Below are 110877 nucleotides of genomic sequence, written 5' to 3'. Positions count from 1 at the left end.
GCTGCTCGGCTCGTACTCGGACGAGGTCGGCCGGGCCCTGTTCGGCGCGACCGCCGAGCTCACCCGGCTCGCCGGCTGGATGGCCTTCGACACCGGGCAGCAGGAGGCCGCCCAGCGCTACTACATCCAGGCCCTGCGGCTCGCCCGCGCCGCCGCCGACGTGCCCCTCGGCGGCTACGTCCTCGCCTCCATGTCCCTCCAGGCCACCTACCGGGGCTTCGCCGACGAAGGCGTCGACCTCGCCCAGGCCGCCCTCGAACGGAACCGGGGGCTCGCCACCGCCCGCACCATGTCCTTCTTCCGGCTCGTCGAGGCCCGCGCGCACGCCAAGGCCGGCGACGGGGCCGCCGCCGCGGCCGCGCTCAAGTCCGCCGAGGGCTGGCTGGAGCGCTCGCGCGAGGGCGACGCGGACCCGACCTGGCTCGGCTTCTACTCGTACGACCGGTTCTGCGCGGACGCCGCCGAGTGCTACCGGGACCTGCGGATGCCGCGCGAGGTGCGGCGCTTCACCGAGCAGGCGCTGTCCCGGCCCACCGAGGAGTTCGTCCGCTCGCACGGGCTGCGGCTCGTCGTCTCCGCCGTCGCCGAGCTGGAGTCGGGCAACCTGGACGCGGCCTGCGCGGCGGGCACGCGCGCGGTGGAGGTGGCGGGCCGGATCTCCTCGGCGCGGACGACCGAGTACGTACGGGACCTGCTGCACCGGCTCGAACCGTACGGGGACGAGCCGCGCGTGATGGAACTGCGGGAGCGGGCGCGGCCGCTGCTGGTCGCTCCGGCGTGACGCGGGGCCCCGGCCCGGGCCCCGACGTGACACGCGTCCCACGGCGTGGGCGTTTAACGGCATTGTCAGTGGGCCAGTGCACTATCGGGGGTGGGAGGTGGCGCTGGTGTTTGACTGTGACGTGCTGGTGATCGGCGGCGGGATCGTCGGTCTGTCGACGGCGCACGCCCTGACGCGCGCCGCCCCCGGCACCCGGGTCACGGTCCTGGAGAAGGAGCACGCCCTCGCGCGCCACCAGACCGGGCGCAACAGCGGAGTGATCCACAGCGGGATCTACTACCGTCCGGGCTCGCTCAAGGCGCGGTTCGCGGTCGAGGGCGCGGCCGAAATGGTCAAATTCTGCGCGGAGTGGGGCATTCCGCACGAGGTGACGGGGAAGCTCGTCGTCGCCACCGCGCGCGAGGAGCTGCCCCGGCTGCACGCGCTCGTGCAGCGCGGCAGGGAGAACGGCATCCCCGTCCGCGAGCTCGGCCCGGCGCAGATCAGCGAGTACGAGCCGCGGGTGCGGGGGCTCGCCGCGATCCACGTCGGCACGACCGGGATCTGCGACTACGGGGCGGTGTCCGAGCGGCTCGCCGAGGCCTCCGGGGCCCGCATCCTGTACGGCGCGGAGGTCACCGTCATCGACCGGCGCCCCTGGGGCGTCGCCGTGCGCACGGCGGACGGCCGGGTGGTGCGGGCGCGGGTCCTGGTGAACTGCGCGGGGCTCCACTGCGACCGGATCGCGCGGCTCGCGGGCGACGACCCCGGCATGCGGATCGTCCCCTTCCGTGGGGAGTACTACGAGCTCGCCGACCCCTCGCTCGTGCGGGGCCTCGTCTATCCCGTACCGGACCCCGCCTTCCCCTTCCTCGGGGTGCACCTCACCCGGGGCATCGACGGCGGCGTCCACATCGGGCCGAACGCGGTCCCGGCGCTCGCGAAGGAGGGGTACGGCTGGTCCGTCGTCCGCCCCCGCGAACTGGGCGCCACCCTGGCGTGGCCCGGCTCGTGGGCCATCGCCCGCGCGCACTGGCGCTACGGCGCGGGCGAACTGCACCGGTCGCTCTCGAAGCGGGCCTTCACGGAGGCGGTGCGGCGGCTGCTCCCGATCGTCGAGGAGTCCGACCTGCGACGGGCCGCGCCGGGGGTGCGGGCGCAGGCCGTCCTGCGGGACGGGACGCTCGTCGACGACTTCCTGATCCGGGAGGCGCCGCGGACGGTCCACGTCCTGAACGCGCCGTCGCCGGCGGCGACGGCCTCACTCCCGATCGGCCGCGAGGTCGCCCGCCGGGCCCTGACGCAGCTGTAGCCCGCCCCCGCTGCTGTGGGCATACGTTCCGCAAGGGGGATGGGGGTCCCCCCTGCTCGAGCGGAGCCGAGAGCTTGGGGGAGGGTGGGCACAACAGAACGGCGCCCTTGCCGGCGCCAGAGGCTTCCGCGCCCTGACCCGCACCGGGTGCGCGCCGCACTCGTGGTGCGGGTCCAGGCTCGGGACGCGGAGGCGCCGCTGAAGGCGCCGTCCCGTGTGCCCACCCGTCCCGCCCCAGCGGGACGATCGCCCACACGGCGGGTGGGCGGGGCGCCGGCCAGCGGGCCTAGCCCCGCTCCGGGCGCAGCCCGCACGTGGTCGGGCGGGCGCCGTAGAATCGGTGGCATTGTGTCTGAGCAGATCGAGAACAGCCCGCAGCCCCTCGCCGACCCCGCCCAGCCCGTCGCGCGGCGGGGCAGTCGGATGTTCGCGCCCGGTGAAGGGCCCCTGCCCGATCCCGCCGGGGCCCACCACGAGCGGCGGATCCGGAGCTTCCAGCCGCGCCGCAGCCGCGTCACGTACGGCCAGGCCGAGGCCATGCTGAAGCGGTGGCCCGACTGGGGCCTCGACATCGACGGCAAGCGGGTCCTCGACCTGGGCGAGATGTTCGACGGGCTCCCGGTCGTCCTGGAGATCGGTTTCGGCATGGGCGAGGCGACCGCGCAGATGGCCGCCGCCGACCCCGGCACCGGCATCCTCGCCGTGGACGTGCACACGCCCGGTCAGGGCAATCTCCTCGGTCTCGCCGACCGGAACGGCCTGACCAACGTCCGCGTCGCCAACGGCGACGCGATCATCCTGCTCCGCGAGATGCTCGGCGACGCCTCCCTCGACGGCTGCCGGGTCTACTTCCCGGACCCGTGGCCCAAGGCCCGCCACCACAAGCGCCGGCTGATCCAGCCCGAGTTCCTCAGCCTCCTCGCGCCGCGCCTGAAGCCCGGGGCCGTACTGCACTGCGCCACGGACTGGGAGGAGTACGCCGAGCAGATGCTCGAGGTGCTCTCGGCGCATCCGGACTACGAGAACACGCAGGCCGACGGCGGGTACGCGCCCCGCCCCGACTTCCGGCCCCTCACCCGCTTCGAGGGGCAGGGCCTCGACAAGGGGCACGTCGTCCACGACCTCCTCTTCCGGAGGAAGTGACCGAGAGCCCGTTACTTCGTCGACCGTTGTCGGTCGGGGTCGTTAGGGTCGCTCACGTGTCGAATCCCGCCCCCGCCGGCATCGAGGCCGCTCCCGTCCCGCACCGGGACACCGAGGAGCCGGCCTTCCCCGCCGCCGCCGACCGATCCCAGTGGCGCTACCGGCCGCGCCGGGCCTTCTGGCGCAGTCGGCTGGTCCGCGCGATCGCCGTCGTGACCCTGCTCGCGCTCTGCGCCCTGGTCATCCTGGCGCTGGTCCGCGAGCAGACCGGCACGCAGGGCTTCCTCGTCGGCCTGGGCCTCGCCGTGCTTCCCGTACCGCTGCTCATGTCGGCGTTCCGCTGGCTCGACCGGGTCGAGCCGGGCCCCTGGAAGAACATGCTGTTCGCGTTCGCCTGGGGCGCCTTCGCCGCCGCGCTCGTCGCGATCCTGGCGAACTCCTTCGCGGTCCGCTGGATCGCGACGGCCACGGCCGACCCGGACTCGGCGGACACCCTCGGCGCCACGGTGATCGCGCCGGTGGTGGAGGAGAGCGCGAAGGCCGCGGCGGTCCTGCTGCTGTTCCTCTTCCGCAGGAGGAACTTCGGCGGTCTCGTCGACGGGGTCGTGGTCGCCGGTTTCACCGCGACCGGCTTCGCCTTCACCGAGAACATCCTCTACCTCGGCAACGCCTTCGGCGAGGACCAGGAGTTCGGCTCCTCCGGTCTCGGCTCGGTGACCGCCGCGACCTTCTTCGTACGGGTCGTGATGTCGCCGTTCGCGCATCCGCTGTTCACCGTGCTCACCGGCATCGGCTTCGGCTTCGCCGCCCTCGCGCCGCGCGGGAAGCGGCTGCGCCGGGTGCTGCTGCCGCTGGCCGGGCTGCTGCTCGCGATGAGCCTGCACGCCGCGTGGAACGGCTCCGCGACCTTCGGCGGCCCGCTGGCCTTCTACGCGGTGTACGGGGCGCTCATGGTCCCGGCCTTCGGCCTGCTGACCTGGCTGGCGGTGTGGAGCCGGCAGCGGGAGCTGCGCACGATATCCGGGGAGCTCCCGGCGTACGCGGCCGCCGGCTGGCTCGCGCCCACCGAGCCGCTCGCGCTGTCCTCGATGCGCGCCCGGCAGGTGGCCCGCTCGTTCGCCGCCCGGGCGTACGGCCCGCCGGCCGCGCGGGCGGTCGGCGAGTACGAGTCCTTCGCGACGACCCTCGCGTTCCTGCGGGACCGGGCCCGGCGCGGCACGGCGGGGCCCGATTTCCCGGCCCGGGAACAGGAGCTGCTGCACCACCTCTGGCAGCGCCGCGAGGTCGCGTCCCCGGCCCTCACGTACGCGGCGAGGGCGACGGGCCGGGCCTGGGCGCCGCCGCAGTACCTGGACTACGACGGCTACAACCCGTACCGGAGCTAACGCCGGCTAGACGGCGGAGGCCTCCGTGAGGAGGGTCAGCTCGGACTCCGTGAGGGTGAGGTCGGCGGCCGCGACCAGGGCGGGGAGCTGCTCGACCGTGCGGGCCGAGGCGATCGGCGCGGCGACGGTCGGCCGGGCGGCGAGCCAGGCGAGGGCGACGGTGGCGAGTTCGGCCCCGTGGGCCTCGGCGACCGTGTCGAGCGCGGAGAGCACGGCCCGGCCCCGCTCGGTGTCCAGGTGCCCGCCCGCTCCGGCGGCGCGGACGCTGTCGACGGTGGCGCCGGGGCGGTACTTGCCGGTGAGGAAGCCGGCCGCGAGCCCGTAGTACGGAACGGCCGAGAGTCCGGCCCCCTCGACGGTCTCCAGGAGCGGGCCCTCGTAGGTGTCGCGCGAGACCAGGTTGTAGTGCGGCTGGAGGGCGACGTACCGGGCGAGGCCCTCGGCCTCGGCGAAGTCGAGGGAGGCGCGCAGCCGCTCGGGGGAGATGTTGGAGGCGGCGACGGCCCGCACCTTGCCGTCCTTCACCAGCTGGTCGAGGGCGGTGACGATCTCCTCGACGGGGACGGACTCGTCGTCGAAGTGCGTGTAGTAGAGGTCGATGTGGTCGGTGCCGAGGCGGCGCAGGGACTCCTCGGCGCCCGCCTTGATGGTGGTGGCGGAGAGCCCCTTGAAGTGGGGGTGGGCGCCGACCTTGGTGGCGACGACGATGTCGGAGCGGTTGCCCCGGGAGGCGAGCCAGCGGCCTATGACGGTCTCGGACTCGCCGCCCTCGTTGCCCTCGGCCCACGCGGAGTAGACGTCCGCGGTGTCGACGAAGTTGCCGCCCGCGGCGGCGTAGGCGTCGAGGACGGCGAAGGACTGCGCCTCGTCCGCGGTCCAGCCGAAGACGTTGCCGCCCAGGGCGATCGGGAAGACGTGCAGGTCGGAAGAGCCCAGCGTGCGGAGAGAAGTCATGGGGTGATCAACGGTCTCCGCCGCCGGGCCTATTCCGCGCGTCGCCGGAAGGTCAGAGGCTCAGGCCCTTGGAGCGCAGCCAGGCCGCCGGGTCGATGCCGTCGCCGCCGGAGGTGTGGACCTCCATGTGGAGGTGGGCGCCGGTGACGTTGCCGGTGGCGCCGACGCGGCCGATGGTCTCGCCGGTGCCCACGGTCTGGCCGGCGCTGACCAGCATGGACGAGAGGTGGCAGTACCAGACCTCGGTGCCGTCCTCCAGCTCCAGGACGATCCGGTAGCCGTAGGAGCCGGACCAGCCCGCCGACTTGACGGTCGCGCCGTGGACCGCCTTGAGCGGGGTGCCCGTGGGGGCGGCGAAGTCGAGGCCGGTGTGGTAGCCGGAGGACCACATCGAGCCGGCCTGCATGTAGGTGGCGGTGAGGGTGTACGAGGAGACCGGCAGCGAGTAGCTGGCGGCGAGCTGGGCGAGCCGCTCGGCCTCGGCCTTCGCCGCGGCCTCCGCTTCGGCCTTCGCCTTGGCTTCCGCCTCGGCCTTCGCCTTCGCGTCGGCGGCCGCCTTCTCCGCCGCGGCCTCCTTGGCCTCGGCCTCGGCGGCGGCCTTCTCGGCCGCGGCCTTCTCCATGGCGGCCTTCTCGGCGGCGTCGGCGGAGGCCTGCTGCTGCTCGGCCTGCTGGAGGATGCGGGCGCGCAGGGCCTCGCCCGCGGCGGGGACGGCGGCGGTGGCCTGCTCGGCCTGTCCGGTCTGCTCGTCGGCCGCGGTGGTGTACGTGGCGGCGGTGAGCGGGTTCGGGTTGGCGCGGCCCGCGGTGACGGGCGCGTTGTCCTCCTCGCGAAGGAGGTCGCCGACGCCCGGGAGGTCGTGGGCGTCCGGCAGGTGCAGGTCCGGGAGATCCGGGAGGTCCGGCAGCGATATGGCCACCGGCGGCTTCTCCTGCGCGGTGGCGAGGCCGCCCGCGCCGACGGCCGCGATCACACCGACGCCGAGGACGGTGGAGGAGCGGGCGAAGTTGGAGCGCTGCTTGACGACCCGGTGCCGGCCGCCGGAGCGGCTCTCGGCGCGGAGGGAGCCCTCGGTGGGGTTCCACTCGGTGTCCGGGGCGGAGATACCCGCACCGCCACCGAATGCGTCGAAGGGGGCTTCGGGTGCGGGGGTGTTGGACGCCACGGGGGGCGCTCCTTTCCTTCCTTCTCGCCTACCGGGTTAGCTGACGGGTTCGGAGCAGGAAGGTCTCCTACGGGCTCGACCGCACGGGTGCGTGGTTCGCACGGGTACGAAGGGGCCCGATTCACCCCAAGTGGTGGTTCCCCGGTTCCTTTTCAGGATTCGGCGCGTGCGCACGGTGCCGCCTCTTGCGACGGCTGGGACGACCGCGCTGCGTTATCGAACGTTAATAGACAGGGGGTCCCGATTCCAAGCCGTTCCCCTTGATCATTCATTGAATTAGGGGAGTATCGCCCGAGTTGAGCCCCCTTCAGAAAGACATAAGGCGGGCGCGGCGAAACCCTCGCGATCTGACGTTATGTCAATTGTTATCGCAGTGACACCCCGCGACTACACCCGGTGACCGGACCCGTCCGGCGGCACCACCGGCATCGTCCGGCGCCGCTCGGGCTGCCCCGTCGCCGGGCGGCTCACGGCGAGCAGCGCCATGTCGTCCGTGGACCCGCCGCCCGTGTGGAGCCGTACGTCGTCCACCAGCGCGTCGAGCAGCTCCTCGGGCCCCGGGAAGATCCGTCCGGCGAGGCGCGCCGCCGGGTCGTAGAAGACGCCCTGCGCGTTCCGTGCCTCCGAGAGGCCGTCCGTGTAGAAGAGCAGCGTCGCGCCCGGCGGGAACGGCCGCGCCTCGGCCCGGTCCGGCCACGCCGCCAGCTCCCCCATGCCGAGCGGCAGCGCCGCCTCGCCCGGTTCCAGCGAGTCCAGGCGGCCGTCCGCGTACAGCATCAGCGGCGGCGGATGCCCCCGGTTGACGACCCGTACGAAACCGTCGAAGGTCCCGGCCCCGTCGGCGCGCGGGATCTCGGCCAGGACCGCGGTGGTGAACCCCTCGAAGGCGTCGAGCCCGTCCCGGCGGGTGCCCTCCCGGGCCAGCGCCCGTTCGAGGCGCTGCGCCACGCCCTCCAGGGTCCGCTCCTGCTCGGCCGCCTCCCGGAAGGCGCCGATGACGACGGCGACGGCCTCGACCGCCTCCATCCCCTTGCCCCGGACGTCCCCGACGACGAGCCGCACCCCGTGCGGGGTGTCCTGGACGGCGAACAGGTCGCCGCCGATGAACGCGTCGGCCTGCGCCGCCTCGTACCGCGCCGCGCACTGCAGCCCGCCGATCCGCTCGGCGGGCGTCGGCAGCACCGCCTTCTGCGCGGTCTCGGCGATGACCCGCGCCGAGGCGAGCCGCTCGCCGCTGCGGCGCACGACCCGGTTGATGAGGAGGGCGAGCGCCGAGACGGTGAGGACGGTCAGGGTCTCGGTGAGGGACGCGATCTCGTCGGCGGTGCCGTTGTAGACGTGCAGCCCGACGGAGGCGAGGACGGCGGCGATCCCGGTGAGCAGGGTCGTCAGGGTGGAGAAGAAGGGTGCGGCGATCAGCGGGGCGGCGGAGAAGAGCGGCGCCGCCGTGTAGGCGGGCGGTGTCGACAGGTCGAAGACGACACCGCCCACGATGACCAGCGGGGGCAGCGTGTGGATGAACCGCCGGGCGCCGCCGTACTCGGGGCGCCCGTCGCCTGCCCGCCGCCCTCCGCCCGCCGCTCCTAGGGGGTGCCCCACCTGTGCTCTCCTGCCCGGTCCGACCGGCCGCGGTCCGCACCGCGCCCTCCCAGGGTGGCCGCCGCCGCGAAGGGCGGCGACTCCCACGGGGCCGAGTGGCGTACGGCCGGCCGGGCGGGCCTCAGTCCCCGGACGCCCCCTCCGCCAGCCGGCCGCCCCGGGCGAGCAGGGCCATCGCCGCCGCGCACCCCAGGCCCACCGCGCACAGCACGAGCCACGGCGCGGCCGACCAGCCGGTGACGTCGAGGAGCGCGCCCGTCCCCAGGTTCCCGAGGGTGATCCCGATCCCGCACACCGTGTTGTAGAGCCCGTAGTGGGTGGCCACCCAGCGCCCCCGGGAGAGGGCGACGACGGTGTCCATCTCGTACGGGTAGAGCACCGCGTTCGCGACGGCCAGGACCGCCGCGCACAGCAGCAGCGCCACCAGGCCCCGGCCCAGGACGGCCGGCACCAGGAAGGCCGCGCCCATCAGGCCGAGCCCGAGGACGAGGCACCGCTCCCGGCTGAGGCGGCGCCGGCACCAGGCCGTGATGCGCAGCTGCCCGGCGAGCGCGACGAGCGCCGAGACGACGAACAGCGCGGTCGTCGGCCCTGTGCCGCCCGCCGCGAGCGGCAGCGCCAGATAGACCTGGAAGGACAGCACGTACGAACCGGTCATGGCGAGCGAGAAGAGCCAGAAGGTGCGGTGGGCGAGCACCGTACGGAACTGCCCCAGCTCCCCCTTCTCCCCCTCGTCCCCGGAACCGGACACGGCCCGTACGGGCATGTACCGGAGCTGTACGAGGGTCAGGCCGGCGAAGAGCACAGCCGCGACCACGCACGTCAGCCGGAACGACACCCCTGTCAGGGCCACCCCGAGGAGCGGCCCGAGCAGGATGCCCGCCTGGTAGTATGTGTTGAACAGCGCGAAGGCCTCCACGCGCCGCTCCTCCCCCGCCTCCGCCGCGAGACAGGCCCGTACGGCGGGGTTGAACAGCGCCCCCGCGAGTCCCGTCGCGAGCGAGGCGGCGATCAGCATCGGCAGCGACTGCGCGAAGGCGAGCGCCCCGAAGCCGACCGTCCGCAGCGCGCAGCCGGCCACGATGAGCGGCTTGAAGCCGAGCCGGTCGGCGAGCGCCCCGCCGACGAGGAACATGCCCTGCTGGGAGAGGTTCCGGGCGCCGAGGACGAGGCCGACGGCCCAGGCGGCCATCCCGAGCCCGTCCGCGAGGTGCGCGGCCAGGTACGGCATGAGCATGTAGAAGCCGAGGTTGATGGTGAGCTGGTTGAGGAAGAGGAGCCGTACGGCCGGATCGAAGGTACGGCTCTGCTTCCAGATGCCGCCCCTGGCCTTGGCGGGCGCGGTCGCCGTCGTCACCGGACACGCTCCAGGACCCGGCGGGTCCAGCCGCTGACGGTCGCGTCGGAGACGTACACGGCGGGGTCCTCCCGTACGGGCCCGTCGAGGAGCCCGTGCGCCGCGCAGAACTCGTCGTTGAAGACGGTGTCGAAGTACCGCTGCGGCCCGTCCGGGAAGACGGCCGCGATCCGGGTCCCGCGCGGCCTCGTGCGGGCCAGCCAGCCGGCGACGAGCGCGACCGCGCCCACGCTCCAGCCGCCGGTGGCGAACTGCCGCGAGGCCAGCCGGCGGGCCGCCCGCACCGCCTCGGCCGGGCCCACCCAGTGCACCTCGTCGAAGGCCCCGTGGTCCACGTTGCCCGGGTGGATGGAGGAGCCGAGGCCGCGCATCAGCCGCTCCCCGGCCGGCAGGCCGAAGACGGTGGAGTTCACCGAGTCCACGCCGACCAGCTCCAGGGCCGGGCTGCTGGTGGCGCGCAGGGCCCGGGAGATCCCGGCCGAGTGGCCTCCGGTGCCGACCGCGCAGACGAGGACGTCGATCCGGTCGAGCTGTGCGGACAGTTCGGCGGCGAGCCCCGTGTACGCGTCGGGGTTGTCGGGGTTCCCGTACTGGTTCGGCCACCAGGCCCCGTCGAGGCTCGCGAGCAGCTCGGCGACCCGGTCCATCCGGGCCTGCTGCCAGCCGCCCCGCGCGCTGGGCTCGGGCACGACGTGGACCCGGGCGCCGTGGGCGACGAGCATCCGCTCGACGATCGGTTCGAGACCGGGGTCGGTGACGACGTGCACGGGGTGGCCGTGGAGCACGCCCGCGAGGGCGAGGCCGAGGCCGAGGGTCCCGGAGGTCGACTCGACGATCGGGGCGCCCGGCCGCAGCTCCCCGCGACGGCGGGCCTGCTCGACCATGTAGAGGGCGGCACGGTCCTTGATGCCGCCGAAGTTGAAGCCTTCGAGCTTGGCCCAGTAGCCGTCGTCCGTCCACAGGACGGGGGTGTTGCCGACGGTCTGCCCGTCGGCGGGCAGCACGCTGCCGGTCAGTGGTGCGCTCATGGGGGCACGTCCTTGGGGTGGGTACGCGAAGGGGAACCTGGTCACGCGAGGGCGGGACCCGGTTCAGTTCCGGTCCACTCCGAGGGCGATCAGCAGACGGCCCGGCTCGGGGCCGGGGCCCGCCCGGCCCCGGACGCAGCGCGCGCGGGGATCGGTGCGGTGGTCCGCTTCGTACGGCAGGACCGCGGCTCCGCCGGCGTCGGGCGCGGCGGGCTGGGAGGAGGCGGCCTGGGCGGGGAGGTGGACGTCGAAGGTCCACGCGTCCCCGGACCGCTCGCAGCCGTGCGGGAGCGCGGGGGCGGAGACGGTCGCGGTGCCGGAGGTCGGCAGCAGGTGCCCGTGGGAGCCGTGGCAGACGCTCACCAGAAGGGCGAGGAGCGCGAGCAGGACGAGCACGGCGGGCGCCCGCCGGCTCACATCGCTCACACGCTGGTCACTCATGGTGCGCGCGAGACTACGGTGGGACATGGCGCGCCCGCAAAGAGGCGGGCACGGTTTTGGCCACCGTTTACTTCAGACAGGTCCGTCTCACTCCAGGCGGGTCCGTCTCACTCCAGGCGGGTCCGTCTCATCTTCAGGCGGGTCCGTCTCATCTTCAGACAGGTCCGTCAGAGGTTCCGCTCCGCGTAGACCTTCATCGCGTCCCGGACGAGGAGCGCGGTGCCCTCGCCGTGCCTGTCGTAGTTGGCGGCGAAGCGCGGGTCGTCGACGTACATCTGCCCGAGGCCGATCAGGTACTCCTTGCTCGGCGTCGTGGTCGTCGACAGCCACGCGACCTGGCGCCACGCGATCGCCTGCACCTCGTCACTGTCGGCGGCAAGGCCCTCGCGCGCCGCCCGCCCGAACTCGCGGGCGATGCCGGCCTGCTCCTCCATGAACACCTTCTTCTGCGCGGGGCTCAGCGAGCGCCACCAGCGGTCGGCCTTCTCGTACGCCTCGCGGCCCCAGCGCTCGGACACCTCCTCCTCGTGCACCGTGTGGTCGAAACCGTCGAAAACTTCCTCGGCCATGAGCTCTTCTCCCTTCTCCGTCTTGTCGAGAGTGGTCCGCACCGACGCGATCTGGCGTCCGATGCGCTCCCGCTCCTGCTCCAGGAGGGCGAGATGGGTGCGCAGGGCGGCGGACGTGTCCCGCTGCCCCGCGAGGACCTCGGCGATGGCGGGCAGCGAGAGCCCCAGCTCGCGCAGCAGCAGGATCCGCTGCAGGCGCACGAGCGCCGCCTGGTCGTAGTACCGGTAACCGTTCGCGCCGATCCGGCTCGGCTCCAGCAGCCCGCGCTCCCCGTAGTGCCGGAGAGTGCGGCTGGTGGTACCGGCCTTCTTGGCGATCTCCTGGATCGACCACTCCATGCCGAGAACGCTAAATCTTGACGTCGCGTAAAGGTCAAGCGGAGAGAATCGTCCGCGACACGACGAAGGCCCGGATCCAGTGACTGGATCCGGGCCTTCGTTGCTACTGAGTAGCGGGGACAGGATTTGAACCTGCGACCTCTGGGTTATGAGCCCAGCGAGCTACCGAGCTGCTCCACCCCGCGTCGGTAAACATGACTGTACGGCATGACCGGGGCGATCACGAAATCGGTTCCGTCAGCACCCGCAGTCGTCGGAGTCGACCGGCGCCGTGAGCGGGTCGGCGGCCTTCTCCGCGGGGCCCTCCCACGTCTCGTACGCGAAGCCCTCGCGCACCCAGTACTCGAAGCCGCCGAGCATCTCCTTCACCTGGAAGCCCAGCTCGGCGAGGGCCAGCGCGGCCCGCGTGGCGCCGTTGCAGCCGGGGCCCCAGCAGTACGTGACGACCGGCACGGACCGGTCGAGCAGCCGCTCGGCCTGCTCGGGGATGAGCGCGGTCGGCAGGTGGATCGCGCCGGGGACGTGCCCCTGGTCCCAGGAGGCGGTGGAGCGGGAGTCGATCACCACGAAGCCCGGGTCGGTGCCCTCGGCGGCGGCCGTGGCGAGCGCGGACGCCACGTCGGAGACGTCGGCGTGGAAGGCGAGGCTGGCGGAGAAGTAGGCGGCCGCGGCGGCGGGGGAGGCCGGCGGGGTGCGGAGCACGGGGTTGACCTGGGGCGTTGTCGTCGTCATGGTGATCAATCTACGGACGAAGATCACCGTGCTGAAGTGGGGATTCACGGTGGTCGGGGGCTTCGGCCGGGGAATCCCGGGCGTTCGCCACGAGACGGCGGGGATCTCACGTAGCGGGACCTCCGCGGCCTTGTTCCGCCGCCGGTGTCCGTGTCACATCGGCGGGGTTTCATCCGTCATGACGGCATGACGGGACGCGAACGGGGAGATCGACGAGTGGAGCAGGACCGCGACACCATGGAGTTCCTGGCCCGGCGCTTCGACGCCGACCGCGGCCATCTGCGGGCGGTGGCCTATCGGATGCTGGGCTCGCTCAGCGAGGCCGAGGACGCCGTCCAGGAGGCCTGGTTCAAGCTCAACCGCAGCGACGTCAGCGGCGTGGAGAACCTCAGCGGCTGGCTGACCACGGTCGTCGGCCGTGTCTGCCTCGACATGCTGCGCTCGCGCGGCTCGCGCCGCGAGGACCCGCTGGAGTACTACGTCCCCGACTCGGTGGTCCGGGTCGCCGACACCACCGACCCGGAGCACGCCGCCGAGCTCACCGAGTCCGTCGGGCTCGCCCTGCTCGTCGTCCTGGACACCCTGGGGCCGGCGGAACGGCTCGCGTTCGTGCTGCACGACATGTTCGCCGTCTCCTTCGACGAGATCGCGAAGATCGTGGACCGCACCCCGGCCGCGACCCGCCAGCTCGCCAGCCGCGCCCGCCGCCGGGTGCAGGACACCGCCCCCGCCCCCGGTCCGGACGCGCGGCGGCAGCGGGAGATCGCCGACGCGTTCCTCGCCGCGGCGCACGGCGGCGACTTCGAGGGCCTGCTCGCCGTCCTCGACCCGGACGTGGTGCTGCGCGCCGACGGCGGCAGGACCCTCGCGGCCGTCTCCCAGCTCGTCCGCGGCGCCGAGGCCGTCATCGCGCAGGCCCTCACGTACGCGAAGTACCGCACGGACACGCTGCGGGTCGTGGCCAACGGCCAGCCCGCGGTCCTGTCGGTCGTCAAGGGACGCCCGGGCTCGCTCATGACGTTCACGATCGTCGAGGACCGGATCGTCGCGCTGCACATCCTGGCGGACCCGGAGCGGCTGGCGAAGCTCGGCCTCACGGAGGAGGAGCTGGCGCTCGCGACGCCCTGAGGTACGTACCGAGGTACTGAGGAAGTGATCGGCCACTGACGGCCGGTCACTTCCCCCTGGCCGCCCACCAGCTCCCGGCCGCCAGGGAGACGCCCGCGCTCGCGACGCCGAGGAGGGCGCCCGCGGCGACGTCGCCCGGGTAGTGCACCCCGGTGTGGACCCTGGAGTAGCCCACGGTCCACGCCAGGACCGCGAGGGGCACCGCGGCGGGCGGCAGCACCGAGCCCACGGCGGTGGCGAAGGCGACCGCCGACGCGGTGTGCCCGGAGGGGAACGAGGCCGAGGCCGGCATGGGGACATGACGGCTCACCACCACCCGGGCCGCCTCCCGGTCCGGCCTCCGCCTGCGGACGAGACGCTTGCCCAGCAGGTTCGCCGAGGCCGAGGCCACCGCGATCGCCCCGACCCCGGCGAGCGCGGCCCGTCGCGGCCTGCCCGGGGCGAGCGCGAGCGCCGCCGCGACCGTGAACGAGATCTTGGAGTTGTCGGCAGCCGCGGAGAGCACGCGGAACGCCGTGTCGAGCGTGGGCGTGGGCGTCGCGGCCACCGCGGCGTACACGGCGCCGTCGACGGCCCGGATGTCGTGCAGGACCGCCCGGCAGGTCCCGGTCGTCGGGCCGGTCGTCGTGTCGTCCGTCATGCGCCGCTCCTAGCAGGTTCAGTGGTACGGGATTCAAGGGGTGCAGGAGTCCCACGGGTTGCTCCGGTCCGGCTCCTCGGGGAAGGCCAGCCGGGTCAGGCGCCGCCAGTCGAGGGGCGGCGGGGGCACCGGCGACCCCGGCCGGTCGCGGGGCACGAGGACCCGCAGGGCGCGCGGCCGGAGGATGCAGACGACGGGCGTGGGCAGGGTCAGCGCCTCGCCGTCCACGGCGACGGAGATGGTGGCGCCCGCGCCGCCGGGGCCGCCCCCGACCTCCACCCTACGAGCCGTCAGAACGTTCAGGCCGGTCGCCCGGTTCCCCAGCACGGCCAGCTCGGCGGCCTGGGCGGCGCCGTCCACGCGGATGCCGATCACCCCGAGCTCGCCGCCGTCGAGCCGCGTCCTGCGGGCGGCGACCGTGCCGAGCGGATCGGGCGCCGCGTACGGGTTGTTGCTGACCAGGAGCGCCTGCAGGCCGCTGAGCGGGGTGGCGTCGGCGGTCGCGTCGAGACGGCTGCCCTCGCCGCCCTGGAGCAGGTCGGGCAGGACGTCGAACGCGGTGCCGGCCTTCGCGTCGCGGTACTCGGGGCGCTGGACCACGTCCGCGTACACCCCGAAGGAGACGGTGTTGACGAAGGGCCGCCCGGCGACCGAACCGAGGTCGACCCGGAGCTCCTCGCCGTCGCGCAGCGCGTCGAGGCAGCGGGACGGGTCGGTGCGGTCGAGGCCCAGGTCCAGGGCGAAGTGGTTGCGGGTGCCGGCCGAGACGACCAGGAACGGCAGGTCGTGCGCGGCGGCGACCTCGGCCACGAGGGCCTGCGTGCCGTCGCCGCCGGCCACCCCGAGCAGATCGGCGCCCTCGGCCACGGCCTTCCGGGCGAGGGCGGCGACATCGACCTGCTCGGACGGGTCGAGCAGGATCACCCGCGCGCCGAGCGCCTCCGCCCGCGCCACGAGCCCGAACCGCGCGACCTTCCCGCCGCCGGACCTCGGGTTCATGATCAGGACGGGCCGGCGGGGCGGGGAGGCGGGTGCGCCCCGCATCAGCGCGTCCCGCTCGTCCTCCGGGCGCCGCAGGGCGGCCCGCGCGCAGGACAGCGCCACGCCCCACAGCCCCAGGGCCACGAGGGCGTTCACCCAGACGCCCCCGACGACGTACAGCCCGAGGGTCACGAGGGGCGCGCCCACCGCGAGCGAGGCCCCCAGCACCCGCAGGGGCCCGCGGTGCGCGAGGAGCCACCAGACGCCCACGGCCGAAGCGGCGAGCCCCAGGAGGCCGCTCAGCAGGATCAGCACCCCGCCGCCGAGCGCGGTCAGCAGGGCCGCGCCCGCACCCGCCATGGCGAACAGCGCGTAGCGGGCCAACCGCTGGGCCTCCCCCGCCGGATCACCGGAACCGCTCGCCGCCACCGACCCCACCTCCACACTCCGCGTCCACGCTTCCCCACACTCCCCGCCGCCGCCCCCGGACGGGCCCGTTCGGACGAACGAAGTTCCGAGAGCCAAGACTCCGAGAACAGCAGGACGGTTCTCCGCCCCGCCCCCACAACGACAGAGCGCCCCGCCCGGAGAAACCGGTCGGGGCGCTCTGCGACAGGCGGAAGGGTTTCCCCTCGCCCTGCCATGCGTAGGCCGTGTGGGACTCGAACCCACAACCAATGGATTAAAAGTCCACTGCTCTGCCAATTGAGCTAACGGCCCGTGGACAAGCACACCCGAGCAGCATAGCCCGAGAGGGCCCCGGAACCGATCGGGTATCCGACACCGGCCGCGCCGCGGGGCCGGTCGTCGTGGACGGGGCGCTGGTCGGCGGTACGGGAAAGGGCCCGTACCGGCACCGGAGTGCGGGTACGGGCCCTTTCTCAGGGTCCTACGCGATGTCAGCCGTTGTGCTTCCAGCGCGGCTTGTCGTCGCGGCGGCCGAAGGAGCCGCCGGTCGAGCCGGTGCTGCCGCGGTGGTCGTCACGACGGCCGTACGGGCGGTCGCCGCCACCCGAGCGGAAGCCGCCGGCGGGGCGGTCGTCGCGACGGTCGCGGTTGAACGGACGGTCGCTGCCACGGTGGCCGCCGGTGGGGCGGTCGTCACGACGCTCGAAGGGACGGCCGCCGCGGTCGTCACGGTTGAAGCCACCCGAGGGGCGGTCGTCACGACGGAAGCCACCGGACGGACGGTCGTTGTCACGACGCTCGAAGGGACGGCCGCCGCGGTCGTCACGGTTGAAGCCACCCGACGGACGGTCGTCACGACGGAAGCCACCGGACGGACGGTCGTTGTCACGACGCTCGAAGGAACGGCCGCCGCGGTCGTCACGGTTGAAGCCACCCGACGGGCGGTCGTCACGACGGAAACCACCGGACGGACGGTCGTTGTCACGACGCTCGAAGGAACGGCCGCCGCGGTCGTCACGGTTGAAGCCACCCGACGGGCGGTCGTCACGACGGAAACCACCGGACGGACGGTCGTTGTCACGACGGAAGCCACCACGGTCACCGCCACGGTCGCCACCGCGGAAGCCGCCGCGGTCGTCGCGGTTGAAGCCACCGCGGTCGCCACCACGGTCGCGGCGCTCGTAGTTGCCGCGCTCGTCGCGGGCCGGACGCGCCTCGCGACGCTGCTCCTCGACGCGAGCGGCACGCTCGGCCTCGACGGCGGCGGCAGCGACCTCGGCCTCGGCGGCCTCGGTCACCTCGGCGACAGCGGCCTCGGGGTCCTCGCCACGCTCACGGGCGGCGCGGGCCACCAGACGGTCGGCCTCCTCGCGGAGCTCGACGGCACGGCGCTGGAGGCGCTCCAGCTGCTTGGTCAGCTCGACGACCTCGCGCTCGGCCTGCTTGGCGGCGTTGTTCGCGGAGTCGGACTGGACCTCCGTCAGCGAACGCGCACCGGTGATCTCGGCGACCTCGGGGTCGAAGGCGCCGGCGCTCTGGATGATGTGGCGCGAGGCGTCGACGCCCGCGTCCTCCATCAGCCGGAAGATCTGGCGGCGCTGGTGCGGCAGCGACAGCGAGACGACGACACCGGACTTGCCGGCTCGGGCCGTACGACCCGAGCGGTGCAGGTAGTCCTTGTGGTCACCGGCCGGGTCCACGTTCAGGACCAGGTCGATGCCGTCGACGTGGATACCGCGGGCGGCGACGTCGGTGGCGACCAGCGCGTTGACGTAGCCGTCCTTGAAGTCGGCGAGGACGCGGGTACGGGCGCCCTGCGTCATGCCGCCGTGCAGCGCGTCCGCCTTCACGCCGGACTCGACGAGCTGCTCGGCGATGCGGTCGGCGCCCAGCTGGGTGCGGACGAAGATGATCGTGCGGCCCTTGCGGGCGGCGATGGCGGCCGTGACCGGCGCCTTGTCCTTCGGCTTCACGACGAGGACGTGGTGCGACATGGTCGAGACGTTGCCCTGGGCGCTGTCGACCTCGTGGCTGATCGGGTTGTTCAGGTAGCGCTTGACCAGCGTGCCGATCTCGTTCTCCATCGTGGCGGAGAAGAGCATGCGCTGACCGCCGGCCGGCACCTGGTCGAGCAGCTCGGTGACCTCGGGCAGGAAGCCCAGGTCGGACATCTGGTCGGCCTCGTCGAGGACGGCGACCTGGACGTTCTCCAGGGAGCAGGCGCCACGGTTGATGATGTCGCGCAGTCGGCCCGGGGTGGCGACGAGGATGTCGACCCCGCGCTCGAGGGCGTAGATCTGGTTGCCCATGGACGTACCGCCGCAGACGACCTTGATCTTCAGGCCGAGTACGTCGCCGTACGGCTGGAGGGCGTCGGCGACCTGCATCGCGAGCTCGCGGGTCGGGGTGAGGATGACCGCGCGGGGCTTCTTCTTCTCGGTGTGACCGCCGGCCAGCTGGGCCAGGGTCGGCAGACCGAAGGAGAGGGTCTTGCCGGAGCCGGTGCGGCCACGGCCCAGGATGTCCTTGCCGGCCAGGGCGTCCGGGATGGTCGCCGCCTGGATCGGGAAGGGGGTGGTGACACCGTTCTGCGCGAGCTTGCGCACGACGCCCTCCGGCAGACCGAGGTCCGCGAAGGTGACGGTCGGCTCGGCGGGCTCCTCGACGGAGTCGTCGGAGTCGATGTCGGTGTCGATGTCGAGCGCCTCTACGGCCTCGACGGTGTCGTCGGCCTCGATGGCGACGGGCTCGGTGGCCTGGACGGCCTCGACGATCTCGTCGTTCTCGGGCATGACGGCGTGGTCAGAACTGAAAATGGACATGCGAAATGCGAAACCTTCCGGAGTCTCGGCACGCGCCCGTCAACTCCGTGATTTCGCAAACGACCGCCTCAATGCGGTCAGCCACGGCTAGGGAGAGTACGCGCCACACGGCGCTCTTCTGTGTCGGCGCCGGGCAATAGGATCAAGCGATCTACCACCATACGCACTCCCCCTCACCTATGGCAAACCGGACTACGTCACACCGGTCCGACCTGCGGCGACGCCGTCGGCTCCGGGGGCGCTCCCGGCCCGTCCGCCGCCCGCATCGCGCCCATCTGGGTGTCGGTGCCGGAGCTCGGCGGATCGGTGGGGTTCGAGGTCGGTTCCGGGGTCGGTTCGGGGGTCGGGTTCGAGGTCGGCTCCGGCGTCGGCTCGGGGCTCGGCGGGGTCGGCTCGGGCGTGGGGGTGGACCCGCCGCCGTCCGGGCCTCCGGCGCCTCCGCCGATGCCACCGTTCCCGCCTCCGCCGTCTCCGCTGCCGCCGGCCCCGCCGCCACCGCCCGGGCCGCCGCCCGGATCCTCGTGGCCGCCGCCGGCGGGCTGCGGCTTCGAGGGCCCTCCGGAGCCGCCGGCGCCCTCCACCGGCAGCACCGCGCCCGGCGAGGGCTTCGCCGTGCCCGACGGGGAGCCGCTCGGGACCGGGGACTCCTTGCCCCCGCCGGCCGGGGCCGGTCCGCCCTTGCCCGGCCGGCCGTTCCACGACCCGCCGCCCCCGCCCTGGCCCCCGCCGGCGTCGGTCTCGGACGCCACGCCCTGCTTCCCCCCGGATGCGCCGGGCGCCGGCTTCGCCCCCTCGTCGCTCACACTCATACAGCCGCTCAGACCGGCACAGGCGGCGACGGCCAGCGCGGTGGCGGCCCATCTCACCGGGGTGGGCAAATGGCGCACGGGGGCACCTCCAGGGACACAACAGGCAGGAACGGAACGCATCGCACTGCCCAACTCCCCAGGCACCACAAGGACACGGCCCCCGCACAGCGACCCGATCCGGCCACCGCCCGCCCGGCTCGCCCCCGTCTCAGGCCCGGCTCGCCCCCGACCGGACCGCCCGGCTCAGCCGTAGCCGAGCGCGTGCAGCCGTTCGTCGTCGATGCCGAAGTGGTGGGCGATCTCGTGCACGACGGTGATCTCGGTCTCCGCGACCACGTCCTCGCGCGACTCGCACATCCGCAGCGTCGGCCCCCGGTAGATCGTGATCCGGTCGGGCAGCACCCCGGCGTACCACTCGCCGCGCTCGGTCAGCGGCGTCCCCTCGTAGAGCCCGAGCAGTTCGGGATCGTCCGGGGAGGGTTCGTCCTCCACGAACACGGCGACGTTGTCCATCAGCCGCGTCAGCTCCGGCGGGATCCGGTCCAAGGCCTCGGCGACAAGCTCCTCGAACTCCTCGCGCGTCATCTCCAGCACGGGCCCATTCTCCCCCCGCCGGAAACCGTTTTGGCGATAGCGGCCGGCATCCCATATGCTTCTCACGTCCCCGACGCGCTGAGAAGCGCGCAGGTGAGCCTCTAGCCCTCATCGTCTAGTGGCCCAGGACGCCGCCCTTTCAAGGCGGTAGCACGGGTTCGAATCCCGTTGGGGGCACGCAGTACCGTGTGCGAGACTAGTGATCGCGCACAAGCTTGGCTCTGTGGAGCAGTTGGTTAGCTCGCCACCCTGTCAAGGTGGAGGTCGCGGGTTCAAGTCCCGTCAGAGTCGCTGAAGCTGGAAACAGCTTCGTGGCTGGGTAGCTCAGTTGGTACGAGCGATCGCCTGAAAAGCGATAGGTCGCCGGTTCGACCCCGGCCCCAGCCACAAAGAGAAGGCCCCGTTCGAGAGAACGGGGCCTTTTTCGTGCGCCTGAGAAGAAGCGGCGGTACGGGGGAGGGGCCCGCGCCCCTCCCCCGTACGGCTCAGACCTCCTCGCGCCGCCGCCCCTTACGGCCCCGCACCGCGAGTCCCACCGCCACCACGGCCACCACCGCGACGAGCAGCGCCCAGTCCGGGACCGAGCGGCCCAGCGCGGCGACGCGCTCCTCCACGGCGAAGGAATCGTCCACGGACAGCAGGCCAGGCAGCGCGGTCGTCCCGTCGAAGACCAGGAACAGGGTGCCGAGGGCGATGAAGAAGAGGCCCGAGAGCAGCGAGGTGGAGTGGAACTCGAAACGCCCCGCCCGGAGCGGCCGGCCGCGCAGCCAGCGCCGCCGGCCCAGGTCGTACCGGTCCCAGAGCAGCGCCAGGACGAACAGCGGGACGGCCATGCCGAGCGCGTACACGGCGAGGAGCAGTCCGCCGTAGGCCGGGCTGCCGCTCAGCGCCGCCACCGTCAGGACGCTGCCCAGGATCGGGCCCGCGCAGAAGCCGGCGAGGCCGTAGACCAGGCCGAGGGCGTAGACGGAGAGCGCCGACGTGGGCCGGATCCGGCCGCTCGCCTCGGCGATCCGGCGGGAGGTGAAGCCGAGGCCGAGGATCTGGAGGACGCCGAGCCCGATGATCAGCCAGCCCCCGGCGGTGACCAGCAGGTCCCGGTGGCCGTAGAAGAACCGGCCCGCGAGGGAGCCGGCCGCGCCGAGCGGGACGAGCGTCGTCGCCAGGCCCGCATAGAGGATGCCGGTCCTGGCCACCAGCTTCGCGCGCGTGTCGATCGAGTACGCGAAGAAGGCGGGAAGGAGCAGGGCGCTGCACGGGCTGAGCAGGGCGAGGAGGCCGCCGAGGAAGGCGGCGAAATAGCCGATGCCGGAGGTCACCGCCGACCGGCCTTCGCCGTCTTCGCCGCCGCCTCGATGGCCTCCGTGAAGGTCTCCAGCGGCTGGGCGCCGGCGATCGGGCGGCCGTTGATCAGGAAGGACGGGGTGGAGGTGGCGCCGAGCGCGTACCCCTGCTCCTGGTCCTTGCTGACGGCCTCGCGTGCGGCCGTCCCTTCCGTGTCCTTCGCGAAGCGGGCCGCGTCGGGGACGCCGGCCTCCTTCGCGAGGGCGGCGAGCCGGTCCTTGCCGAAGCCCTTCTCCTTGGCGCCCTCGGCGTAGGCGGCCTTGTGGAACTCCCAGAAGCGGCCCTGCTGTCCGGCCGCCCAGGAGGCGCGGGCGGCGGCCTCCGACTCCTCGCCGAAGATCGGGAAGTTCCGCCACTCGATGCGCAGGGTGCCGTCGTCGACGTACTTCTTCACCAGGGCGGGCTCGGTGTCCCGGGCGAACTTCCCGCAGTAGCCGCACTTGAAGTCGGCGTACTCGATGAGCACGACGGGCGCGTCGGCGCGGCCGAGGGCGAGCTTGTCGGAGGCGTCGCGGCGGGCGTACGCCTCCAGTTCGGCGTAGACGCCGGCGGACGGGTCGGCCGAGACGTCGGCGACGGACGAGGAGCCGGAGGCACCGGGGGACGAGGGCTTGGTGGCGGTGTACGAGACGACGCCGAGCAGCACGGCGGCGGCCGCCACCCCGGAGACGATCATGATCGGCTTGGACTTGGACATGCGGAAGCGCTCCTGGACGGATGAGACGGAACGGAGGGGAAGGACGGCGGAGGACGGCCGTCCGCCTACACCCTCAGGACCGACAGCTCCATGGGAGACGGTGCCGCGCGTGCGGGTGGCTCCCGGCCCGGTGACGCGGCCGGGCCGCCCGGGTCCGGCTGCCGGACCCCGCACGGCGCCCGGTCGGCGGCCAGCGCCGGCAGCAGCTCGGCGAAGCCGTGCGCACGCGGCGGTACGACGGGACCCGCGGCCCCCTCGTCGGCGGCATGGCCCGGATCACAGCCGGGCACGGCGGCGCCCACGACGACCGGGGCCGAGCCCGGAGCCGTACCGACAGGAGCGGAGGCGCCACAGACCAGGAGACCGAGCACCAGACCCAGCAGCGCGGTGAACGCCACCGCCGCGCGGGGGGTGCAGAACATGCGAAACCTCTCCGGTCCGGTCGGCGTGCCCGAAATAGTACGCACCTCTCCCGCCCGGCCCCGGGGAGGCCGCTCGTAAATCGGTTCGCCGCTTCTCGTCCGCAGGTGCGATCCTGGATCCCGTATGTCTACTTCCTTCGCCGCCCTCCAGTCCGTCCTGGCCGAGGTCTCGCTGCGGGACTCCCACCGGCTCGGCCGCCGTCTCGAAGGCGCCCGCCGCATCCGCAAGCCCGAGGCCCGCGAGGCCGTCCTGGACGAGATCGCCGCCGAGGCGGCCAAGGCCAAGGAGCGCGTCGACGGGCGCGCCTCCCGCGTGCCCGCGGTCACGTACCCCGAGCAGCTGCCCGTCTCGCAGAAGAAGGACGAGATCCTGGAGGCGATACGCGACCACCAGGTCGTGATCGTCGCCGGTGAGACGGGCTCCGGAAAGACCACCCAGATCCCGAAGATCTGCCTGGAGCTGGGCCGGGGCGTCCGGGGCATGATCGGGCACACCCAGCCCCGCCGGATCGCCGCCCGCACGGTCGCCGACCGCGTGGCGGAGGAGCTGAGGACCCCGCTGGGCGAGGCCGTCGGCTGGAAGGTCCGCTTCACCGACCAGGTGAACCCCGACGCGACCTTCGTGAAGCTGATGACGGACGGCATCCTGCTCGCCGAGATCCAGACGGACCGCGAGCTGCGCGCCTACGACACGATCATCATCGACGAGGCCCACGAGCGGTCCCTCAACATCGACTTCCTGCTCGGCTATCTGGCCCAGCTGCTGCCGAAGCGCCCCGACCTCAAGGTCGTGATCACCTCCGCGACGATCGACCCCGAGCGCTTCTCGCGCCACTTCGGAGACGCGCCGATCGTCGAGGTCTCCGGCCGTACGTATCCGGTCGAGGTCCGCTACCGCCCGCTCCTCGAAGAGGACGGCGAGGAGGCCGACCGGGACCAGATCACCGCGATCTGCGAAGCCGTCGACGAACTCCAGAAGGAAGGACCGGGCGACGTCCTGGTCTTCCTCTCCGGCGAGCGGGAGATCCGCGACACCGCCGACGCGCTCCTCAAGCGGAACCTCCGCAACACCGAGGTCCTCCCCCTCTACGCCCGGCTCTCCCACGCCGAGCAGCACCGGGTCTTCCAGGCGCACTCCGGCCGCCGGATCGTCCTCGCGACGAACGTCGCCGAGACCTCCCTGACCGTCCCCGGCATCAAGTACGTGATCGACCCGGGCACCGCCCGCATCTCCCGCTACTCGCACCGGACCAAGGTGCAGCGCCTGCCGATCGAGCCGGTCAGCCAGGCCAGCGCCAACCAGCGCAAGGGCCGCTGCGGCCGTACGTCCGACGGCATCTGCATCCGGCTGTACTCGGAGGACGACTTCCTCACCCGGCCGGAGTTCACGGACGCCGAGATCCTCCGTACGAACCTGGCCTCCGTCATCCTCCAGATGACCGCGGCCGGCCTCGGCGACATCGAGAAGTTCCCCTTCATCGACCCGCCGGACCACCGCAACATCCGGGACGGCGTGCAGCTCCTCCAGGAGCTCGGCGCGATCGACCCGGCGGAGAAGGACCCGAAGAAGCGGCTCACGCAGCAGGGCCGGAAGCTCGCCCAGCTGCCCGTCGACCCCCGCCTGGCCCGGATGGTCCTGGAGGCCGACCGGAACGGCTGTGTCCGCGAGGTCATGGTGATCGCGGCGGCGCTCTCCATCCAGGACCCGCGCGAGCGGCCCTCCGAGAAGCAGGCGCAGGCCGATCAGCAGCACGCCCGCTTCAAGGACGAGACCAGCGACTTCCTCGCGTACCTGAACCTGTGGCGGTACGTCCGCGAGCAGCAGAAGGAGCGCGGATCGTCCTCCTTCCGCCGGATGTGCAAGCAGGAGTACCTGAACTTCCTGCGCATCCGCGAGTGGCAGGACATCTACGCCCAGCTGCGGACGGTCGCCAAGCAGATGGGCATCCACCTCAACGAGGAGGACGCGCCCGAGCAGTCCGTCCACGTGTCGCTCCTCGCCGGTCTCCTCAGCCACATCGGCATGAAGGACATCAAGGACGGCGCGAAGAACGACTACCTGGGCGCCCGCAGCGCCAAGTTCGCGATCTTCCCCGGCTCCGCGCTCTTCAAGAAGCCCCCGCGGTTCGTCATGTCCGCCGAGCTGGTGGAGACCTCGCGGCTCTGGGCCCGGGTCAACGCGCGCGTGGAGCCCGAGTGGATCGAGCCGCTCGCGCAGCACCTGGTGAAGAAGACGTACAGCGAGCCGCACTGGGAGAAGGACCAGGCGGCCGTGATGGCCTTCGAGAAGGTGACGCTGTACGGCGTCCCGATCATCGCCGACCGCAAGGTGAACTACGGGCGGATCGACCCGGAGGTCTCCCGCGACCTGTTCATCAGGAACGCGCTCGTCGAGGGCGACTGGCGCACCCACCACAAGTTCTTCGCGGACAACCGCAAGCTCCTCACCGAGGTCGAGGAGCTGGAGCACCGCGCCCGGCGCCGGGACATCCTCGTCGACGACGAGACGCTCTTCGACTTCTACGACAAGCGCGTCCCCGAACACGTCGTGTCCGGCGCCCACTTCGACTCCTGGTGGAAGCACAAGCGCCACGAGGAGCCGGAGTTCCTCGACTTCGAGCGCGAGATGCTCATCAACGAGAAGGCGGGGGCGGTCACCAAGGACGACTACCCGGACTCCTGGCGCCAGGGCGCGCTGAAGTTCCGGGTGACGTACCAGTTCGAGCCGGGCGCGGACGCGGACGGCGTGACCGTCCACGTGCCGCTCCAGGTGCTGAACCAGGTGACGGACGACGGCTTCGAGTGGCAGATCCCGGGTCTGCGCGGGGAGGTCGTCACCGAGCTGATCCGCTCCCTGCCGAAGCCGATCCGCCGCCACTACGTCCCGGCGCCGAACTTCGCGACCCGCTTCCTGGACGCGGTCGTGCCCGTCCAGGAGCCACTGGCGGGCGCGCTCGCCCGTGAGCTCCAGCGCATGGTCGGCGTCCCGGTCACGGCCGAGGACTTCGACTGGGCGAAGGTCCCCGAGCACCTCAAGGTGACCTTCCGGATCGTCGACGAGCGGCGCCGGAAGCTCGCCGAGGACAAGGACCTGGAGACGCTGCGCCTCAAGCTGCGCCCCAAGGCCCGTCAGGCGCTCTCCAAGGCCGCCGCGGCGGCGACGGGCGGCCCGGACGGCTCCGGGCCCTCCCTGGAGCGCACGGGCCTCAAGGACTGGACGATCGGCACCCTGACGAAGGTCTTCGAGACCAAGCGGGGCGGGCAGCCGGTCAAGGCCTTCCCGGCGCTCGTGGACGAGGGCGACAGCGTGGCCGTGCGGCTCTTCGACACGGAGGCCGAGCAGGCGCAGGCGATGTGGCGGGGCACCCGGAAGCTGATCATGCTGAACATCCCGGTGAACCCGGCGAAGTTCGCCTCGGACAAGCTGACCAACCAGCAGAAGCTGGCCCTGTCGTCGAACCCGCACGGCTCGATCCAGGCCCTCTTCGACGACTGCGCCACCGCCGCCGCCGACAGGCTGATCGCGGACCACGGCGGCCCGGCCTGGGACGAGGAGTCCTTCCGGAAGCTGTACGACAAGGTCCGCGCGGACCTCGTCGACACGACCGTACGGACGGTGGGCCAGGTCCAGCAGATCCTCGCGGCCTGGCAGGCGTGCGAGCGCCGGCTGAAGTCGACGAACAGCCTGGCCCTGATCAACAACCTGACCGACGTGCGCGCGCAGCTCGCCTGGCTGATGCCGGCGGGCTTCGTCACCCGTACGGGCCTGAAGCGGCTCCCGGACCTGATGCGCTACCTGGTGGCGGTCGACCGGCGGCTCCAGCAGATGCCCAGCGGGGTCCAGCGGGACACCACCCGGATGGAGAAGGTCCAGGAGATGCAGGACGAGTACGCCTGGCTCCTCGAACAGCTCCCGAAGGGCCGCCCGGTGCCGGCCGAGGTCACCGACATCCGCTGGATGATCGAGGAGCTGCGGGTGAGCTACTTCGCGCACGCGCTCGGGACGGCGTACCCGGTCTCGGACAAGCGGATCGTGAAGGCGATCGACGCGGCGGCCCCGTAGGGACCGGTGCGCGGGACCTCGCCGCCGGTGAGTTCGACCAGACCCCCTGACCTGCTGTACAGTCTTGCTCGCAGCCGCTTACGAGGGGCTGCGAGCAAGGCTCTGTGGAGCAGTTGGTTAGCTCGCCACCCTGTCAAGGTGGAGGTCGCGGGTTCAAGTCCCGTCAGAGTCGCTTTCACGAAGGCCCGCATCGCGAGATGCGGGCCTTCGTTGCGTTCCCGTGTCTTGACGGGGCCGCGCGCCCGCCGGTACCCCGGACTTCAGGGAATCGGGGGCCCACACCGGAGGTGGTCGCGCATGGCCGCGGCGTCCGCAGCACGGCACGACACCGGAGCACTGCTGCGCGCCCATCTGGCGGCCGCGTCGCGGTACGGACACCTCACCCGCCACTGCGCGGTCTGCCATCGCCTCCTGCGGCTCGCCATGGAGCTCCCGGAGCCGGAGGAGCTGACGGAGCCGACGGAGCCCACGGAGGCGACGGAGACGGTGGAGCGCACTGAGGACGAAAGTCCCACCGACCCATGACCAACGGCGGGTTGGGAGCGATGCCGGAGGTGGCAGGCTGTTCCTTGGCAAGGCTTCTCCAGTGTGACGGGTGTCACTGAAACCGTTTCAGAAACCCCTGCACTTACACCCTCCCTACACTGCCGGGATTTAATATGTGCAATTGCACCACCCTGGAGAGAGTGTGGCGCCGGGCACAAAAAAGATCGCGCTGGACCCGGCGGAGTCCAGCGCGATCGTTGACGAAGACCTGTTGGGGCAGGAGTCCGTCGGCAGTACTAGGGGTGGGCGACCGGATTGGGGGATCCGGACGGGCCCGGTGTTACGGGGTGTTGCAGGGTGTTGCGCGACCTCAGGCCTCGCTGCGCTGCTGCGGAATACCCGCCAGCAGCGCGCGAACCTCGGCCTCGCGGTACCGGCGGTGTCCACCCAGGGTGCGGATGGACGTGAGCTTCCCGGCCTTCGCCCAACGGGTCACCGTCTTCGGGTCCACGCGGAACATCGTGGCAACCTCGGCAGGGGTCAGCAGCGGCTCGGCATCAGGGGTGCGAGCGGTCATGAGCGGCCTCCTCGGGAGAACCGAACCAATCTCGGTTCTTTCCTCTAAATTCTGCACCTTGACCCGCCATGCCCGAAATGGCAGAAGCGGGTCGAGTCGGTTATAGGACGAACGGCTTGTCCTCGGCACTACAACTACACCATCCGTCCAGCCGCGTCGGCCAAACCGATGGAATTGCCCTCGCAGGTGTTCATCAGCGGCGGAAGTCGACTGACCATGCCATAACGGACAGTCACGCCACTGTGACGATCAGTCACAGAGCGATCAGGAGTCCTCAGACCCCCCATAGAGTGCAATGCTGAGCGTTCCGCCCGAACTTGGGCGGAAGGAACCCTCCCCGGACTCCTTGTCCTATTTTGGCACGAGGGTGGGTGATGGGCGCAAGGGTGCGTTACGTGCTGTCCGTCACGCTTGAGCCAAAGGCCCGGATCGGGACCAACGTCCCCACCCGGCCGGTGCGAAAGACCCGGCCACCGGAAACCGGCCACCACCTTGAAGATCATTTACACCCGTCGGACATGTCTTGTCGATACCGACCTGACGAACTTGTCCGACTGGTGTCAATTCGCGAACCGCAGGTCCCTCACCGTCCGCCAGCGCTCCGCGAGCCGGCCGTACACCTCGCTCGCCGTCTCGCCGTCCCCGTCCCGCAGCGCGGCGATCCCCTCCGCCAGCTGGGCCGCCGACCGGTCCTCCGCCAGCCACCGGGCCGGCACCGCGTGCACCAGACCCCCGAAGTCCAGCTCCACCAGCGCCCGCGGATGGAACTCCTCCAGCCAGCGCCCCACCTCGATCAGACCCTCCGTCATCGGACCGTCGTCGATCGACTCCCGCAGCGCCTTCAGCGCCCGCGCGAGGCGCCGCCGCGCCTGCGCCATCGTCGTCCGGTAGCGCAGCACCGGCGCCCGGCCCGCCTCCGTGGTTCCGGGCTCCCCCGGCTCGTACTCCCGGTCCTCGTCCCCGAAGAGCGCGAACCAGCGCAGCGGCACGTGCCAGACCCCCGTACGGATCCACGGCCGGGCGTCGGGGTTCCGGCTCAGCCACCGCTCATAGTCGCCGGCCACCTGAACGCGCACCACCGGCGGCAGCATCGCGTCGAGCACCGCCGCCGGGTACCCGTCGGCCGCCAGCTCCTCCAGGGCCAGCCAGCCGCGCAGCCGGGTCCGCCACGGACAGATCACCACCACCCCGTCCAGGTGCGCGACGAAGGCCTCCCCGCTCTCGTGGACCGGCACCGGCACCGGGGGCGTCGGCAGCAGGTCCGCGAGCGAGCGGCGCAGCTCCTCCTGCGCCCCCGGGGTGCGCGGCCGGCGCGCGTACCGGGCCCAGTGGGACCGCTCCGGCTCGGGGAACGCGGCCAGCGGCTCGTACACCCGCAGATAGGACGCGTAGGGAACGGGGACCGTGGAGGCGACCGACATGTCGCAAATCCTTCCACGGAGGTACTCCTGGAGGGGGTGATCCTGAGCACTGCGGCCGATCTACGCCCAGGTAGGACTTACTCTCTTGCCGAACTGGTCCTCCCCCACCCGCAGGGAGGGCCGCAAACCGCCGCTTCGTACTTGGGAGTCACCACCGTGACCGATGTGACCGGCGTTCCTGCTGACGTACTCCACACCCTGTTCCACTCGGAGCAGGGTGGCCACGAGCAAGTCGTGCTCTGCCAGGACCGCGCCTCCGGCCTCAAGGCCGTCATCGCCCTCCACTCCACCGCCCTGGGCCCCGCCCTCGGCGGCACCCGTTTCTACCCGTACGCCACGGAGGCCGAGGCGATCGCCGACGCGCTCAACCTGGCCCGCGGCATGTCGTACAAGAACGCCATGGCCGGCCTGGACCACGGCGGCGGCAAGGCCGTCATCATCGGCGACCCGGAGACGATCAAGACGGAGGAGCTGCTCCTCGCCTACGGTCGCTTCGTCGCCTCCCTCGGCGGCCGGTACGTCACGGCCTGCGACGTCGGCACCTACGTCGCCGACATGGACGTCGTCGCCCGCGAGAACAAGTGGACCACCGGCCGCTCCCCCGAGAACGGCGGCGCCGGCGACTCCTCCGTCCTCACCGCCTTCGGCGTCTTCCAGGGCATGCGCGCCTCCGCGCAGACCGTGTGGGGCGACCCGACCCTGCGCGGCCGCAAGGTCGGCGTCGCGGGCGTCGGCAAGGTCGGCCACTACCTCGTCGAGCACCTCCTGGAGGACGGCGCCGAGGTCGTGATCACCGATGTGCGCGAGGAGTCGGTGCGCCGGATCACCGACAAGCACCCGCAGGTCACCGTGGTCGCCGACACCGACGCCCTGATCCGCGTCGAGGGCCTGGACATCTACGCCCCCTGCGCGCTCGGCGGCGCCCTGAACGACGAGACCGTGCCGGTCCTCACCGCGAAGATCGTCTGCGGCGCGGCCAACAACCAGCTCGCCCACCCCGGCGTCGAGAAGGACCTCGCGGACCGCGGCATCCTCTACGCGCCCGACTACGTGGTCAACGCCGGTGGCGTGATCCAGGTCGCCGACGAGCTGCACGGCTTCGACTTCGACCGCTGCAAGGCGAAGGCGACGAAGATCTTCGACACCACCCTGGAGATCTTCGCACGTGCGAAGGCCGACGGCATTCCGCCGGCCGCGGCGGCCGACCGGATCGCCGAGCAGCGCATGGCGGACGCCCGCCGCGGCTGAGCCGCGCGCCCGTTCGCACGGAGGGCCGACCCGCCGCCGGGGAGACTTCGCTCACGCCCCTCGGCGGGTCGGCACTCCAGAAGAGGTTAAAATCGCGATTGACCAGCGAGGAAAGGGCACCTCGAAGGTTCTGTACCGGGGTATGTGATGCGCGCGGCGTACCGTAGACCCACGGAAACAGGTACCGTTGAAGCCCTACGGACCGGTCTCTCTGTCGAGAGTCCGTTCCGAATCATGAACGCGTGTCAAGACTCTGGGGCCGACGAGCCCCGTCACCGAGGGGGTCGAGCCATGGGGCGCGGCCGGGCAAAGGCCAAGCAGACCAAGGTCGCCCGCCAGCTGAAGTACAGCAGCGGCGGGACAGACCTGACGCGTCTGGCCAATGAGCTGGGCGCTTCGACTTCGAACCAGCCGCCGAATGGCGAGCCGTTCGAGGACGACGACGAGGAAGACGACCCGTACGCCCAGTACGCGGATCTCTATAACGAGGACGACGAGGACGAGGACGACCAGTCCGGTCCTGGCGCGTCCCCGCGTCGCGCTTGACCTTCTGAATCACCGAAACCCGGACCGGGGTCACCCGGCCGGGTTTCTGTGCTGTCCGCACACGGACGGCACGGAGAGCGGATACGCCGACGGGGCGCCCCTCAGGAGCGCCCCGCCGTCCTGCCTCGTACGGACTACTTCGCGTAGTCCCCGACCAGCTCCGCGCCCGTCGTGTGCGCGCCGCGCTCGGTGATCTCGCCCGCGACCCAGGCCTCGACCCCGCGGTCCTCCAGGGTCGCCAGGGCCACGTCCACGGACTCGGCCGGCACGACGGCCATCATGCCGACGCCCATGTTCAGGGTCTTCTCCAGCTCCAGGCGCTCCACCTGACCGGCCTTGCCGACCAGGTCGAAGATCGCGCCCGGCGCCCAGGTCGAACGGTCGACCGTGGCGTGCAGGCCGTCCGGGATCACCCGCGCCAGGTTGGCGGCCAGGCCGCCGCCCGTGATGTGGCTGAAGGCGTGGACGTCCGTGGTCCGGGTGAGGGCCAGGCAGTCCAGCGAGTAGATCTTCGTGGGCTCCAGGAGCTCCTCGCCGAGCGTCCGGCCGAGCTCCTCGACCTGCTGGTCGAGGGTCATGCCGGCGCGGTCGAAGACCACGTGCCGCACGAGCGAGTACCCGTTGGAGTGAAGGCCCGAGGACGCCATGGCGATGACCGCGTCCCCCGTACGGATACGGTCGGCGCCGAGCAGCCGGTCGTACTCCACGACACCCGTGCCCGCGCCGGCGACGTCGAAGTCGTCCGGGCCGAGGAGGCCCGGGTGCTCCGCCGTCTCGCCGCCGACCAGGGCGCAGCCGGCCAGGACACAGCCCTCGGCGATGCCCTTGACGATGGCGGCGACCCGCTCCGGGTGGACCTTGCCGACGCAGATGTAGTCGGTCATGAAGAGCGGCTCGGCGCCGCAGACGACGATGTCGTCCATGACCATCGCGACCAGGTCGTGGCCGATCGTGTCGTACACGCCCATCTGGCGGGCGATGTCGACCTTCGTGCCGACGCCGTCGGTCGCCGAGGCGAGCAGCGGACGCTCGTAGCGCTTGAGGGCGGAGGCGTCGAAGAGGCCGGCGAAACCGCCGAGGCCGCCGAGGACCTCGGGGCGCTGCGTCTTCTTCACCCACTCCTTCATGAGCTCGACGGCGCGGTCGCCCGCTTCGATGTCGACGCCCGCGGACGCGTAGCTGGCACCGGTGGTCTGAGACATGGGTTCAGAGCTTTCGTGTCGTCGTGCTGCTCGTACCGCCCGCGCCGCACAGGCGGCGCGGGCAGCCGGGGGGTCTTACGGGCGACGGAGCGCGTCGGAGGCCGCGGTGGCGGCCGGGCCGGCGGCCAGCTCGGTCTCCAGGAGCTGCTTGCCGAGCAGCTCGGGGTCCGGCAGCTCCATCGGGTACTCGCCGTCGAAGCAGGCACGGCAGAGGTTCGGCTTCTGGATCGTGGTCGCCTCGATCATCCCCTCCAGGGAGATGTACGAGAGCGAGTCCGCGCCCAGCGACTTGCCGATCTCGTCGACCGACATCCCGTTGGCGATCAGCTCCGCGCGGGTCGCGAAGTCGATGCCGAAGAAGCAGGGCCACTTGACCGGCGGCGAGGAGATCCGGATGTGGACCTCGGCCGCACCGGCCTCGCGGAGCATCCGGACCAGGGCGCGCTGGGTGTTGCCGCGGACGATCGAGTCGTCCACGACCACGAGCTTCTTCCCCTTGATGACTTCCTTGAGGGGGTTCAGCTTCAGCCGGATGCCCAGCTGGCGGATGGTCTGGGAGGGCTGGATGAAGGTGCGCCCGACGTAGGCGTTCTTCACCAGGCCGGCGCCGAAGGGGATGCCCGAGGCCTCGGCGTAGCCGATGGCGGCCGGGGTGCCGGACTCCGGCGTCGCTATCACCAGGTCGGCCTCGACCGGCGCCTCCTTCGCGAGGCGGCGGCCCATCTCCACGCGGGAGAGGTACACGTTCCGGCCGGCGATGTCGGTGTCCGGACGGGCCAGGTACACGTACTCGAAGACACAGCCCTTGGGCTTCGCTTCCGCGAATCGCGAGGTGCGGATGCCGTTCTCGTCGATCGCGATCATCTCGCCCGGCTCGACCTCGCGGACGTAGCTGGCGCCGCAGATGTCGAGGGCGGCGGACTCGGAGGCGACCACCCAGCCGCGCTCCAGACGGCCGAGGACCAGCGGGCGGATGCCCTGCGGGTCACGGGCCGCGTAGAGCGTGTGCTCGTCCATGAAGACGAGGGAGAAGGCGCCCCGGACGTCGGGGAGGACCTTCGCGGCGGCCTGCTCGATGGTGAGCGGCGTGCCGTCCTCGTCGACCTGTGCGGCGAGCAGCGCCGTAAGGAGGTCGGTGTCGTTGGTGGCCGCGACGCGGGTGGTGCGGCCTTCCTTCTTGGGCAGGTCCGCGACCATCTCGGCGAGCTGCGCCGTGTTCACCAGGTTGCCGTTGTGGCCGAGCGCGATCGAGCCGTGGGCGGTCGCCCGGAACGTCGGCTGCGCGTTCTCCCACACGGAAGCCCCGGTGGTCGAGTAGCGGGCGTGACCGACCGCGATATGACCTTGGAGGGAACCGAGAGAAGTCTCGTCGAAGACCTGGGAGACAAGTCCCATGTCCTTGAAGACGAGGATCTGGGAGCCATTGCTTACCGCGATTCCCGCGGATTCCTGGCCCCGATGCTGGAGGGCATAGAGCCCGAAGTACGTGAGCTTTGCGACCTCTTCACCCGGAGCCCAGACACCGAAGACGCCACAAGCGTCCTGGGGGCCTTTCTCACCGGGGAGCAGATCGTGATTGAGTCGACCGTCTCCGCGTGGCACGTTTCCGAGTGTAGACGGGCTCGACCACTGGTCCGAATTGAGGAAATGTGGAGGTGGCAGCCCTCGTGCGATCACACGAAATGATCAACTCCGGCCTGGAGAGGGCTACGAAGCAGGCGGGGTAAGGGATTCCGGCCCCCGGGCCCCGGCGAGCGGACGCTCGTACCAGGCCCGGGGCGGTCCGGCGATGTGACGGACGCCGCAATCGGCAGCCGCTCAGCGGACGGTCGGGGTCGCTGTGAGGCCTTCGCCGGAGGCGTCGGTGAGGGTCAGCGTTCGGTGGTTCAGCCGATAGGTGAGCGGGCCGTCGAGGAGCTCGTACAGCCGCGTCTCCAGCTTCATCTGCGGGGGCGTGCAGATCATCCGGGTCGTCGCCGCCGGGCCCTCGACGGTGAGGGTGCGGGCCTTCTCGTCGACGCGGGCGGTCGCGGAGAAGTTGTTGCAGCCGAGGTTGCCGGTGACCCGGCCGTCGGCGCCGAGGACGAACCGCGCCTTGGCCCCGCTGCCGGCGGGCAGGGAGGAGGGCGTACCGGCGCGCGAGACCAGCCCGTCGATCTTCCAGGTGGTGCCGAGCAGCGGGACGGCCGGCTCGGAGGTCAGCTCCACGCTGTTGCGCCCGTCGGCCGAGGTGAACCGCAGGCCGTCGCCCTTCATCGTCCCCTTCAGCGGGCCCGAGAAGGCCTTCAGGAACTGCGCCTCGAAGCGCCCCCGGTCGCCGGTGCAGGCCTTGCCGGTCACCTCGGCGAGGGTGACGGTGAGGGTGTCGCCCCGGAGCAGGACGGGGGCGCCGAAGGTGTTGCAGCCGCTGTTCCCCCCGGCGAGGCCGTCCTCCTCGAAGTCGACGCGCGCGCCGTCGGGCGCGGCGGACCTGGCGCCGTCGACCGTGACGGCGTCGACCGTCCAGGACGTGCCGGCGACCGGCAGGTCGGGCTCTCCCGCGCCCGCCCCGCTCCCCGCCCCTCCTTCCGTACCGCAGGCCGTGAGCAGAAGGAGGGGAACCAGGACGACGAGTGCGCGTGGCTTCGGCATGCAGGTGGGACGGACCGACCCGGCGTACGGTTCCGGGGCTAGCCCATCAGGGGGAGCAGGTCGTTCAGGTCGGCGCGCTCGCCGCTCGCGCTGATGTGGGCCGCGTCCAGCTCCGCCGCCCAGTCCGTACGCCCCGTCGCGAGCCTGATCCAGGTCAGCGGGTCCGTCTCCACCACGTTGGGCGGGGTGCCCCGGGTGTGCCGGGGGCCCTCCACGCACTGCACCACCGCGTACGGCGGGATCCGCACCTCCACCGCACCGCCCGGGGCCTTCGCCGCGAGGGCGTCGGCGAGCAGCCGGGTGCAGGCGGCGAGGGCCTGCCGGTCGTACGGGACGTCCGCGCCGGTCGCCGCGTTCAGGTCGTCGGTGTGGACGACGAGTTCGACGGCGCGGGTGACGAGGAAGTCCCCGAGCCGCATCACGCCGAAGCGGGTCGGGACGAGCCGCTCGTCGGAGGCGGACGCGAGCGCCTCCTCGTACCGCGCGAGCGTCTCCGCGTACAGCGCCGGCAGGTCGCCCGTGTCGATCGCCCGGGTGTCCTCGTCGATGCTCCCCGCCGCCGTCGCCGTGGCCAGGGGCCAGTCGACCAGGGCGAGTTCCCGCCGCAGCGGCTCGGGCTCCGCGAGCTTCCGGGACAGGGACGCGAGCACCATCGTCAGGTGCGCCGCCAGCTCCCGCACCGTCCACTCCCCGAGGCGCGTCGGCCCGTCCAGCTGCTCGGGCGTGAGCGCGGCCACCGCCTCCCGGACGTTCCGGAACTGGGCCAGGACCGCCGCCCTGGTCTTGGCGGAGTCGTACGTACGGGGACGCTTCTTGGCGGGTGGCATGGCCCGAGGCTAGCCCTGAGACTGGAAGGAACGGAGCCAATCGCAGCGAAAGCAGGCGACGGGACCATGACCCACCACGAGCACCCCGATGCCGCACTCGTGCGCCGGGGCTACGAAGCGTTCACCAAGGGTGACATGGAGGCTCTCGGGGCCACCATGACCAGCGACTGTATCCACCACGCACCCGGCAGCACCCGGTTCGGCGGGCATTTCAAGGGCCGGGACAACGTCCTGGCCATGTTCGGCGAGATGTTCGAGTACACCGGCGGCAGCATGCGCGTCGAGCTGGGCGGCATCTACCCCGACGGCCGTGGCCATGTGATCTCGACCCACAAGTTCTACGCCGAACACGGCGATCGCGGGATCGAGATGAACGGCGCCATGTTCTTCACGATCATCGGAGGCAAGGTCTCGGACGTCGACGAGTGCGTCGAGGACATCACCGAACTCGACGCCTTCTACTCCCAGGCCTGAGGAAGACGTCGAGCCCCCGCCCAGGCGAGGGCGGGGGCTCGTTTCCGTACGGATACGGCGTCGGATCAGGCCAGCAGGCCCGGGATCGTCGCCTCGTGCGCCTCGCGCAGCTCCGTGAGGGAGAGCGCGAACTCGCCCTGCACGTCCACCGCGTCACCGTCGACGACACCGATCCGGGTCGCCGGCAGACCCCGCGCACCGCACATGTCGGTGAAGCGGAGCTCCTCGCTGCGCGGGACGGCGACGACCGCACGGCCGGCCGACTCGCTGAAGAGGAACGTGAAGGCGTCCAGGCCCTCCGGGACGACCAGCCGCGCGCCGTTCCCGCCGCGCAGGCAGGACTCGACGACCGCCTGGACGAGACCGCCGTCGGACAGGTCGTGCGCCGCGTCGATCATGCCGTCGCGGGAGGCCGAGATCAGGATCTCGCCGAGCAGCTTCTCCCGGTCGAGGTCCACGGCCGGCGGCAGACCGCCGAGGTGCTGGTGGATGACCTCGGACCAGGCCGAGCCGCCGAACTCCTCACGCGTGTCGCCGAGCAGGTAGAGGAGCTGGCCCTCTTCCGCGAAGGCGATCGGCGTACGGCGGTTGACGTCGTCGATCACACCGAGGACGGCCACGACGGGCGTCGGGTGGATCGCGACCTCACCGGTCTGGTTGTACAGGGAGACGTTGCCACCCGTCACCGGGGTGCCGAGCTGCAGGCAGCCGTCCGCGAGACCACGGGTGGCCTCGGCGAACTGCCACATCACGGCCGGGTCCTCGGGCGAACCGAAGTTCAGGCAGTCCGAGATCGCCAGCGGCTTGGCACCGGAGGCGGCCACGTTGCGGTACGCCTCCGCCAGCGCGAGCTGCGCACCCGTGTACGGGTCGAGCTTCGCGTACCGGCCGTTGCCGTCGGTCGCCATGGCCACGCCGAGGTTCGTCTCCTCGTCGATACGGACCATGCCCGCGTCCTCGGGCTGCGCCAGGACCGTGTTGCCCTGCACGAACCGGTCGTACTGGTCCGTGATCCAGGACTTCGAGGCCTGGTTCGGGGAGGAGACGAGCTTGAGGACCTGGTCCTTCAGCTCGGCGCCGTTCTGCGGCCGGGGCAGCTTGCCGGCGTCGTCGGCCTGGAGCGCGTCCTGCCAGTCCGGGCGCGCGAACGGCCGGTGGTAGGTCGGGCCCTCGTGGGCGACGGAGCGCGGCGGCACGTCGACGATCTGCTCGCCGTGCCAGAAGATCTCCAGGCGCTCGCCCTCGGTGACCTCACCGATGACGACGGCGATGACGTCCCACTTCTCGCAGATCTCCAGGAAGCGGTCGACGTACTGGGGCTCGACGATCGCGCACATGCGCTCCTGCGACTCGCTCATGAGGATTTCCTCGGGCGAGAGGGTCGCGTCGCGCAGGTGCACCTTCTCCAGGTCGACCCGCATGCCGCCGGAACCGGCGGAGGCCAGCTCGGAGGTCGCGCAGGAGAGCCCGGCGCCGCCGAGGTCCTGGATGCCCGCGACCAGCTTCTCCTTGAAGATCTCCAGGGTGCACTCGATGAGGAGCTTCTCCTGGAAGGGGTCGCCGACCTGGACGGCGGGGCGCTTGGTGGGCTTGGTGTCGTCGAAGGTCTCGGACGCGAGGACCGAGACGCCGCCGATGCCGTCGCCACCCGTGCGGGCGCCGTACAGGATGACCTTGTTGCCGGGGCCGGAGGCCTTGGCGAGGTGGATGTCCTCGTGCTTCATCACGCCGATGCAGCCGGCGTTGACGAGGGGGTTGCCCTGGTAGCAGGAGTCGAAGACGACCTCGCCGCCGATGTTCGGCAGGCCCAGGCAGTTGCCGTAGCCGCCGATGCCGGCGACGACACCGGGCAGCACGCGCTTGGTGTCGGGGTGGTCGGCCGCGCCGAAGCGCAGCGGGTCGACGACCGCGACCGGGCGGGCGCCCATGGCGAGGATGTCGCGGACGATGCCGCCGACGCCGGTGGCCGCGCCCTGGTAGGGCTCGATGTACGAGGGGTGGTTGTGCGACTCGACCTTGAAGGTGACCGCGTACCCCTGGCCGACGTCGACGACGCCCGCGTTCTCGCCGATGCCGACGAGCATGGCGTCGTTCTCGGGGGTCTTCTCGCCGAACTGCTTCAGGTGGACCTTGCTGCTCTTGTAGGAGCAGTGCTCGGACCACATGACCGAGTACATGGCGAGCTCGGCGCCGGTGGGACGGCGGCCGAGGATCTCGCGGATGCGCGCGTACTCGTCCTCCTTGAGGCCGAGCTCCTTCCAGGGCTGCTCGCTGTCCGGCGTCTCGCTCGCGTGCTTGACGGTGTCGAGGCTCATCAGGCGTTGACCAGCTTCTTGAGGATCGAGGTGAAGAAACCGAGGCCGTCCGTCTTGCCGGTGCCGATCAGCGGCTCGACGGCGTGCTCCGGGTGCGGCATGAGGCCGACCACGTTGCCCGCGGCGTTGGTGATGCCCGCGATGTCGCGCAGCGAGCCGTTGGGGTTACCGAATGCATCAGCTTCGCGGGCCACGTAACGGAACGCGACCCGCCCCTCGGCCTCCAGCTCGTCGAGCGTGCGCTCGTCGGCGACGTACCGGCCGTCCATGTTCTTGAGCGGGACCTCGATCTCCTGGCCCTCGGTGTAGTCCGAGGTCCAGGCGGTCTCCGCGTTCTCCACCCGCAGCTTCTGGTCGCGGCAGATGAAGTGGAGGTGGTTGTTGCGCAGCATCGCGCCCGGCAGCAGATGGGCCTCGGTGAGGATCTGGAAGCCGTTGCAGATACCGAGGACGGGCATGCCCGCCTTCGCCTGCTCGATGATCGTCTCCATCACCGGCGAGAAGCGGGAGATGGCTCCGGCCCGCAGGTAGTCGCCGTAGGAGAAGCCGCCGGCCAGGACCACGGCGTCGACCTGCTTGAGGTCCTTGTCGCGGTGCCAGAGCGAGACGGGCTCGGCGCCCGCCAGGCGGGCGGCACGCAGCGCGTCCTGGTCGTCGAGCGTTCCGGGGAACGTGACGACGCCGATGCGTGCGGTCACGACTCCACCTTCACGATGAAGTCTTCGATCACGGTGTTGGCAAGGAAGGTTTCGGCCATCTCATGGATGCGGGCGAGGGCGGCATCGTCGACCGGCCCCTCCACCTCCAGCTCGAAGCGCTTCCCCTGACGGACGTCGGCGATTCCGGCGAATCCCAGGCGGGGCAGTGCACGCTGCACCGCCTGCCCCTGAGGGTCGAGGATCTCCGGCTTGAGCATGACGTCGACTACGACGCGTGCCACTGGCACTCCCGGTGGTGTGTTGCGTGGGCGGTTCCCTCAGCGTACCTGCCTCCAAATTCTACGCGGGTAGAGATCTGAAGGATCCTACAAAAGCCCGGTTCAGAGCGGTGTGCGTCACACGGACGCCCTCCACGCGCCCGGTACACACTCCCCCGCAAAATTCGAGCGAAATATTGCGGTCCACATTGCGCTGGGACACGCTGAAACAATTGACAGGGCTTCACAATGCGACGCCTACCGCTGTACAAAGGAATCCAGAAGAAAGCAGCATTGTCCCGGCACAGCCGTATGGTCGGCATCGTCGCACGTCAGGGGCGCCACAAGCGCCCTCCCGGCCTCGGCGGCCGCAGGAAAGGACCGATATCCGTGGCTCAGCGTGTGGTGGTCACTCTCTCCGACGACATCGACGGCGGAGAAGCGGCTGAAACGGTCGCGTTCGGCCTCGACGGGAAGATGTACGAGATCGACCTGAATGCTGCCAATGCAAAGAAACTCCGCAAGGCCCTCGCGCCCTACCTCGCCGCCGGCCGCAAGCAGCCGGCCCGGGCGGCGGCCGGCCGGAGCCTCTCGGCCGACTCGTACACACACACCGCCCTCGCCCCCGACCCGGCGGCGGTCCGCGCCTGGGCGCAGTCCAACAAGATGGACGTGCCCGCCCGCGGCCGGATCCCGAAGCGCGTCTACGAGGCCTTCCGCGCGGCGAGCTGAGCGGGACGCGCAGGACCCGGCCGGCGCCCGCCGAGCGGGCCGGGGAGTCGATTTGCATTGCCCCCCCGGTGATCGGCTAGAGTCTGGATCACGCCGAGGGGCGAGGCCGAGAAGCCGAGTCCCCAGCAGCGTGCGGGTGTAGTTCAGTAGCAGAACAGCCCCCTTCCAGGGGGAAGGCGCAGTGTGCAATCCCTGTCACCCGCTCTGCATCGCATTACCTAGCACTCCGGTGCATCAGGTACAGTGGTGCTCGCACCGCCCGGTGGAAGCCGGTCGGGAGCAATGCGGACGTGGCTCAGTTGGTAGAGCATCACCTTGCCAAGGTGAGGGTCGCGAGTTCGAATCTCGTCGTCCGCTCAGGGTGCGAAGGCCCCGGTTCTCAGGAACCGGGGCCTTCGTCGTGCTCCCGACGTGATGTGAAGGGCCCCACACGGCGGTGTGTCACAAGCACCCGAGACGTTGGGTATAGTTAGCAGCGCGCTACGGCGCATGCGGACGTGGCTCAGTTGGTAGAGCATCACCTTGCCAAGGTGAGGGTCGCGAGTTCGAATCTCGTCGTCCGCTCCATGAAGAAGCCCCCGGTCGATCCGACCGGGGGCTTTCTCGTTCCCTGTCCGGGAATCCCTCTCCGGGAATCCCGGTCCGGGAATCAGGACCAGGTGTTCCCGGTCAGCAGCTCGTACGCCTCGATGTACTTGGCGCGGGTCTTCTCCACGACCTCCTGCGGCAGCGCCGGCGGCGGCTGCTCGCTCTTGCGGTCCCAGCCGGAGGCCGGCGAGGTCAGCCAGTTCCGCACGATCTGCTTGTCGTACGAGGGCTGGGCGCGGCCCGGCTGCCACTCGTCGGCCGGCCAGAAGCGGGAGGAGTCCGGGGTGAGGACCTCGTCGGCGATGACGAGCCGGTCGCCGTCCGGGGTGCTCTCGAAGCCGAACTCGAACTTGGTGTCGGCCAGGATGATCCCGCGCTCGCGCGCGATGTCCCGGGCCCGGCCGTACACGTCGAGGGTCGTCCGGCGCAGCAGGGCGGCGGTCTCGGCGCCGACCTGGCGGGCGACCTCCTCGTACGAGACGTTCTCGTCGTGGTCGCCGACCGCGGCCTTGGTGGCCGGGGTGAAGATCGGGGCGGGCAGCTCGGAGCCGTCGGTGAGGCCCTCGGGGAGCGCGAGGCCGCAGACCGTGCGGGACTCGTTGTACTCCAGCAGGCCGGAGCCGGTGAGGTAGCCGCGGGCCACGGCCTCGACCGGGATCATGTTCAGCGACTTGCAGATCAGCGTGCGGCCCGCCCAGTCGGCGGGGGCGCCGGCCGGCAGCTCGGTGGAGAGCACGTGGTGCGGGACCAGGTCGGCGAGCTGGTCGAACCACCAGAGGGAGAGCCGGGTGAGGACCCGGCCCTTGTCGGGGATCTCGGTGGGCAGGACCCAGTCGTACGCGGACATGCGGTCGCTCGCCACCATCACGAGGTCACCGGCCTCGTTCCGGTACAGGTCGCGGACCTTGCCCGTGTGGAGATGGGTCAGGCCCGGGACCTGGACGGGCTCGGGCTTTTCTACGAATCCGGACACGGTTCCTCCGCGTAGGTTGATCCAGGAGCGAGTCCGATTCTCTCGCACATCCGGGCGGATCCGGCCGCGAGGCCCTGTGACCCCCCGCTCAGTCCCTCTTGCAGATGCGGTCCAGGAGGTTCGCGGTGGCGCGCTGGACCCGGGCGTCGACATGGCCCGGCCGGTCCAGCGCCGGTGACCAGGCGAAGGTGCCGGACGCGAAGACCCACGCGCCGGACGGGGCCCGGTAGAGACTCGTCTCCTGGTGGCGCAGCGCCCCCTCGCCGTCCCGGTAGGGCGAGTGCGCGAGCAGGATGCGGCCCTGGTGCTCCGGGAGCGCGGTGCGCGGGAAGTAGCGGTCGGCCTCGCCCGCGACCAGGCCCGGGAGCTCGTCGCCGTCGCCCGCGCCGGTGGCGTCCCAGAGCCAGTGCTCGGCGTTCCGTACGACCAGCGGATGCGGTTCGGGCACCCGGCCCGCGTACTGGATGCCGAGGAGCTGCTGCTCGGGCCGGTCGACCTCGCGCCAGAGCGCGGGGCGGCCGGGGCCGCGCCGCTTGCGGCAGGTGAGGAGGCGGTCCGGCACCCCGGACGGCGAAGGGCCCAGCTCCACCTGCCAGTACATGGTGTTGGCGGAGAGGAAGACGAGCGAGGTGCCCTGGTCGCGGGCGAGTTCGGCGGTGCGGCGCATCGGGGCCGACCAGTACTCGTCGTGTCCCGGGAAGACGAGACCCCGGTAGCGGCTCGGGTCGACCCGGCCCGCGTGCAGGTCGCGCGTCTCCGCGTAGGCCAGGTCGTAGCCGTAGCGCTCGGCCCAGCGGATGAAGTCGTAGGCGTGCCCGACGTGCAGGGGCAGCCCCGCGCCCGCGTACGGGCGGTCGAAGGAGACGGTGACGGCCGCCTCCTCCTCGCCGAGCAGCCGGCCCTCCTCGTCCCAGGCGTGGTAGAGGCTGGCACCGGTGCGGCCGTCCTCCGGGTAGAGGTTGTACGCCTGCCAGGTCACGTCCGGGAGGACGAGGAGCAGATCGGCCGGATGGTTGTCGCGGACCGTGAAGGGGATGTGCGAGCGGTAGCCGTCGGCGGTCGTGAGGACGGCGACGTACGCGCCGATCGACCAGTACGAGGGGACCTGCAGCCGCCAGGACTGCCACCAGTGATGGCAGGAGACCGTGCGGTCGGCGGTGAGCGGGGCCGGCTGGACGATCCCGGAGAGGCGCGGACTGGTGGTGATCTTGGCGGCGCCGTCGCCGCCGTAGTGCCCGATCCGGTAGACGTCGACCGAGAACTGCTGCGGCGGGTCCACGGTGATGTGGAAGTCGATGGACTCGCCCGGCGCCACGGCCCCGTCGGACGCGAAGCCCTTGATCTGGCGCCGGACGTCGTCGGCCGTGCGCGGGCCGCCGCTGCCGCCCCGGGCCAGGATCTCGTCCGCGTACCAGGGGACCATCTGACCGGTGTCGTCGAAGTAGTTCTCCGAGCCGCGCAGCCAGGGCAGCGGGCCCTGGCCGAAGGGATCGGAGACCGCGTGCGCGAGCGCACCCGACTCCCACCGTCTGATCTGCTCCGCCCCCATGTGCGCCCCTCCCTCGACTCCCCCGGTCGGCCGGTCAGTGCCTGTGGCTCGTGCCTCTGTCTTCGTGCCTCTGTCAGTGACGGTCTCCAGCACATCACATAACGCACGCACTCCGTCACCGTTCGTCGTGAATTGGCGAGAGCGGAAGCGACGGCTCCGGACTGCCGGTCGTGCTGGCGGTCGCGCTGCCGGTCGTGTTCCCGGTCGCGCCGCCGGTCGTGCTCCCGGTCGTCAGGGCCGCTCAGACCAGGCGTACGGGCTTCTCCGGGCGCACCCCGGTGCGGGTCAGCCAGACCCGCAGGGGCTCCGGGTCGCCGTCCTCGACGAGGGCGAGGACCCGGGGACCGAGGTCCGCCGCCCGCTCGCCGCCGACAAGCAGCGCGGGACCGTCGAGCCAGTCGAGACCGGGGGCCGCCTCGGCGGTGTCCACGGCCGCGCAGCAGACCATCGCGGTCACATGGTCGGCGAGCAGGTCACGGCCGGTACGGGGCGGCTGGAGCGGGAACAGCGGCAGGGGTCCGTCGGGGCCGCTGACGGCGTGCGGGGCCGCGGGGCCGCTCCCCTTCTCGGTGGTGCGGGCGGCGGTCTCGGCCGCTGCGGCGACCCGCGCCTCCCTGGCCGCCTCCTCGCGCGCGAGGAGCGCGCTGAGCGCTCCGGCGAGCGCCTCGGCGGCGGGGTTGACCGGGTCTTCTTCTTCCTCGTCCTCGTCCCGGCCCTCGTCGTGGCCTTCCGTGGTGATGAGGTCGGGGGCGGCGGCGGGGTCCGGACCGGTGGCGGGTTCGGGGTCGGGGTCGGCGGCGGGGTCTGGACCGGTGGCGGGTTCGGGTTCGGGGTCGGGGTCGGGGTCGGGGTCGGGCTGGGGCTGGGGCGTCGTCAGGTGGGTCATCACCCGGGTCAGGGTCGGGCCGGGTGCGTCGGAGGCCGGGCCGCCGGCGGCGCCGGCCACGCCGAGGCCGTCGAGGACCTGGTGCAGTCGGGCCGCGTCGGTGCGCCACTTCCGGTCGACGACCTCCTCCGGGTACTGGCTCCACTCCACCGGCGCCCAGTCGGGGCCGGGCTCGGCGGGGCCGCCGTGGAAGAGGCGGGCGGCGAGCAGCGAGGTGGCCTCGTCGACGGCGCCGGGCTCCTCCAGGAGGTCGCAGGCCGGGCGCTCGCCGAGGCGGGAGGAGAAGCCCTCCGCGAGCCGGTCGCGGCGGGAGAGCTCGGTCAGGGCGGAGACCACGCCCGCGTCGAGCTTGGCGGGCCAGCGGCCCATGCGCCAGGCCGGCAGCGCGACCCTGGTCAGCAGGCGGTCCCAGCCCGCGTAGGCCAGACCGACCTGCTCCTGGGCGACGATCCGTACGCCGTAGTCCACGGCCTGGGCGCGCTCCGAGCCGGCGGCGGCGACCCCGCGCTCCATCTCGGCGGCGTGCCCGCGGCAGGCGCGCAGCAGCACGCGGGCGACCTGCCCGACGCCGCGGGAGCCGAGCCGGCGGAGCGGGTCGAGGCCCGGGCCCCCGGGCACGGCCACGGCGGCGTCCAGACCGCGGATGAACCGGCGGGCGGCGGCTATGTCGGGGTGGGCGGCCGGTCCCGTACCTGCGACGACGGGCGCGAGGACCGCCCGCAGCTCGCCGACGCGCATCCACCACAGGAAGGGCGAGCCTATGACCAGGACGGGAGCGCCGTCGCCGCCGGACGTCCGGCGATGGCGGTGGGCCCGGTGGGTGCGGTCCTCCAGCCAGCTGTCGCAGTCCGGGGTGAGGGCTATCGCGGCGGGCGCCGGGACGCCGAGCCGGTCGGCCAGGTCGCGGACCAGCCGGTACAGATCGGGGGCGGCGGTCTCGGCGAGCTCCACCGTCGGCGTGGCGGCCGGGCGGGCCCGGGCGACGACGAGGGCGACGGCCGCGGCGGCGAGGAGGACGAGGACGGCGAGCACGGTCACGATCCAGCGGGCCGTGTCCCAGCCCGCCCCGGTGAAATGACCCGTGACCCCGCCCGCGTACAGGACGACGGCCACCGCGGCGGGGAGCACCGCGAGGCCCAGTGCCCTGCCGCGAACGCGGAGGACGGCGAGGGCCCGGGAGTGCGCGGCGCGCGCACCCCACTCCTCGCCGACAACGGAACCGGTACCGGACACGCCGTTCATCACCCCCTCCTGTCCTCGACGGGACTGCCTGTGGCGGTGTTGCTCACTCCCCCACTGTGGCACCCGCCACTGACATCGCAATGCCGGTGGGCCAAGTGCCGGAATGCCTTCGCCGCACCCTAGTTGGGGCTGTGGCGGGCGTCATCCGTATGGCCGAGCCGTCACTCGATGGAATGGCTTTGGGTAAAGGTGATGGCGCACTTGTGGCCGTGTGGTTCACGGGTTCCGCACCACACGGCCACAAGAGGAATCAGAGAATTCGGGCGAAATCGAGCCGGATCAGGCCTCGGCGGCCTTCCGCGCGATGTCCGTACGGTGCTGCGAACCGTCAAGGCGGATGCGGCCGACCGCCGCGTACGCGCGCTCGCGGGCCTGCGCCAGGTCCGTTCCGGTGGCGGTGACCGAGAGGACCCGGCCGCCCGCGCTCACGACCGCGTCGCCGTCCCGCTTCGTACCGGCGTGGAGCACGTACGCGTGCGGGGCGTCCTGCTCCGCGACCTCGTCCAGGCCCTCGATCGGGTCGCCCGTGCGCGGGGTGTCCGGGTAGTTGTGGGAGGCGACGACCACGGTGACGGCGGCCTCGTCGCTCCAGCTCAGCGGGGCCTGGTCGTCCAGGGTGCCGTTGGCGGAGTTCAGCAGGACACCCGCGAGCGGGGTCTTCAGACGGGCCAGGACGACCTGGGTCTCCGGGTCGCCGAAGCGCGCGTTGAACTCGATGACCCGCACGCCACGGCTGGTGATCGCCAGACCCGCGTAGAGGAGCCCGGAGAACGGCGTGCCACGGCGGCGCAGCTCGTCGACCGTCGGCTGGAGGACGGTCTCCATGACCTCCTCGACCAGCTTCGGGTCGGCCCACGGCAGCGGCGAGTACGCGCCCATGCCGCCGGTGTTCGGGCCCTCGTCGCCGTCGAGCGCGCGCTTGAAGTCCTGCGCGGGCTTCAGCGGGAGGACGGTCGTGCCGTCGGTGATCGCGAAGAGGGAGACCTCGGGGCCGTCGAGGTACTCCTCGATGACCACCCGGTCGCAGGCGAGCGCGTGCGCCCGGGCCTGCTCGACGTCCTCGGTGACGACGACGCCCTTGCCGGCGGCCAGACCGTCGTCCTTGACCACGTACGGAGCGCCGAAGGCGTCGAGCGCCTCGTCGATCTCGGCCGGGGTCGTGCAGACGTAGCTACGGGCGGTGGGGACGCCGGCGCCGGCCATGACGTCCTTGGCGAAGGCCTTGGAGCCCTCCAGCTGCGCCGCCTCCCGGGACGGGCCGAAGACGGGGATGCCGGCCGCGCGGACGGCGTCGGCGACGCCGGCGACGAGCGGGGCCTCCGGGCCGACGACGACCAGCTCGGCGCCCAGCTCGGTGGCGAGCGCGGCGACGGCAGCGCCGTCGAGCTGGTCGACGGGGTGCAGCTCGGCGACCTCCGCGATTCCGGCGTTGCCGGGCGCGCAGTGCAGAGCGGTGACGTCGGGATCGAGGGAGAGAGAGCGGCACAGGGCGTGTTCGCGGGCGCCGCCGCCGATGACGAGGACCTTCACGCCTGCCAGAGTAGCCCGCGGGGCGGGGTGCCCCTTGTGCGGGCCACCGAGCGAGACGCCCCTACTCGTTCGTGTATTCCTCCACAACCGTGGCTCCCAGCTCCCGCACGATCAGGTCGTGCCCGGAGAGGGCGGAGTCGACGAGGTCCGGATCGTCCTCCTCCGGGACGTCGTCCTCGGGCGCCACGGGCTGCGGCGCCGGCGGCGCGTACGAGGGCGCGGGGGCCTGCGCCGGGCCGGGCGCCTGGGCCTGCGGGAAGGCGGGGGCCGGTGCGGACTGCGCCTGTGCGGGGGCGGGCGGCGGGGCCTGCTGGAAGGCGGGGGCGGCGGGTCGGCCGCCGCCGAAGCCACCGGCGCCTCCTCCTCCGCCGCCGAAGCCACCGGTGCCGCCGGAGCCGCCGAAGCCGGTGGCGGCGGGCGGGGGCGTGGCACCGCCCGAGGGGTCGATGATCGCCTCGATCTTCCAGTTCACGTTCAACTGCTCGGCGAGGGCCTGCTTGAGGACCTCCTCGCTGCCGCTGCTCGCGAAGTTGTCCCTCGCTCCGGCGTTGAGGAAGCCGAGCTGGAGCGTCGTGCCGTCGAACCCCGCCACCTGGGCGTTCTGGCTGAGCAGGATCCAGGTGAAGCGGCGCCGGTTCTTGACGGCGTCGAGGATCTGCGGCCACAGGTTCCGCACCTGGGCCGTGTCCCCGCCGGTGCTCACGGGGGCCGGAGCCGACTGCGGCTGCACGGGCGCGGGGGCCGGGGCGGCGGGCGCCGCGGGAGCGGGCGCGGACGCACCGGGCCAGGCGCCGGGCGCGCCGCCGCCGGGGGTGGCGGCACCGGGCCAGGCACCGGGCCGGGGCGCGGCGGGCGCCTGAGCCGCGGCGGGCTGCTCCTGTACGGGAGCGGGGGCAGGCGGCTGCTGTACAGGAGCAGGAGCGGAGGCCGGCGGCTGCACGGGCGCGGGGGCCGGCGGGGGCGGGGCCATCGGGGTGTGGGCCTCGGGCCCGGGCACGTACCCCAGGGCGGGCGCCGGAGGTCCGGGCGTGAAGACGGGCGCGGGCGCGGCGGCCGCCCCGCGCTCCAGCCGGTCGAGCCGCGCCTGGAGGGAACGCTCGTCGTCGAAGGCGGCGGGCAGCAGCACGCGCGCGCAGATCAGCTCCAGCTGCAGCCGGGGCGAGGTGGCGCCGCGCATCTCGGTCAGGCCGGCGTTGACCAGGTCGGCCGCGCGGCTGAGCTCGGCGGCACCGAAGACGGAGGCCTGGGCCTGCATGCGCTCGATGACGTCGACCGGGGCGTCGATGAGTCCCTTCTCGGCGGCGTCCGGCACGGCGGCCAGGATCACCAGGTCGCGCAGCCGCTCCAGGAGGTCGGCGACGAACCGGCGCGGGTCGTTGCCACCCTCGATCACCCGGTCGACGACCTCGAAGGCGGCGGCGCCGTCGCCGGAGGCGAAGGAGTCCACGACGGAATCGAGCAGCGAGCCTTCCGTGTACCCGAGCAGCGACGTGGCCATGGCATAGGTCACACCGTCTTCGGCGGCACCGGCGAGCAGCTGGTCCATGACGGACATCGAGTCACGGACGGACCCGGCGCCGGAACGGACGACCAGCGGCAGCACCCCGTCCTCGACGGGGATGCCCTCGCGCCCGCAGACCTCGCCCAGGTACTCCCGCAGGGTGCCGGGCGGCACGAGCCGGAAGGGGTAGTGGTGGGTCCGGGACCGGATGGTCCCGATGACCTTCTCGGGCTCGGTCGTCGCGAAGATGAACTTCAGGTGCTCCGGCGGCTCCTCGACCACCTTCAGGAGGGCGTTGAAGCCCGCCGAGGTGACCATGTGGGCCTCGTCGATGATGTAGATCTTGTACCGGCTGGACGCCGGCCCGAAGAAGGCCTTCTCCCGCAGCTCACGGGCGTCGTCCACACCACCGTGCGAAGCGGCGTCGATCTCGATGACGTCGATCGACCCCGGCCCGTTCCGCGCGAGGTCGCGGCAGGACTGGCACTCCCCGCAGGGCGTGGGGGTCGGGCCCTGCTCGCAGTTCAGACACCGCGCGAGAATGCGCGCACTGGTCGTCTTGCCGCACCCGCGGGGCCCGCTGAACAGGTACGCGTGATTGACCCGGTTGTTCCGCAGGGCCTGCTGCAACGGGTCGGTGACATGCTCCTGCCCGATGACCTCGGCGAAGGACTCGGGACGATAGCGGCGGTACAGCGCGAGAGACGACACGTATACGAGGTTATAGGCGCCCACCGACAACCCGGGAAAAACCGGAGCGGGCGGGGGCACGGCGATGGGCCCGGCCGGGCCGACGACGTGGAAGCGCGGGCGACCCGGGAACGCGGGCGATCTGGGCACGCGGGCACGGCGGCAGCGAGCGGCGGCCCGGAAGCGCAGGCCCCCTGGAAACGCAGGGCGACCTGGAAACGTAAGCGCCCCCCACGCACCTGCCAGAGCCGACCTACCCTTGCTGCCTTCCGGCCCTGGGGGAGTTCAGTCAGATAGCACCGCGTGAGGGGCTCCGCCCAGAGTACCCGATCCGAACCCCCGTCCGTCCCCCCTCCCCGACCTGCGTCCCCTCGTCCGCCCCCGCTCCGGATGACGTGCGCGAGCACCCTTCCCGGTCATGTAATGTTCTCCACGGAGGATTCGCCTAGAGGCCTAGGGCGCACGCTTGGAAAGCGTGTTGGGGGCAACCCCTCACGAGTTCGAATCTCGTATCCTCCGCCATTGCTCTCACCGGGCAATTCGTTGAAGGGCCCCACCGTTCGCGGTGGGGCCCTTCGACGTTGTCCGTCTCAGCTTCCGTCTCGGTTGCCCTCGGTGGGGTCTCGCTCCCCTTCTTCTGGGCCGTCCCGGAGCGCGCCACCGATCTGCTTGGCCACCTGCTGGAGCATCGGGCCGGCGATGTGCATGTACCGGGCCCGCATTCGCACCGACCCTCCCGCCTCCCATCCCACTCGACAACGGGACGGCGAGTGCTGCGCGGCGCCCGCCGGCAGGGACCGGGTGCTCGGATCGGACGGCTACTGGGGGACGTTCTGGCCGGCACGGGCCTGGACGTCGGCGACGTACCGCCTGGTGAACACCACCGGAACCACGAAGCCGGCGATCTGGACAAGGGTGGCGGCGGTGGAGTGGCCCTGGCCGGCGTGAGCCAGTACGGCCAGGACGGCGGCGGTCGCCGCGAAGGCGAGCGTCCAGACGGCGGTGATGACGGTGTTGGTACGGACGAACACCGGCTGGGCCCATATCTCCGGCGGCGTGGACTGCTTGGCGATGCCGAGCGTGAACGGCCGGCCAAGTGCCAGCGAGGCCCCGGCGATCAGGGTGAGCACTCCGGAGGAGAGGGCCGCGGAGTAGGGGTGCAGCGCCGAGTCGGGGTCGGTGAAGGCCAGGGCCGCGAGGGCGGCGAAGAAGAGGGCCGAACCGGACTCGATGATCAGCGCGTCCGGGCGACACCCGGCGGCACGCTGCTTGACGATCACCCCGACCGCCACGGCCAGACCGGCGAGCGCCGCCCACTGCCAGTGGGCGGACGGCAGGACCGCGTAGACGATCCAGGGCAGAAAGGTGAGGACGTAGGTCATGGCGTGGTTCCCCCGTTGGCTCCGCTAACTGACATGTCGAAAGTAGAAGGTCATAATCGACCTGTCAATATTGGAATGTAAGGTGGGGTCATGAGCCTTCGACACGCGCTGCTGGGACTCCTCTCGGACGGCCCCGCCAGCGGATACGACCTGCTGAAGCTGTTCGACACGTCGCTCGCCAACGCCTGGCCCGCGACCCAGAGCCAGGTCTATACCGAGCTGACCAGGCTGGCCGACAGCGGGCTGATCACGGTCGCGGCCCAGGGCCCGCGCGGCCGCAAGGAGTACACGCTGACCGGCACGGGACTGGCCGAGCTCCGGCACTGGCTCACCGAGACCACGCCGGTGCTGCACGCCCGCAGCGACCTCCTGCTGCGGGTCTTCTTCCTCGGCGTCCTCACCCCCGACCAGGGCCGGCAGTACCTGCGATGGCTGGCCGACATCTCCGCGCAGGGCCACGACCGACTGCAAGCCGTCCAGGAGTCCGTCGACTGGGACGACGACGACCTGTCCGCGCACGGCCGGATCGCCCTTGAGTACGGGCTCCGCTTCAACGCCATGCGCCGCGAGTGGGCCGAGTGGGCGGCAGAACAGATCTAGCGCCGGGCCCATCGACTCACCACAGTGCAGGGGTGAGCCGGAAGTCCCCCGCGAGGGTGGAAGCCGGGCCTACAGCACCAGGTTCTTCATGAGACAGGCCGCCCCGTCAGCGCCGGAGTGTGGCACCGCTCGGTACCCCTCGCTCTCATAGAGTGCGATGTTCCGCCTGCTCTGGGCACCGGTGAACAGAACGGCCTGGGAGCAGTTCGGCTCGGCGGCGGACTCGACGGTGCGGAGCAGCCAGCGACCCAGGCCCTGGCCGCGCAGGTCGGGGGCGACGCAGAGGCGGCCCACCTGCCAGTCGGTGCCGATGCGTCGAGCCCGCGCCATGCCCAGGAGGCGGCCGTCCCGCCAGAGCCCCATGGCGTGCCAGGTCGCGAGCCAGTCGCGGATCTGCTGCGGTGACTCGTGCAGGGCCGGGACGGCCAAGGTGTCGTTCGCGAGGGCCTCGTCCACCCAGCAGCACCGCTGCAGCACGGTGACCTCGGGCGCGTCGTCGGGGGTCAGCCGCCTCACGTACGACCCCGCCAGCGGGCCGGGCGTCGTCCCGGGTCGCCCGCGCTCCCGCAGCGGGCGAAGGGCGTGGGCCACCCGCACCAACTCGTCCAGGACCCCGCGGGCCGTCCCGACAAGAGCCGGGGCGGGGCGGACCCGTCCGTCCTCCACCGCGTCACGGAGGCGTATCGCGACCGTGGAGCCCAGCGGAACCAGGCGCAGCGTGGTCACGACCTGCTTGGCGTGCTGGACGGCCCGGGTGCCGGCCGAGGTGTTGCCGTAACTGACGAAGCCGATCGGCTTCCAGGCCCATTCTCGGTGGAGGTAGTCCAGCGCGTTCTTCAACGTCGCCGGCATCCCGTAGTTGTACTCCGGGGTCACCACCACGAATCCGTCCGCAGCGTCCACGATCGCGCTCCACCGTCGCGTGTGCTCGTGCTGGTACACACCTGCCGCCGGATGTTCCTCCTCGTCGAGGAACGGCAAGTCGAGGTCACCGAGGGCCACGGGCACGAGCTCGACACCGAGTTTCACGGCATCGGGCGCGAGCGCTCCGACGAGCCACTCTCCCACCGCCGGCCCGAGGGCGCCGGGACGATTGCTGCACACGAGCACGAGGACACGCAGGCTTTTCGTTGACATGGAAACGAAATTACCCGGTAGATTGATTACATGTCAACGAAACCGTCGGACCAGAGCGCTCACTGGCTGAACCCCGACGAGGAGCGCGCATGGCGAGCGTTCCGCCGCATGGTGGTCGCCGTTCAGGCCGGCACGGCGCGGGACCTGGCCGCGGTCGGACTCTCCGAGCCCGACTACGAGGTGCTGAGCACCCTGTCGGAGCGCCCCGGGCACACCAGCTCCCTTCACGAGCAGGCCGCGAAGATGAACTGGTCACGCAGCCGCCTCTCCCGGCACGCCACCCGGATGGAAGACCGCGGCCTGCTGCGGCGCGAACCGGACCCGGCCGACGGAAGGGGCTGCCTCCTCGTCCTCACGGAGCACGGCTTCGACACGCTCGCGAACGCCGCCCCGGCCCACGTCGCCTCGGTACGCCACCACTTCATCGACCGGCTCACCTCCGAGGACCTCGTCGCCCTCGAAGAAATCGCCCGGAGAGTGCAGGGCCCCGGAGACTGAACCGGTCACGCGTCCGAGGTCCGGAACGTGGGAGGCGGCGCATCGCGGACGCTGACGCTGCTCGCGGGTCTGGTGATGTGGCTGATGGGCGCGCTGCGGCTGGGTGGTGATGAGCTTCGGCGCCGACCCGTCCGGGGAAGCGTCTTGAACCGGTCGCGCTGCCCGTCGCCATGGTGATTGCGGGCGGGGCTCTGCTCGGCACGGACGTCGCACTCGTACGCAGCATCGCCGGCTTCTCGACACCCGGCCTGTCCGCCGTACCGGCCCTGCTCGGCGGATCCGTCACCGTCGCCCTGGTGGGCCTGGCGCAGGCGGCGAGCATCGGCCGCCTGCGCACGCAATCCGGAGGGCTCCGTCCGTCGGCCAACGGCGACTTCGCCGCGCAGGGCCTGGCGAACGTGGCCGGCGATCTCTCCAGTCCCCGCCCTCGGGCGGTTCTCGCCCCTGTACAGGGGCGGCGGTCTCGGCCGGGGCACGCACCCGCTGGGCGGGGGTCGCCTCGGCGTCCTGCTCGCCGTCGTCGTCTCGGTCTGCGCGCCGCTCGCCGAACGCATCCTGATGCCCGTCATCGGCAGGCTCGTCCTGGCCGTCGCCGGCGAGCTGATCAGGGGCAAGCGGCAGGACATCGTGCTGGTGCTGCGGACCTTGCGGCTGTCGTCGGCGGCGATGGTCGCGACCGAGTGGCACGCGGTGGACCCGCCGATGGAGCCGCCCTCGGACGAGGGCACTAGCTACTGCCTCGAACTGCCGCACATCGAGGCGACGTTGCCACGCGCGGGCGGCTGTCGGTGGGCCCTGCTGACCCTGGCCATGCGGGGCGTGTCGGGCGTCCGTCGTCGAGCGTCGCTATGCGCGGGAGTGGCCCGGAGGGCTGAGCGGGGGCGCGGAGGGGGTCGTTCACTGGATCGGGGGGTGATCCGGCGGAGGGACGTTCCTTCTCGATCCGGTCTGTAGTGATGCCGATACTTTCTGTGATGACCAGTCGATGACCAGTCGGCACGATCAAACAGGGGATATCGATGAGGAAGTTGGCAACGGCAGTGGTGGCAGCGGGGTTGTTCTTCGGGGGAATGGGGGTGGCGGTGGCCGACTCATGGCACGACGTAGCGCTCTTCAAGACAACCGGGGCACGCTTCGCGGAAGGGAAGTACAAGTGGGAGCCCGTAGAGCAGCAGCAAGGCGCGTTCCACATCAAGGGCAGCCTGCGTGACGTCGGCCTGGACGACAACCACAACGTGTATCTGCAGGTAAAGGTGCACGGTTACGGGTGGAATCGCTTCGACGGCGTGCAGAAGAAGGCGGTCTGGATCGACAAGCTCGTCCACGACGGTGCCAGTCGGTACACGAACACGGCAGAGGTACGCGTGTGCCAGAACCGCGGCTCCCTCCGGCCTGACAACTGCTCTCCGACGAGGTACTTCAAGCGCAAGTAGGGCCGCCGACCTTTGCGGGAGCCACTCACCAGTGGCTCCCGCCCCTCACAGGAGTGCGCACCACATGGACGTCATTCTCCGCGCCGAGGGCGTGGATCTCTTCTACGGCACCGAGCAGGCTGTGACTGGTGCCGATTTCACGCTCAAGCGCGGCGAAGTGGCCGCCATCATGGGCAGCAGCGGGTCGGGGAAGTCGTCCCTGCTGTACTGCCTCGCGGGGGTTCTGCCCCCTACCAACGGCACGGTGACCTTCGACGGAGAAATGCTCTCGTCGCTCCCCGACGGGGAGCTCAGTGCGCTGCGCCGTACGCGTCTGGGCTTCGTCTTCCAGTACGGGGAGCTACTGCCAGAGTTGACCGTCGAGGAAAACACGGCGCTCCCGCTGCGGCTCGCCGGGATCAGCAAGACCCATGCCCATGCCATGGCTGGCCAGATCCTGGGGCGTCTAGGGATGGGGGACCTGTTGCGACGCAGGACCTCGAAGCTTTCGGGTGGTCAGAGTCAGCGTGTGGCCGTGGCGCGAGCCCTGGTCCACAGACCGGACGTAGTGTTCGCGGACGAGCCGACCGGGGCGCTCGACAGCGCCAACGCGGCTGCCGTTCTGGATGAATTCCTGCAGATGGCGAGGAGGCAGAAGACCGCAGTAGTCATCGTCACGCACGACGCCGATGTGGCCGCAAAGGCCGATACCCAGTACACGATGTCGGATGGTGTGCTGGCCCAACGGGTGACGGCGTGAAGGCGTTCGTCCTGGGCATGCGTCTGCTGTGGGGAAGTGGACGCAGGACGCAGGCCCGTTTTCTCCTGATGACACTCGGGTCCGCACTTGGGGTTTCCTGCCTGGCCGCCGCACTTACCATTCCGACGATCATCGCTGCCAACGATGCCCGGGTGACGAGTCGCGCGGTTTTTCCGGGCGCGAACAAGAATGCTGTCTACCAGGAATTTCTGGACCCCTACGGCTCACAACCACTGCGGCGGGTCTTCATCGGTCACAGAGGCATCGGCCCCTTGCCCGTTCCCCCGGGGATCAAAGCACTCCCTCGCGCAGGCGAAGCGATCGTTTCGCCGAAGTTGGGCGAGATCTTGGCAACCAACCCACGCGCCGCAGGTCTTGTACCCGGTCGCGTCATCGGCACAATTGCCCCGGTGGGGTTGGGCGGGCCGGACGACCTGTACGCCTATATCGGCACCAGTCCCGATGAACTGAGCGAGGCGGCACCACTCGGCCACTTCGGTGCCAAGTACACGCAGCATGAGGTCCTTGACCCATCCACCTTGGACATCCTGCGGTTCACTCTCGGCTGCATCGTGTTGCTTCCACTGGTCATCTTCCTCTCCGTCTGCGCGCGACTCTCGGGGGAGTCCCGTGCACGCCGGCTCGCCGCCCTTCGTCTCATTGGCCTCAGCGTGCGAGACACGCTGCGGGTCAATGCCGGAGAAAGTGTGATCGCCGCCTTCGTCGGCGCCGTGGTCGGGCTCCTTGGCTATCTCGGAATCAACGAAGTCATGGCGAGGGTCGGATTGCCCGGGTTGCACTGGTACCCGGCCGATGGGCGGCCCGAGAGGGCCACCATCGGCGTGTGTCTACTGGGGTGTCCGGCCCTCGCGTGGGCCGTTGGGCAGTTCAGCGCCCGAAGGGCGGCGCAGTCGCCCATCAGCGTGCGTCGAACTGGCGAGCGCAAGCCTCCGAAGAAGTACGGGACGCTGTTGCTGATCCCCGGGCTCGGAGTCACGGGCGGATACTGCTTGCTCAGCGCGATGGGAAGGGATCCGTCAGGCGGTTCCGGCAGCGCTGTGCTGGTGCCCGGCGCTGTGCTGATGACCGGGGCAGGGCTTGTGTTCGGTCTGGGGCCGATCACGGCTTGGCTCTCGCAGCGCCTGGCGGGATTTTCGCAATCGCTGCCTCTGTCGCTGGCCATGCGGCGCACGGAGGTCGATCCGGGTAGCGCACTGCGGGTGGTCACCGGGCTCGTTCTGCTGGTATTCGGCGCATCACTCACGCAGGGAGTGCTCATCGAATTGGATCAGGTCAGTCGGCGAACGGCCCCGGTTCAGGAGTACAGCCTTCCGGCGGCACAGTTGAGTATGCGACAGCGCTCAGAGATGACGGCGTTGAGCGGAGTACAAGCCAATGGCATGGTTGCCAGGTCATGGGTGGCAACTCTGGAAGAAGACCTACCCAGCATCCAAGGCGTCATTGCGACGTGTGCTCAATTGGCCGCCTTCACCGAGACCACAAACGGATGCATCGACAACAAGGTTCTGCGGATTGAGGATCCGACCTTTCTCTTTGATGACAACGCCCGTCCAGGCAGCAGCTTCCCATTCCTGCTCAGCAATGGACGAAGGCTGAATGTCTCCGTACCTCAGAACGCTGTCACCATTCGAGCCTACGACCCTTCAGAGTTCGCCGGACCAAGCCTGCTCATCCCACCCTCGTTGGTCCCCCCAGGCACTCAGCCGGCGGACGCACGCTTCGTTCTCGTCAGCCCTTCAGATCCCGTCACCGTCCGTGCCGTTCTCGATGGGATCGGGGCCGTCGCGCCCACCGCTGCCGTCGAGCCCGTGGGGATCGTCATCGACTCGCTCGCTCAGTTGACCGTGATCCGGAGTCTGCTCGTCGTGGGGATGGTGCTCGGGCTTGTGATCGGGGTTGCCGCGTTCGTCGTGTCCGTGGCCGATCGAGCCATGGAGCGGCGTGGGCAGGTCACCGCGCTCGCCTTGTTGGGGGCTCGGGCGTCGACGTTGCGGGTGGTGCAGGTCGTGCAGGTGTTGTTGCCGTTGGTGGTGGGGTTGGGGGCGGCCATCGTCACCGGGTGGCTTGCCGAGTCCAGTTATCTGATCACCGGGGGTGGCGCCGTGCACTGGGACTGGGACGGGTTGCCGTTGCTCTTCGCCTGCGCGCTGGGCGTCATGCTCGCCGCCGCCGTCGCCTCCCTTCCCATGGTGCGGCGGCACATCGATCCCGAGCACATTCGGCGCGATTAGTTTTCGGGGCAGTACCCGCGAGTGGTGGTTCGAGGTCCTCCGCTCGGCTCCTGGCTCTGGGGCGAGTACGGGATGGATGGCGGCCACGGGCGGTCCTACGCGCTCGTGGCCCATGTCCTTGCCGGCCCCTTCATGCCGCCAGCGTGTGACTCGTGCGGCTCGTGATGCGGGTCCTCAGTGTCAGCGTCGCCGCCGCCGTCGCCGTGCCCGCGATCAGCGCCGTGCACCACAGGACCGCCGGGCCCAGCGTCGTGTACGTCGTCACTCCCAGCGTCAGGGCCCCGAAGCGGGCCACGCCCCAGGTCCAGCTGAACGCGCCCTGGTAGCGGCCGCGGGCGTGTGCCGGGGCCAGGTTGGCGAAGATGCCCGCCGCGATCCCCGCGACCACGACCTCGCCCAGCGACCAGACGACGACCGACAGCGTGTAGCCGGCGATGCTGTCGGCGAGGCCGGTCAGGGCCACGCCCACCGCGATCAGCGCGCTGCCCGCGCTCTGCACCGCGAGCTGCGGGAGCCGGGCCAGCCAGGCGGTCGCGAAGGGCTGGAGGCCGACCACCAGGATCGCGTTGACGGCCGCCATCGCCCCGTACACCGCCGGCGAGAGGCCGCTGTCGCGGACGGCGAGCGGGAGCGCGACCTCGGTCAGCGAGTACACGAACAGCTGGACTCCGAAGAGCGGGAGCAGGAGCAGGGCCAGGCGGTCGCGGAGGACCACTCCGTAACCGATGCCCTCGTTCCTCCGCTCCGTGAGGGCCGGGCGCTTCGGCTCCGGCAGGCGGACCGCCACGACCAGCGCGTACAGCAGCATCGAGCCCGCGTCGACCGCGAAGAGCAGCCAGTACCCCTGGGCGGCGAGGTAGCCGCCCAGGACGCCCGCCACGGCGGTGCCGATGTTCACGCCCCAGCCGAAGAGGGCGTACGCGCGCTGACGCCGCTCGCTGTCGACGGCGTCGGCGAGCAGGGCGTACGCCGCCGGGGAGACCATGCTGCCGGCCGCGCTGATCAGCAGCGCCGCCGCGGCCATCGTCCACACGCCCGGGGCCATGAACAGGGCGCCCTGCGCCGCCGCCGCGCCGATCAGGCCGATCAGCATCGTGGGGCGGCGGCCGAGGCGGTCGGCGAGGACGCCGCCCACGGCGGGGCCGATCAGGTTGCCCGCGCCGAGTGCGCCGAGCACGTACGAGGTGTCGCCGCCGGTCACTCCCCGCGAGGCGAGGAAGAAGACCAGGAACGGCGTGACGAGGTAGCCGAGGCGGTTGACGATCGTTCCCGCGAAGATCGTCCAGACCACGGACGGGAGGCCCTTGAAGGCTGAGGAGGAGCGCGTAGGAGGCATGCGCCGAGAGTGCTTTCTCCCCCCTCCTCCCCTCCAATGATTAAGCTCAGGCCGAATCCATTCGCTACTCCAGGACGTGGGACGCATGGAAGCCGGGCTCAGTTTCTCCGCCGCCGATCTCGCCCAGACCCGTTTCGCCGTCTCCCCCATGTGGGAGGTCGTCACCAGCTACCGGATCGTCGCCCGGCAGCCCGACTCCGCCCCGCACGGGCGCTGGGCCGCCCAGGTCCGGCCCCGGATCGTCAGCGCCGGGCTCGACCGCGGCTGGCTCGACGCGCTCATCCCCGGCCGCGGCTACCTCGCCGACTTCCTCAACCCCACCCCCGCCGGGCCCTTCCCCACCCTCGACGCCGAGCTCGACGCCATCCGCCGCGCCCCCGCCGCGCAGGTGCGCGACGACCTCGACGCGCTGCAGGAGAAGGGCGGCAGCGAGGCCCGGCTCCGGCTGCTGCGCGAGGACCCCGAGGCCGTCCTCCCCAAGGTCGCCGACGAGATCGAGACGTACTGGGGACTCGCCCTCGCCCCCTACTGGGCCCGCATCCAGAAGGTCCTGGAGGCCGATGTCTTCCACCGGGCGCGACAGGTCGCCGAGCACGGTTCGGCGCGGGTCCTGAGCGAGCTCCACGAGACCGTGCGATGGGACGACGGCACCCTGCGACTCGTACGGCGGCACTGCGCGCTCACCCGCGACCAGGCCGGCTCCGGGCTGCTGCTCATCCCCTCCGTCTTCGCCTGGCCCCGCGTCCTCACCCGCTCCGTGCACCCCGATCCGCCTCAACTCGCCTATCCCGCCCGGGGCTTCGGGAGCGTCTGGGAACCCCGTACCTCCGACGCCACGGACGCCGTCGCCGCCGTCCTCGGCCGTTCCCGCACCCTGCTCCTCACCGAGCTCGACACCCCCGCATCCACCACCCAGCTCGCCACGCACTGCGGCATGTCCGCCGCCGGGGTCTCCCAGCACCTCATCGCCCTCCGGAACGCCGGCCTCGTCACCGCCCACCGCAGCGGACGCTCCGTCCTCTACGCCCGCACCGCCGTCGCCGACCAACTCCTCCGCCCTTAGGGCCTGCACCCTCAGAGGCCTACGCCCTCAGGACCCGCGCCCTTAGGGGAGGATGCCGGGGTGACCACTCCTTCCGCCTCCTCCTCCGCCGAGCACGTTCTCGTACGGGACGGCGTACGGCTCTCCTGTCGCGACTGGGGCGGCTCCGGGCCCGACACCCTCCTCCTCCACGGGCTCGCCGGGCACTCCGGCGAGTGGGACGCCACCGCCCGGCTGCTGCGGGACGCCGGTCACCGGGTCGTCGCCCTCGACCTGCGCGGGCACGGCGGCAGCGAGCGGCGGCCCGCGGACCTCTCGCGCGCCGCGCACATCGCCGACGTCGTCGCCGTCGTCGAGGAACTCGGGCTCGTCCGGCCCCTGTTGGCCGGGCAGTCGCTCGGCGGACTCGTCGCCCTGCGCACCGCCGCCGCCCACCCCGGCCTCCCCCGCGCGCTCGTCCTCGTCGAGGCAGGGCCCAGCGGCTGCGAGCCCGGTCTGCCGGAGCAGATCGGGGACTGGCTGCGGTCGTGGCCGGTGCCGTTCCCCTCGCGGGAGGCGGCCGTCGCGTACCTGGGGAACGGGAAGCGGGCCGTCGGGGAAGGGTGGGCCGACGGGCTGGAACGGCGCGACGGCGGGCTCCGGCCCCGCTTCGAGCCCGACGTCATGGTCCGGTCGCTCGCCGAGAACGCCCGCCGCGCCTCCTGGGACGAGTGGGCGGCCGTCCGCTGCCCCGGCCTCGTCGTCCTCGGAGAGGGCGCGCGGGGCGGGATCATCGACGGTGACCAGTACGCGGAGATGGCGCGGCTCCAGGCCGGTGTCCACGGCGTGAGCCTGCCCGGTGCCGGGCACGACGTGCATCTGGAGCGGCCCGAGGCGCTGAGTGGGATGATCCTCGACTTCCTGGCCTCCACCGGCCCTTGCCTTGGAGTGCACTCCAGTTCCTAGAGTGCCGCCATGCGCTATCGGATACTCGGCGGGACCGGGATCGACGTCAGCACCTACTGCCTCGGCACCATGATGTTCGGGGCGGTCGGGAATCCGGACCATCAGGAGTCCGTACGGATCATCCATGCCGCCCTCGACCAGGGCATCAACTTCGTCGACACGGCCGACATGTACTCCGCCGGCGAGTCCGAGGAGATCGTCGGCAAGGCGCTGCGCGACCCCCTGCGCCGCGAGGCCACCGTCCTCGCCACCAAGGTGTACTTCCCGGTCGGCGGCGAGGGTCCCAACAGGAGCGGATCCTCCCGGCGTTGGATCACCCTCGCCGTCGAGAACAGCCTCAAGCGGCTCGGCACCGACTGGATCGACCTCTACCAGGTGCACCGGCCCGACCACCGGACGGACATCGAGGAGACCCTCGACGTCCTCGGCGACCTCGTCACCCAGGGGAAGATCCGGGCCTTCGGCTGCTCCACCTTCCCCGCCGAGGACATCGTCGAGGCGCACGCCGTCGCCGAGCGGCGCGGGCTCCGCCGCTTCCGCTCCGAGCAGCCGCCGTACTCGCTGCTCGCGCGCGGCGTGGAGGCGCACGTCCTGCCCACCGCCCAGAAGTACGGGATGGGGGTGCTGACCTGGAGCCCGCTCGCCTCCGGCTTCCTCACCGGCAAGTACCGCAAGGGCGCGCCCATCGACCTGACCAGCGGGCGGCCCGCGCTCACCCCGCACCGCTTCGATCCGAACCTGCCGGTGAACGCCGCCAAGCTCGACGCCGTCGAGGAGTTCGTCGCACTGGCCGACGAGATCGGGTGCTCCCTGCCCGAGCTGGCGATCGCGTTCGCCGCCGCGCACCCGGCCGTGACGTCCGTGATCATCGGGCCCCGGACGATGGACCAGCTGGACGGGCTCCTCAAGGGCGCGCCGGTCGTCCTCACCGACGAGGCCCTCGACCGGATCGACGCGATCGTGCCGCCGGGGACGAACCTCTACCAGCCGGACGGCGTCTGGCGTCCGGCCGCCCTCACCGACGCGGCGCTGCGGCGGCGGCCGCTCGGCGAGCGGGCGGCCGGGTGAGGTGTTGCTGAGCGGCGAGCGGGCGACCCGGGGAGGGGAAGTGCTGCTGAGCGGCGAGCGGGCCGCCTCCGGTCGACTCACGGAGCCGCCGTGAACTGCTCCGTACCCACCACCCGGAGCAGCGCCAGGCGCTCCCCCGCGTCCGTGCCCGGCGGCGGGGTGTACAGGACGAGGCGCTGTTCGCCCTCCGGGGCGAGCAGCACCTGGCAGTCCAGGTCCACCGCGCCGATGACCGGGTGCGCGACCCGCATCCGGCTGTGCCGGCGGACCGCCACCTCGTGCCGTTCCCACAGCTCCGTGAACTCCTCGCTCGCCCCGTGGAGGCGTTCCACGAGCCGGGCGGCGGCCGGGTCGCCGGAGCGGCGGCCGACGGCCGCGCGCAGGTCGGCGACGTGGAGGCGGCTGTAGTACGCGTGCTCCTCGGCCGGGTACGCCGTACGGGCCGCCGGGTCGGCGAACCAGCGCCACACCACGTTCCGCCCGTGTTCCGACACCGTGCAGACCCCGCCGAGCAGGGACTGGGCCATCGCGTTCTGGGCGAGGACGTCCCCGAGGTCGCTCAGGACCTGCGCGGGGGTCGTCTCCAGCTGGTCGAGCAGGTGGAGCAGGCCCGGTGCGACGTGGTCGCCGGCCGTGGCGCCGGCTGGCGGGCGGTGGCCGGCGAGGAGGTGGAGGTGGTCGCGCTCGTCGGTGTCGAGGCGCAGCGCGCGGGCGAGGGCGGCGAGCATCTGCGGCGAGGGCTGCGGGCCGCGGGCCTGCTCCAGACGGATGTAGTAGTCGGCGGACATGCCGGCGAGCTGGGCGACCTCCTCGCGGCGCAGTCCGGGTGTCCGGCGCCGGGGCCCGGCCGGGAGGCCCGCGTCCTGCGGGCGGACCCGCTCGCGGGAACGGCGCAGGAAGTCGGCGAGTTCACGGCGGTCGATCGTCATGCCGATCATGGTGCCGGGTGTCGGCGACCGTATCCAGGGACCGGCGGTCCCAGGCATGGCGCTGAGCGCGGGCCGACGGTCCCAGGCATGGCGCTGAGCGCGGGCCGACGGTCCCAGGCATGGTGCTGGGCGACGGCCGACGGTCCCAGGCATGGTGCCGGGCGACGGCCGTCGTACCCAGCGCCCCCGGCTCGGGCGGCGGACCGGCGGTCGTATCCAGCGCCCCCTGGCCCGGGCGGCGGGCCGGCGGGCGTATCCAGGGATCGGCGATCCCAGGCTCCGGAGGGCTCTCCCGCCCGGTTCCGGTGGTCGGCAGAGTCCTCGGTGTCAGCCACCGGCCGCCGCACGGGCGGTCGGCGCACGGCAGCTACCCGAGGAGCAGAGATCATGGCCACCGTCACCGTCGGCACCGCCCGTGTCCACTACGACATCGAGGGTTCGGGCGCCGGCCCCGCCCTCCTCCTCGTCCACGGCACCGGTTCCGGCGGCGCCGTCATCAACTGGGGGCAGACCGCGCCCCGTTTCACCGACGGCCGCCGGGTCATCACCCTCGACCTGTCCGGCGCCGACCGGACCGTCGACGACGGCGGGCCGCTGACCGTCGAGTCGCTCGCCGCGCAGGTCGTCGCGGTGATCGAGGACGCCGGCACCGGCCCGGTCGACCTGCTCGGGTTCTCGATGGGGGCCACGGTGTCGGCGGCCGTCGCCGCGCTCCGCCCCGACCTGGTCGAGCGACTGGTGCTGGTGGCGGGGTGGGCGTACACCGACGGCGACGAGTACCTGCGGAACCTGTTCACGCTGTGGCAGCGGCTCGGCGAGTTCGACCCGGCCGGGTTCGGTCGGAGCGTGACGATGACCGGGTTCAGCCGCGGCTTCCTCAATTCGATCGGCCGCGAGGGCGTGGAGGCGCTCATCCCGAACATGCCGCCCACGCCGGGCACCCTGCGGCACGTGGCGCTCGACCTGACGGTCGACATCCGCGCGCTGCTGCCCCGGATCACGGCGGAGACGCTGGTCGTCGGGGGTACGCAGGACATCACCGTGCCGGTGGAGAACAGCCGGGAGCTTCACGCGGCGATCGCCCGCAGCACGTACGCGGAGATCGACGCCGGTCACGTCATGTTCTTCGAGAAGGAGGACGAGTTCGTGAAGACGGTGACGGAGTTCCTCGGCTCGGCCGCAGCCTGAGGCGATGCTTGACCCCATGGGTGAGACGAGAGTGATCGACGCGGCGGAGCGGCGGGCCCGGCTCGGGGTACGGCACCGGCTGGCCGGGAGCGCGCGGGCAGGGTCGGCGGCGGAGGTCGGGGGCGCGCTCGTGGCGCTGCACGGGACGGATCCGGCGAGCGTGTTCCTCGCGGTGGCGGCGCGGCTGACCGAGGGCGTCGACCCGGTCGGGGCGGTCGAGCGGGCGCTGTACGAGGACGGGACGCTGGTCCGGATGCACGGCATGCGGCACACGGTCTTCGTCTTCCCGGCCTCGCTCGCCGCCGCCGTCCAGGCCTCGACGACCCGCCCGGCCGCCGTCCGCGAACGCACCACGCTCCTCAAGCACTTGGCGGCCGGCAGCACCTTCGACGGGGACTGGCTCGCGGAGACCGAGCGGCTCGTCCTCGCCGAGCTGGCCGTACGGGGCGAGGCGACCGGGACCGAACTCGGCGCGGCCGTACCGAGGTTGAGATCGACGTACGTGTACGGTCCCGGCACCCGCCAGGAGGGGACGCAGTCCGTCGCGAGCCGGGTGCTGCGGGTCCTCGGCATGGAGGGCCGGATCGTACGGGGCCGGCCGCAGGGGACGTGGACGTCGAGCCGCTTCCGGTGGGCGCTCGCCGACGCCCCTCCCGTACGGGACCCGGCGGAGGCCCGGGCGGAGCTGATCCGGCACTGGCTCGGGGCGTGCGGGCCGGCGACCGAGGCGGATCTGACGTGGTGGACGGGGTGGAAGGTCACCGACGTGCGCAAGGCGCTCGCGGAGGTCGGGGCGGCGGCGGTGACGGTGGACGGAGGGACGGGGTTCGTCCTGGCGGACGACCTGGGGCCCGTACCGGAGCCGGAACCGTGGGCGGCGCTGCTGCCCGCGCTCGACCCGACGGCGATGGGCTGGCAGGGCCGTGACTGGTACCTGGACCCGGCGCACCGGGCGGCGCTGTTCGACCGCAGCGGGAACATCGGACCGACGGTGTGGTGGAACGGCCGGATCGTGGGCGGCTGGGCGCAGCGCGCGGACGGCGACATCGCCCACCGGCTCCTCGCCGACGTGGGCGCGGAGGCGGAGCGGGCGATCGGGGCGGAGGCGGCGCGGCTTGCGGACTGGGTGGGCGACGTACGGGTGACGCCCCGGTTCCGGACCCCGCTGGAACGGGAGCTCGGCGCCGGCTAGGGGGTATCCGGCCCTGATCGGCCGGATCTAGTGCCGGACGTCCAGTCCCGGGACGCCCAGGTCGAAGAGGCCGTCGAGGACGAGGTCGACGCCGACGGCGGCGAGCAGCAGGCCCAGGAGACGGCCGAGGAGCTCGATCGTGGCGTGGTGGGTGCGGCGCAGGATCGGGGCGAGGAGCAGCACGCAGGCCAGGTCGAGGGCGATGACCGTCACGTACGCGCCGACGACCGTCGAACGCCAGCTGAAGGAGTCGCGCTCGGCCGCCTCGATGAGGACGGCGGTCATGGCGAGCGGGCTCACGATGTACGGCATGAGCAGCTCGCGCACGCCGCTGACCAGGTCGGGGGCGTCCTGGTGGGCGCCGGGGGAGCCGAGGTGGACGCCGAGGACGAGCCCGACGGCGTAGATGAAGAAGATGACGCCGCCAGCGAGCTGGAGGGCGGGCGTGCTGATGTGGAAGACGTCCAGCAGCCAGGGCGCCGTGGTGCCGGTGAGGAGACCGACGAGGACGGCCGCGCCCGAGGAGAGGAGCGCGATGGTCCGCAGCTGGCGGACGTCGTGGATCTGGGCGAGGCCGGCGAAGGAGAGGAGCACCTTCGGGGGCCCCACGACGGAGAAGAAGGCGATGAAGGCGGCGGAGAAGGTCAGTGCGTTCACACCGGAATCATGGGGCGGGCGAGTGATTTCTCCCGTTTTCCCGGTTTCCGTCCGCGCGGTGTCGAGAACGGCCGCCCGGCTCCGACTGTGCTGCGAGAGGCATTAATCGCGGTACGGATGAGGAGGACGTCATGAAGTACCTGGTGATGGTCCAGGGCTCGCAGGCCGACTACGAGGCGATGGTGGGCCGCGGCTCCGCAAAGAGCCCCGCCTGGGACAAGACGCAGCTCAAGGCGATGTTCGACCACATGAACGCGATCAACGAGGAGGTGACCGCGAGCGGCGAGATGGTCGACGCGCAGGGCCTCGCCGCCCCGGCCACGACCCGCTTCGTCACGGTGGACGGCCGGGGCGAACCGGTCGTCACCGACGGCCCGTACGCCGAGACCAAGGAGGTCCTGGCCGGCTACTGGGTCCTCGACTGCGCCTCCCTGGACCGCGTCACGGAGATCGCCGCCCAGGTGGCCCGCTGCCCGGTCCCGCCCGGCTCCCCGGACCACCCGGTGGTCATCCGCCCGATCGACGAGACGGGCCCGAGCCAGGACTGATCCGCTGCCGGGTGCGCCGATCCCCCCGTTGGGCGGGAAGCCCCGAGCACGCCTCCGAGGCCGTTCGGGGCTTCGATCCCCAGCGTTCGTCCGACTTTCACATTTCCTCCCCGACCTCCTGTTGCGGACGCTACGGTTCCCCCGGGGCGTACATCACATCGCGAGGGTCCGGGGGGACACATGCACGAGATGTCCAAGGGAGCCAACATCGGGCTGGCCACCCTCAGCGAAGACACCGGCGCGGTTGTCGTCGGTCTGAGCTGGAGCAGCACGACGGGCGACGGTGACGCGGACGTATCGGTGCTGCTCGTCGACGGCAGCGGCAAGGTGCGCGGCGAGTCAGACTTCTACTTCTACAACCACCCCGCCGCCGAGGACGGCAGCGTGCAGCTGCTCGGCAAGGTCCCGACGGAGAACGGCAGCGAGGACCGGATCAGCCTGGACCTCACGGCGATCCCCGAGGAAGTCACCACGATCGTGGTGGCGGCGAGCCAGTACGGCGGTGCCCGCTTCGGAGACCTGGACGACCTGCGCATGACGGTCACCGACCGCTCGGGCGAGGCGCTGCTCGGTTTCTCCATCGAGGACGCCACGATCGAGACGGCCTTCATCTTCGGTGAGCTCTACCGGCGGAACGACGAGTGGAAGTTCCGTGCCGTCGGACAGGGTTACGAGACCGGACTCGCCGGACTCGCCACCGACTTCGGCATCACCGTCGACGAGGGCGACGAGGCCGATGAGGCGCAGGAGCTCCCGGACGTTCAGGAAGGCCGGGAATCCGGTGCGGAGCACCGTGGCGCACCCGCCACGACCGGCGACGCCGAGGCGGCCGGTGCCCCTCTGTCCGACACCGCTCCCGGCACCCGGGCCGTCGATGCCGTCCCGATCCCGGCGCAGGCCGGCGCGGACCGTACGGCCCCCGCTTCCGTGGCATCCGACGGAACGCCCGGGCCCGCCCGGCGCCGTGGCGCGCGGACGGCCAAGAAGAAGGTCACGCTTCCGAAAGCCGCGAAGAAGTCCCTGGCGGAGAACGACGCCTGGAAGCCCGCCCGCCTCTTCCCCGTCCCCTCGTACAAGAGCGACCGGGAGCGCGAGGTGCGGGCGACCTCGGTGCTGCTCTCGGTGATGGCGGAGGTCCCGGAGTTCGGCCGGCGCCTCACTGCCGGGTTCGGAGCGCCCGCGGGCCGGATGCAGACGTTCACCGAGGTCTCGCTCCCGCACGGGGACAGTCCGAAGCGCCCGGACGGCGTCATCCGGACGGAGCGGGCCGGAAAGCTCTGGACCGCGCTCGTCGAGACCAAGACCAACGGCAATCCGCTGAAGTCGGAGCAGGTCCAGAACTACATGGACATCGCGGCGAGGCGTGGGTACGAAGCCGTCATCACCCTGTCCAACGACGTGGCCCTGGAGGGCAGTCCGCTCGTCGAGGTCAAGACGGACGGCAGGCGCAAGCACAAGGTCTCCCTCTGGCACCTCTCGTGGGCCGAGGTGGCCCACCAGGCCCAGATGCTGATCCGGCACGAGGGCGTGGGCAACGCCGCACACGCCTGGCTCCTCCAGGAGCTCCTCCACTACCTCCAGCACGACAACTCCGGCTGTCACGGCTTCCAGAACATGGGGCCGTCCTGGGTGCCCGTACGCAACGGGATCGACACGGAGACCCTGTGCCAGGGCGACCCCCGCGCGGTCGAGGTCGTGGAGAGCTGGGAGCGACTGATCCGGCAGGTCTGTCTGCGTCTGGGAGGCGAGCTCGGCCAGAAGACCCTGCCGGTGCAGCGGGCCAGGCGCGGCACCGACCCCAAGTCCCGGCGTACGGCGCTCGCCGACCGGCTCTGCGAGGAGGGAAAGCTCTCCGCGGAGCTGCGCGTGGACGGCGCGCACAGCATCCTGTCCCTCACCGCGGACCTCCGCACCGGGAAGATCCGTACGTCCATCGACGTGCCCGCCCCGGACGGCGCCTACCCCCTCTCGGTCGCGAAGCGGCTCCTGCGGGTCCTGGACGACGCCCCCGCCGACCTGCACGTGGAAACGCTCCTCGAGGGCCGGAACGGGCCCCGGGGAACGCTGGAGCGCCTGCGCCCCGAGCCGGGCGACCTGCTGCCCAAGGACAGCTCGGTCATCACCGGCTTCCGGCTGTCGCTCTTCAAGGGCATGGGCAACAGCCGGGGCACCACGGAGTCGGGCTTCATCCGCAGCATCGACGAGGCGGTCGACCGCTTCTACGGCTCCGTGGTCACGCACCTGGGCCAGTTCGAGCCGCGCCGGGCGCCGCGGGCACGGTCCGCCGCCGAACCTACCGAGGCCGTCTGAGTCCCGACGCGCTCAGTGCATCCCGTGGGCCCCGCCCGGGTGGCGGGGCCTGCCCTTCGGGATGAGGAAGGGGGCCGTCAGGGCCACTGCGGCTGCGGCGGCCGTGTTGAGGGTGAAGGCCGTGGTGAAGCCCGTCGTGCCCACGGCGAGGGTGGAGGCGACGGCCACGCCGATGGTGCCGCCGACCTCGTGGAAGGTGTTGACGATGCCCGAGGCCAGGCCGGCCTCGTGCGGGGGGATCAGGCCGAGGGCGGTCGTGGTCGCCGTCACGAAGACCGCGCCCAGACCGAGGGCCGCCGTGGCCAGGGCCGGCAGCAGCGTGATCCAGGGGTCGGTCGTCGGGGTCAGGAACGCCAGCGGCAGGCAGCCGGCGGCCGCCAGCGCCATGCCGCCCGCGGCGCAGGCGCGCGGGCCCGCCGTCGTGACCAGGCGCGAGCCCAGATGCGCGCCGATCGCCGTGGTGAGCGCGACCGGGAGGAAGAGCAGTCCGGTGCGGAAGGCGTCCAGGCCGTGGACGTGCTGGAGCCTCATCGAGCCCAGGAAGAAGAACGAGATCAGGAGCGCGGTCGCGACCAGCATGAGGAGCGAGCCCGCCACGACCGGGCGCCGGGTCAGCATCCGCAGGTCCATGAGCGGGGTGCGGGTCCGTCGTTCCGCCGCCGCGAACGCCCCGTAGAGCGCGAGCGCACCCAGGAGCGGCAGCAGCGTGGCCGGGGTGGTCCAGCCCGAGTCGCCCGCCCGGACGAGGCCGTAGACGAGCGCCCCGGTGGCGGCGGTGACCAGGAGGGCTCCCGGGATGTCCAGGTGCTTGGCCCCCGCCGTCGGGGGGCGTGGCGTCGTGGCGCTCGCCGTCGTCGCGTCTCCCGTCGTGGTGGCGCTCGCCGTCGTCGCGTCTCCCGTCGTGGCGTCTCCCGTCGGCGCGGGCTTCGGCAGCAGCCTCGGGAGGGTTGCGAGGAGGGCCAGGCCCGTCGGGACGTTCGCGTAGAAGATCCAGGGCCAGCCCGGGCCGGACGTGAGGGCGCCGCCGAGGACGACGCCGACGGCCGAGCCGGTGCCGCCGATGGCTGCCCAGACGCCGAGGGCCCTGGCCCTTTCGGGGCCGTGGAAGGTGGTGGTGACGAGGGCCAGCGCCGCCGGGGAGAGGAGCGCGGCGCCGATGCCCTGGGCGACGCGGCCGGTGAGCAGGACGGTGGCGTTCGGGGCGAGTCCGCAGACCAGTGAGGCCGCCGTGAAGAGGGCGAGGCCGGTGAGGAGGACCCGGCGGGCGCCGAGGGCGTCCGCCAGCCGTCCGCCGAGGAGCATCAGCCCGCCGAAGCAGAGGGTGTACGCGGTGACGACCCAGGTCAGGGCCGTACGTCCGAGGTCGAGGTCGGTGGAGATGGCCGGCAGGGCCACGTTCACCACGGTCACGTCGAGGATCAGCATGAACTGCGCCGCGCAGATCAGCGCGAGGGCCGTCCAGCGGCGTGGGTGCACGCGGGCAGGGGTGGGTACGGCGGTGTGGGTCGACATAACTGAACTGTACGGCACAGTACAGTTGAACTCAAGAGTACAGTTCGCTTGGTAGGCTCCGGCCATGGATCCCAAGCCCGCCCCCACCGGCCCCCGCGCCGCCCGCAAGCGGCAGGCCGTCGTGCGGGCCGCCCGCGACCTCTTCCTCCGCGAGGGCTTCGGCGTCGGCATGGACGCCATCGCCGCCGAGGCGGGCGTCTCCAAGGTGACCGTCTACAACCACTTCGGCAGCAAGGAAGCCCTCTTCACCGCCGTCGTCGCCGGCGCCCTCGACGAGCCGCTGCACGGGGACACCGACGGCCCGGACCTCTCCCGGCTCGCCGACGCGGAGGACCTGCGCGCCGCCCTCACCGAGGCCGGGCACGCCTGGGCGCGGGCCGTCCGCGGCGACGAGGAGGGCCGCGCCCTGCGCAGCCTCGTCGCCACCGAGCTGCACCGCTTCCCCGAGCTGGGCCGCGCCTGGCGCGCGCACGGCCCGGCCGGCCACCACCCCGCCGTCGCGGACGCCCTGCGCACCCTCGCCGAGCGGGGCCGGCTCGCGATCCCGGACCTGGAGGTCGCCGTCCTGCAGCTGTACTCGCTGCTCGTCTTCCCGCAGATGGTCTTCGAGCAGTACGGGACGGAGCTCGCCGAGGAGCTGAGCGAGCGGCTCGTCGTCGACGGCGTGGAGATGTTCCTCCGCCGCTACACGCCCTGACAGGTGTCATCCTTGGCTTCGACGGAACCCCGCGTCGGGGAGTAAATCACCCCCTGGGGTATCTGTGGAGGAGTGACTGTGGAACTCGATCTCGCGGGCGCCGAGCTCAAGTCGGTCCTGAACCGGCTGCGCCGTGCCCAGGGCCAGATCTCCGGCGTCATCCGGATGATCGAGGAGGGGCGGGACTGCGAGGAGGTCGTCACCCAGCTGGCCGCCGCCTCCCGGGCCCTCGACCGGGCCGGGTTCGCGATCATCGCGACCGGGCTCCAGCAGTGCCTGACCGACATCGAGGGCGGGCGCAAGAACGGCGAGGACCCCGAGGCCATGCGGGCCCGCCTGGAGAAGCTCTTCCTCTCCCTGGCCTGAGAGAGATGCGGAAGTACCCCCGAGGGCGACGCCCTCGGGGGTACTTCCGCATCCGGACGTCAGTCGTCCGCCAGCCCCTTCAGGCGCTTCGCGATACGGGTCAGGCGCGCGCCCTGGTAGCGGGCGGCCGCGAGCACCTCCTCCGACGGGGCGCCGTTGGCACCCGGGTGCGCGGTGCCGTACGGGTTGCCGCCGGCCGCGTACACCGCCGGGTCGGTGAACCCGGGCGAGACGATGACCGAGCCCCAGTGGTGGAAGGTGTTGTAGAGGGCGAGCAGCGTCGACTCGTTGCCGCCGTGGACGTTGTGGGCGCTGGTGAAGGCGGTCGCGGGCTTGTCCGCCATGACGCCCCGCTGCCACAGCCCGCCCGTCGTGTCGACGTACTGCTTCAGCTGCGCGGCCACGTTCCCGAAGCGGGTCGGGGAGCCGAGCGCGTACGCGTCCGCCCACTCCAGGTCCTCCAGGGTGGCGACCTCGACGTCACCGGTGGCGTCCACGTGGGCGCGCCAGGCCGGGTTCGCGTCGATGGCGGCGTCGGGGGCGAGCTCGGGCACCCGGCGCAGGCGCACCTCGGCGCCGGTCTTCTCCGCACCCTCGGCGAGGGCCTGGGCGAGCTGGTGGACGGCTCCCGTGGCCGAGTAGTAGATGACGGCGACCTTGACGGACATGGCGGACTCTCCTCAGCCGGACTCACGAGCGAAACGGATCGCTTTCCGCTTCGCGCTCCGAGGTTAAGCGGATTGCTATCCGGTTCGCAAGGGGAACGGGTATGCTCGGCTCAGGAAGCAACCGCGGGGGAACGGGGCTCAAGGACAGGAGTCAGCAGATGAGCACGGAGAACCCGCAGGCCGGAGACAGGGCGGCGGTGCCGGTACTCAGCCTGCTCCCCACCGTCGACGCCCCCGCCCCCGAGCGCGCCGACGCGGCCCGCAACCGGCGCAGGATCCTCGACGCGGCCGCCCGGATCGTCGCCGAGGAAGGCCCCGACGCCGTCACCATGAACCAGGTCGCCCACGCCAGCGGCATCGGCGTCGGCACCGTCTACCGCCGCTTCGGCGACGTCTCCCAGCTCCTCTGGGCGCTCCTCGACGACCGCGAGCGCCAGTTCCAGGAGGCGTACATGAGCGGCCCTCCCCCGCTGGGCCCCGGCGCCCCGGCCGCCGAGCGGCTCGACGCCTTCCTCGACGCGCTCGTCGACCGGGTCGCCGCCCAGCGCGCCCTGCTGCTCGCGGCGCACTCCGCCGCACCCCGCGCCCGCTACCACAGCGGCGCCTACCGGGTGATGCACACGCACATGGCCCTGCTCATCGGACAGCTCAGGCCGGGGAGTGACAGCACGCTCCTCGCGCACCTGGCGCTCGCGCCGTTCTCCCCCGACGTGATGCACCACCTGACGGTCGAACAGGAACTGTCGGCAGGGCGACTCAAGGCCGGCGTGCGGGAGCTCCTCACCCTGCGGGCCTGAACCCGCGCGCCTGGCCCGCGGGCCTGAACCCGTGGGCCAGACCCCGTGGGCGTGAACCCGTGGGCGTGACCCCGCAGGCCTGAACCCGTGGGCCAGACCCCGCGGGCCTGAACCCGCGCGCCTGACCCCGCCCCCCGAAGACCACCGACCGCTCCGTGGACGGTGGTGGACCGGCGGCCTCCACCGTCGCAGGATCACGCCATGACCACGTACTTGATCCTCCACGGCTTCCAGAACCACCGCCCGCCCGCCCACTGGCAGCACTGGCTCGCCGGGCAGCTGCGCGAGCGCGGCCACGAGGTCCGCTACCCCCAGCTCCCCTCGCCGGACGCGCCCGAGCTCGACGCGTGGCTCGACGCCCTGGAGGAGCACGGGGAGCGCCCGGCCGAGGGCGAGTTCGTGGTCCTGGCGCACAGCCTGTCGGTGCTGCTGTGGCTGCGCGCCGGGGACCGGCGGCCGGACGCCGACCGGGTCCTCCTGGTGGCCCCGCCCTCGCCGCAGGTCACCGCCTCGATCCCGGAGATCGCCGCCTTCGCCGACGGCCTCGGCCTGACGGAGGCGGGGCTCAAGGCACGGCTCGTGTACGGGGAGGGGGACCCGTACTGCCCCGAGGGCGCCGACCTGCACTACGGCATCCCGCTCGGCCTCGACCTGGACCTCGTACCGGACGGCGAGCACCTCAACCCCGACTCGGGGTACGGGGCGTGGCCCTCGCTCCTGGAGTGGTGCGAGGACCCGGCGGTACGGGTGCGGGGGAACGTGAACCCGTGAGGGCGGAGAGAAATGCCCCGACCCGTGGCGCCCGCTCCCGGTAGCGTCGGCCGGATGCATCCCGAGACCGCACCGTACGACCAGGGCCTGCTCGACGTGGGCGACGGCAATCTCGTCCACTGGGAGGTCTCCGGCAACCCGGACGGCAAGCCCGCGCTCGTCGTGCACGGCGGGCCGGGCTCCGGCTCCTCCCCGCGCAGCCGGCGCTGGTTCGACCCGGAGGCGTACCGGCTCGTCCTCTTCGACCAGCGCGGCTGCGGACGCTCCACCCCGCACGCGAGCGACCCGGCCGCCGACATGAGCGTGAACACCACGGCGCACCTGGTGGCCGACATGGAGCGGCTGCGCGAGCACCTCGGGATCGAGCAGTGGCTGCTGTACGGCGGTTCCTGGGGCTCCACGCTGATCCTGGCGTACGCGGAGGCGTACCCCGAGCGCGTGTCGGAGATCGTGATCGCGGCCGTCACGACCACCCGCCGCTCCGAGACCGCCTGGCTGTACGAGGGCGTCGGCCGCTTCTTCCCCGAGGCCCACGAACGCTTCCGGGCGGGGGCGGAGCACGCCGTAGACCCGGTCGGGGAGTACGCGGCCCGCATGAACCACCCCGACCGGGCCGTACGCGAGAAGGCGGCGGCCGACTGGTGTGCCTGGGAGGACGCGGTCCTCTCGATGGAGGGCATGGGAACCCCGTACACCGACCGGGTCGACGACACCCGGCTCGGCTTCGTCCGGATCTGCTCGCACTACTTCGCGCACGGCGCCTTCCTCGAGGAGGGCGCGCTGATCCGCGACGCGCACCGGCTCGCCGGCATCCCCGGGGTCCTGATCCACGGCCGGCTCGACATGGGCGGGCCGCTCACCACCGCCTGGGAGCTGGCCCGTGCCTGGCCGGACGCCGAGTTGCACGTGGTCGAGAGCGCGGGGCACCTGGGCGGCGAGGAGACCGGGCGGCTGATCCTGACGGCCCTCGACCGCTTCGCGATGGGGGTCCCCCCTGCTCGGGCGTAGCCCAGAGCTTGGGGGAGGGTGAATCCGTCGGGCCGTGGGGCGCACCGCTTCGTGAAGGGGTGACTCCGTCGGACGCACCGCTTCGCGAAGGGGACCTGACGGGTGAACCCACCGGGCGGGTGCCACGCGGGCGCGTGATGATCGGTTCATGACCCCCGAGATCCACCTCGCACAGCAGCCCGAGGCCGACGCGCTCCTCGGCCGGTCGCCGCTCGCCGCGCTCGTCGGCATGCTCCTCGACCAACAGGTCCCGATGGAGTGGGCGTTCTCCGGCCCGTACACGATCGCCTCGCGGCTCGGCTCGGACGATCTCGACGCGCACGAGATCGCCGCCCGGGACCCGGAGGAGTTCGCCGGGCTGCTCTCCGCGAAGCCTGCCGTGCACCGCTACCCCGGGTCGATGGCCCACCGGATCCAGCAGCTCTGCCAGTACCTGGTCGAGGAGTACGGGGGCGACGCCGAGGCCGTCTGGGCGGACGCGGCGAACGGGAAGGAACTGCTCGCGCGGCTCCAGGCGCTGCCCGGTTTCGGCAAGCAGAAGGCGCAGATCTTCCTGGCCCTGCTCGGCAAGCAGTACGGGGTGCGGCCGAAGGGCTGGCGGGAGGCGGCCGGGCCGTACGGCGAGGAGAACTGCCACCGCTCGGCGGCCGACATCACGGGGCCGGAGTCGCTGGCGAAGGTGCGCGCGCACAAGCAGGAGATGAAGGCGGCCGCGAAAGCGGCGAAAGCTACTGGATAGTTGTTGGCGCAACCGGGAAGGACTTCTTTGAATCCTCTCCTCCCTGAGGGGAGGAGATTCCTGGCTCAGGCCGCCTTCTGGAGCAGCGCTCCAGAAGGTCCACCTACGCCCACGACATCTCCTCCCTGCGCAAGCCGGTCGTCTCCACCCCGACCACCGGTGACGCGGGCAGCGGCGGCGGCCTGCACGGCGACCACGACGAGGTGACCTCGTAGTCAGCGCCTCCGGCGGGCGGTCCCGAAGAGCGAGCGGGTGATCTCCCGGCCCAGCTGGGTTCCGATCGACCGGGCCAGGGACTTGAACATCCCACTGCCCACCACCTGTTCGGCGAGCGAGGGCTCCTCCTTCTTCTCCCGGGGAGCCCTCGTCCCCGCCTTCTCCGCCTCCTCGGCGGCCTTCTCCGCCTCCTCGGCGGCCTTCTCCGCCTCCTTCGCGGCCGCCGCGTCGAGCGCCGCCGCCTCCGCCGCCCGCTGCTCGGCGGTCAGCTTCTCGTACGCCGACTCCCGGTCCACCGCCTGCGCGTACCGCCCGTACAGCGGCGAACCCTTCACCGCCGCGTCCAGAGCCGCCGCCTCGACCGGGCCCATCAGCGACTCGGGGGCCCGCAGCCGGGTCGCCGCCACCGGCGTCGGGGCGCCCCTCTCGCTCAGTACGGTGATCACCGCCTCGCCCGTACCGAGCCCGGTCAGCACCTCCTCCAGGTCGTACGGCGAGTTCGGGAAGGTCCGCACCGTCGCCTTCAGGGCCTTCGCGTCGTCCGGGGTGAAGGCGCGCAACGCGTGCTGCACCCGGTTGCCGAGCTGCGCGAGCACGTCCGAGGGGACGTCCTTCGGGGTCTGCGTCACGAAGAACACCCCGACGCCCTTCGAGCGGATCAGCCGCACCGTCTGCGTGATCGACTCCAGGAAGGCCTTCGAGGCGCCGCTGAAGAGCAGGTGCGCCTCGTCGAAGAAGAAGACCAGCTTCGGCTTCTCCAGGTCGCCGACCTCCGGAAGGTCGTGGAAGAGGTCCGCCAGCATCCACATCAGGAAGGTCGAGAACAGCTGCGGCTTGTCCTGCACGGCCGGCAGCTCCAGGACCGACACGATCCCGCGCCCGTCCGCCGCCGTCCGCAGGAGCTCGTCCGTGTCGAACTCGGGCTCGCCGAAGAAGTCCCCCGCCCCCTGCTGCTCGAAGGCCGTGATGGACCGCAGGATCACCCCGGCCGTCACCGTCGACAGCCCGCCGATCCCCTTCAGTTCGGCCTTCCCGGTGTCCGAGACGAGGAAGGCCACCACCGCGCGCAGGTCCTTGAGGTCGATCAGCTCCAGGCCCTTGGCGTCGGCGTAGTGGAAGATCAGGCCGAGCGACTGCTCCTGCGTCTGGTTGAGCTGGAGCACCTTGGAGAGCAGCACCGGGCCGAAGCTGGTCACTGTGGCGCGGACCGGGATGCCGGGGCCGGTGCCCCCGAGCCCGTAGAACTCGCAGGGGAAGCCGCGCGCCTGCCACTCCTGGCCCACCTGCCCGGCCCGCTCCCGGACCCTCTCGCCGTCCTGGCCGGGGGTCGAGATCCCGGAGACGTCGCCCTTGATGTCGGCGAGGAAGACCGGCACGCCGTTCGCCGAGAGCTGCTCGGCGATCAGCTGGAGCGTCTTCGTCTTGCCGGTGCCGGTGGCTCCGGCCACCAGACCGTGCCGGTTGAGCACCGGCAGCGGGATGCGGATGCGCGCGTCCGGGTGACAGACGCCGTCCCAGAGCAGAGCCCCCAGTTCGAGTGCGGCTCCGTCGAAGGCGTACCCGGCGGCGATCTCGGCGGCGGGGCCGGTCGCCCCGGTCTCCTGGGCCGGGGCGACGGTGGTCTGCTGGGCCGCTCCGGCGGTCGGCGGCTGCTCACTCACGCTCACGAGGGGTCCCCGATTTCGGATTTGTCATGGTTTGCACCAGCATCCCACTGCCCTCGCGTGGCTGCGCCGGGAGCCGCTCGCCCGGTAGGCTTTCCGTGTGATCTTCAAGCGCATCGGAAACGGAAAGCCGTATCCCGACCACGGCCGGGAAAGCACCCGGCAGTGGGCGGACGTCGCCCCGCGCCCGGTCCGCCTCGACCAGCTGGTCACCACCAAGGGCCAGCTGGACCTGGAGACCCTGCTCGCCGAGGACTCCACCTTCTACGGCGACCTCTTCGCGCACGTCGTGAAGTGGCAGGGCGACCTCTACCTCGAGGACGGACTGCACCGCGCCGTCCGCGCGGCGCTCCAGCAGCGCCAGGTGCTGCACGCCCGCGTCCTGGAACTCGACTGACCCTGTCGAGGACCCGCGCGGCTGACCCTTTCGGGGTCAGTTCGCCCCCATCCGGACGCGATCACATGATCATCAAGTAGGCATCGCCGACGGGCGGCATTACGCTGCGTTCATGAGCATGCTCACTCCCCCCGGCATGGGCGGAAAGTACCGCATCACGGGGGATGTCTACCCCCGCATGCGTCGCCCCCACCGCCGGCGCAGGATCGTCCTCGCGTCCGCCGCCGCAGTGGTCGTGCTCGGCGCGGCCGGCTGGGGGACGCTGCAGCTCGTCGACGTCTTCTCCGGCGACGAGGGTACGAAGACGACGGCCGGGAAGCAGGACTGCAAACCCGCCCCCAAGGCGACCACCGCGCCCGCCGCCGCCTTCCCGAAGCCCGCGCAGATCACGGTCAACGTCTACAACGCGACCCCGCGCAGCGGGCTCGCCAAGACGACCGCGGACGAGCTCAAGAAGCGCGGCTTCAAGATCGGCAAGGTGGGGAACGCACCCACCGCCTATGACAAGAAGGTCCCGGGCGCCGGCCTGCTCCTCGGCGCGCCCACGGCCACGAAGGGCGCCATCCCGGTCCTCGGCACCCAGCTCGCGGGCGCCACGACCAAGACGGACACCCGCGGCACGGCGGACGTGGACCTGATCATCGGGACAGCCTTCAAGACGCTGTCCCCGAAGACGACGGCGGACGCGGCCCTGGTCGCCCTGACCAAGCCCGCGCCCGTGGTGAAGCCCTGCCGTTAGGCGGTTCTGTCGATTCGGCCGAGCGACGCCTTCGTTGTCCGGCCGAGCCGACACCTTCGTTGTCCGGCCGAGCCGACGCCTTCGTTGTCCGGCCGAGCCGACGCCTTCGTTGTCCGGCCGAGCCGACACCTTCGTTGTCCGGCCGAGCCGACACCTTCGTTATTCGGCGGAGCCGTACATGCGGTCGCCCGCGTCGCCCAGGCCCGGGACGATGTAGCCGTTCTCGTTGAGGCGCTCGTCGACCGAGGCCGTCACGACGGTCACCGGCGTGCCCGCGAGCTCGCGCTCCATGACCTCGACGCCCTCCGGGGCGGCGAGGAGCACGACCGCGGTCACGTCGTCGGCGCCGCGCTTGATGAGCTCCTGGATCGCCGCGACGAGCGTGCCGCCGGTCGCCAGCATCGGGTCCAGGACGTACACCTGGCGGCCCGAGAGGTCCTCCGGCATCCGCGTCGCGTAGGTCGACGCCTCCAGCGTCTCCTCGTTGCGGATCATGCCGAGGAAGCCGACCTCGGCCGTCGGCAGCAGCCGGACCATGCCGTCGAGCATGCCGAGCCCGGCGCGCAGGATCGGGACCACCAGCGGACGCGGGTACGACAGCTTCACACCGGTCGTGGGCGTGACGGGGGTCTCGATGTCGACCTGCTCGGTCCGCACGTCCCTGGTGGCCTCGTAGGCGAGCAGGGTGACCAGCTCGTCGGCGAGACGGCGGAAGGTCGCGGAGTCCGTGCGCTTGTCGCGCAGGGTGGTGAGCTTGTGGGCGACCAAGGGGTGGTCGACGACGTGGAGACGCATGACTCAACAGTAGCCCGCCGCGCACTGGCGTCGACCCACGGCGCTGGGGGAAGGTGGGGGCACAGGGACCCAGCGATGGGGTGGTGTGGCCGATGCCCGACCTGGAAGAACCGGCCGAGGATGCCGCCGAGGGGGCGGCCCGCACGCCGGCACCGGAGACCGACGCGGAGCGCCGCAGACGCCGCGCCCAGTTCCTCCGCGAGCTGAACGAGGCCAAGGCGCTGCGCGAGCGCGTGCAGCCGCGGCGCGCCCGGGCCGCCCGGATGCGCCAGGCCATGCGCATGCGCACCTTCCGCTGGTGAGGCCGTCCGTGGGGCACGGCGGCGCGAACCGGCCGTGCGCCCCCTTCGTGCGCCGGGGTCGCACGCCCGCCCGATCGCGGGGTCGTTCAGACTGATGCACGACGCAAGAGCCGAAGACCTCTCCTGACGGCGTCGTTTCTGTCACGATGCCGATTGGGCGGGGCATCAGGAGCGCGCCGCCGGAACGTCACACCTCTGATCAGTGGGAGAGAGTCAGGTGTACTTCGCCGCACTGCTCGCGCGCACCGAAGACGGGTGGGAAGCGAGCGACACGGAGCTCGACGACGTGGAGACCCTGTCGGATCTGGCCGAGCTGGCCCGTGAGGCCTCGGACGACGACACGGTGATCGTCTTCATCGAGCAGGAGGACGCGTGGTTCGGGATCGTCCGGATCGAGGGTGAGGAAGACCCTCGTATCTACGTCTCGGACGGCGCCGCCGCCGCCCGTTCCTCGTACGGGGAGATGCTCACCCGGGAGCTCCTCGGTGACGACCTGGACGACCTGGTCGACGACCTGGAGACCCTGGACCTGGACGGCACCGAGGACGGTGAGCCGCTCGACGCCGAAGCCGAGGAGGACGACGAGGCGGGCTCCGTCGCCGCCGAGGCCGTCCCGGCCGCTCCGGTGGGCGACCGGCTGATCCTGGCGGACCTCGGAATGTCGGCGGAGGACCTGCTGGCCCTCGACAGCGACGCGCTCGCGGAGATCGCGGACGCGCTGGGGGCCGCCGAGGTCCTGGAGGCCGTCCGCTAGTGGGACCCGCTGTACCTGCTCCCGAGGTTCCCGGCGTTCCCGGCGTTCCTCCCGAGCCGACGCACGGTCCCGTACGGGACTCCGCCCCGAAGCCCGTCCCGGACCCCGCCCCGGACCCCGTTCGGGATCCCTGGCGGGACGCCATGCGGCTCGCTCTCGCCGAGGCCGATGCGGCCGCGCCGGCCGGTGACGTACCGGTCGGCGCGGTCGTGCTCGGCCCCGACGGGACGGTGCTCGCCCGCGCGCACAACGAGCGGGAGGCCACCGGCGACCCCACCGCACACGCCGAGGTGCTCGCCCTGCGGCGGGCGGCCGCGGCGACCGGCGAGTGGCGGCTGACGGGCTGCACGCTGGTCGTGACCCTGGAGCCGTGCGTGATGTGCGCGGGCGCACTCGTCCAGTCGCGCGTCGAGCGGGTGGTGTTCGGGGCGCTCGACGAGAAGGCCGGCGCGACCGGTTCACTCTGGGACCTCGTGCGGGACCGGCGGCTCAACCACCGTCCCGAGGTGATCCAGGGCGTCCTCGGCGAGGAGTGCGCCGAGCAGTTGACGGCCTTCTTCCGCACCCGCTGACCCCTGCTCCGACCTGGCCTTCGATACGGATTTCATCGCAGCGCCAGTTTCGGCTAAGCTCTCTCTCGGTAGCGTGTCCGAGCGGCCGAAGGAGCTCGCCTCGAAAGCGAGTGTGGGGAAACTCACCGAGGGTTCAAATCCCTCCGCTACCGCTTCGATCGAAGGGCCCGACGCATCAGCGTCGGGCCCTTCGGCGTATCCCCCACGATGCGCGGTGACACGGGAGAGGCCCCGGTCCGCGCTCGTGGCGCGGGCCGGGGCCTCCTCCGTGGGACGGGCGCAGGACGGGCGCAGGACGGGGCTTAGGACGGGGGGAGCGGCATCGGGGGGACAAGCCGCTCCCCCCGATGAGAACCGGACCTTCAAGTCCTGCGCCGCAGTCAGGGGGAAGCTCGCGGCGCGGAACCCCGCAGTGCGGGCCGGTTCCAGGAGCCCCGCGGATTCCTGCCAGATCCGCTGGGCTCGACATCCATACTGCTCGCCCGTCACCCTTCCGGGGGATGGCGAAAGGCCTCGATCGCCGGGCCCTTGGTCCATAAAGCCTCGGTTAGAGTGGCGCGGTCGTACGGCGGGGTAACTGGGGAGGGCTGGGCAGTGGCGCAAGCGAAGAAGATCGCGCTGTACGCGGTCGTGGTCTTTGTGCTGTACACGATCGTCACCTCCCCGGCCCGGGCCGCCGACCTGGTCCAGGTAGGGTTCGAGGGCATTTCCAGCGCCGCCCAGGGAGTCGGCCAGTTCATGACCGAACTCGTCAACTAGGAGCCCTCCGTGATCCGCCATCTGGTCCTCTTCAAGCTCAACGACGGTGTCGCGCGTGACGAGCCGCGCGTGGTCGCCGGGGTCGAGGCCTTCCGTGCGCTCGGCGACCAGATCCCGGAGCTGACGTTCTGGGAGTGCGACTGGAACATCACGGACCGCCCGATCGCGTACGACTTCGCCATCAACTCGGCCGTCGAGGACAAGGACGCCCTCCAGCGCTACCTCGACCACCCCGCGCACCAGGCCGGCGTGGCCCAGTGGCGCGAGTTCGCCACCTGGGTGATCGCGGACTACGCCTTCTAAGCCTCTTCTTCACCCCGAGGCCCCCTGTCGTCGCGGCGGGGGGCCTTTTCCGTGCGTGACCTCCCCTTTTTCCGCCACCATGCCCTCAACACGGTGCTATGCGGTGCTTGCACACAGTGGACATGTCTTGTGATGCTATGACCGCTTTTGACGGATGAGTTGACCGTAGTTGACCCAGTCGACCAGCAAGACCAGCCAAAGGGGTGGCGTGAACGTGCCGGCCAGTACAGCACCTCAGGTCCCGCCCCAGCACGAGGCAGGCGGGCCGGAGGCCCCGCGTCCGCGCCCCCAGAGCACCCGCGGCGCCGACACCCGGGCGCTCACACAGGTGCTCTTCGGGCAGCTCAAGAACCTGGAGCCGGGGACCCCCGAGCACCACCGGGTGCGCGGGGCCCTCATCGAGGCCAACCTGCCGCTCGTGCGGTACGCGGCGGCCCGCTTCCGCTCCCGCAACGAGCCGATGGAGGACGTCGTCCAGGTCGGCACCATCGGCCTGATCAACGCCATCGACCGCTTCGACCCCGACCGGGGCGTGCAGTTCCCCACCTTCGCGATGCCGACCGTCGTCGGCGAGATCAAGCGGTACTTCCGCGACAACGTCAGGACCGTGCACGTGCCGCGCCGGCTGCACGAGCTCTGGGTCCAGGTGAACGGCGCCACCGAGGACCTGACGACCGCTCACGGCCGCTCCCCCACGACCGCCGAGATCGCCGAGCGGCTGCGGATCGGCGAGGACGAGGTGCTCGCCTGCATCGAGGCCGGCCGCTCGTACCACGCCACCTCCCTGGAGGCCGCGCAGGAGGGCGACGGGCTGCCAGGACTGCTCGACCGGCTCGGCTACGAGGACCCCGCCCTGGCCGGCGTCGAGCACCGCGACCTCGTCCGGCACCTGCTCGTCCAGCTGCCCGAGCGGGAGCAGCGGATCCTGATGCTGCGCTACTACAGCAACTTGACCCAGTCTCAGATCAGCCAGGAGCTCGGCGTCTCCCAGATGCATGTGTCAAGGCTCCTCGCCCGCAGCTTCGCCCGCTTGAGATCCGCAAACAGGATCGAGGCGTAACCGGAACGGGTAGACCGGTTCGGAGTAGTTCTCCTACGGCCCAAATGCCGTACACCCCTTGTTTCCTGCGGAAATGCACCCTCGTTGTGTCGACAAGTCACTACAGCGTGTTGCCGACATGTGACATTCTGCTGGAACCGAGTTTGCCGCAGCCCCGCCGCCGGTATTCAGGTGGTGGCTGCGTTCCTCAGATGGTCGCGGCCACCGCGACCGTCCGCGACCTCAAGGGGGTGGCATGTCCACAGAACTGGGCAGCTCGAAGGTGCTCACGCTCACGCCCGTTCCCGTGCCCGCGCAGACGACGGCGCCGACCGCGACCGACAGCACGGAGGCCACGCCGCCGCCGATGCCGGTCACGTCCGGAGCCCTCGACACCCGCACCCTCTCGCGCTCCCTCTTCCTGCGGCTGCGCGCCCTCGACACCGAGGGTGCCGCCACGGACAGCCCGGAGCGGACCTACGTCCGCGACACCCTCATCGAGCTCAACCTCCCGCTCGTGCGGTACGCGGCGGCCCGCTTCCGCTCCCGCAACGAGCCGATGGAGGACATCGTCCAGGTCGGCACGATCGGCCTGATCAAGGCGATCGACCGCTTCGACTGCGAACGGGGAGTGGAGTTCCCGACGTTCGCGATGCCGACCGTCGTCGGAGAGATCAAGCGCTTCTTCCGCGACACGTCGTGGTCGGTGCGCGTCCCGCGCCGGCTCCAGGAGCTGCGCCTCGCCCTCACCAAGGCCAGCGACGAGCTCGCGCAGAAGCTCGACCGCTCCCCCACCGTCCCCGAACTCGCCGCCGTGCTCGGGGTGTCGGAGGAGGACGTCGTCGACGGCCTGGCCGTCGGCAACGCGTACACCGCCTCCTCGCTCGACTCCCCCTCGCCCGAGGACGACGGCGGCGAGGGCTCGCTCGCCGACCGCCTGGGCTACGAGGACACGGCCCTCGAAGGCGTCGAGTACCGCGAGTCGCTCAAGCCGCTGCTCGCCAAACTGCCGCCCCGCGAGCGGCAGATCATCATGCTCCGCTTCTTCGCGAACATGACGCAGTCGCAGATCGGCGAGGAGGTCGGCATCTCCCAGATGCACGTCTCGCGCCTCCTCACCCGGACCCTCGCCCAGCTGCGCGAGGGCCTCATCTCCGACTGACTTCTCGAAAAACCCGCCCTCTTGACGGTCCGTCAGCCAGACTGGGACGCATGAGGCGAAGGAAGCCGGTACTCGCGGCGGTGGCGCTCTGCCTCGGTGGGGCGCTGACCGCGTGCGGCGGCGGAGGAGACGGCGAGGGGTACGCGGCGGTCGGCGCCGGCCCCTCCCCGAAGGGCGCGGTCGACCCTTCGGGCGTGGTCCGCCTGGTCCCCCTGGAGAGCCCCTCCGCGACGGGGACGACCTCCAGCACGTCGTCCCCGTCGCCCGCGGGCCCCGGCACGCCCTCCACGGGCGGCAGCGGGGCCGCTGAAGGCCTTCCCGGCGCTTCCGGGACTCCTGGGACCTCTGGGACCTCTGGAACCTCCGGGTCCTCCCGTACGGGCGCGGGTACGGGTACGGGATCCGGTGCGGGATCGGGATCCGGTGCGGGATCGGGATCCGGTACGGCTCCGACGACCGCGCCCGGTCACGGAGACACCGGCAGCGGCGGCACTCCGCCCCGTACCCCCACCGCGACGCCCGGACCCACGGCGCCCGGCACCGGCACCACCCCGCCGTCGCCCACGCCTCCCCCCGCGCCCGGGCCCGCCGTGCTCACCGTCTCCGCGCCGAGCCTCGCGGACGGCGACCAGCGCTGGTGCCAGCGGGTCACCGTGACCTTCCGCAACACCGGTGGTTCGGCCGCCACTTCGGGCACGGCCGGCTTCGCGACGCACATCATCGGGCTGCTCGGCACCGACTGGGGGACGATCGCCTCCCGTCAGCCACTGCCCGCGCCGATCGCCGCGGGGACGTCGCGGACCCAGACGTACACGGTGTGCGTGGACTCCTGGCGGGTGCCGCTCGGCATGCGGATCGACACCCGCGAGGTCACCGCCGCATGGCGCTGACCAGCACCTCCGCGAACTCCACCGGGCGCTCCACACAGCCCACGTGGCCGCCCGGGAACTCCACCGTCACGGCGCCGGTCAGCTCCGCGAGCCGCCTTGCCGGTCCGACCAGCGCCTCCTGACCCGCGGATTCCTCGCCGAGGCCCAGGACCAGCTTCCCGGCGGCGGCGCGCAGCCCGTCGACCTCGGGGGCCGAGGAGGAGAAGGGGACCAGGATGCGCTCCAGGAAGAACGGCATGTTGACCGTCATGCGGCCCGCCATCTCCTGGATGCCCGGCGGGAGTTCGGTCGGCTCGTGCCGGTCGTCGCGCTCGGCGCCGCCCAGTCCCTCGGCGAACCGGGCCGTCGCGGGGCCGACGCCCGCCGTCCTGGCCAGATCGCGCACCTCGGCGAAGAGCGCCTGGTGCGGGGCCGGTTCGGCGAGGAGCCCGAGGAGCGGCGGCTCGTGTGCGACGACCCGCCGCAGCAGCTCCGGGCGCCGGGCGAGCAGGTCGAGCGCCACGATCGCGCCGGAGCTGCTGCCGAAGACGTACGCCTCCTCGTCCGGCGCGAGCAGGTCGAGGAGCCGGGCCGCGTCCTCGCTCCACTCCCGGACCAGCTGGTCGGCGGGCGGCCCGTCGAGCGGGCTGCGGGAGAGGCCGCGCTGGTCGTAGGAGACCACGGTGTGGCCGGCGGCGGCGAGCAGGTCCGCCATCCCCTCGAAGAGCCCGGCGTCCCCGGCGCCGCCGGGGATCAGCAGCAGCACGGGGCCGCTGCCACGGGTCTCGTACCGCAGGGTGGCGCCGGGGACCTCCAGCGTTCCGACGCTCTTCTCCTTCATGACCTTCATGACGTGTTCCCCCAGTTCTCCAGGACGTGGTGGAGCGCGTCGAGCGAGCGCGCCCAGGACGCGGCGACGGGGCGGGAGTGCGCGAAGCCGCCGCTCAGTTCGATGTGGATGTAGCCGTGGAAGGCACTGCGGAGCAGGCGCCCGGCATCGGTGAGGTCGGGCTCCTGGAGGCCGTAGCCGCGCAGCATGCCGTGGGTGAGCTCGACGGCCCGCAGGAAGACGGCGGTGTCCGCGACCTCCGCCGGCTCGATCCGCTGCTGGGTCGCCGCGTACCGCCCGGGGTGCGCGAGGGCGTAGTCGCGGTAGGCGTCGGCGAAGGCGACGAGCGCCTCCCTGCCGGACCGGCCGGCCACGGCGGCGCCGATGGCGTCGTTCATCTCGCCCGAGGCGAGGAGCGCGAGCCGGACCCGCAGGTCCCGCAGGTTCCTGATGTGCGAGTAGAGGCTCGCGTCCTTGACCCCGAAGCGCCGGGCCAGGGCCGAGACGGTGACCTTGTCGAAGCCGCTCTCGTCCGCCATCTCGGCGGCGGCCCGGACCAGCCCGTCGGCGGTGATTCCCGCGCGCACCACAGGACCCTCCCTTCCTAGGAGCTCTAGGAAAGAAGCTAGCACTCCTAGGTTTGGAGGGACCAGGGAATATGCGCGCGGGAATCAGGCGCCGGGGAAGCGCACCTCGGTCAGCCCTTCCGACAGCTCCCACAGCCGGCGGCCGGTCCCGGGGTCGCCCGCCGCGTCGGAGAGGCGGACGCGGGTCGGGGCGCCGCGCAGTTCGCCCATGCCGTCCGGGCCGATGAACTCGCCGCCGTCGACGGACGGATCGGTCGCCGCGTACAGCAGGGGGAGCGCGCCCCGCTCGGGCCGCTGGGCGAGCAGCGGATTGCCGATCCGCCCGAAGAACAGCTTCGCCAGACCGGAGGTGTCCTTCATCTGGAGGCTGGTGGCGGTGTAGCCGGGATGGGCGAGCACGCTGCGGACGGGGCTCGCGGTCGCGGTCAGGCGGCGGTGGAGCTCCTGGCCGAAGACGGCGTTGGCGAACTTCGACTGGTTGTAGAAGGTCATCGGCGCGTAGCCGTGCTCGCCGCTCAGGTCGTCGGAGCGGAGGCCGCCCTGGCGGTGGTTGATCGAGCTGACGGTCACCACCCGGGGGGCGGTCCCGGCGGCGAGCAGGTCGAGCAGCAGCCCGGTGAGCGCGAAGTGCCCGAGGTGGTTGGTGGCGAACTGGAGCTCGTGGCCCTGGGGGCTGAGCGTGCGGGGCGGCGCCATCACGCCCGCGTTGTTGACGAGCACGTCGAGGCGCGGGTGCTCCACGCGCACCCGGTCGGCGAAGGCGCGCACCGAGTCGAGGTCGGCGAGGTCGAGCGGGCGGACGTCGAGGAGGCTCCGGTCGGCGCCCGCCGCCGCGAGGTCCTCCGCCGCCCGGCGGCCCTTCTCCTCGTCCCGTACGGCGAGGATCACGCGGCCGCCCCGGCGGGCGAGCTCGCGGGTGGTCGCGAGGCCGAGACCGCTGTTGGCCCCGGTGACGACGAAGACCCGCCCGGTCTGGTCCGGGATCAGGTCGGCGGTCCAGCGCTGCTTCTTGGTCATGCGGCACACGCTGCCGTTTGTGTCACCGAGTGTCAAGCATGACTATGGATGTCATGGAGGGCACCGCGTTACCATCGGGCCGTGACCACCCGCCCCGAGAGCACCCTCGCCCAGCGCAAACGCCAGCTCGTCGCGACCGAGCTCACCGAGGCCGCGCTCCAGCTGCTCGCCCTCAAGGGCTTCGACGCCGTGACCGTCGACGAGATCGCGACCACGGCCGGGGTCTCCAAGCGGACCTTCTTCCGGTACTTCGCGTCCAAGGAGGACGTGGTCGTCCAGTTCCTGGCCGGCATGGGCGCCGACATGCGCGCGGGGCTCGCCGCCCGGCCCGCCGGGGAGCGCCCGTCCGAGGCGCTGCTGCACGCCGTCTCCGTACCCCTGGCCGCCTGCGGCGACCACGCCGAGCGGGTCCTGCCGGTGGTCCGGCTGATCCTGCGGACCCCCTCCCTGCTCGCGCGCTTCCTGGAGCACCAGGCGGAGTGGCGCGAGGAGCTGGCGGAGGAGCTGGGGACCCGCCTCGGCCGCGACCCCGAGACCGACCTCTACCCCCGGCTCGCCGCGGGCATGGCGCTCGCCGCCTTCGACGCCGTACTGCGCCGGTGGAGCGCCGGCGAGGACGCCGAGGTCACCGCGGACCCGGGCGCGCTGATCGAGCAGGCCTTCGCGCTGCTCGCGCCGGCCTTGGACGGGGCGGCGCCGGCGGAGCCGTAAAGGACCGTCTGCTCTCGGAGCCGCAAAGGCCCCTCGGAGTCGTAAAGACCCCTCGGAGCCGTAAAGGCCCCTCGGAGCCGTAAAGGCCCCTCGGGGTCGTAAAGGCCCCCTCGGGGCCGTACGAGATCAGCCCTCTAGGAGCCGTGAAGGAAAAAGGTGGGCCGGTCCGCGTGATGCGGAGCCGGCCCACCCGGGCGTGTGGACGGTACGAAGCGGTCAGCCCAGCGCCAGCCAGGCGACGGCCGCCAGGACGACGATCACCGCGACGACGCCCACGATCAGGCCGACCCGCGGGCCGCCCTGCGTGGCCGCGGCCTGCGGCTGCTGCCGCTGCGGGGTGCCCTCGTCGACGAAGGCGCGGAACATCTGCGTGCTGCCGGCGGGGTCGTAGCCCTCGGGACCCTGAGGGGTCTGGCCCTGGCCGTACGGTGCTTGGGGGTTGTGTGCCATGGGCCAGGACCCTAGCGAAGTCGGGGTGGGGGGCCCAAGCCCCGGCACCGCCGATCCGGCTTTGCCGATTCTTTAGCGCCGTTTGACCGATTTAGTTTGCCTGAAGCAACCATCCATCTCTATGGTTGCCCTAAGCAACAAGATGGACGGGGGTGCCCGATGGCGACACGGAACAGGTACGAGGAACTCGCCCGCTCGGTGAGCGCGATCGGAGCCGTGAAGCGCGGAGTGGCCCGCGTCCTGCCCGTCGAATGCCAGGGCGGCTCGGCGGCCGTGCTCGCCCTGGTCAAGCACCACGGCGACATGCGGACCAGCCGGCTCGCCGAACTCCTGGCCGTCGACATGTCCGTGTGCAGCCGCCATGTGGCCCACACCGTGGACCACGGCTGGATCGAGCGGCTGCCCGACCCGGACGACAAGCGCTCCCGCATCCTGCGGCTCACCGAGGAAGGCCACGAGATGCTCGGCGAACTCGACCGCCGAGTGACCGAGGCCTTCTCCCGATACCTCGCGGAGTGGTCCGACGACGACGTCGAACTCCTCACCCACCTGCTCGCCCGCCTCCGCGACTCCTTCGGGGACTGCCGGGCCCACCACGCTTGAGAAGAAGGAAGTTCATGGCTACGACCACGCCCGACACCGGTGCGCGGGACGGCGTCACCGGTACCGGCGGTGGCGGCACGACCGCCCCGATGACTCACCGGCAGATCATGGAGGCGCTGTCCGGGCTGCTGCTCGGCATGTTCGTCGCCATCCTGTCCTCGACGATCGTCTCCAACGCCCTCCCGCAGATCCTCACCGACCTGGGCGGCGGCCAGTCCGCCTACACCTGGGTGGTCACCGCCTCCCTCCTGGCGATGACCGCGACCACCCCGCTCTGGGGCAAGCTCGCCGACCTCTTCTCCAAGAAGCTGCTCGTCCAGATAGCCCTGATCATCTACGTCGCGGGCTCGGTCGTCGCCGGTCTCTCGCAGAGCACCGGCATGCTCATCGCCTGCCGTGTCGTCCAGGGCATCGGCGTCGGCGGTCTGACCGCCCTCTCCCAGATCATCCTGGCCGCGATGATCGCCCCGCGTGAGCGCGGCCGGTACAGCGGCTACCTCGGCGCGACCTTCGCCGTCGCCACCGTCGGCGGCCCGCTGCTCGGCGGCGTCATCACCGACACCGAGTGGCTCGGCTGGCGCTGGTGCTTCTACGTGGGCGTGCCCTTCGCGATCATCGCGCTGATCGTCCTGCAGAAGACCCTGAAGCTCCCCGTCGTGAAGCGCCAGGTCAAGGTCGACTGGGCCGGTGCGTTCTTCATCAGTGCCGCCGTCTCCCTGCTCCTCGTGTGGGTCACCTTCGCGGGCGACAAGTACGACTGGGTGTCCTGGCAGACGGCCGCCATGGTCCTCGGATCGATCGCCCTCGGCGGGATCTTCGTCCTCGTCGAGTCGAAGGCGAGCGAGCCGATCATCCCGCTCCGCCTGTTCCGCAACCGCACGATCACCCTCGCCTCGCTCGCCTCGCTCTTCGTGGGTGTCGCGATGTTCGCCGGCACGGTCTTCTTCAGCCAGTACTTCCAGCTGGCGCGGAACGAGTCGCCGACGATGTCCGGCGTCCTCACCATCCCGATGATCGCGGGCCTGTTCGTCTCCTCCACGGTCTCCGGCCTGATCATCACCAAGACCGGTAGGTGGAAGGCGTGGCTGGTCAGCGGCGGCGCCTTCGCCGCGGGCGGCCTCGGCCTGCTCGGCACGATCCGCTACGACACGACGTACTGGCACATCGCGCTGTTCATGGCGGTCCTCGGCCTCGGCCTCGGCATGATGATGCAGAACCTGGTGCTCTGCACGCAGAACCAGGTGGCCCCCGCCGACCTCGGCTCCGCCTCCTCCGTCGTCACCTTCTTCCGCTCCCTGGGCGGTGCGATCGGTGTCTCGGCGCTCGGCGCGGTCATGGCCCACCGGGTCACGAACTACGTCAAGGAGGGCCTGGCCGAGCTCGGCCCGAAGGCCGCGGCCGCCATGGGCAAGGGCGGCTCGGGCGGCGGCATCCCCGACATGGACAAGCTGCCGGCCCCGATCCGCACGGTCATGGAGGACGCGTACGGACACGGTGTCGGTGACGTCTTCCTCTACTCGGCGCCGTTCGCGCTGCTCGCCTTCGTGGTGACGCTGTTCATCAAGGAGGTCGCGCTGAAGAGCAACGGCACGGCCAAGGCCACCGAGGAGGCCTAGGAAAAGCTCCCGGCCGCGCTTCGAGCGGAGGCGCGGCCGGGTCGAGTACGGAGCGGCGGGCAGGGGACGGCCCGCCGCTCCGTCATGTCTGTCGTCGGACGCCGCCGTCGGGCGCCGCCGTCAGGCGCGACCGTCAGGCGCGACCGTCAGGCGCTTTCGGCCTCGCGCGCGACCATGGCCTCGATGCCGGCGACCAGGACGTCCAGGGCGTAGGCGAAGTCGCGGTCCCAGACGGCGCTGACGCTGCCGTGCGAGGCCCGCTCGTCGAGGATCTCCTTCATGCCCTCGGTCCGCGCCTCGAACTCCGGGTCGTCACGGAACGCCTTGATCGCGTCCACGTAGAACTCGTCCTGCGACATGCCGGCCTCCGCCGCGCGCCGGCCGAACTGGGACTCGATCGTCCCGTAGCCGTACACGAACTGGAAGACCGCCGACATCGCGCTCGGCTGGCGGTCCAGCGGGAGGCCGGTGTCCCGGATCGTCTCGTGGATCTTCTGGCCGACGGCGATCGCCTTCGGGCCGATGTTCAGGTACTGGCCGGCGCTCGGCGACATCCACGCGTGCCGGACCAGCATCCGCCGGTACTCCAGGGCGAGTACGCGGATCCGCTGCCGCCAGTCCTCGGCGGCGTCGACGGCCGCGAGGTCGACCTCCCCGTAGACGCTGTCCATGGCGAACTCGATGATGTCGTCCTTGGTGTCCACGTACCAGTAGAGGGACATCGCCGTGACGCCGAGCTCGGTCGCGAGCTTGCGCATCGACAGCTTGGCCAGGCCCTCCTCGTCGAGCATGCGGATCGAGGCGTCGACGATCCGGTCCCGGTCGAGACCGGCCGGGCCGCCGCCGCTGCGGGCGGCCCTCTGCTCCAGCCAGACGCTGGAACGCGCCGGGTTCTTGGCCCGATCGGCTGCCTTGACCATCGCGTTCCTCCGTCTGTCAGCGGTCCGTCACCATGCTAGGCAGCCATCTCGTGCTGCTTCACCCGCTCCTCCGCGCGCTCGGCCCGCTTGAGCAGGGCCGCCGCGAGCAGACCGCCGGCGAAGACGGCGATCGCGCCGACCAGCTGGCTGGTCTGGAGGCCGGAGGCGAAGGCGTCCGAGATCTGCTGCCGCTCGGCCTCGCCGCCGGCGGCGGCCAGGGCGGCCGGGAGCGAGGTCGCGGTCACGGCGACGAGCGCGGCGAAGCGGGCGTTGAGCACGGCTCCGAGGACGGCGACGCCCAGGCCGTTGCCGAACTCGGCCAGGGTGCCGTTGATCCCGGCACCCACGCCCGCCTTCTCCGGCGGGATCGCGCTCATGAGCGCGTTGGCCATGGCAGGGGACGCGACGGCGATGCCGCAGCCCATCAGGACCAAGCCGAGCAGCATGCCCCCGTAGCTGCCGTCCGTGCCGCCGCCGAGCAGCGAGATCGACGTGAGGCCGGCGGCGACCAGCGTCATGCCGACGACGACGGTGGGCGGGGTGCCGAGCTTCATGACGATCTTCGGGCCGACGCCGGTCAGGTTGAGGCCGACGATCGTCAGCGCCAGCGGCGCCATCCGGAGACCGGCTTCGAGCGGCTCGTACCCGAGGACGAACTGCAGGTGCTGGGTGAGGAGGAAGAGCGAGCCGCCCATGCCGAAGACGACCAGGATCGATCCGCCGATGGCGCCGATGAACTTCTGGTTCCGGAAGAAGTGCATGTCGAGCATCGGGTACGGGGTGTGCAGCTCCCACAGCGCGAAGGCACCGAGACCGAGGAGGCCGACGGCGGCCGGGACGAGGACCTGGGCGGAGACCCAGCCGTGCTCGGGACCGCTGATGATCGCGTACACGACGGCGGTCATGCCGATGGTGGAGAGCAGCGCGCCGAGCAGGTCGGGGCGCTCGCCCTGGGGGTTCTTGGACTCGGGGACGAGCTTGAGGACGGCGACGAGGGCGACGGCCGCGACCGGGATGTTGATCAGGAAGATCATTCCCCACCAGAAGTGGTTCAGGATCACGCCGCCGATCAGCGGGCCGCCGGCGAAGCCGAGCGAGGCGACGGTGGACCACAGCGCGATGGCCTTGACCCGCTCCGAGTCGTCGAAGATCTGCATGACGACGGCGAGGGTGGTGGTCATCAGGAGTGCGCCGCCGACGCCCATGCCCGCGCGGGCGGCGATCAGCTGCGCGGTGGAGTCGGCGAGGCCGGCGGCGAGCGAGCCGAGGCCGAAGAGCGCGAGACCGGCGGCGAGGAGTTTCTTGCGGCCGTAGCGGTCGGCGGCGTTGCCGGCGGTGAGCAGCAGGCCGGACTGGACGAGCGAGTACGCGTTGATCATCCACTGGATGTCGGTGGTGGACGCGTGGAGTTCGGAGGTCAGCGAGGGGATGGCGACGCTGAGGACGGTGTTGTCGAGCAGGACGGTGAGCTGGGCGAGGCAGATGACGCCGAGGATCAGCCAGCGCTGGGGGTGGCCGCCGGTGGCTGCTGTCATGGGACGCGACTCCTTATACGGTGTACGAGGCCAAGGCTCGTACACCGTACAAGAGCTCTCGTACGCTGTATAGCGGTTATTGCCTCCCGGTCGTCAGGTCGTAGAAGGTGGCGCCGTCGACCGTGGTCTTCTCGAAGGTCTGCGCGACCCAGGCGGAGATCTCCGAGTTGCCGCCGCCGGGACCGCCGCCCCCGCCTTCGTTGCCGCCCTCGCTGCCGCCGATGAAGTAGTGGATCTTCCCTTCGGCGACGTACTGCTTGAACTGGGCGAGCGTCGGGGACGGGTCGCTGCCGTTGAAGCCGCCGATCGCCATGACCGGCTTCTCCGTGGCGAGCTGGTAGCTGGCGGCGTTCTGCGCGCCGACCGTGGCCGCGGCCCAGGTGTACTGGTCGGCGTCCACGAGGAGGGCGGCCTTCGCCTTCGCACCGACGCTGGCGCCGTTGAGGAGCCCACCCATGCCGCCGCCGGTGCCGGGCCGCTCGCCCCGGATCATCCCCTGCGGCGGAGTACCCGCGGGCATCCCGCGGCCCTGACCCTGGCCCTGGCCTTGACCGGTGGGCAGCTGACCGCCCTGGCCGCCCTGACCACCCGGCATCTGACCGCCCGGCATCTGACCACCCGGCATCTGACCACCCGGCGGCATCATCCCGCCGCCGGGACCGGCGCCCTCGAAGAGCCGGCCGCCGCCCGGGCGGCCGCCCATCGCGCCGCCCGCCGGCCCCGCCGTCACGATCGAGCCCTGGTGCCCGGCGTTCAGCGTCTCCAGGGTGTACGCGAACGGCCCCGCGAGCCCCGCCGCCAGACCGAGGCCCGCCACCGCGAGGCCCAGCCGCCGGTCGATCCGGCCCGCGAGCAGCAGCCCGAGCGCGGCCACCGCGCCCGCCACCAGGACCGTCCAGCGCAGCCACGGCAGCCAGTCCGGCGTACGGCCGAGCAGCGTCCAGGCCCACCAGGCCGTCACCGCCACCGTCACCGCGAGCGCCGCCGAGGCGGGCCACCGCGTGCGCTCCTCCCACAGCACCGCCGCGCCCATGCCGATCAGCGCCGCGATGTACGGGGCCAGGGCCACCGTGTAGTACTCGTGGAAGATGCCGGCCATGAAGCTGAACACGGCGAGCGTGATCAGGAGCGAGCCGCCCCACGCGAGGAACGCGGAGCGCGCCGTGTCCGTGCGGGGCGCCCGCCAGGTGACGACGAGTCCGGCGACGAGCAGGATCAGCGCGGCCGGCAGCAGCCAGGAGATCTGACCGCCGACCGAGTCGTTGAACATCCGGACGATGCCGGTCTCGCCCCAGCGGCCACCGCCCATGCCGCCGCCGGGACCGCCGCCGCCGCCGACGCTGCCGGTCTCGTCGCCGTTGATGCGGCCGAGGCCGTTGTAGCCGAAGGTCAGCTCCAGGAAGCTGTTGTTCTGCGAGCCTCCGACGTACGGACGGGAGGACGCCGGCCACAGCTCGACCAGGGCCACCCACCAGCCCGCGGAGACGAGCATCGCGAGCCCGGCAAGGGCCAGCCGGCCGAGCCGCCGCCCGAAGCCGCCGGGTGCGCACACCGCGTACACGAGGGCCAGCGGCGGCAGGATCAGGAAGGCCTGGAGGGTCTTCGCGAGGAACGCGAAACCGAAGGCCGCCCCCGCCCACACGAGCCACTTCGCGGCGCCCCGTTCCTGCTCCAGGGCGCGCAGCACGCAGTACACCGCGACCGTCATGAGCAGCGCGAGCAGCGCGTCCGGGTTGTTGAAGCGGAACATCAGGGCGGCGACCGGCGTCAGCGCGAGGACCGCGCCCGCGATCAGGCCCGCGCCCGCGCCGAACCGGCGCCGCACGGCCGCGTAGAGCACGGCGACGGTGCCCACGCCCATCAGCACCTCGGGCACGAGGATCTGCCAGGAGCCGAGCCCGAAGAGGCGGACGGAGAGGGCCATCGGCCAGAGCGCGGCCGGCGGCTTGTCGACGGTGATGGCGTTGCCCGCGTCGAGGGAGCCGAAGAAGAAGGCCTTCCAGCTCTCGCCGCCCGCCTGGACGGCGGCGGAGTAGAAGGAGTTGGCGTAGCCGGACGCGCTCAGGTTCCACAGGTAGAGCAGCGTGGTGACGGCGAGCAGGCCGAGGAAGGCGGGCCGGACCCAGGGGGCGTCCTCGGCTCGGCCGCGCCACAGCCGGGCGGGCCGGCCGGTGCGGGGCGCCGCATGGACGGCGGTGGACACAGTGGTCATCGTTCGTTCCTTGCTGAGGACTGCGGGAGGGGCTGCGAGGTCGGCCGCTCGGGGAAGACCCAGAGCCGGAAGAGGAGGAAGCGCAGGACGGTCGCGGCGAGGTTCGCGACGATCAGGACGGCGAGCTCGGTGGAGTGCGCGGGATCGCCGGTCGCCGCGCCGAGGGCGGCGAGCGAACCACTGGTCAGGGCCAGGCCGATGGCGAAGACCACGAGCCCCTGGGCCTGGTGGCGGACGGCCCGGTCCCGGCCCCGTACCCCGAAGGTGAGGCGCCGGTTGGCCGCCGTGTTCGCGACGGCGGAGACGAGGAGGGCCCCGGCGTTGGCGAGCTGCGGGCCGACGCCGAGGCGGAAGGCCGAGTACAGCGCCAGGTAGAAGAGCGTGGACAGGGCCCCGACCACGCAGAAGCCGACGAGCTGCCGGGCGAGGCCGCCCGGCACACCGTTCAGGTCGCGGTCCCGGGGATCGTCGCCGAACGGCCGGGCCAGCCGGTCGAGGGGCAGCGAACCGGTCGCGAGGGCCCGCCCCACCCGCCAGACGCCCTTCAGGTCGTCGGTCGCCGTCCGCACGATGTGGACGGTCGAGTCGGGGTCGTCGACCCAGTCGACCGGCACCTCGTGGATCCGCAGCCCGGCCCGCTCGGCGAGGACCAGCATCTCCGTGTCGAAGAACCAGCCGGTGTCCTCCACCATCGGCAGGAGCCGCTCGGCGACCTCCCGCCGTATCGCCTTGAAGCCGCACTGCGCGTCGGAGAACCGGGCGGCGAGCGAGGAGCGCAGGATCAGGTTGTAGGCGCGCGAGATGAACTCCCGCTTCGGCCCGCGCACCACCCGCGAGGAGCGGGCGAGCCGTGAGCCGATCGCCAGGTCCGAGTGGCCGGAGATGAGCGGCGCGACCAGTGGCAGCAGCGCGTTGAGATCGGTGGACAGGTCCACGTCCATGTAGGCGAGGACGGGCGCGTCCGAGGCCGACCACACGGTCCGCAGCGCCCGGCCGCGGCCCTTCTGCTCCAGCCGTACGGAGCGCACCTCGGGCACCTCGGCCGCGAGGGCGGCGGCGACGGCGGGCGTCGTGTCGGTGGAGGCGTTGTCGGCGACGGTGATGCGGAAGCCGTACGGGAAGGTCCTGAGGAGGTGCTCGTGGAGCCGGCGGACGCACGGCTCCAGATCCTTCTCCTCGTTGTAGACGGGGATCACCACGTCCAGGACGGGCCGTCCGGCGACGTCCACCGGCAGGTGTTCCCGGGCGGGGAGGGCTTCCCCGATGGTTTGGGTTCGCATACAGGCGACACTCGCCGGGGCCGCTGTCACGGCTGTGTGATGAGCCTGTGGCCTGTCTGTGAGTCCTGCGCGGCGGGCAGCCGGACGGTGAAGGCGGTCCGGCCCGGGGCGCTCTCGACGGTCACCTCTCCGCCGTGCGCGAGCACGACCGCGCGGACGATGGCGAGGCCGAGGCCGGTGGATCCGGCGTGCCGGGAGCGGGAGGCGTCGCCGCGCGCGAAGCGCTCGAAGACGGCGGGCAGCAGCTCGGGCGGGATGCCGGGGCCGTCGTCCTCGACGTCGACGAGCACGGCTGGGCCTTCCGTGCGGACACGGGCGGTGACCTTCGTGCCGGGCGGGGTGTGGGTACGGGCGTTGGCGAGGAGGTTGACCAGGACCTGCTGGAGGCGGGCTCCGTCGGCCCGTACGACCGCGCTGTCCGTGGGCAGTTCGAGGCGCCAGTGGTGGTCGGGACCGGCGGCGCGGGCGTCGCTGACGGCGTCCACGACCAGCGGGACGAGGTCGGTGGTCTCGTACGAGAGGGGCCGGCCCGCGTCGAGCCGGGCGAGCAGCAGGAGGTCCTCGACCAGGCCCGTCATCCGGGTCGCCTCGGACTCGATCCGGTAGAGCGCGTGCCGGGTGTCGGGGCCGCACTCCTCGCTGCCGCGCCGGGTGAGCTCCGCGTACCCCCGGATCGAGGCGAGCGGGGTGCGCAGCTCGTGGCTGGCGTCCGCGACGAACTGCCGTACCCGGGTCTCGCTCTGCTGGCGGGCGTCGAGGGCCGAGTGGACGTGGTCGAGCATCCGGTTGAGGGCCGCGCCGACCTGGCCGACCTCGGTGCGCGGGTCGGCCTCCGCCTCCGGGACCCGCTGATGGAGCGCCACCTCCCCGCTGTGCAGCGGGAGCCGGGCGACCTGCCGGGCGGTGCCGGCGACCCGCCGCAGCGGGCGGAGGGCGACCCGGACGAGCACGGTCCCGGCGAGCGAGGCCGCGACGAGCCCGGCGCCGGTGACGCTCAGCTCGACGAGGACGAGGGTGGAGAGGGCGTCCTGGACCTCGGTGAGGGGGATGCCGGTGAGGAACTCGCCGTGGACCCCGACGGCGTACTCGACCCGGTACGAGCCGAGGCCGCCGGGCAGTTCGACGGTGTGCGGCCGGCCGTCGCGGGGGACGGCGGCGAGCGCGGCCCGCTGGGCCTCGTCGAGCGCGGTGGTCCGGAAGTTCCGGCCGTACGTCCCGCTGTCCGCGGCTTCCGCCGAGTACCCGGCCGTGGTCAGCTCGCCGTCCACGAGGACCGCGCCGAGGGTGCCGATGGGCGCGCCCGGCCCCTGCACGAACGCGAGCGGTTCCTTCACGCGGCTCGGATCGGGCAGGTCGGGCACGGGGGCCATGGCGGCCGGCGGGCCCGCCGCCCGTATCGCGACGGTGTGGACCTGCTCGTCGGCCTGGTCGTAGAGGTACGAGCGGAACGCGATGGTCGTCACCGTCCCGATGACGGTCGCGACGACCGCGATCAGCGCGACCGCCGACACGACGAGCCGCGTCCGCAGCGACCACCGCCGCCGCCTTGCACGTCGGAACACCGGACGTTACTCCCCGGGCTTGATCAGATACCCGGCCCCGCGCCGGGTGTGGATCATCGGGGAGCGGCCGGCGTCGATCTTCCGGCGCAGGTAGGAGATGTAGAGCTCGACGACGTTGGCCTGGCCGCCGAAGTCGTACGACCAGACCCGGTCGAGGATCTGCGCCTTGCTGAGCACCCGGCGCGGGTTGCGCATGAGGTAGCGCAGCAGCTCGAACTCGGTCGCGGTGAGGTGGATGGAGTCGCCGCCCCGGGTGACCTCGTGGCTGTCCTCGTCGAGGGTCAGGTCCCCCACGGCGAGCAGGGACTCGCTGCGCGTCTGCGCGGCCCCGGACCTGCGGATGAGGCCGCGCAGCCGGGCCACGACCTCCTCCAGGCTGAAGGGCTTGGTGACGTAGTCGTCGCCCCCGGCGGTGAGCCCGGCGATGCGGTCCTCGACGGCGTCCTTCGCGGTCAGGAACAGCACGGGTACGTCGGGCAGCTCACGGCGGATCGAGCCGAGCAGGCTCAGCCCGTCGACGTCCGGGAGCATGATGTCGAGGATGACGGCGTCGGGCCGGAACTCACGCGCGGAGCGGAGGGCGGCGGCCCCGTCCCCGGCGCTGCGGACCTGCCAGCCCTCGTAGCGCAGGGCCATGGAGAGCAGCTCGGCGAGCGAGGCCTCGTCGTCGACGACGAGGACCCGGACGGCGGTTCCGTCGGCGCGGAGCATGTCGGCGTGGGTGCCGGTGCGGCGTGTGGTGACGGTCATGGCAGCCACGGTGTCGCCCGCCGCTGAGAGGCCTCTTTCCCTTTCCTGTGAATTCCCTGAGAAAGGGTCCGGAGGCTCAGAGGTGTTTCACGTGAAACGGATGCTCAGGGGTGTTTCACGTGAAACAGTGCGGCTCCGTTCTCGTACAGCACCCGCCGGAGCCAGTCGTCCCCGAGCCCGAGGCGGTCGAGGGCGTGGAGCTGGTGGGCGTACGGATACGGGATGTTCGGGAAGTCCGAGCCGAGGAGGATCCGGTCGCCGAGGTCCAGGAGCCGCCCGCGCTCGGCCTCCGGGAAGGGCGCGAGCCGCTCGCTGAAGTCGGTGAACGCCATGGTGGTGTCGAGATGGACGCCCTCGTACCGCTGGGCCAGGTCGAGGAAGTCGCTGTACTCCGGCATCCCCATGTGGGCGACGATCACCCGCAGCCGGGAGTGCCGGGCGAGCAGCCGCCCCATGGGACCGGGCCCGGTGAAGTTCCCCGGGCTGGGGCCTGAGCCGCAGTGCACGACGACGGGGGTACCGCTGTCCGCGAGGGCTCCCCAGGAGCCGTCGAGCTCGCTGTCGGTCGGGTCGAAGCCGCCCACCTGGAGGTGCACCTTGAAGACCTGGGCGCCGGCGTCGAGCGCCTGGTGGACGTACGGGGTGACTCCCGGCTCGGGGAAGAGGGTCGCGGTGTGCAGGCAGTCGGGGGTGCGGGCGGCGAAGTCGGCGGCCCAGGAGTTCAGCCAGGCGGCCATGCCGGGCTTGTGGGGGTAGAGCATCGCGGTGAAGGCGACCACGCCGAACCCGCGCAGGAGGGCGAGCCGGCGCTCCTCCTCCTCGCGGTAGGTGATGGGCCACTCCACGCCGGTCAGGGGCCCGACGGCGTCGAAGTACGCCCAGACCTTGTCGAGGACGTTCTGCGGCATGAAGTGCGTGTGCACGTCGACGAGCCCGGGGATCCCGAGCCGCTCGATCAGCCTCTCGGTGTCACTCACGCTCAAATCCGTAACTCCGCTCGACCTTGCCGATGTGGACGCTGTAGCTGTCGTACCAGTGCTCACGGCCGTACTCCTTGGCCGCCCGGTGCTCGGGGTGGCGCGCCCAGCTCTCCAGGGACTCCAGGTCCCGGAAGTACCCGACGGTGATGCCGATGCCGCCGGGCGTGCGGGCGGACTCGTAGCCGAGGAACCCGGGGATCTCCCGGACGAGCTCCTGCATGTGGACGGACGTCTCGGCGTACCCCTCGGGGGACTCGGGACGGACGGACGTGAAGACAGCGGTGTAGTAAGGCGGTTCGATGCCCGCCACAAGCTTCTGGGTCATGTGATCACCCTCGCGGGGCAGGCCGGAGGATGTCCACGGCCCCCGGCCAAAGGGATCCAAGACTTTACGAACGCCCGTGGGCGACCTCAGAACAGCCCCTCCTGCGCGGCAGCGACCGCACGGGGAACGACCGGCACGGTGAAGGCACTTCCCTCCCCGACCCGGTCCAGGACCCAGCCGCCCATGAGCCGGGTGTCGAGGGCGAGACAGCGTCCGTCGGGGGTGAGGAGGTGCAGATCGGGACCGGCGGCGGCGAGCAGCCGGCCGGTGACGACGCCGCCGCCCACGAGCTCGGCGACCGTGCCGTCGAGCGGCGGCAGTCCGTCGAGGTGGAAGGCGCCCGCGTGATCGCGTGCGGCGAACTCCAGCGGCTCCAGGGTCTCCGTCCAGCCGCCGATCGCCCGCGCGCGCCGGTACAGCTCCTCGACCTCCCGGGCCCGTTCCGCGGCGGGCGGCAGGGCGTGCCGGGCGGCGCGCTTCCGCTCGTACGCCACCCGGTCGGGCACGCCGAGGGCCTGCCGCAGCACCTCCTCGGTGCGCCGGGCGGCCATCAGCGGGCCCCGGCCGAGCCAGCTGAACGCGACGGCCCCCTGCTCCAGGAGCCGGGCCTCGCCGCGGGCCTCCGCGGTGATCCCCACCTTGGTCATCCCGGGCCCGAACCAGGCCAGGTAGACGCGGTACGGCTGCGGGTCGTCCAGCAAGGTGTCGGCGGCGACGGAGTGGGCCCGGTCGAGGCGCGCGCACTCCGGGCACCGCCCGCCGGTGGACCGCCCGGACACCACGGCCTCCAGGGGGCAGGGGTTCCCCCGGGCCCCGGGACACCGCCGGACCCCGACGGCCCGGAAGGCGAGCGGCCGCCCGTACACCAGCGGACTCACCTTCCCGCCGCGCCACCGCAGCCCGGGCGTCCCACCGGCCCAGCCGATCCCCCGGCACCACCACTCCACGCCCGCGCCTCCCTATGCTCCCCGGATGCCGTCCAGTCTCCGCCACATCCGCTTCCAGTCCCCGACCCGGAGCCCCCGGGGCCACCACCCCGGCGTCTTCGGCCTGGCCAACGCACTGGCCCGGGACGGAAGACTCTCGCCCGAGGAGTGGGCGCTCTGGCGCGCGTCGAACGACTGGTACGACGCGCACTTCCCGAACCCTGCCACGGTCGACCCGACGGTCTACGACCCGGCGGTGAACCCGGGGGCCGCAGCCTGGTTCCGGCCCACGGCGACCGAGGCACTGGCCCGGGTCGCCCCGTACCTGCGGATCCTGCGGGACCACGGCGTGCCCTGTGTACGCCTGGAGTCGGCGGACCCTGGCCGGATCGTCTACGAGGACGCGTACCAGGTGGTGGCGGTGGGACCGGCCGGCGGAGGGCCCGGCCGGGAGCCGGACGGCGGAGGCCCCGGCCGGGAGCCGGACGGTCGGCGCAGCACGTAGATCCGGGTCCCGGCCCGCAGCCGGACGGTCAGGGCAGCACGTAGATCCGGGTGCCGTCCGGGGCCGGGGTGCCCACCTCGCGCATGCAGCCGCGTTCGAGGAGGAGGCGGACGCAGTCCCGGACGCGTTCGCCGGAGAGACCGGTGCGGCGGGTGACGTCCTGGGGCCGGTAGCGCACCCCGCCCCGTACGAGCGCGGGCGCGAGACAGGAGGCGACCGTCCGGATGTCCCCGGTGATGGCCCAGGACTCGACGAGCTCCTGCGGGCTGAGCGCAACGGCGGCGCCCGTGCGCTGGCGGGGCACGGCGAGCCGCTCCAGGGAGTCGGCGACCCTGGAGAGGTTCTGCCGGGTCTCGCGGAGCAGCTCCGCGTACGCGGCGTGCTCGGCGTACGCGGCGGCCCGCTCGTCGAACCGCCCCTCCAGCCGAACGAGGACGTCGACGAGCTCCGGCGGCAGCAGGAATCCGGCGTGCACCGGCGAGGGTTCGAGACCGTACCCGCCGTACCGCTGGACCGCGGCCACGAGCCCGGCCGTCCACGCCCGGAACGGTCCGGCCTCCGGTCTCCGGCAGGCCCCGACGAGCTGGACGAGCCCCTCCAGGCTCACCATCCGCGTCGACGCCCTGATCCCCGAGAACCGGCCGGGGAACCCCGCGCCTCCCGGCCCGTCTCCGTCCGCGGCTCCGTCTCCGCCTCCCGGCCCGTCTCCGTCCGCGGCTCCGTCTCCGCCCCCGCCTCCGTCTCCGGCGAGCTCCCGCGCGGCCGCCAGGCACTCCGCGGGCAGCGTCACGGTCCGGAGCGCCTCGCGCGTCCCCGCGTATCCAAGGCTCTTCGCCACGTCCACCACCGGGAACCAGTGGGCGCCGTCCGGTGCGGTCAGCCGCCGAAGCCGTGCTCCGGTGGCGACGTACGCCAGGTCATCGATGTCGATCGCGTCCATCGATCATCACCTCCGCCACGCAAGCTAGGCCGAGGGCATATTCAACTGACATGCAAATAAGACAGGTTCACCCAAAAGGGGAGGGTTTCCGGGGATTCCCCGGAAACCCTCCCCTCCGTCGGGCTACTTGGCGACGAACTGCGTGAGGATCGCCTGCACCTCGTAGATGTCGACCCCCTTGGTGAAGGTCTTCGTGACCGGCAGCTGGGTGCCCGAGATCCAGATCTTCAGCTCGGCGTCCAGGTCGAAGGTGCCGGCCGTCTCGACCGCGAAGTGCGTGATGCTCCGGTACGGGATCGAGTGGTACTCGACCTTCTTGCCGGTGATCCCCTGCTTGTCGACGAGCACGAGCCGCCGGTCGGTGAAGAAGATCGTGTCCCGGATCAGCAGGTACGCGGCGTGCACCTGCTCCCCCTGCCCGAGCAGCCGCGCGAAGTCCTGCTGCGCCTGCGCCGGATCGATCGCGTGCGCGTTCCCGAAGAGCGCCATGCCCCAAACCCCCACATCCGATGAGAAAGAAAGATCATCCGACCCTAACGCCCACGCCGAAAGACCCGCTACGGCCAGGGCCCCGACAACCCGGCGGGCCCCCGGGACCTCCCGCCGCGCACCGCACCCGGACTAGGATCCGAACCATGCCTCTGACCCTGCACGACGTGGACCGGTTCGAGGCCTCCAGGCCCCGCCTGGAGGCGATCGCCTACCGCCTCCTCGGCTCCGCGAGCGAGGCCGAGGACGCCGTGCAGGACACGTTCCTGCGCTGGCAGGCCACCGACGTCGAGCGCATCGAGGTCCCCGAGGCCTGGCTGACGAAGGTCCTCACCAACCTGTGCCTCAACCAGCTCACCTCGGCCCGCGCCCGGCGCGAGACCTACGTCGGCGAGTGGCTGCCCGAGCCGCTCCTCGTCGGCGACCCGATGCTCGGCCCCGCCGACACCGCCGAGCAGCGCGAATCCGTCTCGTACGCCGTCCTCGCCGTCATGGAGCGCCTCTCCCCCAACGAGCGCGCGGTGTACGTCCTCCGGGAGGCCTTCGACTACCCGCACCGGGAGATCGCCGAGATCCTCGACATCAGCGAGGCCTCCAGCCAGCAGATCTTCCACCGCGCCAAGAAGCACGTCGCCGACGGCAAGGCCCGCACCGAGATCAGCGAGGCCGAGGCCCAGCGGATCATCGAGGAGTTCCTCGCGGCCGCCACCAGCGGCCGGACCGAGCCGCTCGTACGGCTGCTCACGGGCGACGCCATCGCGATCGGCGACGGCGGCGGCAAGGTCCCGGCGCGCGCGAGGGCGTTCGAGGGAGCCCTCGCGGTCGCGAAGTTCATGCGGGGCCTGTTCAAGCCCAGCCACGCCAAGCGCGCCGTCGTCGGCGGTTCGCCCGAGGTCTACGCCTCGACCGCCAACGGCGCCCCCGCCATCGTGGCGGTGCTCGACGGCCGGGTCATCGGCGTCATGTGCCTGGAGATCACCTCCGAGGGCATCACGGCCTTCCGCAACCAGGTGAACCCCGACAAGCTCGAACGCGCGACGAGGCTCTGGGCGGCGTCCGACCACGGCACCCCCCTGCTGGAAGCCGCCTTCTGACCCCGCCCGCCACCATGTGACCTGCTTCACACTCGCGACCTGTCAGGAATCGACGGGCTGCCCGGTTCAAGGGTCGAAACCGCGAAGCGAGACAGGAGCAGGCACATGCAGCAGCACCGCATCATCGTCCTCGGAGCCGGCTACACCGGAGCGATCGCCGCCGGACGCCTCGCCAAGCAGCTCCACCGCGAGGACGTCGCCATCACCCTCGTCAACGCCGAGCCCGACTTCGTCGAGCGGGTCCGGCTGCACCAGCTGGCCGTCGGCCAGGAGCTCACCCCCCGCCCCTTCAGCGAGATGTTCGCGGGCACCGGCGTCGAGCTGAAGCTCGCGACGGTGACCGCCGTCGACGCCGAGCGCAGGACCGTGGCCGTGACGGCCGCGAGCGGCGCCGAGGAGCTGGAGTACGACACCCTCGTGTACGCCCTCGGCAGCGGCTGGAACACCCAGGGCGTCCCCGGCACCGCCGAGCACGCCCACGAGATCTCCAGCCGCCCCGGAGCGCTCCGGCTGCGCGAGCGCCTGGCCGCCCTGGAGGCCGGACAGTCCGTGGTCGTCGTCGGCGGCGGCCTCACCGGCGTGGAGGCCGCGACCGAGATCGCCGAGGCCCGCCCGGACCTCGACGTCGCGCTCGCCGCCCGCGGAGCGCTCGGCGACTGGCTCTCGGACAAGGGCCGGCAGCACGTGCGGAAGGTCTTCGACGGCCTCGGCGTCACCGCGCACGAGCACACGGCGATCACCGCCGTCGAGGCGGACCGCGTCACCACCGCCGACGGCTCCATCCCGGCCGCGGTCACCGTGTGGACCACCGGCTTCGCGGTGCACCCGATCGCGGAGGCCACCACCCTGAAGATCAGCGACACCGGCCAGATCGTCGTCGACGGGACCATGCGCTCGGTCTCGCACCCGGACGTGTACGCCGTCGGCGACGCCGCCCTGGCCATGGGCCCCGGCGACAAGCCGCTGCGGATGTCGTGCGCCACGGGCACCCCGATGGCCTGGCAGGCGGCCGACGCCATCGCGGCCCGCCTGACCGGCACCAAGGTCCCGAAGGCCCACCTGCGCTACTTCAACCAGTGCATCTCGCTGGGCCGCCGGGAGGGCCTGATCCAGTACGTCACGGCCGACGACCGCTCCGTCCGCGCCGCCCTGACGGGCCGCCTCGCCGCCCGCTACAAGGAGCTGGTCTGCAAGGGCGCGGCCTGGGGCGTGGTCAACCCGAAGCTGGGCATCCCCACCCGCCCCCGCCGCGTCCTGCGCACCCCGGCCACCGCCGTCAAGGCCACGGCCTGACCCGCGGCGGCGGGAACGGGCGCTCCCGCCCCGGGAGCGCCCGCTCCCTGCCCAACTCCCCTGTCCTTGCCGATCCGTAGGATCGAGCGGGATGCGGGCATCGGCGGAGACGCCCTGCCGACGGGGGGAAGAGACATGACGACGCCGGTTGTCGGAAACCGAAAGGACGAACAGTCCGGCTCCACCGAGAAGCGGGAACGCGGCGCGGGGTGGCGGGCCTTGCTGTTCACGGCGACCGCACTCGTCGCCGGAGCCACGGGCGTGGCCGGCACCCTGCTCCAGCAAAGCCTCACCGCGCCGGACACGTCCGGAGTCGACGCCCAGGCCGCGAAGATCGCCGAGCACCTGCGGGGAGATCTGCACGCGGGCTTCTACTCCGGGGGCGGCCAGACCTACGGCGGGCAGTTCACCGAGGGCACGATCGTCGCCCAGGTCGCGGAACACGGTGGAGTGCTGCTGAGTTCGGACACCGAACGGACCCAGGCCGACGGCGTGCTCCACACGGCTGAGGTGATGCTCGGGCTGACACCGCCGGCCAGGGAGACCGTCGCCGCGGAGGCCTATCCGGTCCGCTGCTACCGCTACACGTTCGGCGTCGGCTCCTCCACCGTGAAACAGTCCGGCATGCCGTGCCCGGCTTCACGGACCGACGGCAGGCCCGGCAGCCTCGCGGCGCAGATGGGAGCGCTGCTCACGCAGCAGCGCATCAGCGCGTCCGTGACGACCGCGGGATATGCGCACACCGCGCGGGGTGCCGTGGATTTCCTGAAGGACAAGGGGCTGACCGTCACCGGGGACAAGGTGAGCGCGATCTCCGGCGGGGCCACCGGCGACGACGTGTACGCCGTCGCCCTGCGCATCAACGGCACCTGCCACTACCTGCGCATGGACCCCTCCCCCACCGCGTCCGACCTGACCCCCCTGTGGCCGGCCCCGGCCGACGAACAGACCCCCTGCGACACCCGACAGGCCACGTCCGCAGCCACGCTCTACGGCATCGACCCGGCAAAACCGGGCTGACCCCGCGGGGCCCCGGCGGAGTGCTGCTGGGCGGGTGCGGTCGCTGGGGTTGCGGTACGGAGCTGCTGTACGACGACCGGGCAGGAGGGGTCCCGCCGGGCCCCTCAGCGACCGCGAGTGGCCGCACTTTCCGGCAGGTCGGTGACACGTCGGGCCGTCACCAGGTAGCCCGAGAAGCTCACGTCCGGCCGGGCCTTCGCCCACCCGTCCGCCTCCTTGACCGGCACCAGCACGGTCGTGTCTGGAACGGGGTAGTTCACCTGGTCCGTGGCGCCCGGGGGCGCCCCGTAGCGGCAGTGCACCTCGACGATCGACACCACCTCCACCGAGGTGGGGGCGTGCCCTTCCCCCTGGCCGTGATGCTCCTCGCGGAAATCGATCCCGGCCGCACGTTCGCTACCGACGACGTCGGCGTAGTCCTCCGGATCGGCCTCCAGGAGCGTCCAGGAAACAACATCCCCTGGCGCGAAGCTCTGCCCGCAGCACTGGATCTGCCAGCCATCGACCCAAATCGTCAACGTCATGCGGTCATTGTCCGCCGACCGGGGCTGCTGCTCACGACTGTGCCGGCACGGGCGCGATGCTGTACGCCCCGGCAACGCAAGAGGCCCGGACTCTCGTCCGGGCCTCTTGTCTGTGTGCACTCGGCAGGATTCGAACCTGCAACCTTCTGATCCGTAGTCAGATGCTCTATCCGTTAAGCTACGAGTGCTTGTTTTCAGTTCTTGTCTTCGCTCCCCGGCCTTTCGACCCGCTCGCGGCGACAGGAAGAACATTACATGACTGCCGCCGTCATGTGAAATCCATTCCCCCCACCCCTTGTGACCTGCGAAAACGTCGCCACAGGGGGCGAGTGAGGGTGGAGGGGTGAGTGGTCGCGAGTGGGGCTCGCGGGGTGGAAATCCGTGGAAAGAGACCGGGGTCACACCTGTAAGGGAGAGGCCCGGGAACGGCCGAAGCCCCGGCCTTGGGGGCCGGGGCTTCGGTGTGGGGCGGAGGCGGAGGGATTTGAACCCTCGATGGGCTTTAAGACCCAAACCGCATTAGCAGTGCGGCGCCATAGACCGGACTAGGCGACGCCTCCTCGCACCTCGCGCATACGCGAGTGGTGCGTGCAGATGATGACACAGGCGAACCGGCTGTCACCAATCGATTCTCACCGTACTAGTCCTCCGGGGTCCAGGGCAAAGTCCCGCCGGCCTCCGCGTGCCCGGATCGCACCCCGCCCGGCGCACCCCGCTTGCGCAACGACACGGCGCCCGGAGCGTTAGAGGGGGCGGGCGTGCCGTGTACTCGCGCCCGCCGTACTCCCCGTGCTTCTGGAGATCCGCATGCTGCGCAGTCTCGTCCTCGCGACCCTCGCCACCGCCGCCGGGGCCACCGGCCTCGGCCCCCTGCCGCCGCTGAACCTGTTCTCTTCGCCCGACACGCTGACCGTGGTGGTCGAGAAGAGCGGCCACCCGGACGCCGACGGCACCTTCGAGCTGACCTGTGGCGACCGCGCCGCGGGGAACCACCCGGCCGCCGAGGACGCCTGCAAGCGCCTGGGGCAGCTGGCGAATGAGGGCGGCGACCCGTTCCTGCCCGTCCCCCGGGACCAGATGTGCACCCAGGTGTACGGCGGGCCCGCCCTCGCCCATGTCACCGGCACCTGGCAGGGCCGCAAGGTCGACGCCCGTTTCTCCCGGGCGAACGGGTGTGAGATCGACCGTTGGGGGAATGTGGAGCCTCTGCTTCCCCTCGTCCGGGGGTGACCCCCCGAGGCTCCCTTAGACTCCCCTCAGTGACAGGCTGCGGCCCGAGGGGCAAGATGGGGCCGGCCGGCCGATAGGCAAGCACGTGCAGTGCGTCAGGGAGGAAGCGTCGTCGTGAGCAGCAGGCCATCCCGAGGCGCTGCTCGCCTCGCAGCCATACTCGACGCCCTCCCCGACGGCCTCGTGCTCGTCAACTGCAACGGCACGGTCGTCAACGCCAACACCATCTCCCTCGGCATGTTCGAGACGCCGGGCACCGCGCTCGTCGGGCGCGGGCTGCTCGATCTGCTGCCCGAGTTCGACTCGCGCCTCATCCCCGGCTCCATGCGCCGGCCCGACGGCGCCGACGAGCGGGGCCGCACCAAGCCGACCCGGATGATCGCCCGCCGCACGGACGGCTCCGAGTTCCCCGTCGAGGTGACCAGCGCCAGCCTGGAGGACGGCCGCGAGGCCTACGACTCCTACGGCGGCTACACCGGCGACGAGCTGCTCATGCTCGTCGTGCGGGACCTCACGGGGACCCTCGACACCGAGGCCGAACTCGCCCGCTCGCAGCGGCAGACCGAGATGATCCTGCGCGCCGCGGCCGAGGGCGTCGTCGGCACCGACACGGACGGCCGGGTCGTCCTCGTGAACCCGGCCGCCGCGCAGATCCTCGGCTACCGCGCCGGCGAGCTCGGCGGCCAGGAGCTGCACCCGCTGATCCTCGCGAAGCGCCCCGACGGCGAGCCCTTCCCGTACGAGGAGTCGCCGCTCGCCGACACCCTCAAGTCCGGCCGCAAGCACCGGGTCCGCGGGCAGGTCCTGTGGTCGAAGAAGGGCGAGCGGGTCCCGGTCGACCTGACGACCGCTCCGGTACGGGACGGGGACCAGCTCGTCGGCGCCGTGATGACCTTCACCGACCGCAGGCCGTACGAGCAGCTCGTCGAGGAGCACGCCACCGAGCTCGCCGACCGCGCCGAGCGGGCCGCCGCGGAGCGGGAGGCGCAGCAGGAGCGGTACGCCTCGCTCGCCGCCCGCCACGAGCAGCTCACCGCCGTGCTCGCCGAGTCGCTGCGCGGCCCCCTGGAGGAGCTGCGCAACCAGCTGGGCACGCTCGCCGCCGACGACGCCGGGCAGCTGTGGCCCGAGGCCAACCAGGTCCTGCACCACCTGGCCGCCGGGTACGCCCGGATGACGGCGCTCGTCGACAACGTCCTCGGCTACCAGCGGCTCGACGCCGGTGCGGAGGAGCTGGACAAGGACGTGGTGCTGCTCGACGGGGTCGTCGCCGGCGGCATCGACGGTGCCGTGGAGCTGATCGGGCCCGGCCGCGCCCAGTTCGCCGTGCACGCGCCGCCCATCGAGGCCGAGGTGGACGCGGCGCGCCTCACGACCGCGCTCGCGCACCTCGTCGCGGACGTCGCCGGCGTCGACGCGACCGGCAAGAGCAAGGCCGAACGGACCCCGAGCGATTCCACGATCGTCGTCGCGGCCGCACAGCGCGGTGACGTCGTACGGATCGAGGTCCGCGGCCCGTACGCGGGCGGCGACCCGGTCCACGGGCCCGTCGTCCGCGGGATCGTGGCGGCGCACGGCGGTGTCGTGCAGACCCACGAGGTGCCGGGGACGAGCGGCGGCGCGTACGTCCTGGAGGTGCCGCTCGGCGCGGGCCGGGGGACGGTCCCCGCGCCGGCGCCGACGAACGACGCGCCCGCGGGCGGGCGCGAGGCCCTCGCGCTGCCCGCGCAGGCCTCGGGGCCGGCGCCGGTCGCGAGGCCTGCTGCACCGGCGTCCGGCACGGTGTCCGGTTCGGGTACTGCTCCTGACCCGGCCGCCGAGACCTCCGGCGGGGGGCGCCGGCGGGCCCGGCGCAGCTCGACGGACGCCTTCCTGGCGAGCCCGGTCGCGCCCGAGGGGGAGGTGCCGGGCGGTGCCGAGCCCAGTGGGCGCCGCCGTGCCCGTACGGGAGAGCCCGCCGGTCCCGCCGAGCTGATCCCCGCCCAGCAGAACGCGGCCGTGGACTCCGCCTTCCCGGTGCACTCCGGCGCGCCCGTCCCGCCGGGCGCCTCCGCTCCCGTGGAGCCCACCGGGCGCCGGCGCGGCCGGCCCGCCGAGGGTTCCGTGGTGACCGCCGCCGAGGGCGCGCAGGGGCGTGCCGCGCTCGGCGCGGCCGTGCCGCCGCAGGGTGTCGCCGTCGAGCCGTCCGGGGCTCCCGCCCTGGCCCGCGCGCTGCCCGCCGTCGCCTCCGAGGAGCCTCCGGCGCGGCCGAGCGGGCGCCGCCGGCGTGCGCTCGCCGCCGCGCAGGAGCGGGCCGCCGCGGCCGAGGCCGGGCCCCGCACCCCGTTCGCGCTGCCGCCCGCCGACGCCGACCGCGATGCCGAGACGGCACTGCCCGCCGCTCCTGTGGCCGGGCCCCTGCCGGTCTCCGACGAGGGTCGGCACGAAGCCGTACGGGGCGTCCCGGGCGCGGACCACACGCCGCCGCAGCCCCATCCGCACGGACAGTCGCAGGCCCACGTGCCGCCGCATCCTCACATGCAGCCGCAGGCCCACGTGCCGCCGCATCCTCACGTGCAGCCGCAGGCCGAGGCCGCGACGGCGGTCGAGCCGACCGGGCGGCGCCGGGCCATGGCGCCTCCGCGTCCGGAGCCCGTCGCCGAGCCCCTGCCGACTCCGCCGCAGCCCGCGCCCCGGAACGGCACCGGCTCCGTACCGCTGCCGCCCGAGCTGCCGATGCCGGGCACCATGTCGAAGGACTCGACCCAGGGGCGGGCGTTCAGCGTCCGTACCCTCGGGCAGGGCGTTCCCTTCGTCCCTCCGGCCCCGGTGACCACTCCGGCCCCGATGACCCCCATGACCGCCCCGGCCCCGCCGGCCGCTCCGGTCCCGCCGGTCTCGGCTTCCTCTGCGGTCCCGGCCGCCCCCGCTGCCCCCGTCGCGCCCTCCAACGGCTCCGGGCGGCGGCGCAGGCTCGCCACGCCGCCCGAGGTCGACCCGCCGGCCCCGGTCGCGCTCCCGGCGCCGGACGCGGCCGAGGTCAGGCCGCACCCGCAGCCGACGGCGCCGGCCCCTTCGCAGCACGACAC

The 110877-nt window shown here is 72.0% G+C and carries 103 protein-coding genes, 13 tRNA genes, 1 other RNA gene and 1 riboswitch (2 of these 118 running past the window's edge); of the genes, 57 read left to right on the top strand and 60 right to left on the bottom strand.

All coding sequences use genetic code 11. The annotated features are described in order from the left end of the window. From ACN9M0_RS19375 to ACN9M0_RS19360, 4 genes are all read left to right on the top strand, one after another. On the top strand, window positions 1-781 hold the 3' portion of the coding sequence (locus ACN9M0_RS19375; protein WP_366037444.1) for an MFS transporter. It extends 659 nt beyond the left edge of the window; 781 of the gene's 1440 nt are visible here — the last part of the coding sequence; the start codon falls outside the window, past its left edge; it ends in the stop codon at window positions 779-781. Window positions 782-887: 106 nt separating this feature from the next. Next, window positions 888-2072, top strand: coding sequence for an L-2-hydroxyglutarate oxidase (gene lhgO / locus ACN9M0_RS19370; RefSeq protein ID WP_366037445.1), 1185 nt, complete (start codon window positions 888-890; stop codon window positions 2070-2072). A 348-nt stretch (window positions 2073-2420) separates the two neighbouring features. After that, complete coding sequence (gene trmB, locus ACN9M0_RS19365; RefSeq protein WP_426403953.1) at window positions 2421-3215, top strand: tRNA (guanosine(46)-N7)-methyltransferase TrmB; 795 nt, start codon at window positions 2421-2423, stop codon at window positions 3213-3215. Window positions 3216-3271: 56 nt separating this feature from the next. Beyond that, window positions 3272-4600: a PrsW family intramembrane metalloprotease gene (locus ACN9M0_RS19360; RefSeq protein ID WP_399696325.1), complete on the top strand. Its 1329-nt coding sequence runs from the start codon at window positions 3272-3274 to the stop codon at window positions 4598-4600. Window positions 4601-4606: 6 nt separating this feature from the next. On the opposite strand, the gene ACN9M0_RS19355 is transcribed toward ACN9M0_RS19360, so the two are convergent. From ACN9M0_RS19355 to ACN9M0_RS19315, 9 genes are all read right to left on the bottom strand, one after another. Beyond that, window positions 4607-5554, bottom strand: a complete 948-nt coding sequence (locus tag ACN9M0_RS19355; protein ID WP_426403952.1) for an aldo/keto reductase — start codon at window positions 5552-5554, stop codon at window positions 4607-4609. Window positions 5555-5606: 52 nt separating this feature from the next. Further along, a complete protein-coding gene (locus ACN9M0_RS19350) occupies window positions 5607-6719 on the bottom strand; it encodes a M23 family metallopeptidase (protein ID WP_426403951.1) in 1113 nt (370 codons plus the stop codon). Between the two features lie 10 nt (window positions 6720-6729). Further along, window positions 6730-6894: riboswitch (cyclic di-AMP (ydaO/yuaA leader) on the bottom strand. A 212-nt stretch (window positions 6895-7106) separates the two neighbouring features. Next, a complete protein-coding gene (locus tag ACN9M0_RS19345; RefSeq protein WP_426403950.1) occupies window positions 7107-8318 on the bottom strand; it encodes a PP2C family protein-serine/threonine phosphatase in 1212 nt (403 codons plus the stop codon). A gap of 121 nt (window positions 8319-8439) precedes the next feature. After that, window positions 8440-9675, bottom strand: a complete 1236-nt coding sequence (locus ACN9M0_RS19340; protein WP_426403949.1) for an MFS transporter — start codon at window positions 9673-9675, stop codon at window positions 8440-8442. Next, complete coding sequence (locus tag ACN9M0_RS19335) at window positions 9672-10703, bottom strand: PLP-dependent cysteine synthase family protein (protein WP_426403948.1); 1032 nt, start codon at window positions 10701-10703, stop codon at window positions 9672-9674. Before ACN9M0_RS19335 ends, ACN9M0_RS19340 begins: the two co-directional genes overlap by 4 nt. Window positions 10704-10766: 63 nt before the next feature. Then, window positions 10767-11144 carry a hypothetical protein gene (locus ACN9M0_RS19330; RefSeq protein ID WP_366037451.1) on the bottom strand — a complete coding sequence of 126 codons (378 nt, stop codon included), beginning with the start codon at window positions 11142-11144 and terminating at the stop codon, window positions 10767-10769. Window positions 11145-11311: 167 nt separating this feature from the next. Beyond that, complete coding sequence (locus tag ACN9M0_RS19325; RefSeq protein WP_366037452.1) at window positions 11312-12052, bottom strand: MerR family transcriptional regulator; 741 nt, start codon at window positions 12050-12052, stop codon at window positions 11312-11314. Between the two features lie 111 nt (window positions 12053-12163). Beyond that, window positions 12164-12237: transfer RNA gene (locus ACN9M0_RS19320), tRNA-Met, on the bottom strand. Between the two features lie 52 nt (window positions 12238-12289). Next, window positions 12290-12784 (bottom strand): rhodanese-like domain-containing protein, encoded by a 495-nt coding sequence (locus ACN9M0_RS19315; protein ID WP_366037453.1) that lies wholly within the window; start codon window positions 12782-12784, stop codon window positions 12290-12292. A 186-nt stretch (window positions 12785-12970) separates the two neighbouring features. Between ACN9M0_RS19315 and ACN9M0_RS19310 the strand changes: the two genes are divergently transcribed. Next, window positions 12971-13912: a sigma-70 family RNA polymerase sigma factor gene (locus ACN9M0_RS19310; protein ID WP_426403947.1), complete on the top strand. Its 942-nt coding sequence runs from the start codon at window positions 12971-12973 to the stop codon at window positions 13910-13912. A 46-nt stretch (window positions 13913-13958) separates the two neighbouring features. Here the strand turns inward: ACN9M0_RS19310 and ACN9M0_RS19305 are convergent, their stop codons facing one another. From ACN9M0_RS19305 to ACN9M0_RS19280, 6 genes are all read right to left on the bottom strand, one after another. Continuing rightward, window positions 13959-14552 (bottom strand): phosphatase PAP2 family protein, encoded by a 594-nt coding sequence (locus ACN9M0_RS19305; RefSeq protein WP_426403946.1) that lies wholly within the window; start codon window positions 14550-14552, stop codon window positions 13959-13961. Window positions 14553-14585: 33 nt separating this feature from the next. Continuing rightward, window positions 14586-15962, bottom strand: a complete 1377-nt coding sequence (locus tag ACN9M0_RS19300; RefSeq protein ID WP_366037456.1) for a diacylglycerol/lipid kinase family protein — start codon at window positions 15960-15962, stop codon at window positions 14586-14588. Between the two features lie 218 nt (window positions 15963-16180). Continuing rightward, window positions 16181-16253 (bottom strand) — tRNA-Lys (locus ACN9M0_RS19295). 179 nt (window positions 16254-16432) lie between these two features. Beyond that, window positions 16433-18763, bottom strand: a complete 2331-nt coding sequence (locus ACN9M0_RS19290) for a DEAD/DEAH box helicase (RefSeq protein ID WP_426403945.1) — start codon at window positions 18761-18763, stop codon at window positions 16433-16435. 197 nt (window positions 18764-18960) lie between these two features. After that, entirely contained in the window at window positions 18961-19512 is a 552-nt protein-coding gene (locus tag ACN9M0_RS19285; RefSeq protein ID WP_426403944.1) for a hypothetical protein, read from the bottom strand. Between the two features lie 303 nt (window positions 19513-19815). Beyond that, window positions 19816-20166, bottom strand: coding sequence for a metallopeptidase family protein (locus tag ACN9M0_RS19280; RefSeq protein ID WP_030496497.1), 351 nt, complete (start codon window positions 20164-20166; stop codon window positions 19816-19818). Window positions 20167-20270: 104 nt separating this feature from the next. Between ACN9M0_RS19280 and ACN9M0_RS19275 the strand changes: the two genes are divergently transcribed. The 3 genes from ACN9M0_RS19275 to ACN9M0_RS19265 all read left to right on the top strand — a co-directional run bounded on the left by ACN9M0_RS19275 (window position 20271) and on the right by ACN9M0_RS19265 (window position 20553). Beyond that, window positions 20271-20343 (top strand) — tRNA-Glu (locus ACN9M0_RS19275). Window positions 20344-20383: 40 nt separating this feature from the next. Further along, a tRNA-Asp gene (locus ACN9M0_RS19270) sits at window positions 20384-20457 on the top strand. 22 nt (window positions 20458-20479) lie between these two features. After that, window positions 20480-20553 (top strand) — tRNA-Phe (locus ACN9M0_RS19265). A gap of 98 nt (window positions 20554-20651) precedes the next feature. Here the strand turns inward: ACN9M0_RS19265 and ACN9M0_RS19260 are convergent. The 3 genes from ACN9M0_RS19260 to ACN9M0_RS19250 all read right to left on the bottom strand — a co-directional run bounded on the left by ACN9M0_RS19260 (window position 20652) and on the right by ACN9M0_RS19250 (window position 22629). Continuing rightward, a complete protein-coding gene (locus ACN9M0_RS19260) occupies window positions 20652-21485 on the bottom strand; it encodes a cytochrome c biogenesis CcdA family protein (protein ID WP_366037459.1) in 834 nt (277 codons plus the stop codon). Continuing rightward, window positions 21482-22207 carry a DsbA family protein gene (locus ACN9M0_RS19255; RefSeq protein WP_366037460.1) on the bottom strand — a complete coding sequence of 242 codons (726 nt, stop codon included), beginning with the start codon at window positions 22205-22207 and terminating at the stop codon, window positions 21482-21484. The genes ACN9M0_RS19260 and ACN9M0_RS19255 overlap by 4 nt, the downstream gene beginning before the upstream one ends. 65 nt (window positions 22208-22272) lie before the next feature. Further along, on the bottom strand, window positions 22273-22629 hold the full coding sequence (locus ACN9M0_RS19250; RefSeq protein WP_366037461.1) for a hypothetical protein: 357 nt from the start codon (window positions 22627-22629) through the stop codon (window positions 22273-22275). Window positions 22630-22753: 124 nt separating this feature from the next. Between ACN9M0_RS19250 and hrpA the strand changes: the two genes are divergently transcribed. From hrpA to ACN9M0_RS19235, 3 genes are all read left to right on the top strand, one after another. Further along, window positions 22754-26692 (top strand): ATP-dependent RNA helicase HrpA, encoded by a 3939-nt coding sequence (gene hrpA, locus ACN9M0_RS19245; RefSeq protein WP_366037462.1) that lies wholly within the window; start codon window positions 22754-22756, stop codon window positions 26690-26692. Window positions 26693-26790: 98 nt separating this feature from the next. Beyond that, window positions 26791-26864 (top strand) — tRNA-Asp (locus ACN9M0_RS19240). A gap of 125 nt (window positions 26865-26989) precedes the next feature. Then, window positions 26990-27217 (top strand): DUF6274 family protein, encoded by a 228-nt coding sequence (locus ACN9M0_RS19235; protein ID WP_426403943.1) that lies wholly within the window; start codon window positions 26990-26992, stop codon window positions 27215-27217. Window positions 27218-27548: 331 nt separating this feature from the next. Here ACN9M0_RS19235 and bldC read toward each other — a convergent pair whose 3' ends face one another. Together bldC and ACN9M0_RS19225 are read right to left on the bottom strand one after the other, a co-directional pair. After that, entirely contained in the window at window positions 27549-27755 is a 207-nt protein-coding gene (gene bldC / locus ACN9M0_RS19230) for a developmental transcriptional regulator BldC (RefSeq protein WP_003949541.1), read from the bottom strand. 560 nt (window positions 27756-28315) lie between these two features. Next, window positions 28316-29176, bottom strand: a complete 861-nt coding sequence (locus ACN9M0_RS19225; RefSeq protein ID WP_366037464.1) for a hypothetical protein — start codon at window positions 29174-29176, stop codon at window positions 28316-28318. Window positions 29177-29332: 156 nt separating this feature from the next. On the opposite strand from ACN9M0_RS19225, the gene ACN9M0_RS19220 reads away from it, so the two are divergent. Beyond that, window positions 29333-30424, top strand: a complete 1092-nt coding sequence (locus ACN9M0_RS19220) for a Leu/Phe/Val dehydrogenase (protein WP_366037465.1) — start codon at window positions 29333-29335, stop codon at window positions 30422-30424. 291 nt (window positions 30425-30715) lie between these two features. After that, window positions 30716-30970: a DUF3073 domain-containing protein gene (locus ACN9M0_RS19215; RefSeq protein ID WP_366037467.1), complete on the top strand. Its 255-nt coding sequence runs from the start codon at window positions 30716-30718 to the stop codon at window positions 30968-30970. A gap of 134 nt (window positions 30971-31104) precedes the next feature. Here ACN9M0_RS19215 and purM read toward each other — a convergent pair whose 3' ends face one another. The 4 genes from purM to ACN9M0_RS19195 form a co-directional block, all read right to left on the bottom strand. Next, entirely contained in the window at window positions 31105-32172 is a 1068-nt protein-coding gene (purM, locus tag ACN9M0_RS19210; protein ID WP_399696317.1) for a phosphoribosylformylglycinamidine cyclo-ligase, read from the bottom strand. A 75-nt stretch (window positions 32173-32247) separates the two neighbouring features. After that, a complete protein-coding gene (purF, locus tag ACN9M0_RS19205; protein WP_399696316.1) occupies window positions 32248-33774 on the bottom strand; it encodes an amidophosphoribosyltransferase in 1527 nt (508 codons plus the stop codon). Window positions 33775-33990: 216 nt separating this feature from the next. Continuing rightward, window positions 33991-34803, bottom strand: coding sequence for an META domain-containing protein (locus ACN9M0_RS19200; RefSeq protein WP_366037471.1), 813 nt, complete (start codon window positions 34801-34803; stop codon window positions 33991-33993). A 38-nt stretch (window positions 34804-34841) separates the two neighbouring features. Next, window positions 34842-35630 (bottom strand): sterol carrier family protein, encoded by a 789-nt coding sequence (locus ACN9M0_RS19195; RefSeq protein WP_426403942.1) that lies wholly within the window; start codon window positions 35628-35630, stop codon window positions 34842-34844. A 66-nt stretch (window positions 35631-35696) separates the two neighbouring features. On the opposite strand from ACN9M0_RS19195, the gene ACN9M0_RS19190 reads away from it, so the two are divergent. Next, on the top strand, window positions 35697-36104 hold the full coding sequence (locus tag ACN9M0_RS19190) for a nuclear transport factor 2 family protein (protein ID WP_366037473.1): 408 nt from the start codon (window positions 35697-35699) through the stop codon (window positions 36102-36104). 65 nt (window positions 36105-36169) lie between these two features. Here the strand turns inward: ACN9M0_RS19190 and purL are convergent, their stop codons facing one another. The 3 genes from purL to purS are packed head-to-tail and all read right to left on the bottom strand — an operon-like array spanning window position 36170 to window position 39359. Then, a complete protein-coding gene (purL, locus tag ACN9M0_RS19185) occupies window positions 36170-38419 on the bottom strand; it encodes a phosphoribosylformylglycinamidine synthase subunit PurL (RefSeq protein WP_366037474.1) in 2250 nt (749 codons plus the stop codon). Further along, window positions 38419-39117, bottom strand: a complete 699-nt coding sequence (purQ, locus tag ACN9M0_RS19180) for a phosphoribosylformylglycinamidine synthase subunit PurQ (RefSeq protein ID WP_366037475.1) — start codon at window positions 39115-39117, stop codon at window positions 38419-38421. The genes purL and purQ overlap by 1 nt, the downstream gene beginning before the upstream one ends. Next, window positions 39114-39359, bottom strand: coding sequence for a phosphoribosylformylglycinamidine synthase subunit PurS (purS, locus tag ACN9M0_RS19175; protein ID WP_017240564.1), 246 nt, complete (start codon window positions 39357-39359; stop codon window positions 39114-39116). Before purS ends, purQ begins: the two co-directional genes overlap by 4 nt. Before the next feature lie 366 nt (window positions 39360-39725). Here purS and ACN9M0_RS19170 point away from each other — a divergent pair, with 366 nt between their 5' ends. The 4 genes from ACN9M0_RS19170 (at window position 39726) to ACN9M0_RS19155 (ending at window position 40634) form a co-directional block, all read left to right on the top strand. Next, complete coding sequence (locus ACN9M0_RS19170) at window positions 39726-40067, top strand: histone-like nucleoid-structuring protein Lsr2 (RefSeq protein WP_366037476.1); 342 nt, start codon at window positions 39726-39728, stop codon at window positions 40065-40067. A gap of 132 nt (window positions 40068-40199) precedes the next feature. Continuing rightward, window positions 40200-40271 (top strand) — tRNA-Gly (locus tag ACN9M0_RS19165). Window positions 40272-40351: 80 nt separating this feature from the next. After that, window positions 40352-40424 (top strand) — tRNA-Gly (locus tag ACN9M0_RS19160). A 134-nt stretch (window positions 40425-40558) separates the two neighbouring features. Next, a tRNA-Gly gene (locus ACN9M0_RS19155) sits at window positions 40559-40634 on the top strand. 82 nt (window positions 40635-40716) lie between these two features. On the opposite strand, the gene ACN9M0_RS19150 is transcribed toward ACN9M0_RS19155, so the two are convergent. From ACN9M0_RS19150 to ffs, 6 genes are all read right to left on the bottom strand, one after another. Further along, a complete protein-coding gene (locus ACN9M0_RS19150; protein WP_366037477.1) occupies window positions 40717-41628 on the bottom strand; it encodes a phosphoribosylaminoimidazolesuccinocarboxamide synthase in 912 nt (303 codons plus the stop codon). Between the two features lie 88 nt (window positions 41629-41716). Continuing rightward, entirely contained in the window at window positions 41717-43177 is a 1461-nt protein-coding gene (locus ACN9M0_RS19145; protein ID WP_399696314.1) for a N,N-dimethylformamidase beta subunit family domain-containing protein, read from the bottom strand. A gap of 241 nt (window positions 43178-43418) precedes the next feature. Further along, window positions 43419-45305 (bottom strand): hypothetical protein, encoded by a 1887-nt coding sequence (locus tag ACN9M0_RS19140; protein ID WP_426403941.1) that lies wholly within the window; start codon window positions 45303-45305, stop codon window positions 43419-43421. 279 nt (window positions 45306-45584) lie between these two features. Further along, window positions 45585-46835, bottom strand: coding sequence for a phosphoribosylamine--glycine ligase (purD, locus tag ACN9M0_RS19135; protein ID WP_366037481.1), 1251 nt, complete (start codon window positions 46833-46835; stop codon window positions 45585-45587). Window positions 46836-46896: 61 nt separating this feature from the next. Beyond that, on the bottom strand, window positions 46897-49047 hold the full coding sequence (locus ACN9M0_RS19130; protein WP_426403940.1) for a DNA polymerase III subunit gamma and tau: 2151 nt from the start codon (window positions 49045-49047) through the stop codon (window positions 46897-46899). Window positions 49048-49243: 196 nt separating this feature from the next. Continuing rightward, an RNA gene (gene ffs, locus ACN9M0_RS19125) (signal recognition particle sRNA small type) lies at window positions 49244-49342 on the bottom strand. Window positions 49343-49460: 118 nt separating this feature from the next. Here ffs and ACN9M0_RS19120 point away from each other — a divergent pair. Next, window positions 49461-49548: transfer RNA gene (locus ACN9M0_RS19120), tRNA-Ser, on the top strand. 296 nt (window positions 49549-49844) lie between these two features. Here ACN9M0_RS19120 and ACN9M0_RS19115 read toward each other — a convergent pair. Next, entirely contained in the window at window positions 49845-50408 is a 564-nt protein-coding gene (locus ACN9M0_RS19115) for a hypothetical protein (RefSeq protein ID WP_426403939.1), read from the bottom strand. Window positions 50409-50498: 90 nt separating this feature from the next. Between ACN9M0_RS19115 and ACN9M0_RS19110 the strand changes: the two genes are divergently transcribed. Further along, window positions 50499-51008, top strand: coding sequence for a PadR family transcriptional regulator (locus ACN9M0_RS19110; protein WP_366037484.1), 510 nt, complete (start codon window positions 50499-50501; stop codon window positions 51006-51008). A 69-nt stretch (window positions 51009-51077) separates the two neighbouring features. Here ACN9M0_RS19110 and ACN9M0_RS19105 read toward each other — a convergent pair whose 3' ends face one another. Beyond that, entirely contained in the window at window positions 51078-52145 is a 1068-nt protein-coding gene (locus ACN9M0_RS19105) for a GNAT family N-acetyltransferase (RefSeq protein WP_399696310.1), read from the bottom strand. A 30-nt stretch (window positions 52146-52175) separates the two neighbouring features. Here ACN9M0_RS19105 and ACN9M0_RS19100 point away from each other — a divergent pair, with 30 nt between their 5' ends. From ACN9M0_RS19100 to ACN9M0_RS19085, 4 genes are all read left to right on the top strand, one after another. Further along, entirely contained in the window at window positions 52176-52643 is a 468-nt protein-coding gene (locus tag ACN9M0_RS19100) for a MarR family winged helix-turn-helix transcriptional regulator (protein WP_366037486.1), read from the top strand. A gap of 1019 nt (window positions 52644-53662) precedes the next feature. Continuing rightward, window positions 53663-54076 (top strand): hypothetical protein, encoded by a 414-nt coding sequence (locus ACN9M0_RS19095; protein ID WP_399696309.1) that lies wholly within the window; start codon window positions 53663-53665, stop codon window positions 54074-54076. Between the two features lie 64 nt (window positions 54077-54140). Continuing rightward, window positions 54141-54815, top strand: a complete 675-nt coding sequence (locus ACN9M0_RS19090) for an ABC transporter ATP-binding protein (RefSeq protein ID WP_399696308.1) — start codon at window positions 54141-54143, stop codon at window positions 54813-54815. After that, entirely contained in the window at window positions 54812-57067 is a 2256-nt protein-coding gene (locus ACN9M0_RS19085) for an FtsX-like permease family protein (RefSeq protein WP_399696307.1), read from the top strand. The genes ACN9M0_RS19090 and ACN9M0_RS19085 overlap by 4 nt, the downstream gene beginning before the upstream one ends. A gap of 130 nt (window positions 57068-57197) precedes the next feature. Here the strand turns inward: ACN9M0_RS19085 and ACN9M0_RS19080 are convergent, their stop codons facing one another. Continuing rightward, window positions 57198-58403, bottom strand: coding sequence for an MFS transporter (locus ACN9M0_RS19080; RefSeq protein WP_426403938.1), 1206 nt, complete (start codon window positions 58401-58403; stop codon window positions 57198-57200). Between the two features lie 85 nt (window positions 58404-58488). Here ACN9M0_RS19080 and ACN9M0_RS19075 point away from each other — a divergent pair, with 85 nt between their 5' ends. The 3 genes from ACN9M0_RS19075 to ACN9M0_RS19065 are packed head-to-tail and all read left to right on the top strand — an operon-like array spanning window position 58489 to window position 61458. Continuing rightward, window positions 58489-59466, top strand: a complete 978-nt coding sequence (locus tag ACN9M0_RS19075) for an ArsR/SmtB family transcription factor (protein ID WP_366037579.1) — start codon at window positions 58489-58491, stop codon at window positions 59464-59466. Between the two features lie 60 nt (window positions 59467-59526). Then, entirely contained in the window at window positions 59527-60390 is an 864-nt protein-coding gene (locus tag ACN9M0_RS19070; RefSeq protein ID WP_366037492.1) for an alpha/beta fold hydrolase, read from the top strand. Window positions 60391-60399: 9 nt separating this feature from the next. Beyond that, window positions 60400-61458 carry an aldo/keto reductase gene (locus tag ACN9M0_RS19065; protein WP_366037493.1) on the top strand — a complete coding sequence of 353 codons (1059 nt, stop codon included), beginning with the start codon at window positions 60400-60402 and terminating at the stop codon, window positions 61456-61458. Between the two features lie 77 nt (window positions 61459-61535). Here ACN9M0_RS19065 and ACN9M0_RS19060 read toward each other — a convergent pair whose 3' ends face one another. Beyond that, window positions 61536-62396, bottom strand: coding sequence for a helix-turn-helix transcriptional regulator (locus ACN9M0_RS19060; protein WP_366037494.1), 861 nt, complete (start codon window positions 62394-62396; stop codon window positions 61536-61538). A gap of 378 nt (window positions 62397-62774) precedes the next feature. On the opposite strand from ACN9M0_RS19060, the gene ACN9M0_RS19055 reads away from it, so the two are divergent. Beyond that, entirely contained in the window at window positions 62775-63575 is an 801-nt protein-coding gene (locus tag ACN9M0_RS19055; RefSeq protein ID WP_366037495.1) for an alpha/beta fold hydrolase, read from the top strand. 16 nt (window positions 63576-63591) lie between these two features. Then, complete coding sequence (locus tag ACN9M0_RS19050; protein WP_426403937.1) at window positions 63592-64767, top strand: winged helix DNA-binding domain-containing protein; 1176 nt, start codon at window positions 63592-63594, stop codon at window positions 64765-64767. Window positions 64768-64794: 27 nt separating this feature from the next. On the opposite strand, the gene ACN9M0_RS19045 is transcribed toward ACN9M0_RS19050, so the two are convergent. Beyond that, window positions 64795-65424: a MarC family protein gene (locus ACN9M0_RS19045; RefSeq protein ID WP_399696304.1), complete on the bottom strand. Its 630-nt coding sequence runs from the start codon at window positions 65422-65424 to the stop codon at window positions 64795-64797. 131 nt (window positions 65425-65555) lie between these two features. Between ACN9M0_RS19045 and ACN9M0_RS19040 the strand changes: the two genes are divergently transcribed. Together ACN9M0_RS19040 and ACN9M0_RS19035 are read left to right on the top strand one after the other, a co-directional pair. Then, on the top strand, window positions 65556-65972 hold the full coding sequence (locus ACN9M0_RS19040; RefSeq protein ID WP_366037498.1) for a YciI family protein: 417 nt from the start codon (window positions 65556-65558) through the stop codon (window positions 65970-65972). Between the two features lie 180 nt (window positions 65973-66152). Beyond that, entirely contained in the window at window positions 66153-68282 is a 2130-nt protein-coding gene (locus tag ACN9M0_RS19035; RefSeq protein ID WP_399696302.1) for a TerD family protein, read from the top strand. A 12-nt stretch (window positions 68283-68294) separates the two neighbouring features. Here the strand turns inward: ACN9M0_RS19035 and ACN9M0_RS19030 are convergent, their stop codons facing one another. Next, the gene (locus tag ACN9M0_RS19030) at window positions 68295-69794 is read right to left on the bottom strand and encodes an MFS transporter (RefSeq protein WP_426403936.1); all 1500 of its coding nucleotides are present in this window, start codon (window positions 69792-69794) and stop codon (window positions 68295-68297) included. 64 nt (window positions 69795-69858) lie between these two features. Between ACN9M0_RS19030 and ACN9M0_RS19025 the strand changes: the two genes are divergently transcribed. Both ACN9M0_RS19025 and ACN9M0_RS19020 read left to right on the top strand, forming a co-directional pair. Then, window positions 69859-70491: a TetR/AcrR family transcriptional regulator gene (locus ACN9M0_RS19025; protein ID WP_399696300.1), complete on the top strand. Its 633-nt coding sequence runs from the start codon at window positions 69859-69861 to the stop codon at window positions 70489-70491. A 78-nt stretch (window positions 70492-70569) separates the two neighbouring features. Then, the gene (locus ACN9M0_RS19020; protein WP_366037502.1) at window positions 70570-70857 is read left to right on the top strand and encodes a metal-sensitive transcriptional regulator; all 288 of its coding nucleotides are present in this window, start codon (window positions 70570-70572) and stop codon (window positions 70855-70857) included. Window positions 70858-70916: 59 nt separating this feature from the next. On the opposite strand, the gene wrbA is transcribed toward ACN9M0_RS19020, so the two are convergent. Further along, window positions 70917-71525 carry an NAD(P)H:quinone oxidoreductase gene (gene wrbA / locus ACN9M0_RS19015; RefSeq protein ID WP_366037503.1) on the bottom strand — a complete coding sequence of 203 codons (609 nt, stop codon included), beginning with the start codon at window positions 71523-71525 and terminating at the stop codon, window positions 70917-70919. A gap of 158 nt (window positions 71526-71683) precedes the next feature. On the opposite strand from wrbA, the gene ACN9M0_RS19010 reads away from it, so the two are divergent. The 4 genes from ACN9M0_RS19010 to ACN9M0_RS18995 all read left to right on the top strand — a co-directional run bounded on the left by ACN9M0_RS19010 (window position 71684) and on the right by ACN9M0_RS18995 (window position 74840). Further along, a complete protein-coding gene (locus ACN9M0_RS19010; protein ID WP_399696299.1) occupies window positions 71684-72322 on the top strand; it encodes a TetR/AcrR family transcriptional regulator in 639 nt (212 codons plus the stop codon). A 201-nt stretch (window positions 72323-72523) separates the two neighbouring features. After that, window positions 72524-73093 carry an RBBP9/YdeN family alpha/beta hydrolase gene (locus ACN9M0_RS19005; protein ID WP_426403935.1) on the top strand — a complete coding sequence of 190 codons (570 nt, stop codon included), beginning with the start codon at window positions 72524-72526 and terminating at the stop codon, window positions 73091-73093. A 54-nt stretch (window positions 73094-73147) separates the two neighbouring features. Beyond that, window positions 73148-74101, top strand: a complete 954-nt coding sequence (gene pip / locus ACN9M0_RS19000; protein ID WP_366037506.1) for a prolyl aminopeptidase — start codon at window positions 73148-73150, stop codon at window positions 74099-74101. A gap of 148 nt (window positions 74102-74249) precedes the next feature. Beyond that, window positions 74250-74840: an HhH-GPD-type base excision DNA repair protein gene (locus tag ACN9M0_RS18995; protein ID WP_366037507.1), complete on the top strand. Its 591-nt coding sequence runs from the start codon at window positions 74250-74252 to the stop codon at window positions 74838-74840. 215 nt (window positions 74841-75055) lie between these two features. Here the strand turns inward: ACN9M0_RS18995 and ACN9M0_RS18990 are convergent, their stop codons facing one another. After that, window positions 75056-76723, bottom strand: coding sequence for a helicase HerA-like domain-containing protein (locus ACN9M0_RS18990; RefSeq protein ID WP_426403934.1), 1668 nt, complete (start codon window positions 76721-76723; stop codon window positions 75056-75058). A gap of 97 nt (window positions 76724-76820) precedes the next feature. Here ACN9M0_RS18990 and ACN9M0_RS18985 point away from each other — a divergent pair, with 97 nt between their 5' ends. Beyond that, window positions 76821-77117 carry a type II toxin-antitoxin system VapB family antitoxin gene (locus tag ACN9M0_RS18985; RefSeq protein WP_030209440.1) on the top strand — a complete coding sequence of 99 codons (297 nt, stop codon included), beginning with the start codon at window positions 76821-76823 and terminating at the stop codon, window positions 77115-77117. A gap of 112 nt (window positions 77118-77229) precedes the next feature. Next, window positions 77230-77856, top strand: a complete 627-nt coding sequence (locus tag ACN9M0_RS18980; protein ID WP_366037508.1) for a LytR C-terminal domain-containing protein — start codon at window positions 77230-77232, stop codon at window positions 77854-77856. Window positions 77857-78015: 159 nt separating this feature from the next. On the opposite strand, the gene upp is transcribed toward ACN9M0_RS18980, so the two are convergent. After that, complete coding sequence (gene upp, locus ACN9M0_RS18975) at window positions 78016-78651, bottom strand: uracil phosphoribosyltransferase (protein WP_015034991.1); 636 nt, start codon at window positions 78649-78651, stop codon at window positions 78016-78018. Window positions 78652-78743: 92 nt separating this feature from the next. On the opposite strand from upp, the gene ACN9M0_RS18970 reads away from it, so the two are divergent. The 9 genes from ACN9M0_RS18970 to ACN9M0_RS18930 all read left to right on the top strand — a co-directional run bounded on the left by ACN9M0_RS18970 (window position 78744) and on the right by ACN9M0_RS18930 (window position 84432). Further along, window positions 78744-78953 (top strand): hypothetical protein, encoded by a 210-nt coding sequence (locus ACN9M0_RS18970; protein WP_366037509.1) that lies wholly within the window; start codon window positions 78744-78746, stop codon window positions 78951-78953. Between the two features lie 217 nt (window positions 78954-79170). Beyond that, complete coding sequence (locus ACN9M0_RS18965) at window positions 79171-79707, top strand: hypothetical protein (protein ID WP_366037510.1); 537 nt, start codon at window positions 79171-79173, stop codon at window positions 79705-79707. A gap of 143 nt (window positions 79708-79850) precedes the next feature. Next, entirely contained in the window at window positions 79851-80279 is a 429-nt protein-coding gene (gene tadA, locus ACN9M0_RS18960) for a tRNA adenosine(34) deaminase TadA (RefSeq protein ID WP_399696295.1), read from the top strand. A gap of 67 nt (window positions 80280-80346) precedes the next feature. Next, window positions 80347-80431: transfer RNA gene (locus tag ACN9M0_RS18955), tRNA-Ser, on the top strand. 442 nt (window positions 80432-80873) lie between these two features. Further along, window positions 80874-81038 (top strand): hypothetical protein, encoded by a 165-nt coding sequence (locus tag ACN9M0_RS18950; RefSeq protein ID WP_352017991.1) that lies wholly within the window; start codon window positions 80874-80876, stop codon window positions 81036-81038. Between the two features lie 9 nt (window positions 81039-81047). Next, entirely contained in the window at window positions 81048-81341 is a 294-nt protein-coding gene (locus ACN9M0_RS18945; protein WP_366037512.1) for a Dabb family protein, read from the top strand. 214 nt (window positions 81342-81555) lie between these two features. Further along, window positions 81556-82401, top strand: a complete 846-nt coding sequence (locus ACN9M0_RS18940; RefSeq protein WP_150161197.1) for an RNA polymerase sigma factor SigF — start codon at window positions 81556-81558, stop codon at window positions 82399-82401. Between the two features lie 235 nt (window positions 82402-82636). Further along, window positions 82637-83542: an RNA polymerase sigma factor SigF gene (locus ACN9M0_RS18935; RefSeq protein WP_366037513.1), complete on the top strand. Its 906-nt coding sequence runs from the start codon at window positions 82637-82639 to the stop codon at window positions 83540-83542. Between the two features lie 50 nt (window positions 83543-83592). Next, window positions 83593-84432: a hypothetical protein gene (locus tag ACN9M0_RS18930; RefSeq protein ID WP_426403933.1), complete on the top strand. Its 840-nt coding sequence runs from the start codon at window positions 83593-83595 to the stop codon at window positions 84430-84432. Here ACN9M0_RS18930 and ACN9M0_RS18925 read toward each other — a convergent pair. From ACN9M0_RS18925 to ACN9M0_RS18915, 3 genes are all read right to left on the bottom strand, one after another. Then, window positions 84413-85261, bottom strand: a complete 849-nt coding sequence (locus ACN9M0_RS18925; RefSeq protein ID WP_426403932.1) for an alpha/beta fold hydrolase — start codon at window positions 85259-85261, stop codon at window positions 84413-84415. The two genes, ACN9M0_RS18930 and ACN9M0_RS18925, sit on opposite strands and share 20 nt — an antisense overlap. After that, on the bottom strand, window positions 85258-85830 hold the full coding sequence (locus ACN9M0_RS18920; RefSeq protein ID WP_366037516.1) for a TetR/AcrR family transcriptional regulator: 573 nt from the start codon (window positions 85828-85830) through the stop codon (window positions 85258-85260). Before ACN9M0_RS18920 ends, ACN9M0_RS18925 begins: the two co-directional genes overlap by 4 nt. Before the next feature lie 81 nt (window positions 85831-85911). Next, a complete protein-coding gene (locus ACN9M0_RS18915; RefSeq protein WP_366037517.1) occupies window positions 85912-86844 on the bottom strand; it encodes an oxidoreductase in 933 nt (310 codons plus the stop codon). A 48-nt stretch (window positions 86845-86892) separates the two neighbouring features. Here ACN9M0_RS18915 and ACN9M0_RS18910 point away from each other — a divergent pair, with 48 nt between their 5' ends. Next, window positions 86893-87555 carry a TetR family transcriptional regulator gene (locus ACN9M0_RS18910; RefSeq protein WP_366037518.1) on the top strand — a complete coding sequence of 221 codons (663 nt, stop codon included), beginning with the start codon at window positions 86893-86895 and terminating at the stop codon, window positions 87553-87555. A 216-nt stretch (window positions 87556-87771) separates the two neighbouring features. On the opposite strand, the gene ACN9M0_RS18905 is transcribed toward ACN9M0_RS18910, so the two are convergent. Next, complete coding sequence (locus ACN9M0_RS18905) at window positions 87772-88005, bottom strand: hypothetical protein (protein WP_366037519.1); 234 nt, start codon at window positions 88003-88005, stop codon at window positions 87772-87774. A 159-nt stretch (window positions 88006-88164) separates the two neighbouring features. Between ACN9M0_RS18905 and ACN9M0_RS18900 the strand changes: the two genes are divergently transcribed. Then, window positions 88165-88608: a MarR family winged helix-turn-helix transcriptional regulator gene (locus ACN9M0_RS18900; RefSeq protein ID WP_366037520.1), complete on the top strand. Its 444-nt coding sequence runs from the start codon at window positions 88165-88167 to the stop codon at window positions 88606-88608. A gap of 14 nt (window positions 88609-88622) precedes the next feature. Next, entirely contained in the window at window positions 88623-90224 is a 1602-nt protein-coding gene (locus tag ACN9M0_RS18895; RefSeq protein ID WP_426403931.1) for an MDR family MFS transporter, read from the top strand. Window positions 90225-90370: 146 nt separating this feature from the next. On the opposite strand, the gene ACN9M0_RS18890 is transcribed toward ACN9M0_RS18895, so the two are convergent. From ACN9M0_RS18890 to ACN9M0_RS18850, 9 genes are all read right to left on the bottom strand, one after another. Next, complete coding sequence (locus ACN9M0_RS18890) at window positions 90371-91144, bottom strand: TetR/AcrR family transcriptional regulator (RefSeq protein ID WP_366037522.1); 774 nt, start codon at window positions 91142-91144, stop codon at window positions 90371-90373. 35 nt (window positions 91145-91179) lie between these two features. Then, window positions 91180-92679, bottom strand: coding sequence for an MFS transporter (locus tag ACN9M0_RS18885; protein WP_366037523.1), 1500 nt, complete (start codon window positions 92677-92679; stop codon window positions 91180-91182). 76 nt (window positions 92680-92755) lie between these two features. Then, window positions 92756-94891 (bottom strand): ArnT family glycosyltransferase, encoded by a 2136-nt coding sequence (locus ACN9M0_RS18880; protein ID WP_426403930.1) that lies wholly within the window; start codon window positions 94889-94891, stop codon window positions 92756-92758. Continuing rightward, the gene (locus ACN9M0_RS18875) at window positions 94888-96171 is read right to left on the bottom strand and encodes a bifunctional glycosyltransferase family 2/GtrA family protein (protein WP_366037525.1); all 1284 of its coding nucleotides are present in this window, start codon (window positions 96169-96171) and stop codon (window positions 94888-94890) included. The genes ACN9M0_RS18880 and ACN9M0_RS18875 overlap by 4 nt, the downstream gene beginning before the upstream one ends. A gap of 26 nt (window positions 96172-96197) precedes the next feature. Further along, window positions 96198-97733: a sensor histidine kinase gene (locus ACN9M0_RS18870; RefSeq protein ID WP_366037526.1), complete on the bottom strand. Its 1536-nt coding sequence runs from the start codon at window positions 97731-97733 to the stop codon at window positions 96198-96200. 6 nt (window positions 97734-97739) lie between these two features. Further along, window positions 97740-98483, bottom strand: coding sequence for a response regulator transcription factor (locus ACN9M0_RS18865; RefSeq protein ID WP_391019253.1), 744 nt, complete (start codon window positions 98481-98483; stop codon window positions 97740-97742). Window positions 98484-98587: 104 nt separating this feature from the next. Further along, a complete protein-coding gene (locus ACN9M0_RS18860) occupies window positions 98588-99466 on the bottom strand; it encodes an amidohydrolase family protein (RefSeq protein WP_399696290.1) in 879 nt (292 codons plus the stop codon). After that, window positions 99453-99788, bottom strand: a complete 336-nt coding sequence (locus ACN9M0_RS18855) for an antibiotic biosynthesis monooxygenase family protein (protein WP_366037528.1) — start codon at window positions 99786-99788, stop codon at window positions 99453-99455. Before ACN9M0_RS18855 ends, ACN9M0_RS18860 begins: the two co-directional genes overlap by 14 nt. An 86-nt stretch (window positions 99789-99874) precedes the next feature. Beyond that, window positions 99875-100735, bottom strand: coding sequence for a DUF2797 domain-containing protein (locus ACN9M0_RS18850; RefSeq protein ID WP_426403929.1), 861 nt, complete (start codon window positions 100733-100735; stop codon window positions 99875-99877). A gap of 25 nt (window positions 100736-100760) precedes the next feature. On the opposite strand from ACN9M0_RS18850, the gene ACN9M0_RS18845 reads away from it, so the two are divergent. After that, on the top strand, window positions 100761-101219 hold the full coding sequence (locus tag ACN9M0_RS18845; RefSeq protein ID WP_366037530.1) for a hypothetical protein: 459 nt from the start codon (window positions 100761-100763) through the stop codon (window positions 101217-101219). 28 nt (window positions 101220-101247) lie between these two features. Here ACN9M0_RS18845 and ACN9M0_RS18840 read toward each other — a convergent pair whose 3' ends face one another. Further along, window positions 101248-102159: a BRO-N domain-containing protein gene (locus ACN9M0_RS18840; protein WP_426403928.1), complete on the bottom strand. Its 912-nt coding sequence runs from the start codon at window positions 102157-102159 to the stop codon at window positions 101248-101250. 123 nt (window positions 102160-102282) lie between these two features. Continuing rightward, window positions 102283-102648, bottom strand: coding sequence for a PH domain-containing protein (locus ACN9M0_RS18835; protein WP_329856176.1), 366 nt, complete (start codon window positions 102646-102648; stop codon window positions 102283-102285). Window positions 102649-102794: 146 nt separating this feature from the next. On the opposite strand from ACN9M0_RS18835, the gene ACN9M0_RS18830 reads away from it, so the two are divergent. From ACN9M0_RS18830 to ACN9M0_RS18820, 3 genes are all read left to right on the top strand, one after another. Further along, on the top strand, window positions 102795-103742 hold the full coding sequence (locus tag ACN9M0_RS18830; RefSeq protein WP_366037532.1) for an RNA polymerase sigma-70 factor: 948 nt from the start codon (window positions 102795-102797) through the stop codon (window positions 103740-103742). A 105-nt stretch (window positions 103743-103847) separates the two neighbouring features. After that, on the top strand, window positions 103848-105035 hold the full coding sequence (locus ACN9M0_RS18825) for an NAD(P)/FAD-dependent oxidoreductase (RefSeq protein WP_366037533.1): 1188 nt from the start codon (window positions 103848-103850) through the stop codon (window positions 105033-105035). A gap of 135 nt (window positions 105036-105170) precedes the next feature. Further along, complete coding sequence (locus tag ACN9M0_RS18820) at window positions 105171-106055, top strand: hypothetical protein (protein ID WP_426403927.1); 885 nt, start codon at window positions 105171-105173, stop codon at window positions 106053-106055. Window positions 106056-106159: 104 nt separating this feature from the next. On the opposite strand, the gene ACN9M0_RS18815 is transcribed toward ACN9M0_RS18820, so the two are convergent. The 3 genes from ACN9M0_RS18815 to ACN9M0_RS18805 all read right to left on the bottom strand — a co-directional run bounded on the left by ACN9M0_RS18815 (window position 106160) and on the right by ACN9M0_RS18805 (window position 107139). Beyond that, window positions 106160-106579, bottom strand: a complete 420-nt coding sequence (locus tag ACN9M0_RS18815; protein WP_426403926.1) for a DUF6578 domain-containing protein — start codon at window positions 106577-106579, stop codon at window positions 106160-106162. Between the two features lie 115 nt (window positions 106580-106694). Next, window positions 106695-106767, bottom strand: a tRNA-Arg gene (locus ACN9M0_RS18810). A gap of 281 nt (window positions 106768-107048) precedes the next feature. Continuing rightward, a tRNA-Ser gene (locus tag ACN9M0_RS18805) sits at window positions 107049-107139 on the bottom strand. Between the two features lie 247 nt (window positions 107140-107386). Between ACN9M0_RS18805 and ACN9M0_RS18800 the strand changes: the two genes are divergently transcribed. Next, window positions 107387-107809 (top strand): SSI family serine proteinase inhibitor, encoded by a 423-nt coding sequence (locus ACN9M0_RS18800; protein WP_366037536.1) that lies wholly within the window; start codon window positions 107387-107389, stop codon window positions 107807-107809. 114 nt (window positions 107810-107923) lie between these two features. Then, window positions 107924-110877: the 5' portion of a PAS domain-containing protein gene (locus tag ACN9M0_RS18795; RefSeq protein ID WP_426403925.1), read on the top strand. The gene runs 859 nt beyond the window's last position; the window shows 2954 of its 3813 coding nt (coding positions 1-2954); it begins with the start codon at window positions 107924-107926; the stop codon falls past the right edge of the window.

The sequence above is a fragment of the Streptomyces sp. R-07 genome (genome assembly GCF_049913175.1).
Lineage (GTDB): Bacteria > Actinomycetota > Actinomycetes > Streptomycetales > Streptomycetaceae > Streptomyces.
Note: the sequence above shows the minus strand (reverse complement) of the source record. Positions and strands in the feature narration are given on the sequence as shown.

Bases quoted from the DNA above. Each gene is read 5' to 3' on its own strand.
- ACN9M0_RS19355 (WP_426403952.1), bottom strand. From the start codon at position 5,554: ATGACTTCTCTCCGCACGCTGGGCTCTTCCGACCTGCACGTCTTCCCG.
- ACN9M0_RS19335 (WP_426403948.1), bottom strand. From the start codon at position 10,703: ATGAGCGCACCACTGACCGGCAGCGTGCTGCCCGCCGACGGGCAGACC.
- ACN9M0_RS19330 (WP_366037451.1), bottom strand. From the start codon at position 11,144: ATGAGTGACCAGCGTGTGAGCGATGTGAGCCGGCGGGCGCCCGCCGTG.
- ACN9M0_RS19325 (WP_366037452.1), bottom strand. From the start codon at position 12,052: ATGGAGTGGTCGATCCAGGAGATCGCCAAGAAGGCCGGTACCACCAGC.
- ACN9M0_RS19315 (WP_366037453.1), bottom strand. From the start codon at position 12,784: ATGACGACGACAACGCCCCAGGTCAACCCCGTGCTCCGCACCCCGCCG.
- ACN9M0_RS19310 (WP_426403947.1), top strand. From the start codon at position 12,971: ATGACGGGACGCGAACGGGGAGATCGACGAGTGGAGCAGGACCGCGAC.
- ACN9M0_RS19305 (WP_426403946.1), bottom strand. From the start codon at position 14,552: ATGACGGACGACACGACGACCGGCCCGACGACCGGGACCTGCCGGGCG.
- ACN9M0_RS19290 (WP_426403945.1), bottom strand. From the start codon at position 18,763: ATGTCCATTTTCAGTTCTGACCACGCCGTCATGCCCGAGAACGACGAG.
- ACN9M0_RS19255 (WP_366037460.1), bottom strand. From the start codon at position 22,207: ATGTCCAAGTCCAAGCCGATCATGATCGTCTCCGGGGTGGCGGCCGCC.
- ACN9M0_RS19250 (WP_366037461.1), bottom strand. From the start codon at position 22,629: ATGTTCTGCACCCCCCGCGCGGCGGTGGCGTTCACCGCGCTGCTGGGT.
- hrpA (WP_366037462.1), top strand. From the start codon at position 22,754: ATGTCTACTTCCTTCGCCGCCCTCCAGTCCGTCCTGGCCGAGGTCTCG.
- ACN9M0_RS19235 (WP_426403943.1), top strand. From the start codon at position 26,990: ATGGCCGCGGCGTCCGCAGCACGGCACGACACCGGAGCACTGCTGCGC.
- bldC (WP_003949541.1), bottom strand. From the start codon at position 27,755: ATGACCGCTCGCACCCCTGATGCCGAGCCGCTGCTGACCCCTGCCGAG.
- ACN9M0_RS19225 (WP_366037464.1), bottom strand. From the start codon at position 29,176: ATGTCGGTCGCCTCCACGGTCCCCGTTCCCTACGCGTCCTATCTGCGG.
- ACN9M0_RS19215 (WP_366037467.1), top strand. From the start codon at position 30,716: ATGGGGCGCGGCCGGGCAAAGGCCAAGCAGACCAAGGTCGCCCGCCAG.
- purM (WP_399696317.1), bottom strand. From the start codon at position 32,172: ATGTCTCAGACCACCGGTGCCAGCTACGCGTCCGCGGGCGTCGACATC.
- ACN9M0_RS19200 (WP_366037471.1), bottom strand. From the start codon at position 34,803: ATGCCGAAGCCACGCGCACTCGTCGTCCTGGTTCCCCTCCTTCTGCTC.
- ACN9M0_RS19195 (WP_426403942.1), bottom strand. From the start codon at position 35,630: ATGCCACCCGCCAAGAAGCGTCCCCGTACGTACGACTCCGCCAAGACC.
- ACN9M0_RS19190 (WP_366037473.1), top strand. From the start codon at position 35,697: ATGACCCACCACGAGCACCCCGATGCCGCACTCGTGCGCCGGGGCTAC.
- purL (WP_366037474.1), bottom strand. From the start codon at position 38,419: ATGAGCCTCGACACCGTCAAGCACGCGAGCGAGACGCCGGACAGCGAG.
- ACN9M0_RS19145 (WP_399696314.1), bottom strand. From the start codon at position 43,177: ATGGGGGCGGAGCAGATCAGACGGTGGGAGTCGGGTGCGCTCGCGCAC.
- ACN9M0_RS19140 (WP_426403941.1), bottom strand. From the start codon at position 45,305: ATGAACGGCGTGTCCGGTACCGGTTCCGTTGTCGGCGAGGAGTGGGGT.
- ACN9M0_RS19115 (WP_426403939.1), bottom strand. From the start codon at position 50,408: ATGACCTACGTCCTCACCTTTCTGCCCTGGATCGTCTACGCGGTCCTG.
- ACN9M0_RS19110 (WP_366037484.1), top strand. From the start codon at position 50,499: ATGAGCCTTCGACACGCGCTGCTGGGACTCCTCTCGGACGGCCCCGCC.
- ACN9M0_RS19105 (WP_399696310.1), bottom strand. From the start codon at position 52,145: ATGTCAACGAAAAGCCTGCGTGTCCTCGTGCTCGTGTGCAGCAATCGT.
- ACN9M0_RS19100 (WP_366037486.1), top strand. From the start codon at position 52,176: ATGTCAACGAAACCGTCGGACCAGAGCGCTCACTGGCTGAACCCCGAC.
- ACN9M0_RS19095 (WP_399696309.1), top strand. From the start codon at position 53,663: ATGAGGAAGTTGGCAACGGCAGTGGTGGCAGCGGGGTTGTTCTTCGGG.
- ACN9M0_RS19090 (WP_399696308.1), top strand. From the start codon at position 54,141: ATGGACGTCATTCTCCGCGCCGAGGGCGTGGATCTCTTCTACGGCACC.
- ACN9M0_RS19080 (WP_426403938.1), bottom strand. From the start codon at position 58,403: ATGCCTCCTACGCGCTCCTCCTCAGCCTTCAAGGGCCTCCCGTCCGTG.
- ACN9M0_RS19075 (WP_366037579.1), top strand. From the start codon at position 58,489: ATGGAAGCCGGGCTCAGTTTCTCCGCCGCCGATCTCGCCCAGACCCGT.
- ACN9M0_RS19065 (WP_366037493.1), top strand. From the start codon at position 60,400: ATGCGCTATCGGATACTCGGCGGGACCGGGATCGACGTCAGCACCTAC.
- ACN9M0_RS19060 (WP_366037494.1), bottom strand. From the start codon at position 62,396: ATGATCGGCATGACGATCGACCGCCGTGAACTCGCCGACTTCCTGCGC.
- ACN9M0_RS19055 (WP_366037495.1), top strand. From the start codon at position 62,775: ATGGCCACCGTCACCGTCGGCACCGCCCGTGTCCACTACGACATCGAG.
- ACN9M0_RS19050 (WP_426403937.1), top strand. From the start codon at position 63,592: ATGGGTGAGACGAGAGTGATCGACGCGGCGGAGCGGCGGGCCCGGCTC.
- ACN9M0_RS19040 (WP_366037498.1), top strand. From the start codon at position 65,556: ATGAAGTACCTGGTGATGGTCCAGGGCTCGCAGGCCGACTACGAGGCG.
- ACN9M0_RS19035 (WP_399696302.1), top strand. From the start codon at position 66,153: ATGCACGAGATGTCCAAGGGAGCCAACATCGGGCTGGCCACCCTCAGC.
- ACN9M0_RS19030 (WP_426403936.1), bottom strand. From the start codon at position 69,794: ATGTCGACCCACACCGCCGTACCCACCCCTGCCCGCGTGCACCCACGC.
- ACN9M0_RS19025 (WP_399696300.1), top strand. From the start codon at position 69,859: ATGGATCCCAAGCCCGCCCCCACCGGCCCCCGCGCCGCCCGCAAGCGG.
- wrbA (WP_366037503.1), bottom strand. From the start codon at position 71,525: ATGTCCGTCAAGGTCGCCGTCATCTACTACTCGGCCACGGGAGCCGTC.
- ACN9M0_RS19010 (WP_399696299.1), top strand. From the start codon at position 71,684: ATGAGCACGGAGAACCCGCAGGCCGGAGACAGGGCGGCGGTGCCGGTA.
- ACN9M0_RS19005 (WP_426403935.1), top strand. From the start codon at position 72,524: ATGACCACGTACTTGATCCTCCACGGCTTCCAGAACCACCGCCCGCCC.
- pip (WP_366037506.1), top strand. From the start codon at position 73,148: ATGCATCCCGAGACCGCACCGTACGACCAGGGCCTGCTCGACGTGGGC.
- ACN9M0_RS18995 (WP_366037507.1), top strand. From the start codon at position 74,250: ATGACCCCCGAGATCCACCTCGCACAGCAGCCCGAGGCCGACGCGCTC.
- ACN9M0_RS18980 (WP_366037508.1), top strand. From the start codon at position 77,230: ATGAGCATGCTCACTCCCCCCGGCATGGGCGGAAAGTACCGCATCACG.
- upp (WP_015034991.1), bottom strand. From the start codon at position 78,651: ATGCGTCTCCACGTCGTCGACCACCCCTTGGTCGCCCACAAGCTCACC.
- ACN9M0_RS18970 (WP_366037509.1), top strand. From the start codon at position 78,744: ATGCCCGACCTGGAAGAACCGGCCGAGGATGCCGCCGAGGGGGCGGCC.
- tadA (WP_399696295.1), top strand. From the start codon at position 79,851: ATGCGGCTCGCTCTCGCCGAGGCCGATGCGGCCGCGCCGGCCGGTGAC.
- ACN9M0_RS18935 (WP_366037513.1), top strand. From the start codon at position 82,637: ATGTCCACAGAACTGGGCAGCTCGAAGGTGCTCACGCTCACGCCCGTT.
- ACN9M0_RS18930 (WP_426403933.1), top strand. From the start codon at position 83,593: ATGAGGCGAAGGAAGCCGGTACTCGCGGCGGTGGCGCTCTGCCTCGGT.
- ACN9M0_RS18925 (WP_426403932.1), bottom strand. From the start codon at position 85,261: ATGAAGGTCATGAAGGAGAAGAGCGTCGGAACGCTGGAGGTCCCCGGC.
- ACN9M0_RS18915 (WP_366037517.1), bottom strand. From the start codon at position 86,844: ATGACCAAGAAGCAGCGCTGGACCGCCGACCTGATCCCGGACCAGACC.
- ACN9M0_RS18910 (WP_366037518.1), top strand. From the start codon at position 86,893: ATGTCATGGAGGGCACCGCGTTACCATCGGGCCGTGACCACCCGCCCC.
- ACN9M0_RS18905 (WP_366037519.1), bottom strand. From the start codon at position 88,005: ATGGCACACAACCCCCAAGCACCGTACGGCCAGGGCCAGACCCCTCAG.
- ACN9M0_RS18900 (WP_366037520.1), top strand. From the start codon at position 88,165: ATGGCGACACGGAACAGGTACGAGGAACTCGCCCGCTCGGTGAGCGCG.
- ACN9M0_RS18895 (WP_426403931.1), top strand. From the start codon at position 88,623: ATGGCTACGACCACGCCCGACACCGGTGCGCGGGACGGCGTCACCGGT.
- ACN9M0_RS18890 (WP_366037522.1), bottom strand. From the start codon at position 91,144: ATGGTCAAGGCAGCCGATCGGGCCAAGAACCCGGCGCGTTCCAGCGTC.
- ACN9M0_RS18885 (WP_366037523.1), bottom strand. From the start codon at position 92,679: ATGACAGCAGCCACCGGCGGCCACCCCCAGCGCTGGCTGATCCTCGGC.
- ACN9M0_RS18880 (WP_426403930.1), bottom strand. From the start codon at position 94,891: ATGACCACTGTGTCCACCGCCGTCCATGCGGCGCCCCGCACCGGCCGG.
- ACN9M0_RS18875 (WP_366037525.1), bottom strand. From the start codon at position 96,171: ATGCGAACCCAAACCATCGGGGAAGCCCTCCCCGCCCGGGAACACCTG.
- ACN9M0_RS18865 (WP_391019253.1), bottom strand. From the start codon at position 98,483: ATGACCGTCACCACACGCCGCACCGGCACCCACGCCGACATGCTCCGC.
- ACN9M0_RS18855 (WP_366037528.1), bottom strand. From the start codon at position 99,788: ATGACCCAGAAGCTTGTGGCGGGCATCGAACCGCCTTACTACACCGCT.
- ACN9M0_RS18845 (WP_366037530.1), top strand. From the start codon at position 100,761: ATGCCGTCCAGTCTCCGCCACATCCGCTTCCAGTCCCCGACCCGGAGC.
- ACN9M0_RS18840 (WP_426403928.1), bottom strand. From the start codon at position 102,159: ATGGACGCGATCGACATCGATGACCTGGCGTACGTCGCCACCGGAGCA.
- ACN9M0_RS18835 (WP_329856176.1), bottom strand. From the start codon at position 102,648: ATGGCGCTCTTCGGGAACGCGCACGCGATCGATCCGGCGCAGGCGCAG.
- ACN9M0_RS18830 (WP_366037532.1), top strand. From the start codon at position 102,795: ATGCCTCTGACCCTGCACGACGTGGACCGGTTCGAGGCCTCCAGGCCC.
- ACN9M0_RS18825 (WP_366037533.1), top strand. From the start codon at position 103,848: ATGCAGCAGCACCGCATCATCGTCCTCGGAGCCGGCTACACCGGAGCG.
- ACN9M0_RS18820 (WP_426403927.1), top strand. From the start codon at position 105,171: ATGACGACGCCGGTTGTCGGAAACCGAAAGGACGAACAGTCCGGCTCC.
- ACN9M0_RS18815 (WP_426403926.1), bottom strand. From the start codon at position 106,579: ATGACGTTGACGATTTGGGTCGATGGCTGGCAGATCCAGTGCTGCGGG.
- ACN9M0_RS18800 (WP_366037536.1), top strand. From the start codon at position 107,387: ATGCTGCGCAGTCTCGTCCTCGCGACCCTCGCCACCGCCGCCGGGGCC.